Source organism: Rhizobium altiplani (assembly GCF_001542405.1).
Lineage (GTDB): Bacteria > Pseudomonadota > Alphaproteobacteria > Rhizobiales > Rhizobiaceae > Rhizobium > Rhizobium altiplani.
Genome location: NZ_LNCD01000042.1, coordinates 1 through 112,013 on the forward strand (window position 1 = coordinate 1; position 112,013 = coordinate 112,013).

Annotated in this window: 113 protein-coding genes and 7 pseudogenes (1 of these 120 running past the window's edge); 52 read left to right on the top strand and 68 right to left on the bottom strand. The window is 59.9% G+C overall.

The window, feature by feature from the left end:
• The 14 genes and pseudogenes from AS026_RS43165 to AS026_RS08590 form a co-directional block, all read right to left on the bottom strand.
• Positions 1–287: hypothetical protein (locus AS026_RS43165; RefSeq protein ID WP_062369360.1), on the bottom strand; the 287-nt coding region annotated here is incomplete at its 3' end.
• Positions 287–520, bottom strand: coding sequence for a transposase domain-containing protein (locus AS026_RS44445; RefSeq protein WP_425349772.1), 234 nt, complete (start codon positions 518–520; stop codon positions 287–289). The genes AS026_RS44445 and AS026_RS43165, both read right to left, overlap by 1 nt.
• Positions 518–1,863 (bottom strand): annotated as a pseudogene (tnpC, locus tag AS026_RS08535) (IS66 family transposase); the annotation flags it as partial. The gene AS026_RS44445 and the pseudogene tnpC, both read right to left, overlap by 3 nt.
• Before the next feature lie 60 nt (positions 1,864–1,923).
• Entirely contained in the window at positions 1,924–2,271 is a 348-nt protein-coding gene (gene tnpB / locus AS026_RS08540; RefSeq protein ID WP_062369358.1) for an IS66 family insertion sequence element accessory protein TnpB, read from the bottom strand.
• The gene (gene tnpA / locus AS026_RS08545) at positions 2,268–2,621 is read right to left on the bottom strand and encodes an IS66-like element accessory protein TnpA (RefSeq protein ID WP_160330096.1); all 354 of its coding nucleotides are present in this window, start codon (positions 2,619–2,621) and stop codon (positions 2,268–2,270) included. Before tnpA ends, tnpB begins: the two co-directional genes overlap by 4 nt.
• A gap of 85 nt (positions 2,622–2,706) precedes the next feature.
• The gene (locus tag AS026_RS08550) at positions 2,707–3,111 is read right to left on the bottom strand and encodes a DUF6538 domain-containing protein (protein ID WP_062369362.1); all 405 of its coding nucleotides are present in this window, start codon (positions 3,109–3,111) and stop codon (positions 2,707–2,709) included.
• Positions 3,112–3,358: 247 nt separating this feature from the next.
• Positions 3,359–4,402, bottom strand: a complete 1,044-nt coding sequence (locus tag AS026_RS08555; protein ID WP_062369363.1) for a sn-glycerol-3-phosphate import ATP-binding protein UgpC — start codon at positions 4,400–4,402, stop codon at positions 3,359–3,361.
• On the bottom strand, positions 4,402–5,250 hold the full coding sequence (gene ugpE, locus AS026_RS08560; protein ID WP_025658489.1) for a sn-glycerol-3-phosphate ABC transporter permease UgpE: 849 nt from the start codon (positions 5,248–5,250) through the stop codon (positions 4,402–4,404). The genes AS026_RS08555 and ugpE overlap by 1 nt, the downstream gene beginning before the upstream one ends.
• A 9-nt stretch (positions 5,251–5,259) precedes the next feature.
• A complete protein-coding gene (gene ugpA / locus AS026_RS08565; protein WP_062369364.1) occupies positions 5,260–6,141 on the bottom strand; it encodes a sn-glycerol-3-phosphate ABC transporter permease UgpA in 882 nt (293 codons plus the stop codon).
• Positions 6,142–6,206: 65 nt separating this feature from the next.
• The gene (gene ugpB, locus AS026_RS08570; RefSeq protein WP_062369365.1) at positions 6,207–7,514 is read right to left on the bottom strand and encodes a sn-glycerol-3-phosphate ABC transporter substrate-binding protein UgpB; all 1,308 of its coding nucleotides are present in this window, start codon (positions 7,512–7,514) and stop codon (positions 6,207–6,209) included.
• 178 nt (positions 7,515–7,692) lie between these two features.
• The gene (locus AS026_RS08575) at positions 7,693–8,493 is read right to left on the bottom strand and encodes an inositol monophosphatase family protein (RefSeq protein ID WP_062369366.1); all 801 of its coding nucleotides are present in this window, start codon (positions 8,491–8,493) and stop codon (positions 7,693–7,695) included.
• Positions 8,494–8,528: 35 nt separating this feature from the next.
• Positions 8,529–9,590 (bottom strand): ABC transporter ATP-binding protein, encoded by a 1,062-nt coding sequence (locus tag AS026_RS08580; protein WP_062369367.1) that lies wholly within the window; start codon positions 9,588–9,590, stop codon positions 8,529–8,531.
• Positions 9,587–11,819, bottom strand: a pseudogene (locus AS026_RS08585) (ABC transporter permease). Before AS026_RS08585 ends, AS026_RS08580 begins: the two are co-directional and overlap by 4 nt.
• 81 nt (positions 11,820–11,900) lie before the next feature.
• Positions 11,901–12,929, bottom strand: a complete 1,029-nt coding sequence (locus AS026_RS08590; protein WP_062369368.1) for an ABC transporter substrate-binding protein — start codon at positions 12,927–12,929, stop codon at positions 11,901–11,903.
• A gap of 182 nt (positions 12,930–13,111) precedes the next feature.
• On the opposite strand from AS026_RS08590, the gene AS026_RS08595 reads away from it, so the two are divergent.
• Positions 13,112–14,131 carry a LacI family DNA-binding transcriptional regulator gene (locus AS026_RS08595; protein WP_062369369.1) on the top strand — a complete coding sequence of 340 codons (1,020 nt, stop codon included), beginning with the start codon at positions 13,112–13,114 and terminating at the stop codon, positions 14,129–14,131.
• 245 nt (positions 14,132–14,376) lie between these two features.
• On the opposite strand, the pseudogene AS026_RS08600 reads toward AS026_RS08595, so the two are convergent.
• Positions 14,377–14,595 (bottom strand): annotated as a pseudogene (locus AS026_RS08600) (ABC transporter ATP-binding protein); the annotation flags it as partial.
• 685 nt (positions 14,596–15,280) lie between these two features.
• Here AS026_RS08600 and AS026_RS08605 point away from each other — a divergent pair.
• Positions 15,281–15,583, top strand: coding sequence for a type II toxin-antitoxin system RelE/ParE family toxin (locus AS026_RS08605; protein WP_062369371.1), 303 nt, complete (start codon positions 15,281–15,283; stop codon positions 15,581–15,583).
• A 68-nt stretch (positions 15,584–15,651) separates the two neighbouring features.
• Entirely contained in the window at positions 15,652–15,987 is a 336-nt protein-coding gene (locus tag AS026_RS08610) for a helix-turn-helix domain-containing protein (protein ID WP_062369372.1), read from the top strand.
• A gap of 128 nt (positions 15,988–16,115) precedes the next feature.
• Here the strand turns inward: AS026_RS08610 and AS026_RS08615 are convergent, their stop codons facing one another.
• A complete protein-coding gene (locus AS026_RS08615) occupies positions 16,116–16,472 on the bottom strand; it encodes a hypothetical protein (RefSeq protein WP_131815290.1) in 357 nt (118 codons plus the stop codon).
• Positions 16,473–16,486: 14 nt separating this feature from the next.
• Here AS026_RS08615 and AS026_RS08620 point away from each other — a divergent pair, with 14 nt between their 5' ends.
• On the top strand, positions 16,487–16,813 hold the full coding sequence (locus AS026_RS08620; protein WP_062369374.1) for a hypothetical protein: 327 nt from the start codon (positions 16,487–16,489) through the stop codon (positions 16,811–16,813).
• 115 nt (positions 16,814–16,928) lie between these two features.
• Here the strand turns inward: AS026_RS08620 and AS026_RS08625 are convergent, their stop codons facing one another.
• The 4 genes from AS026_RS08625 to AS026_RS08640 form a co-directional block, all read right to left on the bottom strand.
• Positions 16,929–17,546 carry a hypothetical protein gene (locus tag AS026_RS08625; RefSeq protein WP_062369375.1) on the bottom strand — a complete coding sequence of 206 codons (618 nt, stop codon included), beginning with the start codon at positions 17,544–17,546 and terminating at the stop codon, positions 16,929–16,931.
• 102 nt (positions 17,547–17,648) lie between these two features.
• A complete protein-coding gene (locus AS026_RS08630) occupies positions 17,649–18,425 on the bottom strand; it encodes a molybdopterin-binding protein (RefSeq protein WP_062369376.1) in 777 nt (258 codons plus the stop codon).
• Positions 18,422–19,264, bottom strand: coding sequence for a cytochrome b/b6 domain-containing protein (locus AS026_RS08635; RefSeq protein ID WP_062369377.1), 843 nt, complete (start codon positions 19,262–19,264; stop codon positions 18,422–18,424). The genes AS026_RS08630 and AS026_RS08635 overlap by 4 nt, the downstream gene beginning before the upstream one ends.
• 79 nt (positions 19,265–19,343) lie before the next feature.
• On the bottom strand, positions 19,344–19,607 hold the full coding sequence (locus AS026_RS08640; protein ID WP_062369378.1) for a hypothetical protein: 264 nt from the start codon (positions 19,605–19,607) through the stop codon (positions 19,344–19,346).
• A 192-nt stretch (positions 19,608–19,799) separates the two neighbouring features.
• Here AS026_RS08640 and AS026_RS08645 point away from each other — a divergent pair, with 192 nt between their 5' ends.
• Both AS026_RS08645 and AS026_RS08650 read left to right on the top strand, forming a co-directional pair.
• Positions 19,800–20,348, top strand: coding sequence for a sigma-70 family RNA polymerase sigma factor (locus tag AS026_RS08645; protein WP_018855574.1), 549 nt, complete (start codon positions 19,800–19,802; stop codon positions 20,346–20,348).
• Complete coding sequence (locus tag AS026_RS08650) at positions 20,345–20,986, top strand: DUF1109 domain-containing protein (protein WP_062369379.1); 642 nt, start codon at positions 20,345–20,347, stop codon at positions 20,984–20,986. The genes AS026_RS08645 and AS026_RS08650 overlap by 4 nt, the downstream gene beginning before the upstream one ends.
• 548 nt (positions 20,987–21,534) lie before the next feature.
• On the opposite strand, the gene AS026_RS39530 is transcribed toward AS026_RS08650, so the two are convergent.
• From AS026_RS39530 to AS026_RS08675, 6 genes are all read right to left on the bottom strand, one after another.
• Complete coding sequence (locus AS026_RS39530; protein WP_018855572.1) at positions 21,535–21,681, bottom strand: DUF1127 domain-containing protein; 147 nt, start codon at positions 21,679–21,681, stop codon at positions 21,535–21,537.
• A gap of 465 nt (positions 21,682–22,146) precedes the next feature.
• Complete coding sequence (locus AS026_RS08655; protein WP_062369380.1) at positions 22,147–22,614, bottom strand: L-2-amino-thiazoline-4-carboxylic acid hydrolase; 468 nt, start codon at positions 22,612–22,614, stop codon at positions 22,147–22,149.
• Positions 22,615–22,976: 362 nt separating this feature from the next.
• Positions 22,977–24,422 (bottom strand): aldehyde dehydrogenase, encoded by a 1,446-nt coding sequence (locus AS026_RS08660; protein ID WP_062369381.1) that lies wholly within the window; start codon positions 24,420–24,422, stop codon positions 22,977–22,979.
• Between the two features lie 100 nt (positions 24,423–24,522).
• On the bottom strand, positions 24,523–25,005 hold the full coding sequence (locus AS026_RS08665) for a MarR family winged helix-turn-helix transcriptional regulator (RefSeq protein WP_063805915.1): 483 nt from the start codon (positions 25,003–25,005) through the stop codon (positions 24,523–24,525).
• Positions 25,002–25,766: an SDR family NAD(P)-dependent oxidoreductase gene (locus AS026_RS08670; protein ID WP_245307397.1), complete on the bottom strand. Its 765-nt coding sequence runs from the start codon at positions 25,764–25,766 to the stop codon at positions 25,002–25,004. Before AS026_RS08670 ends, AS026_RS08665 begins: the two co-directional genes overlap by 4 nt.
• Positions 25,767–25,814: 48 nt before the next feature.
• On the bottom strand, positions 25,815–26,348 hold the full coding sequence (locus tag AS026_RS08675; RefSeq protein ID WP_062369383.1) for a 2,4'-dihydroxyacetophenone dioxygenase family protein: 534 nt from the start codon (positions 26,346–26,348) through the stop codon (positions 25,815–25,817).
• Positions 26,349–26,505: 157 nt separating this feature from the next.
• Here AS026_RS08675 and AS026_RS08680 point away from each other — a divergent pair, with 157 nt between their 5' ends.
• The 7 genes from AS026_RS08680 (at position 26,506) to AS026_RS08715 (ending at position 34,283) form a co-directional block, all read left to right on the top strand.
• Positions 26,506–27,798, top strand: a complete 1,293-nt coding sequence (locus tag AS026_RS08680; protein ID WP_160330097.1) for an ABC transporter substrate-binding protein — start codon at positions 26,506–26,508, stop codon at positions 27,796–27,798.
• Positions 27,799–27,874: 76 nt separating this feature from the next.
• A complete protein-coding gene (locus AS026_RS08685) occupies positions 27,875–28,615 on the top strand; it encodes an ABC transporter ATP-binding protein (protein ID WP_062369385.1) in 741 nt (246 codons plus the stop codon).
• Positions 28,612–29,313 carry an ABC transporter ATP-binding protein gene (locus tag AS026_RS08690; protein WP_062369386.1) on the top strand — a complete coding sequence of 234 codons (702 nt, stop codon included), beginning with the start codon at positions 28,612–28,614 and terminating at the stop codon, positions 29,311–29,313. Before AS026_RS08685 ends, AS026_RS08690 begins: the two co-directional genes overlap by 4 nt.
• 4 nt (positions 29,314–29,317) lie before the next feature.
• Entirely contained in the window at positions 29,318–30,187 is an 870-nt protein-coding gene (locus AS026_RS08695; protein WP_280950867.1) for a branched-chain amino acid ABC transporter permease, read from the top strand.
• On the top strand, positions 30,188–31,189 hold the full coding sequence (locus tag AS026_RS08700; protein ID WP_063805916.1) for a branched-chain amino acid ABC transporter permease: 1,002 nt from the start codon (positions 30,188–30,190) through the stop codon (positions 31,187–31,189).
• 4 nt (positions 31,190–31,193) lie between these two features.
• On the top strand, positions 31,194–32,906 hold the full coding sequence (locus tag AS026_RS08705) for a thiamine pyrophosphate-requiring protein (protein WP_062369388.1): 1,713 nt from the start codon (positions 31,194–31,196) through the stop codon (positions 32,904–32,906).
• Between the two features lie 582 nt (positions 32,907–33,488).
• Positions 33,489–34,283 carry a potassium channel family protein gene (locus tag AS026_RS08715; protein WP_062369390.1) on the top strand — a complete coding sequence of 265 codons (795 nt, stop codon included), beginning with the start codon at positions 33,489–33,491 and terminating at the stop codon, positions 34,281–34,283.
• Between the two features lie 87 nt (positions 34,284–34,370).
• On the opposite strand, the gene AS026_RS08720 is transcribed toward AS026_RS08715, so the two are convergent.
• On the bottom strand, positions 34,371–35,267 hold the full coding sequence (locus AS026_RS08720) for a GntR family transcriptional regulator (RefSeq protein ID WP_062369391.1): 897 nt from the start codon (positions 35,265–35,267) through the stop codon (positions 34,371–34,373).
• Positions 35,268–35,476: 209 nt separating this feature from the next.
• Here AS026_RS08720 and AS026_RS08725 point away from each other — a divergent pair, with 209 nt between their 5' ends.
• The 9 genes from AS026_RS08725 (at position 35,477) to AS026_RS08765 (ending at position 42,908) form a co-directional block, all read left to right on the top strand.
• Complete coding sequence (locus tag AS026_RS08725; protein ID WP_062369392.1) at positions 35,477–36,592, top strand: mannitol dehydrogenase family protein; 1,116 nt, start codon at positions 35,477–35,479, stop codon at positions 36,590–36,592.
• Complete coding sequence (locus AS026_RS08730; RefSeq protein WP_018855566.1) at positions 36,589–37,272, top strand: amino acid ABC transporter permease; 684 nt, start codon at positions 36,589–36,591, stop codon at positions 37,270–37,272. The genes AS026_RS08725 and AS026_RS08730 overlap by 4 nt, the downstream gene beginning before the upstream one ends.
• Positions 37,273–37,285: 13 nt before the next feature.
• Positions 37,286–37,936: an amino acid ABC transporter permease gene (locus AS026_RS08735; protein ID WP_062369393.1), complete on the top strand. Its 651-nt coding sequence runs from the start codon at positions 37,286–37,288 to the stop codon at positions 37,934–37,936.
• Positions 37,920–38,648: an amino acid ABC transporter ATP-binding protein gene (locus AS026_RS08740; RefSeq protein WP_018855564.1), complete on the top strand. Its 729-nt coding sequence runs from the start codon at positions 37,920–37,922 to the stop codon at positions 38,646–38,648. The genes AS026_RS08735 and AS026_RS08740 overlap by 17 nt, the downstream gene beginning before the upstream one ends.
• A gap of 34 nt (positions 38,649–38,682) precedes the next feature.
• Positions 38,683–39,474, top strand: a complete 792-nt coding sequence (locus tag AS026_RS08745) for a transporter substrate-binding domain-containing protein (RefSeq protein WP_342587556.1) — start codon at positions 38,683–38,685, stop codon at positions 39,472–39,474.
• 150 nt (positions 39,475–39,624) lie between these two features.
• The gene (locus AS026_RS08750; RefSeq protein ID WP_062369533.1) at positions 39,625–40,635 is read left to right on the top strand and encodes a zinc-binding alcohol dehydrogenase family protein; all 1,011 of its coding nucleotides are present in this window, start codon (positions 39,625–39,627) and stop codon (positions 40,633–40,635) included.
• A 203-nt stretch (positions 40,636–40,838) separates the two neighbouring features.
• On the top strand, positions 40,839–41,825 hold the full coding sequence (gene nuoH, locus AS026_RS08755) for an NADH-quinone oxidoreductase subunit NuoH (protein WP_026371558.1): 987 nt from the start codon (positions 40,839–40,841) through the stop codon (positions 41,823–41,825).
• A gap of 30 nt (positions 41,826–41,855) precedes the next feature.
• Complete coding sequence (locus tag AS026_RS08760) at positions 41,856–42,422, top strand: NADH-quinone oxidoreductase subunit I (protein ID WP_062369395.1); 567 nt, start codon at positions 41,856–41,858, stop codon at positions 42,420–42,422.
• Positions 42,423–42,467: 45 nt separating this feature from the next.
• A complete protein-coding gene (locus AS026_RS08765) occupies positions 42,468–42,908 on the top strand; it encodes a CBS domain-containing protein (RefSeq protein ID WP_062369396.1) in 441 nt (146 codons plus the stop codon).
• A gap of 15 nt (positions 42,909–42,923) precedes the next feature.
• Here the strand turns inward: AS026_RS08765 and nuoG are convergent, their stop codons facing one another.
• The 15 genes from nuoG to AS026_RS08840 all read right to left on the bottom strand — a co-directional run bounded on the left by nuoG (position 42,924) and on the right by AS026_RS08840 (position 58,783).
• Positions 42,924–45,521: an NADH-quinone oxidoreductase subunit NuoG gene (gene nuoG / locus AS026_RS08770; RefSeq protein WP_062369397.1), complete on the bottom strand. Its 2,598-nt coding sequence runs from the start codon at positions 45,519–45,521 to the stop codon at positions 42,924–42,926.
• A gap of 30 nt (positions 45,522–45,551) precedes the next feature.
• Entirely contained in the window at positions 45,552–46,817 is a 1,266-nt protein-coding gene (gene nuoF, locus AS026_RS08775) for an NADH-quinone oxidoreductase subunit NuoF (RefSeq protein WP_062369398.1), read from the bottom strand.
• Between the two features lie 4 nt (positions 46,818–46,821).
• Entirely contained in the window at positions 46,822–47,334 is a 513-nt protein-coding gene (gene nuoE / locus AS026_RS08780) for an NADH-quinone oxidoreductase subunit NuoE (protein ID WP_062369399.1), read from the bottom strand.
• 17 nt (positions 47,335–47,351) lie between these two features.
• The gene (gene nuoD / locus AS026_RS08785) at positions 47,352–48,566 is read right to left on the bottom strand and encodes an NADH dehydrogenase (quinone) subunit D (protein WP_062369400.1); all 1,215 of its coding nucleotides are present in this window, start codon (positions 48,564–48,566) and stop codon (positions 47,352–47,354) included.
• Between the two features lie 28 nt (positions 48,567–48,594).
• Entirely contained in the window at positions 48,595–49,131 is a 537-nt protein-coding gene (locus tag AS026_RS08790) for an NADH-quinone oxidoreductase subunit C (protein ID WP_062369401.1), read from the bottom strand.
• Positions 49,128–49,631, bottom strand: a complete 504-nt coding sequence (locus AS026_RS08795) for a NuoB/complex I 20 kDa subunit family protein (RefSeq protein WP_025658428.1) — start codon at positions 49,629–49,631, stop codon at positions 49,128–49,130. Before AS026_RS08795 ends, AS026_RS08790 begins: the two co-directional genes overlap by 4 nt.
• Positions 49,619–49,984, bottom strand: coding sequence for an NADH-quinone oxidoreductase subunit A (locus AS026_RS08800; RefSeq protein WP_025658427.1), 366 nt, complete (start codon positions 49,982–49,984; stop codon positions 49,619–49,621). Before AS026_RS08800 ends, AS026_RS08795 begins: the two co-directional genes overlap by 13 nt.
• A gap of 161 nt (positions 49,985–50,145) precedes the next feature.
• A complete protein-coding gene (locus AS026_RS08805) occupies positions 50,146–51,585 on the bottom strand; it encodes an NADH-quinone oxidoreductase subunit N (RefSeq protein WP_062369402.1) in 1,440 nt (479 codons plus the stop codon).
• A complete protein-coding gene (locus AS026_RS08810; protein WP_062369403.1) occupies positions 51,582–53,057 on the bottom strand; it encodes an NADH-quinone oxidoreductase subunit M in 1,476 nt (491 codons plus the stop codon). The genes AS026_RS08805 and AS026_RS08810 overlap by 4 nt, the downstream gene beginning before the upstream one ends.
• 9 nt (positions 53,058–53,066) lie before the next feature.
• Positions 53,067–54,824, bottom strand: a complete 1,758-nt coding sequence (locus AS026_RS08815) for a Na(+)/H(+) antiporter subunit D (protein ID WP_062369404.1) — start codon at positions 54,822–54,824, stop codon at positions 53,067–53,069.
• Entirely contained in the window at positions 54,817–55,071 is a 255-nt protein-coding gene (locus AS026_RS08820; protein ID WP_025658423.1) for a hypothetical protein, read from the bottom strand. Before AS026_RS08820 ends, AS026_RS08815 begins: the two co-directional genes overlap by 8 nt.
• Positions 55,068–56,531 (bottom strand): monovalent cation/H+ antiporter subunit D family protein, encoded by a 1,464-nt coding sequence (locus AS026_RS08825; RefSeq protein WP_062369405.1) that lies wholly within the window; start codon positions 56,529–56,531, stop codon positions 55,068–55,070. Before AS026_RS08825 ends, AS026_RS08820 begins: the two co-directional genes overlap by 4 nt.
• Positions 56,532–56,535: 4 nt before the next feature.
• Entirely contained in the window at positions 56,536–56,838 is a 303-nt protein-coding gene (gene nuoK / locus AS026_RS08830; RefSeq protein ID WP_018855546.1) for an NADH-quinone oxidoreductase subunit NuoK, read from the bottom strand.
• Positions 56,838–57,338: an NADH-quinone oxidoreductase subunit J family protein gene (locus AS026_RS08835; protein ID WP_062369406.1), complete on the bottom strand. Its 501-nt coding sequence runs from the start codon at positions 57,336–57,338 to the stop codon at positions 56,838–56,840. Before AS026_RS08835 ends, nuoK begins: the two co-directional genes overlap by 1 nt.
• Positions 57,339–57,724: 386 nt before the next feature.
• Positions 57,725–58,783 carry an AI-2E family transporter gene (locus AS026_RS08840; protein WP_062369407.1) on the bottom strand — a complete coding sequence of 353 codons (1,059 nt, stop codon included), beginning with the start codon at positions 58,781–58,783 and terminating at the stop codon, positions 57,725–57,727.
• A 229-nt stretch (positions 58,784–59,012) separates the two neighbouring features.
• Here AS026_RS08840 and AS026_RS08845 point away from each other — a divergent pair, with 229 nt between their 5' ends.
• Positions 59,013–60,164 (top strand): alpha/beta hydrolase, encoded by a 1,152-nt coding sequence (locus tag AS026_RS08845; protein WP_062369408.1) that lies wholly within the window; start codon positions 59,013–59,015, stop codon positions 60,162–60,164.
• Positions 60,165–60,606: 442 nt separating this feature from the next.
• Positions 60,607–60,918, top strand: a complete 312-nt coding sequence (locus AS026_RS08850) for a hypothetical protein (protein WP_018855542.1) — start codon at positions 60,607–60,609, stop codon at positions 60,916–60,918.
• 36 nt (positions 60,919–60,954) lie between these two features.
• On the opposite strand, the gene AS026_RS08855 is transcribed toward AS026_RS08850, so the two are convergent.
• The 6 genes from AS026_RS08855 to AS026_RS08880 all read right to left on the bottom strand — a co-directional run bounded on the left by AS026_RS08855 (position 60,955) and on the right by AS026_RS08880 (position 67,659).
• Positions 60,955–61,293: a DUF2147 domain-containing protein gene (locus tag AS026_RS08855; protein ID WP_062369409.1), complete on the bottom strand. Its 339-nt coding sequence runs from the start codon at positions 61,291–61,293 to the stop codon at positions 60,955–60,957.
• Positions 61,294–61,463: 170 nt separating this feature from the next.
• Positions 61,464–63,467: an aldo/keto reductase gene (locus AS026_RS08860; protein ID WP_062369410.1), complete on the bottom strand. Its 2,004-nt coding sequence runs from the start codon at positions 63,465–63,467 to the stop codon at positions 61,464–61,466.
• A 44-nt stretch (positions 63,468–63,511) separates the two neighbouring features.
• Entirely contained in the window at positions 63,512–64,597 is a 1,086-nt protein-coding gene (locus AS026_RS08865) for an ABC transporter ATP-binding protein (RefSeq protein ID WP_062369412.1), read from the bottom strand.
• 14 nt (positions 64,598–64,611) lie between these two features.
• Positions 64,612–65,448 (bottom strand): carbohydrate ABC transporter permease, encoded by an 837-nt coding sequence (locus tag AS026_RS08870; RefSeq protein WP_062369415.1) that lies wholly within the window; start codon positions 65,446–65,448, stop codon positions 64,612–64,614.
• Entirely contained in the window at positions 65,445–66,305 is an 861-nt protein-coding gene (locus tag AS026_RS08875; protein ID WP_062369418.1) for a carbohydrate ABC transporter permease, read from the bottom strand. The genes AS026_RS08870 and AS026_RS08875 overlap by 4 nt, the downstream gene beginning before the upstream one ends.
• Before the next feature lie 76 nt (positions 66,306–66,381).
• Positions 66,382–67,659, bottom strand: a complete 1,278-nt coding sequence (locus tag AS026_RS08880) for an ABC transporter substrate-binding protein (protein WP_062369421.1) — start codon at positions 67,657–67,659, stop codon at positions 66,382–66,384.
• 86 nt (positions 67,660–67,745) lie between these two features.
• Here AS026_RS08880 and AS026_RS08885 point away from each other — a divergent pair, with 86 nt between their 5' ends.
• On the top strand, positions 67,746–68,654 hold the full coding sequence (locus tag AS026_RS08885; RefSeq protein WP_062369423.1) for a helix-turn-helix domain-containing protein: 909 nt from the start codon (positions 67,746–67,748) through the stop codon (positions 68,652–68,654).
• A gap of 9 nt (positions 68,655–68,663) precedes the next feature.
• On the opposite strand, the gene AS026_RS08890 is transcribed toward AS026_RS08885, so the two are convergent.
• Positions 68,664–69,572 carry a LysR family transcriptional regulator gene (locus tag AS026_RS08890; RefSeq protein ID WP_025658411.1) on the bottom strand — a complete coding sequence of 303 codons (909 nt, stop codon included), beginning with the start codon at positions 69,570–69,572 and terminating at the stop codon, positions 68,664–68,666.
• Positions 69,573–69,689: 117 nt separating this feature from the next.
• Here AS026_RS08890 and AS026_RS08895 point away from each other — a divergent pair, with 117 nt between their 5' ends.
• The 4 genes from AS026_RS08895 (at position 69,690) to AS026_RS08915 (ending at position 74,007) form a co-directional block, all read left to right on the top strand.
• A complete protein-coding gene (locus AS026_RS08895) occupies positions 69,690–71,525 on the top strand; it encodes an IlvD/Edd family dehydratase (protein ID WP_026371556.1) in 1,836 nt (611 codons plus the stop codon).
• Between the two features lie 250 nt (positions 71,526–71,775).
• Positions 71,776–72,936 (top strand): fumarylacetoacetate hydrolase family protein, encoded by a 1,161-nt coding sequence (locus AS026_RS08905; RefSeq protein ID WP_062369427.1) that lies wholly within the window; start codon positions 71,776–71,778, stop codon positions 72,934–72,936.
• A 121-nt stretch (positions 72,937–73,057) separates the two neighbouring features.
• Entirely contained in the window at positions 73,058–73,336 is a 279-nt protein-coding gene (locus AS026_RS08910; protein WP_018855531.1) for a hypothetical protein, read from the top strand.
• A gap of 224 nt (positions 73,337–73,560) precedes the next feature.
• On the top strand, positions 73,561–74,007 hold the full coding sequence (locus AS026_RS08915) for a helix-turn-helix domain-containing protein (RefSeq protein ID WP_062369534.1): 447 nt from the start codon (positions 73,561–73,563) through the stop codon (positions 74,005–74,007).
• An 86-nt stretch (positions 74,008–74,093) separates the two neighbouring features.
• Here the strand turns inward: AS026_RS08915 and pepT are convergent, their stop codons facing one another.
• Positions 74,094–75,326, bottom strand: a complete 1,233-nt coding sequence (pepT, locus tag AS026_RS08920) for a peptidase T (RefSeq protein ID WP_062369430.1) — start codon at positions 75,324–75,326, stop codon at positions 74,094–74,096.
• Positions 75,327–75,545: 219 nt separating this feature from the next.
• Here pepT and AS026_RS08925 point away from each other — a divergent pair, with 219 nt between their 5' ends.
• On the top strand, positions 75,546–75,797 hold the full coding sequence (locus AS026_RS08925; protein ID WP_018855528.1) for a YMGG-like glycine zipper-containing protein: 252 nt from the start codon (positions 75,546–75,548) through the stop codon (positions 75,795–75,797).
• A 57-nt stretch (positions 75,798–75,854) separates the two neighbouring features.
• Here AS026_RS08925 and AS026_RS08930 read toward each other — a convergent pair whose 3' ends face one another.
• The 4 genes from AS026_RS08930 to AS026_RS08945 are packed head-to-tail and all read right to left on the bottom strand — an operon-like array spanning position 75,855 to position 79,907.
• Positions 75,855–76,697, bottom strand: coding sequence for an ABC transporter permease (locus tag AS026_RS08930; RefSeq protein WP_018855527.1), 843 nt, complete (start codon positions 76,695–76,697; stop codon positions 75,855–75,857).
• Positions 76,698–76,699: 2 nt separating this feature from the next.
• Positions 76,700–77,578, bottom strand: coding sequence for an ABC transporter permease (locus tag AS026_RS08935; RefSeq protein ID WP_018855526.1), 879 nt, complete (start codon positions 77,576–77,578; stop codon positions 76,700–76,702).
• On the bottom strand, positions 77,575–78,675 hold the full coding sequence (locus tag AS026_RS08940) for an ABC transporter ATP-binding protein (protein ID WP_037214821.1): 1,101 nt from the start codon (positions 78,673–78,675) through the stop codon (positions 77,575–77,577). Before AS026_RS08940 ends, AS026_RS08935 begins: the two co-directional genes overlap by 4 nt.
• A gap of 56 nt (positions 78,676–78,731) precedes the next feature.
• A complete protein-coding gene (locus AS026_RS08945; RefSeq protein ID WP_062369432.1) occupies positions 78,732–79,907 on the bottom strand; it encodes an extracellular solute-binding protein in 1,176 nt (391 codons plus the stop codon).
• 209 nt (positions 79,908–80,116) lie between these two features.
• Here AS026_RS08945 and AS026_RS08950 point away from each other — a divergent pair, with 209 nt between their 5' ends.
• From AS026_RS08950 to AS026_RS08960, 3 genes are all read left to right on the top strand, one after another.
• Positions 80,117–80,839 (top strand): GntR family transcriptional regulator, encoded by a 723-nt coding sequence (locus tag AS026_RS08950; protein WP_062369435.1) that lies wholly within the window; start codon positions 80,117–80,119, stop codon positions 80,837–80,839.
• Between the two features lie 45 nt (positions 80,840–80,884).
• Positions 80,885–82,072: a mannonate dehydratase gene (uxuA, locus tag AS026_RS08955; RefSeq protein WP_062369438.1), complete on the top strand. Its 1,188-nt coding sequence runs from the start codon at positions 80,885–80,887 to the stop codon at positions 82,070–82,072.
• A 140-nt stretch (positions 82,073–82,212) separates the two neighbouring features.
• Positions 82,213–82,512: a hypothetical protein gene (locus tag AS026_RS08960; RefSeq protein WP_062369439.1), complete on the top strand. Its 300-nt coding sequence runs from the start codon at positions 82,213–82,215 to the stop codon at positions 82,510–82,512.
• Positions 82,513–82,672: 160 nt separating this feature from the next.
• Here the strand turns inward: AS026_RS08960 and AS026_RS08965 are convergent, their stop codons facing one another.
• Positions 82,673–82,870, bottom strand: coding sequence for a hypothetical protein (locus tag AS026_RS08965; protein WP_018855520.1), 198 nt, complete (start codon positions 82,868–82,870; stop codon positions 82,673–82,675).
• 464 nt (positions 82,871–83,334) lie between these two features.
• On the opposite strand from AS026_RS08965, the gene AS026_RS08970 reads away from it, so the two are divergent.
• From AS026_RS08970 to AS026_RS08995, 6 genes are all read left to right on the top strand, one after another.
• Entirely contained in the window at positions 83,335–83,778 is a 444-nt protein-coding gene (locus AS026_RS08970) for a helix-turn-helix domain-containing protein (protein WP_025658398.1), read from the top strand.
• A gap of 3 nt (positions 83,779–83,781) precedes the next feature.
• Entirely contained in the window at positions 83,782–85,617 is a 1,836-nt protein-coding gene (locus AS026_RS08975) for a peptide antibiotic resistance protein (protein ID WP_062369440.1), read from the top strand.
• Between the two features lie 20 nt (positions 85,618–85,637).
• Entirely contained in the window at positions 85,638–85,859 is a 222-nt protein-coding gene (locus AS026_RS08980; RefSeq protein WP_062369441.1) for a hypothetical protein, read from the top strand.
• 11 nt (positions 85,860–85,870) lie between these two features.
• Entirely contained in the window at positions 85,871–87,037 is a 1,167-nt protein-coding gene (locus AS026_RS08985; protein ID WP_205634460.1) for a YcaO-like family protein, read from the top strand.
• Positions 87,034–87,729: a TfuA-like protein gene (locus AS026_RS08990; protein WP_062369443.1), complete on the top strand. Its 696-nt coding sequence runs from the start codon at positions 87,034–87,036 to the stop codon at positions 87,727–87,729. The genes AS026_RS08985 and AS026_RS08990 overlap by 4 nt, the downstream gene beginning before the upstream one ends.
• A 113-nt stretch (positions 87,730–87,842) precedes the next feature.
• The gene (locus tag AS026_RS08995; protein WP_062369444.1) at positions 87,843–88,094 is read left to right on the top strand and encodes a hypothetical protein; all 252 of its coding nucleotides are present in this window, start codon (positions 87,843–87,845) and stop codon (positions 88,092–88,094) included.
• 48 nt (positions 88,095–88,142) lie between these two features.
• Here AS026_RS08995 and AS026_RS09000 read toward each other — a convergent pair whose 3' ends face one another.
• Positions 88,143–88,589, bottom strand: coding sequence for a GNAT family N-acetyltransferase (locus tag AS026_RS09000; protein WP_062369445.1), 447 nt, complete (start codon positions 88,587–88,589; stop codon positions 88,143–88,145).
• Positions 88,590–89,099, bottom strand: coding sequence for a hypothetical protein (locus AS026_RS41970; protein WP_062369446.1), 510 nt, complete (start codon positions 89,097–89,099; stop codon positions 88,590–88,592).
• A gap of 145 nt (positions 89,100–89,244) precedes the next feature.
• Here AS026_RS41970 and AS026_RS09010 point away from each other — a divergent pair, with 145 nt between their 5' ends.
• Together AS026_RS09010 and AS026_RS41975 are read left to right on the top strand one after the other, a co-directional pair.
• Positions 89,245–89,712: an Lrp/AsnC family transcriptional regulator gene (locus tag AS026_RS09010; protein WP_062369447.1), complete on the top strand. Its 468-nt coding sequence runs from the start codon at positions 89,245–89,247 to the stop codon at positions 89,710–89,712.
• Positions 89,713–90,001: 289 nt separating this feature from the next.
• Positions 90,002–90,526 (top strand): hypothetical protein, encoded by a 525-nt coding sequence (locus AS026_RS41975; protein ID WP_062369535.1) that lies wholly within the window; start codon positions 90,002–90,004, stop codon positions 90,524–90,526.
• On the opposite strand, the gene AS026_RS09020 is transcribed toward AS026_RS41975, so the two are convergent.
• Entirely contained in the window at positions 90,520–91,173 is a 654-nt protein-coding gene (locus AS026_RS09020) for a LuxR C-terminal-related transcriptional regulator (RefSeq protein ID WP_062369448.1), read from the bottom strand. The two genes, AS026_RS41975 and AS026_RS09020, sit on opposite strands and share 7 nt — an antisense overlap.
• Complete coding sequence (locus AS026_RS09025) at positions 91,170–92,495, bottom strand: sensor histidine kinase (RefSeq protein ID WP_425349777.1); 1,326 nt, start codon at positions 92,493–92,495, stop codon at positions 91,170–91,172. The genes AS026_RS09020 and AS026_RS09025 overlap by 4 nt, the downstream gene beginning before the upstream one ends.
• Before the next feature lie 411 nt (positions 92,496–92,906).
• Between AS026_RS09025 and AS026_RS42675 the strand changes: the two genes are divergently transcribed.
• The 6 genes and pseudogenes from AS026_RS42675 to AS026_RS42265 form a co-directional block, all read left to right on the top strand.
• On the top strand, positions 92,907–93,686 hold the full coding sequence (locus AS026_RS42675) for a hypothetical protein (RefSeq protein WP_062369450.1): 780 nt from the start codon (positions 92,907–92,909) through the stop codon (positions 93,684–93,686).
• A 533-nt stretch (positions 93,687–94,219) separates the two neighbouring features.
• Positions 94,220–95,398 (top strand): plasmid partitioning protein RepA, encoded by a 1,179-nt coding sequence (repA, locus tag AS026_RS09035; protein ID WP_025658386.1) that lies wholly within the window; start codon positions 94,220–94,222, stop codon positions 95,396–95,398.
• Positions 95,395–96,393 carry a plasmid partitioning protein RepB gene (gene repB, locus AS026_RS09040; RefSeq protein WP_062369451.1) on the top strand — a complete coding sequence of 333 codons (999 nt, stop codon included), beginning with the start codon at positions 95,395–95,397 and terminating at the stop codon, positions 96,391–96,393. Before repA ends, repB begins: the two co-directional genes overlap by 4 nt.
• A gap of 151 nt (positions 96,394–96,544) precedes the next feature.
• Positions 96,545–97,834: a plasmid replication protein RepC gene (gene repC / locus AS026_RS09045; RefSeq protein WP_062369452.1), complete on the top strand. Its 1,290-nt coding sequence runs from the start codon at positions 96,545–96,547 to the stop codon at positions 97,832–97,834.
• A 185-nt stretch (positions 97,835–98,019) separates the two neighbouring features.
• Positions 98,020–98,816, top strand: a pseudogene (locus AS026_RS39550) (hypothetical protein); the annotation flags it as partial.
• Between the two features lie 77 nt (positions 98,817–98,893).
• Positions 98,894–99,016, top strand: a pseudogene (locus AS026_RS42265) (helix-turn-helix domain-containing protein); the annotation flags it as partial.
• Between the two features lie 4 nt (positions 99,017–99,020).
• On the opposite strand, the pseudogene AS026_RS39560 reads toward AS026_RS42265, so the two are convergent.
• A pseudogene (locus AS026_RS39560) lies at positions 99,021–99,341 on the bottom strand (helix-turn-helix domain-containing protein); the annotation flags it as partial.
• A 182-nt stretch (positions 99,342–99,523) separates the two neighbouring features.
• Positions 99,524–99,694: pseudogene (locus AS026_RS39565) on the bottom strand (ATP dependent DNA ligase); the annotation flags it as partial.
• A gap of 623 nt (positions 99,695–100,317) precedes the next feature.
• Between AS026_RS39565 and hmpA the strand changes: the two are divergent.
• Complete coding sequence (gene hmpA, locus AS026_RS09050; RefSeq protein ID WP_483431332.1) at positions 100,318–101,532, top strand: NO-inducible flavohemoprotein; 1,215 nt, start codon at positions 100,318–100,320, stop codon at positions 101,530–101,532.
• A 104-nt stretch (positions 101,533–101,636) separates the two neighbouring features.
• Entirely contained in the window at positions 101,637–102,104 is a 468-nt protein-coding gene (locus AS026_RS09055; RefSeq protein WP_062369454.1) for an RrF2 family transcriptional regulator, read from the top strand.
• 25 nt (positions 102,105–102,129) lie between these two features.
• Here the strand turns inward: AS026_RS09055 and AS026_RS09060 are convergent, their stop codons facing one another.
• The 5 genes from AS026_RS09060 to AS026_RS09080 all read right to left on the bottom strand — a co-directional run bounded on the left by AS026_RS09060 (position 102,130) and on the right by AS026_RS09080 (position 107,163).
• On the bottom strand, positions 102,130–102,867 hold the full coding sequence (locus AS026_RS09060; RefSeq protein ID WP_062369455.1) for a ThuA domain-containing protein: 738 nt from the start codon (positions 102,865–102,867) through the stop codon (positions 102,130–102,132).
• 13 nt (positions 102,868–102,880) lie between these two features.
• Positions 102,881–103,966: an ABC transporter ATP-binding protein gene (locus AS026_RS09065; protein WP_062369456.1), complete on the bottom strand. Its 1,086-nt coding sequence runs from the start codon at positions 103,964–103,966 to the stop codon at positions 102,881–102,883.
• Positions 103,967–103,985: 19 nt separating this feature from the next.
• The gene (locus AS026_RS09070; protein ID WP_062369457.1) at positions 103,986–104,897 is read right to left on the bottom strand and encodes a carbohydrate ABC transporter permease; all 912 of its coding nucleotides are present in this window, start codon (positions 104,895–104,897) and stop codon (positions 103,986–103,988) included.
• Between the two features lies 1 nt (position 104,898).
• On the bottom strand, positions 104,899–105,786 hold the full coding sequence (locus AS026_RS09075; protein ID WP_062369458.1) for a carbohydrate ABC transporter permease: 888 nt from the start codon (positions 105,784–105,786) through the stop codon (positions 104,899–104,901).
• A gap of 84 nt (positions 105,787–105,870) precedes the next feature.
• Positions 105,871–107,163 carry an ABC transporter substrate-binding protein gene (locus tag AS026_RS09080; RefSeq protein WP_062369459.1) on the bottom strand — a complete coding sequence of 431 codons (1,293 nt, stop codon included), beginning with the start codon at positions 107,161–107,163 and terminating at the stop codon, positions 105,871–105,873.
• A 196-nt stretch (positions 107,164–107,359) separates the two neighbouring features.
• Here AS026_RS09080 and AS026_RS09085 point away from each other — a divergent pair, with 196 nt between their 5' ends.
• Together AS026_RS09085 and AS026_RS09090 are read left to right on the top strand one after the other, a co-directional pair.
• The gene (locus tag AS026_RS09085) at positions 107,360–108,367 is read left to right on the top strand and encodes a Gfo/Idh/MocA family protein (RefSeq protein WP_062369460.1); all 1,008 of its coding nucleotides are present in this window, start codon (positions 107,360–107,362) and stop codon (positions 108,365–108,367) included.
• Between the two features lie 17 nt (positions 108,368–108,384).
• Positions 108,385–109,374 (top strand): LacI family DNA-binding transcriptional regulator, encoded by a 990-nt coding sequence (locus tag AS026_RS09090; RefSeq protein ID WP_062369461.1) that lies wholly within the window; start codon positions 108,385–108,387, stop codon positions 109,372–109,374.
• Between the two features lie 40 nt (positions 109,375–109,414).
• Here AS026_RS09090 and recX read toward each other — a convergent pair whose 3' ends face one another.
• Together recX and AS026_RS09100 are read right to left on the bottom strand one after the other, a co-directional pair.
• Positions 109,415–109,975, bottom strand: a complete 561-nt coding sequence (recX, locus tag AS026_RS09095) for a recombination regulator RecX (RefSeq protein WP_062369462.1) — start codon at positions 109,973–109,975, stop codon at positions 109,415–109,417.
• Positions 109,972–110,886: a LysR family transcriptional regulator gene (locus tag AS026_RS09100; protein ID WP_062369463.1), complete on the bottom strand. Its 915-nt coding sequence runs from the start codon at positions 110,884–110,886 to the stop codon at positions 109,972–109,974. The genes recX and AS026_RS09100 overlap by 4 nt, the downstream gene beginning before the upstream one ends.
• 106 nt (positions 110,887–110,992) lie before the next feature.
• On the opposite strand from AS026_RS09100, the gene hglS reads away from it, so the two are divergent.
• Positions 110,993–112,013, top strand: partial view of a 2-oxoadipate dioxygenase/decarboxylase HglS gene (gene hglS, locus AS026_RS09105; protein ID WP_062369464.1) — the 5' portion only. It continues 380 nt past the right edge of the window; 1,021 of the gene's 1,401 nt are visible here — the first part of the coding sequence; its start codon is at positions 110,993–110,995; its stop codon lies beyond the right edge, outside the window.

Below are 112,013 nucleotides of genomic sequence, written 5' to 3' on the forward strand. Positions count from 1 at the left end.
TCGTCTGCCATAACGCGTTCGACCACATCCGGATCGCATTGTTCATCGACGAGAAACTGGCGGATTCCACCATCCCATGTCCGTATGTCGGCGAGGAGATTTTGGAGTTCGTCCACGCCGTTCTCGGTCAGGCCCTTTGTGCCGAATTCGCTGCCGTCGCGGACATAAAGCAATTCGCCTTCGCTGATATTATCCGAGTTGGCGGTCACCTCTTCGATCAACTCGAGGTTCTCGCCGATCATCTCAGCGACCTCTTTGAGGGTATAGATGATCCTTGAGCGTGCCATCACGCAGCCTCGTACCGGTCTTTTGCCGGAGTCCACTGCCACGGGAGCAGTTCCTCAAGTCGATCCTTCGGATGGCTCTGGATCCTGGTCAGGACGTCTGTCAGATAGGTCTCTGGATTGTGGCCATGGAGTTTAGCTGTCTCGATGATGGTCAGGATAGTGGCGATGCGCTCGCCGCCCTTGTCTGATCCAGCAAAGAGCCAATTTTTTCTTCCAATTCCGAGTGGCCTCATAGCGCGCTCAGCTATGTTGTTATCGATTTCGACACGGCCATCGTCAATGTAGACGCTCAATGCTGCCCATCGCGAGAGAGCGTATCGCATCGCTTCGGCAAGCTTCTGTTTCTGCGGCAGCGTCGAAAGCGCCGTTTCAATCCAGGCCTTGAGGTCCGCCAGAATGGTCTGGCGTGTTGCTGGCGCAGTGTTCGCCTCTCGTCAGCCGACATGCCGCGGATACGATCCTCGATATCGTAGAGGGCACCGATGCGCGACAGAGCCTCGTCGGCGATCGAAGATGGCTTGAGCTTGATCACATCATGGAACTTGCGGCGCACATGCGCCATGCAGGCAGCTTCGATGATCTGGTTGCCGTAAAGCTTGCTATAGCCAGCATACCCGTCCGCATGCATTACGCCGTTGAAGTGAGCGAGGTGTTCAGCCGGATGCACGCCCTTTCGGTCGGGGCTATAGTAATAGGCGATCGCTCCGGGCGTGGGATCCTGGCAGCCGCTGCCATCGAAGACATAGACCCAGACCCTGCCGGTCTTCGTCTTTCCTCGTCCTGGGTCGAGAACATCGACCGGCGTGTCGTCCGTGTGTATTCGATCGATGGCCGCGAGATGGGCTCTGATCAGCGAGATGAGGGGCGAGAGCAGAACGGACACACGGCCAACCCAGTCCGCCATGACAGACCGGGAGATGTCTATCCCCAGCCGGTCGTACATCTCGGACAAATGGTAGAGCGGGATATGATCGTCAAATTTGGCGACCATGATGTGTGCGAGCAGTCCTGGTCCAGGTTTGCCTCGCTCGATCGGCAAGCTCGGCATCTCACCCGATACCATTGTATCGCAGTCCCTACAGACCATGCGCTTCTCGATATGCCGGACGATCTTCACAGAAGCCGGCACATGCTCCATCACCTGGACCACCTTGTCGGCCGCCTTCAGGAAGGACATGCCACCACAAGTCGGGCAACTGCAGGGCGCTGCATACACCCGCTCTTCAGTTGGAAGGCCATCCGGCAGAGGTCTGCGTTTCGGCTTGTCGGGGGCATCGTCCAGATCTGGCAACAGGCCTTTTCCGGAACGAGCATCAGCCTCGGCGCGAGAGGCTTCGATCTCCTCCAGCATCAGTTCGAATTGCTCAATCTTCCGATCGATCTTTTCCGAAGAAGCGCCATGCTGCCGATGGCGGAGCAGTTCCAGCTGCGCACGCAGAAGCCCGATAATGGAGTCTCGTTTGCTGACTTCGGCTACTTGGCTCTCAAGCTTCGCCGCCTGTTCAGCGACGAGCGCGCGCAATGCCAATAGCTCGTCCTGACTGTCCAGCGGCGGTGCTTTCATGCCCAAAAACATAGCCGATTTGCAGCGAAAGCACTAGCGTTTTGCCCCGGATGTCCCTGTAAAATATAGCTTTTAACCCGTGCGGCCAGGGGCGGAAGTCCACGCTGGTCGGCGCCAGTCAATCCCTTCAACAAGCATCGACAACTGCGCCTGCGTCAGATGCGCAACGCCATCTTTCGCCGTCGGCCAAGGAAAGTATCCGCGCTCGAGAATCTTGTAGAATAGGCAGAACCCCTCGCCATCCCACCATAGAAGCTTGATCCGGTCGGCGCGCTTTCCACGGAAGCCGAAGATCGCTCCGGAACCCGGCGCTTCCTTGATCACCGCCTCGACCATAGCGGACAGACCATCGATACCGCGCCGCATATCGGTCACCCCGCAAGCCAAGTAGACCCGCACATTTCCTGTCGGCCCGATCATGCAGCCTCAACACACGCGATCAACGATGACAGCGTCTTGCGTTCGATGTCCGCCGGAACTTTCAAACTGCGACCGTTTCGCAGCTCAATCTTGATAAGCGCGGGCGCGCCGCCGGCCGCCGGCATCTGCCCGAGGCTTACGTCGTCGACCAGGTGGACCGGAAGGAACGTTGCGGACACATCGAAATGACTAAGCGTTTTCCGCCATAAACGGATCTGTGCAGGATAAATGTCATGGCGACGAGCGACATCACCAATGCGAATGCCCGGTTGATCGGCTTCAGCCAATATCGCCAGCTTCGCTTCCTTCGACCACCGCCGCCTGCGCTCAACGCCGGAAATGATCTCCATGCGAGCCATGCCAACCTCTCAGATCTGATATTAGTGTCAGCACTAATGCTGGTTCTAATGCCAGAACATCGCCCAAGTGGCTCGTTCAGCAAAATCCGCTCACCGGACGCTCACCTTGCATTGATCCCCTGGGCCGCGAACAGGCGAAACGCCCAGCCGGTCCGAATTCCGTTGATCGCTTGCTTGCGGCGTCGATTCCTGCCCCCGACCCGGCCGCCATCATCGCATCCAGATGGAAGCTGTGCTGCTTGGCGGCTTGGATAAGGATTTTCTTTGCGTCTTCCGGCGATATCATCTTGTGTCTCAGGCTGGGCAGGAGACGATGGCTGGCAAGCGTCACCTCCTGGGCGACGGCCCGCGCCCGTTCCAGTTCCTTGGTGTGCAGGCTGATTTCGAGCCTCACCCAAGCATGAACACCTGTTCCAAGTGGTAAACGCCGCCGCCACCAGTAGACGGAACCGCGCTTGTAGACGTGTTGAATCGTTGCCATGCTAAACCCTTTCCTAAGAGGGTGAGCAGGACTTGGGTACCCTTCGTGTAAGACAGCTGTGTACGACAGTCGTGTACGACAGTCGTGTAAGACAATCCTGTACGACAGTGCCCCGAATTCGATTCCCAGCTAGCTCGGAAGTGCTGGAAAACCGCGATTCTGGCTTGAAAAGGGAAACTTGGCTGGGGCGCCAGGAGTCTCGGTTGGCTTGGTGAAACACCTCGTAGGCAATAAAAGCGTCCGTTTCTCACTGGACCCGAACGTTGTGTCCGTCGAAGAAGTGCAGTCTCTCGGCCTTGGCGGCAATCCGCACCGGGGCGTCAATGGCGATTCTTGATCGGCCCGCAACACGAAAGACGACATTGTCGCCGGTCGGCAGCGTTGCGTGAACGTAGCTTTCAGCGCCGATCAGTTCGACAGCGGCGACGCGCGCCTCGGTGGTTAGGGCTGCGGGTTCTGCGCCTTCCGCCAGATAGAAATCCTCTGGGCGGATGCCGATGGTGGCGGTCTCGGCTGGAAGAAGGTCCGGGTTGCTCAATGTCAGGCTCGGATTGTCGGTCGAAAACAGGTTCATCGCCGGCGAGCCGATGAATGTCGCGACGAAGGTTGTTGCGGGTTTCTCATAGAGCTCGATCGGTGTGCCGACCTGCTCGATCAGGCCGCCGTTCAGGACGACCAACCGGTCGGCGAGCGTCATCGCCTCCATCTGGTCATGGGTGACGTAAACGCTGGTGGTTGCAAGTGACCGCTGAAGGCGCTTGATCTCGACCCGCATCTGTACGCGCAGCTTGGCGTCGAGGTTGGAGAGCGGCTCGTCGAAGAGAAAGGCGGCGGGCTCGCGCACGATCGCCCTGCCCATCGCCACACGCTGGCGCTGGCCACCCGAAAGCTGGCGCGGCTTGCGCTCAAGGTAGGGCTCGATCTCGAGCGAAGCCGCCGCCTTGGCAATGCGCCTGTCGATCTCGTCCTTGGGCGTGTTGCGGTTCTTCAAGCCATAGGCGAGGTTCTGGCGCACGGTCATATGCGGATAGAGCGCATAATTCTGGAAGACCATGGCGATGTCCCGCTCGGAGGGCTCCAGCTCGTTGACCCTTCGCCCGCCGATCCCGATCTCGCCGGCAGTGATACCTTCCAGCCCGGCGATCATACGCAGCAGCGTGGACTTGCCGCAGCCCGAGGGGCCGACGAGGACGAGGAGCTCGCCGTCGGCGATGTCGAGCGACACGCCCTTGATCACGTCGATGCCGCCGCCATAGGACTTGCGGACGTCGTTAAGCTTGATTTCGGCCATTATTTCTCCGTTTCCACCAGACCTTTGACAAACCAGCGCTGCATGAGCACGACAACGAGGACTGGCGGGATGATTGCCAGGATCGCCGTCACCATCACGAAGTTCCACGGGGTCGCCGCATCAGCAAAATCCACCATCTTGCGCAAGCCGATGATGATCGTCGTCATGCGCGCGTCGTTGGTCACGAGCAGCGGCCAAAGATATTGCGTCCAGCCGTAGATGAAGAGGATGACGAAAAGCGCGGCGATATTGGTGCGCGATAGCGGCAGCAGGATATCGCGCATGAAGCGGAAGGGACCGGCGCTATCGATACGTGCCGCCTCGACCAGCTCGCCCGGGATCGTCAGGAAGAACTGCCGGAACAGGAAAGTCGCCGTCGCTGACGCCATCAGCGGCAGCGTCAGACCGGCGTAGGTGTCGATCATGCCGAGATCGACGATCACCTTGTAGGTCGGCAGGATACGGACTTCGACCGGCAGCATCAGCGTGATGAAGATCATCCAGAAGAAACCCATGCGGAAGGGAAAACGGAAGAAGACGATCGCGAAAGCCGACAGGAAGGAAATCGCGATCTTGCCGACCGCGATGACGAAGGAAACGACGAAGGTGTTCCAGAGCATCCGCTCGAGACTGACACCGACGGTGCGCTCGACACCACCGAAGAGCGCTTCGCCGTAATTTCCGGAGAAGTGCGCACCCGGCAGCAGCGAGATCGGCGGTCGCAGGATCTCCGCCGAGCTCATCGTCGAGGCGACGAAGGTGTAGTAGATCGGAAAGGCGACGATGACGATGCCGAGGATCAGCATCAGGTGGCCGAGAAGCGTGGCCAGGGGACGTTTTTCGATCATCAGCCTGCCTCACCCATAATGTACGCGGCGTTCCACGAAGCGGAACTGGAAGGCGGTCAATGCAATCACGATTGCCATCAGGATGACCGATTGCGCCGCCGAGGAGCCGAGGTTGAGATTGACGAAGCCATCGTTGAAGACCTTGTAGACCAGCGTTTCGGTCGCCCGTGCCGGACCACCTCCGGTAACCGCGTGGATGATGCCGAACGTGTCGAAGAAGGCGTAAACGGTATTGACCACAAGCAGGAAGAAGGTGGTCGGCGCCAGGAGCGGGAAGACGATCGTCCAGAAGCGCCGGCTGCCGCGGGCACCGTCGATCGCAGCCGCCTCGATCAGCGATTTCGGGATCGCCTGCAGCCCGGCCACGAAGAAGAGGAAATTATAGCTGATCTGCTTCCAGGCGGCTGCAACAATCACCAGCAGCATGGCCTGGTTGCCGTTCAAGAGTGGATCCCAGCCGAAGCCGTTTCGGCGCAGCAGATAGGCAAAGGTGCCCATGGCGGGATTGAACATGAAGAGCCAGAGCATGCCGGCAACGGCGGGCGCGACGGCATAGGGCCAAATCAGCAGCGTCCGATACAAGCCCTGCCCGCGCACCACCTTGTCGGCGGCGGTCGCAAGCGCGAGCGCCAGGACCATGGACAGCAACGCCGTCGAGATGCTGAAGACAACAGTTACCTGCAGCGAGTTCAGATAATTTTCGTCGGAAAGAACCGCCCGGAAATTGGCGAGGCCGACAAAACCGCTCTTGAGTCCGAAGGGATCCTCGCGCTGCGTCGACTGGTAGAGCGCCTGGCTTGCCGGCCAGAAGAAGAAGACCACGGTAAGCACGATCTGAGGCGCGACCAGGAGATAGGGAAGGATCTTGTTGGGAAAAACAACACGCTGCAAATGAGGCTCCTGACAAACGGTAGTAACCGCCCGCGGCTTGGACCACGGGCGGCAGGTGACGTCCGTTAGTTGCCCAGGGCTTGCTGGATCGCCGCATTGCCTCGCTCGACCGCCTTGTCGAGGGCTGCTTTGGCGTCCTGCTTGCCGGCGAGCATGGCCTCGAATTCCTCGTTCATGATGTCGCGGACCTGAGGCAGGTTGACGAGACGAACGCCCTTGGAATTTTCGGTGGGTGCCTTGCCCATCATCTGCAGGATCGGCGTCTCGCGCGCGGGGTTCTTGTCATAGAAGCCGGACTTCTTCGTGTCCTCGTAGGCCGCCATCGTGACCGGCATGTAGCCCGAAACCTGGTGCAGTCGCGCCTGGATCTTGGTCTGGGAGAGGAAATGGAAGAACTCGGCGATGCCCTTGTATTCTGCATCCGACTTGCCGGCGAAGACCCAGAGGCTCGCGCCGCCGGGGATCGTATTCTGCGGCCGCCCCTCGCCATCATAATAGGGCAGTTGACCGATGCCGTAGTTCATCCCCGACTTGACGATGTCGCCGAGGCCACCCGAGGATTCCGTCATGATGGCGCATTCGCCGGAGGTGAAGAGTTGCTTTGCCTCCGAGGTCCTGCCGCCGTATCGGAAGGTGCCGTCCTTGGCGAGATCGGCGATCGCCTGGAAATGCTGGACGAAGAGTGGCGAGTTGAATTCGAGCTTCACATCCGTGCCGCCAAGCCCGTTCTCGTTGGTGCCGTAGGCGACGTTGTTCCAGGCGGCAAGGTTTTCCGTCTGGATCCAGGTCAGCCATGTTGAGGTTAGGCCGCAAGGGGCTGCGCCGCTCGCCTTGATCTTCTTGGCTGCCTCGAAGACATCGGGCCAGGTTTTCGGGGGCGTCTCCGGATCGAGGCCGGCCTTCTTGAAGACATCCTTGTTGTAGTAAAGGATCGGCGAAGAGGAGTTGTAGGGGAAGGACAGCATCGTGCCGTCCGGCTTCGAATAATAGGCGACGATGCCGGGCAGGTATTCAGACTTGTCGAACTTGTAACCGCCCTTCTCCAGGACCTGGGCAGCCGGCATGACGGCGCCCTCTGCCCCCATCATGACGCCGCTGCCGGCGTCAAAGACCTGCAGGATTGCCGGTGCCTGCTTGGCGCGGAAGGCGGCGATGCCGGCGTTCAGGGCTTCCGGATAGGTGCCCTTGAACACCGGGACGATCTTGTACTCGCTCTGGCTCTCGTTGAACTCCTTGGACAGCTTTTCGACGACCTCGTTATTGGCGCCTGCCATGGCATGCCACCATTGCAGTTCGGTCACCGCAAAGGCGTGCTGGGCACCGGCCGAAAGGGCCGCGGCTGCGACGGAAACGAAAAGTAGACGTTTGGACATAATTCCTCCCTGTGGTTTTGGCGATCGTCTGCGACCTTTTCCGGACGATCCTCCTCGATCGTTCCGGAAATCCTCTTCTGTCTTTTCCCGAAAGCGGCGAACTCCCGATGCAAAGCTGTGCAATCGAAGAGAACTAGGACGCTTTCGCAATCTGTCGAGCACCGGAGCGAAGATCGCCTCAAAGGCCGGCGATACTCCTCAAATCCTCGATCGCGCCTGGCGCGGCGGCAAGCACCGGCGCGCCTTTCGTGAGCGTCTCGCCCTGCGTCGGGAAGGGGTGGTACCAGCCGCCCGCTTCTTTCACCAGGCAATAGCCGGCCATGCAGTCCCAGGCATGCATGTAAGGCTCGTAATAGCCAACCAGCCGGCCCGCCGCGACATAGGCGAGCATCAGCGCGCCGGAGCCGTTGCGGACGAAATTGCCGCCGGCGTCCAGCAGGCTTTCGACCATCTTCCCGACGAAGGCCGGCGTGACGTAGTTGTTGGCACCGATTCCCGTCACCGCGTTGCGAATGTTGCGCGAGAGGTCGAGCGTCAGCGTCTTGCCATTAAGCGTCGCACCCATGCCGAGTGCCGCGGCATAGAGTTCGCCGTGGCAGGGCGCGGAAATGACGCCAAGCACGGGAACGCCGTCGTGCAGAAGGCCGATCGAAACACACCAGTTCGGCATGCCGTTGACGAATGGGCTCGTGCCGTCAATCGGATCGACAACCCAGGTGAAGCCCGAGGAGCCATGTTCGAGCCCATACTCCTCGCCGAGGACACCGTCGCCCGGATAGGCTTGATGAAAGCGGGCGCGGATCAGGTTCTCGACGTCGCGATCGGCGATCGAAACGACGTCCTGGGGGTCGCGCTTGGTCTCGATGACGAGGGTTTCGCGCTTCCTGAAATAATCGAGCGCCACTTCGCCTGCCTCACGGGCAACCGCCTCAGCAAGCGCGAGACGGGCTTCGAGACCGGAGATGACATGCGACGTCATGAACTAATATCCTTCTTGTCAAAACGGGATTGGGGTCAACCGATAATGGCGATGCCACGGTTCTTGAAGCCGATCGTCACTTCCGTTCGCGGCGCGAGCGCCTGTTCGACAGCCGGGTCGACGACGAACAGCGTACCGTTGCTCGTCTTGACCTCGTATTCGACACGGTCGCCAAGATAGGCGGCATGGGTGATCTCGCCATTGAACGATCCATTGGAGGTACGCGGCGCAAGGGTGATGGCGTTCGGACGAATGGCGAGCTGCGCCGGTCCGGTGCGGATGTTGCGGCCAGCAACCCGATGCTGCAGCCCCTCGACGCTGATCGTCGCGCTGTCGCCCTCGACGCCGACGATGTCGCAGGGCAGCACGTTGGCCTCTCCCATGAAGTCGGCGATGAAGGCGGAGGCCGGCGCGTCGTAGAGGTCGCGCGGTGCACCTGCCTGTGCGATCTGGCCATCCTTCATGACAATGATGCGGTCGGAAACGGCAAGGGCTTCGTCCTGGTCATGCGTGACATAGACCGCGGTGAAGCCGAGACGCTGCTGAAGATCCCGGATCTCGGTGCGCACCCGCCGGCGAAGGCGGGCGTCGAGATTGGAAAGCGGCTCGTCGAGCAGCAGGACCTGCGGCTCCAGCACCAGGGCGCGGGCGACGGCGACGCGCTGTTGCTGGCCACCGGAAAGCTCGGCCGGCAGGCGCTGGCCCATGCCGGCGAGACCGACCAGCTTCAGCCCCTCCTCCGCCCGCTCGCGGGCCTCCTTGCGGCGAATGCGGGAGGATTCGAGGCCATAGGCGACATTATCGAGCGCCGTCATGTGCGGAAACAGCGCGTAGGACTGGAACACCATCGAGACGTCGCGCTCGTTAGCCGGAAGGGCCGTGACATCCTTGCCGCCGATCAGGATCCGGCCGGCCGAGGGATGTTCCAGTCCGGCCAGCATGCGCAGCGTCGTCGTCTTGCCGCAGCCCGATGGACCGAGCAGCGTGACGAGCGTACCCGGCTCGATGGTCAGCGACAGATCAGGGATCGCTGTGAAGGCACCGAAGGTCTTGCGGACATTTTCGAAGACGACGGACCCGGCGGCGGTGTTGTTCATGCGGTTTTCTCCTGACCGAGAGGCGCGGAAGCGGCTTTGCCGGCAAGCGCGACGCGGTTTTCGCGCCGCAGCCGGCGCTCGCCGACGAGAAGCTGGAAGCCGGCGATGATGACGATCATCACCAGGATAAGCGCCGAGGAATAGGCGATCGCGACGCCGTATTCGCCGTTTTCGACAAGGCCGACAATATAGGCGGTGGACATGTTGTACTTCGCGCTGACGAGAAAGATGACCGCGCTGATCGAGGTGATGGCGCGGACGAAGGAATAGACGAGTGCTGCGGTGATTGCTGGTCGAAGCAGCGGCAGGATAACCCTGCGGATGGTGCGGAAGCTGTCGGCGCGCAGTGTCAGCGACGCCTCGTCGAGGCTCTTGTCGAGCTGGCTCATGGCCGCCACGCCGCCACGCACGCCGACCGGCATGTTGCGGAAGACGAAGCAGGCGACGAGGATCAGCGCCGTGCCGGTCATTTCGAGCGGCGGCAAGTTGAAGGCCATGATGTAGCTGATGCCGATAACGGTGCCGGGAATGGCAAAGCTCATCATCAGCGCAAATTCGAAGAGGTTGCGGCCGACGAACCGCTGGCGAACGATCAGATAGGCCGTCAAGAGGCCGACGGCTGCTGTCAGCGGCGCGGAGATCAGGGCGATCTCCATGGTCGTCCAGAAGGAGTTCCAGGCGACGCCCGTCCAGGCGATGCCGCCATCGTCGCGCCAGCCGATCGAGAAGGCCTTCACGTAGTGCTCGACGGTAAGCGTGTTGTCGAGGCCCCAGGTGCGGACAAAGCCGCCGAAGAGGATCATCGCGTAGACGACGATGGTGAAGATCATCCAGGGAATGACGATCGCATGCACGCCGATCGAAAGTCCACGCGGCAGGGCGATATGAGCGCCCGAATCCCCCTTGCCCGTCACGGTCGCGAAACTCTTGCCCGCGAGCCAGAAGCGCTGCGCGATGAAGGCCGACATGGAAGAGAAGCAGGATCATCGCAAGGACGGCGGCCCGTGACGGATCGTTCTGCGAGCCGACGACGGCGAAGAAGATCTCCGTCGACAGCACGCCATGGCTGCCACCAAGCACCATCGGATTGCCGAAATCCGCCATGCTCTCGATGAAGGCGATCAGAAACGCGTTGGCGAGACCAGGCTTCATCAGCGGCAGCGACACCCGCCAGAAGGTGCGCCAGCGGTCGGCACGCAAGGTTTGAGACGCCTCCTCCATCGAGGGGCTGACGCCTTCCACCACGCCGATGAGCACAAGGAAAGAGATCGGCGTGAAGGAAAGAACCTGGGCGATCCAGATGCCCGTCAACCCATAGAGCCAGCGGCCCGGTTCCGCGCCAAGAAGAGTTGCCACCGTTTGGGTGACGACGCCGGCACGCCCGAAGAGCAGCGTCAGCGCCAGACCGACGACGAAGGGCGGCGTGATGATCGGCAAGATCGTCAGCAGCCTTAACCCCTTCTTGAAGGGAAATCGCGTGCGCGTCGCAACCAGCGCAAAGCAGAGGCCGAGAAGCGTCGCGCCGCTGGCCGTCAGGATCGCGAGCCAGAGCGTGCGCCAGGCGACGCCGCAGCGGTCGCCACCAACCAGGCAGTCGAGACTCCAGACAGACGGGTCCTGAATATTGGTCACGAACCCGCTCGGATCAAAGGACCCGTCGAAGGCCTGAAAGGCGCCGACGAACATGCTGCCTACCGGGTAGAAGACAAAGATTGCGACCAGCACGATCAACATCATGATGGCGCCGACAAGAAAGGCATCGCCTTTCATGACGCCGCGTTCGGCAAGCCCGAAGGAAAAGAGAAGCACGAAAACGATGCCGGCAAGGATGGCGCCGGCACCCATCGAGGGCTGCCCATCGTTGAGCGGACCGAAAAGCATTTCGCTGATCGTCCAGCTCCAGCCGGAGAAGGTAATTGCCAATCCCTGCAGCGCCAGGAAGGCAAAGCCGAGGCCACCTGCCAAGGCGAGCAGCCGACCGCGGCGGATCGGATCGGACATCAGGCGTGCCGAGCCGCCCGCCAACAGGAACGTAAGGGCGCCCGCAAGCCACCAGCGTCCGTGCATCAATATCTGCAAAACGCCAGGCCCGGCGGCAGGGTCAGCTGGAAAGCCGGAAAGCCAGCCGAAGCCGTAAAAGCCACCTTCGATCCGATACCACGGAAAGAGAACGAAGGCAGCAAGGCCGAGAAGAAGAGCGACATCGAGCCGTCGATTGCTATGTGTCATGGTCGGGTCCGCGTCTTCATCCGGTTTCAGTTGTGCCTTCGGGCCGAACATGGTCCGGCCCGGGCACGGGCGAAGTCAGGTTCAGTTCGCCTTGGCGCCGATCTCCTTGTCCCAGCGCGCAAGAAGCGCCTTGCGAACATCGGGATCGCCGTATTTCGCGAAATCGTAATCGATGAGCTTGATGTCCTTAAACTTCGGCGCCTCCTTCGGCACCTCGGCGGATTTGTTGGACGGAAGCTGATAGGACTTCGCTTCCTTCATATGCGACTGCGCTTCGGCGGAAAGCGCCCAATCGTACCATTTCTTGGCGTTTTCCAGGTTCTTGGCGCCCTTGACGATCGACATCGAACCGATTTCGTAGCCTGTGCCTTCGCATGGCGCGACGGCCTTGACCGGGAAGCCCTCGACGGTCTGGGCGACAGCGTCGTGCATGAAGACGATACCGATGGTGGATTCACCGCGCGCGGCCGCCTTTACCGGCGCCGAACCGGACTTGGTGTATTGAGAAACATTGGCGTTCAGCTTCGAGAGATAATCGAAAGCCTTGTCCTCGCCCATGATCTGCACCAGCGTGGCAAGCGTGTTATAAGAGGTGCCGGACGAATTCGGATTGGCGATCTGGATCTCACCCTTGTAGCCCGCATCGAGCAGGTCAGCCCAGCATTTCGGCTCCTTCAGCCCCTTCTTGGCAAGGATTTCAGAGTTGTAGCCCCAGCCGAGCGCGCCGGCATAAACACCGACCGTGCGGAACTTGGCGCTCTCGGCCTGCTTCTTGGCCCAGTCCTGGAGCTGATCGAAAAGCGGCGACTTGTATTCCTGGGTCAGGCCTTCGGCGGCTGCCTGAAGATGGGGATCGCCGGTGCCGGCCCACCAGATATCCGTCTTCGGGTTGCGTGCCTCGGCACGGATCTTCGCATAGGTCTCGCCAGCCGACAGGCGAACCATGTTCACCTTTATGTCGGTCTGCTTCTCGAACAGACCCTTCATCAGGTCGCAGACCTGCGAATCCGCCGAGCAGATGACATTGAGATCGCCGGCGGCATGAGCCGAAAAGGCAACAAAGGATACACCCGCGGCAAGCAATGCCGCGGCCAACTTGACCGGTCGCATGATTTCCTCCTGGTTGTGACGGCGCCTCCACGCCGCTCGCTTTTGCAAGCGTGTGCAGAGCTTGCATACGGGCAAAATAACTGTCAACTCGTTTTTCGCAAAACTGTCACAAAAGTCTCGTGCAAGACCGCTTGCACGCACGTGCAACAAACGGCTAAGAAAAGACCGAGCGGGAGGGAAAGGTGCGGTCGAAAATTTTCGTTAGTGCACAGGAAGTCGCCGAAAGGGCCGGCGTATCGCGTTCCGCCGTCTCGCGAACCTTCACCCCGGGAGCGAGCGTTTCGGCAGAGACGCGCGAACGGGTGTTGCAGGCGGCAGAGGAGCTCGGCTACCACGTCAACCATCTTGCCCGAGGCCTGATGCGCAACGAAAGCGGCATCGTCTGCCTTATCGTTTCCGAGGTCGCGACGCCGTACCGGTCGGCGCTGCTCAGGGAGCTGACGCTGCAGCTGCAGAATGCGGGCAAGGTGGCGATGTTCATCAACACGGATCGCTCCGACGGCAGCGTCGACCGGGCGCTGCAACAGGCCATCCGTTATCGCGCCGATGCATCGGTCATTCTTTCCGGCCTTCCCGACAAGTCGATAACGCAGCTTTGTCTGCGCAATGGCCAGCGCCTGGTGCTGATCAACCGCGACGACGATCAGCCTGGCCCGCTCCGGATCAATCTCGACGACGACGAGGCCGGCGGACGCATCCTGACAGCCTTCGTGCGGGCCGGCTGCCGGCGGCTTGCCTTTGCCAATTCCGAAGCGGGGACGCCTAGTCTCATGGGGCGCGAGCGGGGATTCGTTGCCGGCGCGCGCGCGCTTGGAATGGATGTCATCGTCGAACGTCACGGCTGGACGGGCTATGAGGCCGGACGCGTTCTCGCCCATCGCCTGCTGACGGCCAAGGAGCGGCCCGACGCCGTCTTCTGCGCCACCGACCTTCTGGCCTGCGGTTTCATGGATGCTGCGCGCCACCAGTTCGGCATATCCATTCCGGACGAACTCTGCGTCGCCGGCTTCGACGATATCGAGCAGGCGTCCTGGTCATCCTACGAACTGACGACATTCGCACAGCCGGTCGCCGAAATCGCTTCAAGGGCCGTCGAGTGGTTGACCAAGTTGGAGCGGGAGGACGGCCAAGGCGACGTTCAGTCCATCAGGTTGAGGGCCGAACTGCTTTGGCGAAAGTCTATTCGCGCCAGAAAATCATAACACCGCTACCGGCACTGCGAGCATGCTACGCAGACGCGCAACGTCGCCCATACCGGCTCGGGGCTGGTGCCGCGACATGACGTCCTGACCACGATCATCCCCCACAAAATGGGCTCGGCCCTTGATGCGGCGGTCGAAACGGGGATGGCGAAGGTTGACAACGACAAGGTCAACATGGTGCCCGGCATCCCTCTCCGGCCAGGCGAGAGGCAAAGGGGTCGGCCATGCCCATGGCGGGAGAACCGTCAGCTTCGATATTCCCGCCGGCCAGCCTCGTATTCGACAGGCCGGATCGGGCTCTTCAGCTCCTCGACGACAGCCATTCGTTTCTGCCGGCGACGGTCGGGATCCGGCACCGGAACCGCGGCCATGAGTTTCTTGGTGTAGTCGTGTTGCGGGTTGCCGAAGACTGCCGCGCGCGGGCCGATTTCGACGATCTCGCCAAGATACATGACCGCCACACGAAGCAGACCAAGGGCCACGTCAACCGATAGACGGTCTATGCCTTTGCGAGTTCCCCCACCGTCGTCTCCCCAACTGAGAGCCCCGCTTGGTCTTGCACTTCCGCGGGGCTTTTTTGGCCGGAGTTCAGCCGCTTGAGACGACTATTATTGTGCCGTTGGCTACCAGAGCCGTGACGTCAAGAGTGGTTTGAAGGTCACCACAATCATCGGGTGGCGGTTCCAAGCGAAAAACCTGCGTTGGGCGGCTTTTTGTCGCCCGATGCGCTGCTTCAAAACGGAGACCGGAATAGCTGCCTTTACGCAGCGCGTGCCCCGCCACGTAGATGTCCCTTTGAAGCTCTAATGTAACGGAATCCATCCGGGAATCGTGCATGTGGCTTGGCCATCTCTATCGCTACGCTCGAACGGTACCATTGACGTAATCGGGCGGCAAACGCCGTAGTTTTGGCGCCCCACCAAGGGCGCCTGTGTTATGATCACGGCGGCCCGCACCCCGATTGCGGGCCGCTTGCATTCCTCCGAAGAGGGTTAAGTCGATGAAGAGGTACTAGGTCTCGAGTACCTCTACCTTGCGCGAAGCCTACCTCTAATGTCCATTTACGGAACTTTAATGTGAAGTACGTATTGACTAGGTGCGTATTTTACTCACATAACTAGGTGCGTATTTTACTCACATAAAAGGTCCATGCACACGGTCACAGAACTCAAGTCTTTCCGCAAGGCTGCTCTGGCAGCCGGGATGTCCGAACAGGACATAGAAGCTCTGGTCGATCATCTGTCAGAGAACCCTGATGCGGGAGACGAGATGGAAGGCACAGGTGGGTGTAGAAAGCTACGCTGGGCCATTAGAGGAAATAACAAAGGTAAGAGCGGCGGTGTTCGAACCATCACGCTGTTTTCCGGGGAGAATCTTCCTGTGTTCCTGATCACCGCCTTTGGGAAAGGTCAGAAATCCAATCTCACCAAGGGCGAGCGGAACGAACTGTAGAAAATATCTGACCGTGTGGTCCAAGAATATTCAAGACGGGTTTTACCGATCGCAGTAGGAGAATGACAATGAGCAAGAAGGTATTCGATCAAATCGCAGAGGGCTTGAATGAGGCTTTGGCCGTCGCTCGCGGCGAAGCTGAACCTTACAAGCTCCATGTGCCGGCCGAGATCGATGTCAAGGCCATACGTGTGCGCACCGGTCTGACGCAGAAAGATTTCGCGTCGACGTTCGGGTTTGGCTTAGACCAACTCAAGCAGTGGGAACAGGGCCGTTCGCGGCCTGTGCAGGCGATGAGGGCATATCTCCTTCTGATCAATTCTGAGCCGCACAAGATGGTTCAGGCTCTCAGGGAGATCAATATCGCATCGCACGACGTCCCTATGAGACGTGCTGCCTGCTGAGTAAGCTGGGCATACACTACCAATTCGGAACGAGTCATACCCCGCCTCCTGGCGGGGTATTTGTTTTAAGGCCTATAGCGACTTTTTCGCTCTTCCCGTTGGCTCGTCGATCTTGCTGGACAACACCTCTACTCGGGTAGCGATCTTCTTGATGGTGTCGAGGACCGTATCCAGCTTGTCGCCGAAGGACTCAACGACGCGATCAATCCGCTTGTTTGAGCGATGCTGGTCTTGTTCTCGCTGACCTTCTCAAGCATTTGAGATTGCTGGTACTGGAGCGGAGCAATCTGGCCAATCTGGGTATTCATCGCGTCCATGGTCACTTGGTAGATGTTCTGACGCTCCTTGCGATCGAGAGCTTCGCGGGCGAACCGGTCTGCAAGCTCGCGCTGAGTTTGCTGCAGATCGTCCACGGTGTTGTTAAGATTGGCCCATACCACGCCGATACCCGCCGCGTTCACCATGTATGCCAATGGTGAGAACAACGACAAAACCGAGGATGACAACCAAGGCCCGCCAGTCGAAGCCAGAGAAGGCAGCAAGACCGAACCCACCGCCACCGAATGCCGTGCTAGCCCAGCCGAGGATGTTGAATTTCTTCCTGACGGTCTTGTCCACCGCGACCGGTACAGTCTCCTTCTACCCGACGACAGGAGCCGCGGAGAATGCCGCCATCTTCGTCGAGACACCCGAGAGGGCCAGAAGGGCTTTATGCAGTGCCGCCGAATGCTGCCTTACCACGGGCCCTACGCCGGCCTGGGCAAGAATATCAGACCCTGGCGAACAGCTTGACTATATCCTCTTCGAACATCCGGAGGCCTCCTGAAGAGACCTCCGTTCCTGTCGTTCGAGGCTTCTTGTATGCAGATGGGAGGGCAGGCTCCTGCAGCCGAAGCCCGGGCCTGTCCCGGCATGTCCTCCCAAGGTCGCCTTTAAAACGTTCACATCGGCGGCACGATACCGTGGGTTCCGACAACGACGCGAAGGGTGGACATCGAGCCGTCGGCAGCCCGTTCTGACGGAATGAACACTGTTGCACCGCTCTTGATGTCGCTCTCGGTCGCCGGAGCAAAGGTGACGACGGGCGTGCCGTCCGGGATGGAGATTTTCTTCTCACCGCCCTTGTACTTTACCGTCAGTGTTCGGCCGTCGACCGATTTGACCGCGTCGGCCACGGTCGCGTTGGTCATCGAACTGTTCGGCTTCAGGTCCCAGGCATAACTGCCCTCGCCGGTGCCTTTCATGGCGGCAGGGAAGATCAGTACTTCGAGTGCGCCATCACCACCATCGGCGGTGGGCAGGGACGCGATGCCAACGAAATCGCCTGGCTTGATGTCGTCGATCGACGCCTTGGCGACGCTCGAAACCTTCCAGCCATCCTTGAGCATGATCTTGGCATCGGTGCCTTCGCGTGTCTTCACCGACAGCGTGCTGCCGTCGCGGCTTTCGACCGTGCCGCGAACCCGGATCGTGTCCGCAGCGTTTGCCGAAAAACCAACCGTGACGGCCATCAACGCGCTTGCAAGCAACGCAAAGCCGGTTTGGGAAATGGGGGACATCTGCTCTTCCTTCTTGAAACCCTGACATCGAAACGGCCGGCGGATGCGGGTTGAAACCGTCGGCTTTCTCGAGGCGCTGCCATCAGGCCGGCCCCGCGAACATCAAATTCCGGCGTACCATTCGTAGCCGCGGTCTTCCCAGAAACCCCCATTGCCGCCATAAAGACCAGACAGATCGGCGAGCGCCTCGATGCGCATCAGGTATTTTGCCTGCTTGTAGCCGAGTTGCCGCTCGACCCGGAGCCTGAGCGGCGCGCCATGCGGCACTTCGAGGTCCCGGCCATTCATCGCATAGGCGAGGATCGTTTGTGGATGGAAGGCATCGACGAGATCGATGCTCTCGTAATACCAGCCGCTGTTGTCGAGTGTTTTCTCGTATTCGTCGGCGCAATGGAAAACGATATAGCGCGCCTCTGGCTTCAGGCCGACCTGATGCAACAGGGCGCCGAGCGGAACGCCGGTCCACTGGCCGATGGCGCTCCAGCCCTCCACGCAGTCGTGCCGGGTGATCTGGGTTTTCGACGGCATCGCTTTCAATGCGGCGAGCGAGAAAGCCGCCGGACGTTCGACCAGCCCGCCGACTTGCAGCTGCCACGTCTGGAACTTCCGGCCAAGCAGCTCCTGATATTGCGCCCCGTCCGGCATGCTCGTGCCATTGGCTCGAAAGGTCGGCGAGATGTCCGCCATGGTGAATTCGCGCGCGAGTGTGTCATCCCCGATCAGCAGGCGTTGCGTGCGCATCGTCAGGCCCTCGGCGATCTTCAGGACCGACTGCACTTTCGGGTTTTCGACCAACGCGTCGCAGCCGCTGAGACCAAGCGCCGATGCGCTGAGCGTCGAGCCGATCAGAAATCGGCGGCGGGTTATGAGGCGGCTCATGGCTTTGGCTCCGTCTGGATGGCGTAGCGACCGGTGATCATCGAACGCATATTGTTAAAGACGCCGGATACCAGAACCATCGCAACGTGGACGACAACGAAGGCAACGAGTGAGCTGGCGGTAATGAAATGCAGCGTCCGGGCGGACTGACGACCGCCAAAAAGATCGATGAGCCATGGTGCGAATGCATCGAACCCCGGTGACATGGTGAGGCCGGTGGCAATCATCAGCGGCAGAGCCACGAAGATCACCAGCAGATAGGTCAGCTTCTGCAAGGCATTGTAGCTGCGCGCTTTTTCGCCCTTGGGGAAACGCAGTCGGGCATGGTCGACAATCTCCTGCGCCAGATGCGCGGGGGCCATTTCGTCAGTCGTCGGCAACAGGTCGCGGCGGAAATGGCGGGTAAGAAGACCGTAGCCCAGGTAGATCAGGCCGTTGACGACAAACAGCCATGCAAAGAAAAAGTGCCACCGGCGCCCGGTTGCGAGATCCTGGTAGCTCGGGAGCGTGATCCAGGCGGGGAACCCGCGCGCCGTGGGTTCGCCATCAACATTCGATACCCCGAGCGTTCCGGTCGTGTCGAAGGCCAGCCCGCCGACGCGAGTGACACCCCGGATGGCATCCCCCTGCTCCACCGCCTCCAGGGAGAGGAAGGATGGATCGCTGTCAGCACCATATTGGCCCCAGTAAAGGGCCGGATGGGCATTGAAGATCTGCAGCCCGCTGAACAGCAGGACCGTCATGCACAACACGTTAAGCCAGTGCGACAGGCGCACAGTCAGGCTGTGGCGACGGATCAGCCTTCGTCCGCTCGTCATGCCAGGATCAGCAGTTTCCATTGATCGTCCTCACAGCAGTCGTCATCTTGCTATACGGCGCCACCCCCGCCGGAGTTTCACCGGCAAAGGCGCCACCTGATCACTTCATCGCATCGCAGCTCTTCATCATTTCGGTCTTCTTCATGCTGTCCTTCTCCATGCCGGCCTTGTGCATGCAGTCAGCCTTGCTCATGCCCATCTTCATGCTGTCCGTTTTCATGGAGCCGGTCTTCATGCTGTCCATTTTCATCGTGTCGGACTTCTTCATCGTGTCCGTGCCCGTCTGTGCGCTGGTCCCGCCAGCGGCAAGGAAAACACCGAGAAAGACCGTGCCTGCAGTGACGGCGAAAGGACGAATGCTCATGCTGGTTCTCCCAGGTTGCGTGGTCGCCGCAGGATGCGACGACGGTCACATCGGCTCCTTCGGCCGCAGCGCTGACCGGTTACAGGCATCACGGTCATGTGATCGTGAAATTTCTGTCGCTTCAGTTTTCTCGCTTTTCCTTTCGCCCGCGTGTAACGGTTTTCTCATCTGGCCGTATGAGTGGTCATAGACATGAAGCAATTGACCGAGCCCGAGCTGAAAGCCCTGATGCTCTTGTCCCTCGATGGCGACGAGGCGGCATATCGCTGTCTGCTCGAGATGCTGCGGCATCTGCTTGCAAGCTACTACACGCGACGGCTCTACCGCTCAGCCTCGGCCGACGTTGAGGACCTTGTCCAGGAAACACTGCTCGCCCTGCATCAACGCAGGATCACCTATGATCGGGGCAGGCCGTTCACGGCATGGTTCTTCACCATCGCGCGCCACAAGCTGGTGGATCACCACCGCAGGACGGGTGGACGTTCCTATCTCGGTCTGGAGATGGTCGAAGACATGGTGGACGCCTATAGCGAGGATGCGATCGCCGCGGGCATGGATATCGACCGCTTACTGAAAAGCCTGCCGGCATGGCAGGGTGAGATGATCCGGGATGTCAGGCTCAAAGGCCATTCCGTCGCCGAAACTGCGGCAAGCAGCGGGCGCAGCGAAGCCATGGTCAAGATCAGTGTGTTCCGCGGCATACAGGCCATGGCGGCGAAATTGAAAGGCGAAGGTAAGTGACGACCGATGACCTCATCAACGCTCTGGCAAGAGACCTGCGGCCGGTTTCGCCGGGTGCGCTCGGGCGGCTGCTGGGGTTGGCTCTGGCGCCTGGTCTTGTGTTGTCGGCGGCCCTGATATTCTTTGCGCATGGCTTGAGGCCGGACCTGTCGACAGCGCTTCATCTGCCGGCCTTCTGGGTCAAGTCCTTCTATCCGCTGTTGATCGCGCTAACCGGCATCGGCGCACTGATGATCGTCGCTCGGCCGGGTGGCGTTCCGCGCAGCTGCGGTATTGCCGCTCTTATCATCTACATGATCCTGGTCGCACTTGGCCTGTGGCAGTTGCATGCATCTCCGGCAAGCGACTATCCAACATTGATATTCGGCATTTCCTCCTGGTTTTGCCCGCTAATCATCCTTGGTGCGGCCCTTCCGGTCTTTGCCGCCAATGTCTGGTTCCTGCGCCGCGCGGCCCCCACCCATCTTCGTCTGGCGGGATTTGTCGCCGGCATCACGGCTGGAGCTGTCGGAGCCTGGACCTATTCCTGGGGCTGCATTGAAAACGGACTGCCTTTCGTAGCGCTCTGGTACACGCTCGGCATCGTCCTGTGCGGCATCCTCGGCGCGTTGACATCGCGGTCGCTACTGCGCTGGTAAGCCAAGGCAGGCTGGAGGTTCAGGAATCGTCTAAGTGCGATGGAACCGGCGAGAAGCAATCGCGCGGGGGCGTAACAGGAATTCGAAGGCTCCAGATTGGCCCCGGGCAAGCGATGCACCGTTATTCCTGCATCTGTTGTGTGCGCCGAAGGAAAACTGCCGCAACTTAATCCCGGCCTTTGAGCGAGACATGGCCCAAAAGCAAAAAGCCTGCCGCGGGAGGAGGTGCGGCAGGCTCTTCGAAAAGAACCGAACAGCGACTGGGAGGAGGAGTGTTGCTGTTCCTTCAGACGTCCCTGGGAGGAGATTGGCCGTCTGAAACTCGAAGCTTTGCGGGAGGAGTTGCATTGCTTCGACAGCCCCAACACTACATCGTTCGGCGGCAGTTTCCATGCCTTATGTTGCACTGCAGCTATGCAAATAATTCAAGCCGGAAAGACTGGCGATGAGTACAGGGCCTGAACCGACCTCAGCTATCGAGATCGACGCAAAAACGCCCGCGTTACCAGCGGGCGTCGGGCAGTCTTGGAGACGGAAAGTGTGCGCGGTCAGCGGGCGACAGCTGCGCGGGCAACGCTGCGGATGTCGGCGCGGTCGATGCCAAGGTCCTGCAGTTCACGGCTGGACATACGGCCGAGTTCGTTAACAGTCTGACGGAACTTGCGCCAGTTGTTGAAAGAGCGTGCTACGTTCATGATAATCCCCTTTCCTGAGGGCTAATGACGTCAGCAACCTTGCTTGGCTCCGGCGTCGTTTCGATTGTTGAGATATAGGCGGTTCAATCGGTTTAAAACAGTGACAATACCTCACTTCACCTATGCGATTGGTGCATAGGATGATCCTTCGCTTTCAGAATGTGCTTGTTTTTTAACCCCGTGAGCGAGCCCGTTTCGCTGGAAGGCGCCAGGGACGAAGGGTCGCTTTTCAGGCCGCCGAGCCAGCTGGCAAGATACCTGTTTGCCTTTGAAAGCGGTTGGCGCCCTGATCGACTGTCCTCGGCTCCTCATGCCAATCTCGGTTCGCAAAATCGGTGGAAGTGATCCAATGGGAGTGCTCGAAGGCCGCTCCTGGGACCACGCGCAAGGCTTCCGCTGTCCGCCGACGAGGTCAGCGATCTCCGTAGAAATGACGCCTGGATGAATTGCCCTGGCGGTGACCGGCTACGGCGCGGTTTTCTCCTCCAGGACATACCGGAAGTCACAATGTGTCGCGCCTTGCATGATGGTCTGTGTGCGAGACATTTTGATGCGGGCATCGTAGCCTTTGCAGAAGACGGCATCCCGGTTACAGGACAGGAGATGGCCTATGTGGCCGAGCCCCATCTCGCGGTAGGTTTCGGCGTAACGACAGCGCAGGACATTGTAGTCAAATACCTTGTCATCCGCCCGCACGACCTCGATTTCAAGCGCGTCATCTTGCGTCCAAAGGCTTTGCAGGGCCTGAAACGTCAACAGACTGGTGCCTTCCTCCGTCGCGTCTGCGAATTCACGGGCGGACCGCATCGCCGCCTTGCTTACAGCCGCATCGATGATTGCCTGTGCCTCTGCTTCGCCCAGCCGCTGCCTCAACTCATCATAGATCGGCGCGATAATGGCCGCTTCGATCTTGCGCCGCTGGAGGATGCCCATTGGTTTTGGCGCTTCCACAGTCGCTAGGTCCGGGCAACCTGTCTCTTCAGTTGGCAAATCCGACATGCCGAGTTCCCTTTGCTTCGTCTGTCTAGGGCGTGGGCGCAACCTTGCAACACGCTGCCGATCACGTTCAAGGCTCGACGTGGCGGTCAGGACAGCGTTGAATATCACTCGCTTTCATCCGGTGGAAGGAAAATGCGGGCCTGTCGGTTTGCGAGATCTCCCGTTTTGGATCGTCGATCCGCGAAAAGAGCCGTTTCATGTGCTGTCGTTGACACGCGTCCCAATGCCCGGGCAGCAGCGCCTCTAAGACGCCGTACCTGCGACTGTTACAGACGGAAGAACCGGCCTAACACGGTTCAGAATGGATAGTGTTGCTTCGCATCCTCGATCGTGATCCAGCGAAGATCGGTGAATTCGGCAATCGCCGCCTTGCCGCCGAAGCGGCCAAATCCCGAGGCCTTCACACCGCCGAAGGGCATTTGCGGTTCGTCGCTCAGTGTCGGGCCGTTTATGTGGCAAATGCCCGTCTCCAATCGTTCGGCAACGCGCAACGCCCTCTGGATGTCGCGACTGAAAACGGCCGAGGATAATCCGTATTCGGTGTCGTTGGCGATCCGGAGTGCTTCTTCGTCGCCGCTGACGCGAATGACGGGTTTCACAGGTCCGAAGGTTTCCCTTTCATAGATCGCCATGCCGGGCTTTACGTGGTCGACCAGCGTCGCCTCGACGATGGAACCGGTGCGCCCACCGCCTGCAGCGACCTTGGCGCCCTTTGCGATCGCGTCGGCCACAATGCCGTCCATCCTCTCCGCGGCCCCGGGCGTGACGAGGGAGCCCAGCACGACCTGTTCTCGCGGATTGCCGGACACCAGCGAGGCGACGCGCCCCGCAAGCTTTTCAACGAATTCGTCGGCGATCTTTTCATCGACGATGATACGTTCGGTCGACATGCAGATCTGGCCCTGGTTCATGTAGGCGCCGAAGACTGCCGCATTGACCGCACCGTCGATGTCAGCGTCATCCAGTACGATGAGCGGCGCCTTGCCGCCGAGCTCGAGCAGCATAGGCTTCAGGTTCTCGCCGGCAAGGCGGCCGATGATCCGGCCGACAGCGGACGAGCCGGTGAAATTGACGTGCTTGACTTTCGGATTCGTGATCAGTGCCTCGACGATTTCGGCCGCGTTTTCCGGCGCATTGGTGATGACATTCAAGACACCGGACGGGAACCCGGCATCAGTAAAGCAGTCGCCGATCAGGCGGTGCGTTGCCGGGCACATTTCTGATGCTTTCAGGACAACCGTGTTGCCACAGGCAATCGCCATTGCAACAGCTCGGGTGCCAAGGATCACCGGTGCGTTCCACGGCGCTATGCCGAGGCAAACACCCTTCGGCTTGCGGATTCCCATTGCAAGCGTACTGGGTTTGTTGGAAGGAATCACTTCGCCGCTGACCTGTGTCGTCATGGCTGCCGCCTCCCGGATCATTCCCGCCGCCAGCATGACGTTGAATCCTGCCCAAGGCACTGTCGCGCCTGTTTCGGCAACCATGACGGCGGTAAATGCGCCGACTTTTGCCTCCATCACGTCCGCCGCTTTCGTCAGCAGCTTCCTCCGTTCGCCGGGGCCGGTCTTCGACCAGGTATCGAAGGCCGCCGCGGCCGCATTGACCGCACTGACTGTGTCATCCACGGACGCGGCAGCGGCACGGCTCGCTACATCACCCGTGACGGGGTCGATGCGATCGAATGTCTTGCCGTTTGTAGCGCCTTTGGCTTCGCCATTGATGAGCAAATTGACAGTCATGCTTGTTTCCTCCCAGGATCGATCGTGGCCGGATTTTCCGGCGCATTCGCGTGCGGTCTGGCGCTATCGCCGGGTTCGGTCCGACCGCAGTCACGATGTCTCATTTCAGTTCAGCCGTGATTTTCTTGAGCAGCCGCAAGAATTCCGCCTTCCGCTCCAATCCTACCAGTTCATCAAGTTTTCGGTCGTGTTCACGTGCATGCGCCAGGAGCGATTGGAGCGCCTTTTCCCCGGATTCAGTAAGCCAGAGCGTGACGCTGCGCCGGTCCTCCGGCGAGGGACGCCGCTCGACAAGGCCGTCCTGTTCCATCGCCTTGACCAAGGGCGTGACTGAGGACTTGTCCCGGGCAATCGCTTGCCCGAGGTCCCTTTGAGTCAGTCCGGGATTCCGGTGAATAACCATGAGGCTGGCGAAGCGCCCTGGCCGCAAATGAGGTTCCCCGGTATGCTGTGCGAAGACCTGGAATGACGCGTCTTGGGCGAGACGCAGGTTGAAGCCGACGAAATCTTCCAATGGGCCGAGATCGATGCTGCTGTTCAGCTCGGGCGGTGCGGAAATCCGCTTGCGCTTCGTCTCGCTCATGTGCTCATTCCTCCATCGACCGCAAGCATCGACCCGGTGGTGAAGCTGCTCTGGTCGGAAGCGAGAAAAAGAACGGAACGTGCCGCTTCGTCCACCCTTCCATGGCGCCCCAGCGGAATCATTTCATTAAAAAACTCGGCCCCATCGCGACCAATGGCGGCACCGAGGCCATCTTCGACCCGGTGCTGGAACTCGTTGTCGAGTGGGCCGGGATGGATGGAATTGACGCGGATCCGGCGAGGCGCCAATTCTTTCGCCAAGCAGCGCATCAGGCCGACCTGGGCGTGCTTGGCGGTGATATAGGCGTAGACACCGGGATCTCCCCGGGTGGCGGCGACCGAAGATGTCAGAACGATGCTTCCGCCGTCGCGCATGCGCGGCACTGCGTATTTGGCGGCCAGAAACGCGCCACGAACGTGAACGGCGAAAACCGCGTCGAACACCTCCTCGGGGTACTTGTCGATAGGGGCGACGGTACCGAAGTTGCCGGCATTGCTGAAGAGCACATCGATTGGCCCGAAACGCTCCACGGTCGCGTCCACATAAGCCGCCGAATCGCGTGCCTTGCTGACATCGGCTTGAAATATGGCCACCCTGTCGCTCGCCAAGGCGTTGGCGGCGCCGGCAAGTGCCTCTGCGTGAAGGTCGACCAGCATGACCGAGGCGCCCTCGTCGAGGAAGAGACGCGCGGTCGCCTGGCCCAGGCTTCCAGCGCCGCCTGTGATGATGCAAGTCTTATTTTCCAGCAGTCGCATCGGCATTCAAAGCCCCGGTGTTGATGATGAACCTACCAAAACGGAATAGGCCGGTCAGCGAATGAGATCGTCGATCAGCTTGGCGCCGAGGCCGACGCTGTCGTAGTGGCGCTTGCACATGTCGATGTAGTCGAACACATCGAAATGACCGCTAGGCTTGCCGTCATCGTCCAGCCAGATCAAGGGCCCGGTGACGATGAAGAAGGCACGCATGGGCTCCTCGTGGTCATAGGCGACCAGCGTATGGCCTTCTCCCGGCGACTCATAGACGAAGTCTCCGGCGGTCGCGATCCAGTCGTGCTCCAGATAGCCCCATTTTCCGGAGATCGTGTAGGCGAAAACCTCGTGCGGATGATAGTGCCGGTTCACCAGTCCGGCGCTCTTGGCAAACAGGATGTCCGCCCATTTGTTCTGACCAGGCTGGATCCAGAGCGGACGGGAAAAGACCGTATCGCTGAAGGGCACATAGTAGCGTTCATCGCTGGTCGGCGCGTCGTGAATGTATGCTTCCGGCTTTGCGCCTTCGCGAAACACGGTCTGGATCGGCTGCAGATTCCGCCAGAATTCGCCTCCCTGAAATTTCGGCATGCTTGGTCCTCCCGCCTGTCTTCCAACAAACTACCGCAAGCGAAACCGGTTTGGCAATTAGTTTGCCTTCAAACTGTTTTCGATCTATGGTTTGTCTATGGAGGCCGCTTGCGCCGGCGGAAAAATAAGGCGCACTCAGGACAAGGGGAGGATGTCAATGAGCAGAATCAATCTATCGATGAGTCGCCGCCACGTGGTCAAAGGGCTGACTGTAGGAGCCGCCGCCACCATGGCGCCCGGCTTTATGACAAGGGCGCTGGCAGCACCAAAAACCATCAAGATCGGCCTCGTGCAGCCGACGACAGGCCCGCTCGCCTTTTTCACCGAACACATACCTTTTGTATTGGATCAGGTGAAAAAGGCCACGGGTGGCAACGTGACGATCAACGGCACGAAGCATCCGTTTGAAATCATCATCAAGGACAGTCAGTCCAACCCAAATCGGGCTTCGGAAGTTGCGCAGGAACTGATCCTGCAGGACGAGGTCGATCTGATTGCCACCTTCGCCACGCCGGAAACCGTCAACCCGGTATCCGACCAGTGCGAAGTCAATGGTGTGCCTTGCATCAGCAATGACGCCCCGCTGGAGCCCTATTTCTTTGGGCGGAACGGCGATCCTAAACTCGGCTGGGACTGGACGTACAACTTCTTCTTCTCCGGCCAGGAACTGGCAGAGACGATGGTGCCCTATTGGAAGAAATTGCGTCCGGAGGGTGTGATTGGCGGCCTGTGGCCAAATGACGGTGACGGCATCGCCCAGTCGAACAAGGAGCGCGGCTTCCCGCCATTCTTCGAGAAACACGGCTTCAAGGTTATCGATCCCGGCCGGTTCGACATGCCGGCATCCAATTACAATGCGCAGATCGGCGCATTCAAGGCCGCAGGCGTCAATATCATCCAGGGCGTGCTGCCGCCGCCCGAATTCACGACGTTCTGGAACAGCGCCGCGCAGCAGGGATTCCGGCCGGATATCGTCTATGTCGGCAAGGCCTGCGAATTCCCGGCCGCGATGGAACCACTCGGTGACCGGGCGATCGGGCTCACGGCTGAGGTGTGGTGGAGCAAGTATCATCCCTATCATTCGGGTTTGACCGGCCAATCCTCGGAGGAGCTCTCGGATGCCTATGAGGCGGCCAGCGGCCGTCAATGGTCGTTGCCTCTGGGCTTCCGCCATTCGCTCTTCGAAGTGGTGTTCGACACCCTGAAGAGAACACAGGACCCCACCGACCGAGGTTCGATCCGCGACGCGTTGAAAGCGACCAACTACAGGTCGATCGTGGGAACAATCGACTTCAGCAAGGGGCCGTTCCCGAACACCGCTCTGACACCGCTTGTGGTCGGCCAATGGCAAAAGGGAAGCAAGTATCCGCTGGAGCTTGTCATCGTTGATAACACGACGACACCCGAAGTGCCGGTGAATGGTGAACCCAGCGTCATAAAATACAGCTGATGAGCGACGCCGGGCCACGCCACCGGTTTGGCGTGGCCCGGCGCCATCCGCAATGCAGTCGTATCGGTAATCGACAATGCCCGACGTCAATCAATCTCAGGCAATCCTGGAACTTTCAAACCTTCAAAAGCACTTCGGTGCATTGCGCGTTCTCGATGGAATCAATCTGACAGTTCCAAAGGGCTCGATCCTTGGAATGATCGGCCCGAACGGTGCCGGCAAAACGACGCTATTCAACGTCATTGCCGGCGTCCTGCCGGTCAACGGGGGAGCCATTCGCTTCCAGGGCAAGGACATCACGAAAGTATCGGTGTGGAACCGGTCGAGGCAGGGCATCGGACGGACGTACCAGATACCCAAGCCTTTCTCGAATATGAGTGTTTTCGAGAATGTCCTGGCGGCCGCCCTGCATGGTGGCGGACTTGCGATGGGAGATGCCAGTTTCCATGCCGAGGAAGTGCTGGAACAGGTGAACCTCGCGCATCGCTCCGAAACGCAGGCAGGGGAGCTCTCCTTGCTCGATTTGAAGCGGCTCGAACTCGCCAAGGCGCTCGGCAGCGCACCGCGCCTGTTGCTGCTGGATGAGATTGCCGGTGGCCTCACCGATGCCGAGTGCGACACCCTGCTTCAGATTATAAGCGACGTCAGTTCCAGGGGAACGACGATCGTCTGGATCGAACATGTGTTGCGAGCCTTGAGACGCGCGGCGGATTCGATTGTCGTGCTCTACGGGGGAAAGCTCATCGCAAATGGCAGCCCCGATGCCGTGCTGGCCGACAAGGCCGTCAAGGATGTCTATCTCGGAGCGGGCGAATGACACCGCTTCTCTCGGTTGAAGCCCTGTCGGTCTACTACGGAAAGTTCCGTGCCCTTTTCGATGTAAGCCTGGAGGTGGCCGCCGGCGAGATCGTCTCGATTATCGGCGCGAACGGTGCAGGAAAGTCCTCGCTGTTGAAGGCGATCGTCGGCCAGGTTCCCCGTATCGAAGGCGGCATCCACCTGGATGGACGCTCGTTGGATTGCATGTCGACGTCGGCAATCGTCTCGAGTGGAGTGGCGCTTGTCCCGGAGGGGCGGCGTCTGTTTCCGTCTCTGACAGTCGACGAAAACCTCGATATCGGTTGGCAGATCGGGCGGCGAGGATCAATCCGCCACGAGGATATCTTTGGCTTCTTCCCTGCTCTTGCCAGCCGGCGAAAGCAGCGTGTCCGAGAACTGTCTGGCGGACAGCAGCAGATGGTGGCGCTCGGACGAGCCATACTCACCAATCCCAGCCTGTTGCTGTGCGACGAGATCAGCCTCGGATTGGCTCCAGTCATCATCGGCGACCTCTATAACATCCTTCCCGAGATCCGGAAAAACGGGACGGCCATCCTCCTGGTCGAACAGGACATCTCCCGTTCGCTGGCGGTCTCCGACCGCTTCTACAGCCTTCTCGAAGGCAAAGTCGTGCTGAGCGGCCGTCCGGGCGACGTGTCCCGCGAGGACATTATCCGTTCCTATTTTGGAGGTTGAACCCTTGCTGGGCGCCTGGATCAATCAAATCGTGCAGGGCATTCTCCTCGGGGGGCTCTACGCAATGTTTGCGATGGGGCTGTCGCTGTCGGCGGGTGTGATGCGCTTCATCAATATCGCCCACGGCGACCTGATCGTTCTTGTCTGCTTCATGATGCTGTCCTTGACGGTTTCGCTGGGCCTTTCGCCGCTTCTGTCGGCCCTGATCATCCTGCCCATCGCGTTTTTCGCCGGTTATTTGCTCCAGCGCGGTATTCTGGAACGGGTTCTCGGCAAAGGGGTATTGCCGGTCATCCTAGTCACCTTCGGCTTGTCGGTTATCATCCAGAACGGACTTCAGGGGGCTTATGGTGCGGATACGCGAAAAGTGCCGGCTGGCGCGATCGAGGCGGCGACGATTCACGTCGCCGGCGGGGTAAATATCGGAACCCTACCGCTCCTCATCTTCGCTTCGGCAATTCTGCTTGTATTTGTGCTCGACCAGCTGCTCTACCGCACCGGCATTGGCGCGCGGATTCGGGCAGTCTCCGACGATCCGGATGCAGCCAATCTGATTGGATTGCCATCGGCGCACATCTATGCCGTCGCGATGGGAATGGTGGCCGTGACGATCGCCATTTCGGGTGGTTTCATGTCGCTCTGGACCAATTTCGATCCGACCAGTGGCCCCAGCAGACTGCTGATCGCCTTTGAGGCCGTTGTTCTCGGGGGCCTTGGAAGCCTGTGGGGAACACTCGTTGGAGGCATTCTTCTCGGTGTCGCGCAAACAGTCGGTGGGCAGATTGATGCCGCTTGGCAAGTGCTCGCCGGCCATATCGCTTTCCTCATCATTTTCACATTGAAGCCACAGGGCTTGTTTCCGCGGTACCCATAGATGAACCCGTCCATCCTCATCGGAAGAGTATTGTTGCTGGCCGGCGTCGTTTTTCTGCTCGCCGCACCAAGCCTCCTGTCCCTCAGAGGCCTGCAGCTTTCGACCGAATTCCTGACTTTGCTCGTACTTGCGTTGATGTGGAACCTGCTTGCCGGCTATGCCGATATCGTTACGGTCGGGCAACACGCATTCGTCGGCATCGGCGCCTATGCCTTCTTCGGCTTTCTCGTATTTGCCGAAATGAACCCCTACCTCTCCGTGCTCCTGGCCGGCCTGGTGGCCCTGGTGCTGGCAGCGCCGATCATGGCGATCATATTTCGGCTGCGCGCCGGATATCTCGCGGTCGGGAGCTGGGTCGTCGCGGAAACCTTGATGCTTCTAGCAGGAAAACTACCCACATTCGGCGGCGGGTCGGGAAAGAGCATGCCGGTCGCCACGGTCAAGCAGTTCGGTGGCAGCGCGATCGAGCGCTATGTCAATATCTATTGGCTGGCCCTCGCCCTTGCCGTGGTTGCACTGCTCGCGACCTGGTACCTCATTCGAACCCGTGTCGGCGTAGGATTGACGGCCATGCGCGACAGCGAGGAAGGGGCCGGCGCGATCGGCGTCAATCTGCATAGAACGCGCATCCTCTGCTTCCTCTGGACCGCGCCGTTCCTCGGAATCGCCGGCGCCATCATCACATCGCAGAAATTGCGCGTTGCTCCCCCCGCGTCCTTCAGCATTATTGATTGGACGGTTTACGTTATCTTCATCGTGGTCATTGGTGGAATTGGGTCATTCGAAGGCCCGATCATCGGAACGATTGTGTTCTTTTTCCTGCGGGAAACACTGGCGGATCTCGGGGTGTGGCATCTCATCATTCTCGGCGCCGTATCGATCACCGTCGTATTGATCGAGCCCAAAGGCATCTGGGGCATATTGCGGCGCTTCCTTCCCGGCGATCTCATCCCACTCGGACATCGTCCGAAAAGCCGGCCCCAGCCAAAGTCAGCGGAGTAAGGACTTGCGCACGACAGACCAGACGGAAAAGTCAGACCTGACCGCCGGCGCGGCAATTTTTCCACGCCTGAAGAAACTCGGCGTCGACTATGTCTTTGCCAATTCCGGGACCGATTTTCCGCCCATCATCGAGGGGTTGGCACAGGCGGCAAGCGCAGGGATCGAGCTACCCAAAGCGATCGCCGTTCCCCACGAGCATGCCGCTCTTGGCATGGCTCATGGCTACTATTTCATGTCCGGCAGACCGCAGGCGGTCATTCTGCATACCAATGTCGGGCTGGCGAACGGAGCGATCGGGGCACTTAACGCGGCGATCGACCTTGTCCCGGTAATTCTGATGTCTGGCCGCACACCGGCAACGGAAAAAGGACGATTCGGAACGCGGACCGTTCCCATCGGCTGGGGTCAGGAAATGCTGGACCAGACAGCCTTGGTCCGGGAAGCTTGCAAGTGGGACTACGAATTGCGCTATCCCGAACAGATCGGAGAGATGCTGGACCGGGCCTACGCGATTGCGCAGTCCAGCCCCAAGGGCCCCGTCTATCTAAGCCTTCCCCGCGAAGTGCTGTCCGAAACGGTCAGCGACGAATTGCTTGAGGTTGAGCCGACGATGGCGGCGGCGCAGGCCGAGCCACCAGCCGATGCGATCCGCAAGGCAGCGGATTGGCTTCTGCGCGCCAAGAGCCCGGTGATTTTCGTCCAGCGAGGCGCCGGTGGCCGCGACGGATTTGCCGCGTTGACGGCACTTTCGGAAACCTGGGCGATCCCGGTCGTTCACTACTGGGCCACGCAGATCGGCATTCCGACGGACAGTCCGATGTTCGGCGGCGCCGACCCGGCACCCTGGCTGGCTGAAGCGGATGTCATCCTCGTCATCGACGCCCTCGCCCCCTGGTCTCCCGATATTCATAAGCCGAAGGCCGATGCACGCATCATCCAGTTTGGGCCCAACCCGCTCTTTACCCGGACACCGGTGCGCAACTTCCGATCGGATCTTTCGATCGCCACTGAAACGGCGCCTGGTCTCGTCGCTTTGTATGACGCAATGAAGGAACACGGCTCCGCCACCCACCGCGCTGCGCGCCGCGCTCGGATTTCCGCGGCAACGGCAAAAATTCGAGACGAAGCCAGTGCCGAGGCCGAACGCGCTGCGGAGCCTGTCATGACCAAAGCCTACGTCAGCTTCAAGCTCTCGGAAGCACTTGAAAAACATGACGCGACGGTTCTCTCCGAGCTTGGATGCCCCCTTGCACCGATGACCCTGAAGTCGGCCGAGAGCTGGTATCAGGAACCGTTTTCCGGCGGCCTGGGCTGGTCCTTCCCGGCCGCCATGGGCATGAAGCTTGCACGGCCGGAGAAGCTGATCGTCGCCACCATGGGTGACGGCTCTTACATGTTCGCCAACCCCGTCGCCTGCCATCAGGTCAGCCAGGCGCACGACATTCCCGTACTGATCGTCGTCCTCAACAACGCGGAGTGGGGCGCGGTGCGGCAGTCAGTCACTGCGATGTATCCGGACGGTCACGCCGCCAAGGCAAACCAGATGCCGCTGACCACCCTTGCGCCAAGTCCCAAATTCGAGCTGGTCGCCGAGGCATCGGGCGCCTGGGCTCGATCGGTGGAAACCGCCGCCGAGCTCGGGCCGGCGCTTGAGGAGGCGATCATGCAGGTCACCCAGCGGCAACGTACGGCGCTGCTGAACGTCCGCATCAGATGAGGTGTTATAGGAGCAGGCTGAGCACGGCTGCACGCCGCAAATGGCGTAGGGTGGACCTGCTGTAGATTACATGCGGTCCTCCGATGGGGGCTCGATCCCGCGTTCGTGTGCCTGCACCTACGTCTGGAATACCGCCTTCACGTGGCTCGGCCCGCTCGCAAAATAAGAGGCTTCTAATATTATGTGGCCTGCGCCAGGAACCCATGTTAGGTTTTTGCCAGAAGTAACGGAGCAGGACATGGGCATCTTCGACAATGTGATTTCCGGGCTGACTGCGCTTGAGGCGTCCATCGCAGCGATCAACGCGAAACCGCTCCTGGTCGATGCACAACCGATACCGTCGCGGATAAGCCTGCGAAGTCGGGTGCGGTCGAATCCCGGCAAGGGCGGGAAACGCAAACGAGCTCCATCAAAGAAGCCCGCTGAGGCCCGTCGCTCCGATTAGGATCTGGCCAGCCCAGGTGGTTACCTGACGGCAGTTTAAGCACATACCCAAAGTGTACCCACGTCGTGTACGAATGTCGTTTGCCCTCGCTATTTTGATCTATAACGAGGCGCGCAAAGCGAGTAGATTTCCGATACATGGGCATCCTCGACCTTGGTGATCGATCGTATCGGCAGTCTATCCGCGATTGGCTTCGTCGCCTCGAAACGAGCGATGACGCCAAGGCGATGGCGGTGCAGGCTGCTTTCATGGCGGTTGACATAGCCATCCTCGCGTTTTTCGTCCTCGGGCCCTATCTGCGAACGGGACCGTCATACCTGATCATCGATTACGCGATTGCGGCGTGGATCATTCTCGAGATGGTGGCGCGCGCAGCCGCGGCCCCCTCGGTCGGCGCATGGCTCGTTCGACCGATGACATGGGTCGACCTGATCATTCTGGCGACCCTGCTCTTCCCGTCCCTTCTCTTCAATTTCGCCTTCCTCCGGGTCATGCGCCTCTGGGCAATTGGCCGTAGCCCCCTGCTTCTGGCAGGATTGCGTCGGATTGGTTGCAGCGAATTCGTTGAGGTTCTGCGCGCGATCCTGAACTTCCTGGTCTTCCTCTTCCTGATCACGGGATTCGTCTACACCTCGTTCTTCTACGACAGAAACGGCGAGGAAGGCTTCGTCGACGCCCTCTATTTCACGGTCGCCACTGTCACAACGACCGGCTTCGGCGACATCACGCTGCCCGGAACCCTCGGAAAGCTCACGTCGGTGGTCACCATGATCGTCGGCATCTCGCTTTTTGTACGGCTGGCGCAGGCGGTCGTGCGTCCGCACAAGGTCACGTTCCCGTGCCCCAGATGCGGCCTGCAGCGGCACGATACCGATGCCGTGCATTGCAAGGCCTGTGGGGAGGTGCTGAATATCCCCGACGAAGGAAACTGAAGGGGCATGCCGATGGCCGGGTTTCGAGGCGGATTTCGAACACGGGGCGACATGGGCGGTGTCTGTCCGAGAAAGGACGCGACCTGGTCAGTCCGAGGCGATCTCGATCGAGGAGAGAAGCGTTGAGCGGGCGGTTTTCAGATGCTCGGCGCAGGCATGGCGCGCCTGTTTGAGGTCGCCACTCTGAAGGGCAGCGATATAGGCCAGATGTTCCTCGACCGCGACGTGATTGCGCTGTCGTTCGTCTTTCTTGCTCCATTGATAGTGATAGTGGAAAATGACCGACATCACGCCCTGGATATTGATGAAGAACCGGTTGGGGGCGACGCCGTGGACCAGCTTATGGAACCGGTGGTCGAGATCGGAGAAATCGCGGTAGCGCCAGCTGATTTCGGCCAGCATCTCCCGATGCTCCTGTTCGAGGAACGCAAGCGTGCGCCATGCGGCATGGTCGGGCGGTAGCGCCATGAAGCGCTCCACTGCCCGGATTTCCATGAATTCGCGCATGTCGAAAAGCTCGGCCACGAAGTCCACCGTCAAACCGAGGGCCTTCCAGCGTCCGCTGCTCTGCCGCTCCAGCAGGCCGAAATGGCTGAACGTGTTGAGGCATTCGCGGATGGCAGACGTGGAGACCCCAAACTGGCGGGCGAGATCGAGCGCATTGATGCTCTGGCCAGGACTGCAATCGGGCCCCACCATCCAGGTCATGAACTTGCGTTCCACGATCTCCGCGAGCGGTCCGAGATCAGTCCCTGCCTGATAGTCCTTGGCGCACGGCAGGCGCAGGAGCACTTTGGAGCGCCCGTCGAGCGCGACGATACCGCTCGTCGAAAGCTCCGCCAGCACGGCGCGCAGCGTCGTCCGGCTGACGCCAAGTTCGGCCGCCAGGACCGGCTCAGACGCAAGCTTTGATCCCGGCGACTTGCGTGCGAGTACGTCAAGACATTGATTGAGCGTCCGTTTGTAAAGCGTGTTCGTCTTCATGCCGCCCCCCGACGCTTTGTCTTTTACAATGATTTTTTTATAAAAAAAACAGATTGCCCGTCCAAATAATGTCTTTTATACAAAAAAAACAGACCAGCTGTGTGGAAGGAGGAGTTCATGCACGCGGACAATGGATGCGAAGCGCATCCTCACACCCTTTTCTGTTGCTGTCCTCTTCTGGGCACCGGCCGCCTCCCGGTGTTCGGACTATGACGGGGCTCATCCTTCAATTCGGCACGAGCCGCTTCCTTCAGGCGCATGTGGATCTGTTCCTGCACGAGGCACGGGAAGCGGGTCAGGACGTACCATCGGTCGTCATCGTGCAGACCTCGGGCTCTGCCGAACGGGCCGGTCGGCTTGCGGCCTTTTCCGATCCGGCGGGCTTTCCTGTCGTTCTTCGCGGCCTTGAGAACGGCCTGGCCACCGAGCGTCGCGTGGCGGTGAAAAGCGTATCGCGCGGCCTTTCGACCGCCCGCGACTGGGCCGAGATCGTCGATCTCTTCGCTCACGAAGCCGATTTTGTGGTCTCCAACACCGGTGACTCAGGCTATGCGGTCACTCCCGGCGAGGCGTCCACCGGCCTTTTTGCTGACACGCCGCTTGTCTCGTTTCCCGGCAAGCTCCTTCAGCTTCTCCATGCCCGCTGGCAGCGTGGCGGGCGTCCGCTGACGGTGCTGCCATGCGAACTCGTCAACCGCAACGGACCGGCGCTAAGGGCCATTGTCCGCGACCTTGCGGCGACGGCCAGCGCCCCTCAGGATTTCCTGAGGTACCTTGACCAGGAGGTGGTTTTCGCCAACACGCTCGTCGATCGCATCGTCTCCGAGCCGCTGCAGCCCGCGGGCGCCGTGGCCGAGCCTTATGCGCTCTGGGCGATCGAGCGGGCGCCGGGCCTCAGCCTTCCCTGCACGCATCCGTCCATCGTGCTGACGGACGACCTCGAACCCTACGAGCGCCTCAAGCTGCATATTCTCAATCTTGGCCACAGCGTTCTTGCCGATATCTGGCAGCGCGACGGACGGCCGGAGCATGAGACCGTTCGTGCCATCCTGGCAGAGCCTGCCGTCAACGCCCGTCTCGACGCGATCTATCGCGACGAGGTCCTGCCCGGTTTCTCCGCACGCGGGATGGAGGATGCGGCGCGCGCCTATGTCGCCACCACCATGGACCGCTTCCGCAATCCCTATCTCGACCACCGCATCGCCGACATCGCTGGCAATCACGCGCTGAAGGTCGAACGGCGTATCGCGGCCTTCCTCGATTGGGCCGGTACGCCAGCGCCGGTTCTTTCCTCGATCGTTTCCCGGCAGAAGGCGACGGCATGAGCTATACATTCGACTTTTCCGCCCTCCTGCCGTACTGGCCGGTGTTCCTGCAGGGGGTCTGGCTTACGCTGAAGCTTTCTGCGCTCGCAACAGTCCTGGGTTTCGTTGTCGGCACGCTCTGCGCCATCGCGCGGGCGGACGGTCCTTCCTGGCTGAAATTTCTGGTAGCGGTCTACGTCGAGACGATACGCAACACACCGCTGCTGGTGCAGATCTTCCTGGTCTATTTTGGCTTCGCCTCGATGGGCTTGAAGGTATCGGCGAACACGGCAGCTGTCGCAGCCCTTGTGGTCAATGTTGGTGCCTATACCTGCGAGATCGTGCGGGCGGGCCTCGAATCCATTCACAAGTCCCAGTTGGAAGCCGCCGAATGTCTTGGGCTGACGCGCACCCAGACCTATTGGCACGTCATCGTGCGTCCTGCGATCGAGCGTGTCTATCCGGCACTGACCAGCCAGTACGTACTGCTGATGCTCGCCTCGTCGATCACCTCGCAAATTTCCGCCGAGGAACTGACGGCTGTGGCAAACCGCATCCAGTCGGACACGTTCCGCTCCTTCGAGACCTATATCGTAACGGGGGCTCTATACATCGTCTTGTCCTTCGTGGTGCGGGTAGCCTTCATCCTGTTCGGCCTCGTTATTTTCCCCCGTCGGCGCAAGCTGGGCACGGCCATCTGAGGAGGAACAGGACATGTCGCTCACGCCCGTCCACATCGAATTCATCGCCGTCGGGGCGCTCTGGACCATCGGTCTTTCAGCAATCGGCTTCATCGGGGGGTCCGTCCTGGGCTTCTCCATGGCGCTCGCCCGGATTTCTCCAAGCCCGCTGCTGCGGCGACTTGCCAGCGGCTATATCCAGATCGTGCAGGGCACACCGCTGCTCGTCACGCTCTTCCTCTTCTATTTCGGCCTTGCCGTCATCGGCCTCGATAGCCTCCCGGCCATTGTCGCCGCCGGCCTTGGCCTTGTCATCTACTCTTCTGCCTTCCTTGCGGAAATCTGGCGCGGCTGCCTGGAATCTGTGCCGAAGACCCAGTGGGAGGCGGCCGAATGCCTGGCGCTCAGCCGCTGGCAACGCATGACGCGGGTGATCCTTCCGCAGGCCATGCGCATCGCCACGGCGCCGACCGTCGGCTTCCTCGTGCAGATCGTCAAGAACACCTCGCTGGCCTCGGTTGTCGGCTTCGTCGAGCTCGCCCAGGCCGGCAAGCTTGTCAACAACACGATCTTTGAGCCTTTCACGGTGTTCATCGTCGTCGCCGTCTTCTACTTCGCCATCTGCTACCCGCTCTCGGCCTGGAGCCGCAGCCTTGAAAGGAAACTCAATGTCGGCCGTCGTTAGCCTCAGCAACGTGCACAAAAGCTTCGGGGCCGTGAAGGTCCTGAAGGGGGTCAGTTTCGATATCGGCGCCAGCGAAGTGATCGCGGTGATCGGTGCTTCGGGCTCAGGCAAGTCGACTGCGCTACGCTGTATCAACGCACTCGAGACCATCGACAGCGGTGAGATCCTCGTTTGCGGCCACAAGGTCCACGACGCTGCACTCGACCGGCGGGCGCTGCGTCGCGATGTCGGCATCGTCTTTCAGAGCTATAACCTCTTCCCGCATCTGACAGTGGCACAAAACATCATGCTCGCGCCCTCCTGCGTGAAGAACATGGGCAAGGCTGAAGCGCGCGCGCTTGCCGAGCAGGTGCTGGCGAAGGTCGGCCTCCTGGAGAAGGCCGACAATTACCCCGAGCAACTTTCCGGCGGCCAGCAGCAGCGCGTCGCCATCGCCCGTTCGCTCGCCATGCAACCGAAGCTGATGCTCTTCGATGAGGTGACCTCGGCACTCGACCCGCAGCTCACCGGAGAGGTGCTTCGCGTCATGGAGGATCTCGCCCGCGCGGGCATGAGCATGATCCTCGTCACCCACGAAATGGCCTTCGCCCGCAAGGTCGCGAGCAAGGTGATCTTCATGCACCAGGGCAAGGTCTGGGAAACGGGCCCCGGCGCGATGCTGGATAATCCGCAGACCAAGGAACTAAGCGAGTTCCTGAGCAACGGCCTCTAATTCGATCGAAATGTCTCAAGGAGGAGATTAAATGATGAAACGCGGAACCCTGATGACCAGCGCCTTGGCGCTCGCTCTCTTTGGTGCCGTCCCGGCAATAGCCATCGCCGATACGCTTGACGACATCAAGGCACGCGGCACGTTGCGCGCGGCCATCGACCTCGGCTCACCGCCCTTCGGCATGCAGGATGCCAACATGCAGCCGACCGGCTCCGAGGTCGAAAGCGCAAAACTGCTCGCCGATCACCTCGGCGTGAAACTCGAGATCATCGAGGTGACCAGCCCGAACCGCATTCCCTTCCTGCTCACAAACAAGGCCGACGTGGTCGTCGCGTCGCTCTCCATCAGTGAGGAACGCAAGAAGGTGATCGATTTCGCCGATCCGCACGGCGTCATCCAGGTCATCGCAGCTGCTCCGAAGGGCCTTGAGATCAAGGGGTTGGAAGAACTGGTGGGCAAGGATGTCGCAACAACCCGCGGTACGACCAACGACAAGGTAGCCACAAGCCAGGCGACGGGAGCCAACATCGTGCGTTATGACGACGACGCGACCCTCGTCACCGCACTCGTCTCCGACCAGAACAATATCATGATCTCCGCTCCGCAGATCATGAATGCCGTCAACGAGCGCCGGACGAACGACCCGCTCGAGGTCAAGTTCGTGCTCAAGGTCAATCCCTATGCCGTTGGCCTGCGCAAGGGCGACGACGCGCTGAAGGCGGCGGTCAACGACTGGGTCAAGACCGATCTCGCCAACGGAAAGCTGAACGAGATCTACAAGAAGTACAACAACGTCGACCTGCCGGCGGAAATGCCGAAACCATAAGCGGACAGCGGGGCGGCCGACCCACGGTCGCCCATGCACCTCCCTCATCCGGTCGGGCTGCCGACTGATGATGAGGCGGAAGGTCCTTGTCGATATGCCCGGCGGCTCTGTGGTGCCGTTCCAAACCTTCAGACAATCAGGATGAACTTCATGAAAGCGCTTCTCTGCGAAGAACCCGGCCGTCTTTCGCTTGTCTCCCGTCCGGCACCCGCACCCGGCGCTGGCGAGGTTCTCGTGCGCATCCGCCATGTCGGCATTTGCGGGACCGATTTTCACATCTTCGCCGGCAAGCACCCCTTTCTCGAATACCCGCGCGTCATGGGCCACGAACTTTCCGGTACGGTCGAAGAAGCCCCTGAGGGCAGCCGTCTCAAGGCGGGCGAACACGTCTATATCGTGCCCTATCTCTCCTGCGGTACATGTCATGCCTGCCGGAAGGGGCTTTCGAATGCCTGCCAGTCGATCCGCGTGCTGGGCGTGCACTGCGACGGCGGCATGGCCGAATATGTTTCGGTGCCCGAGGCCAACGTGGTGCCGACCGGCGGTATCGCGCTTGAAGATGCGGCGATGATCGAATTCCTGGCGATTGGCGCGCACGGCGTCAAGCGCGGCGCGATCAACGCCGCCGACCGCGTGCTCGTTACCGGATCCGGTCCGATCGGCATGTCGGCAATCATTTTCGCCAAGACGCGCGGAGCGCATGTGACTGTCATGGACACGCGCGCCGACCGGCTCGCCTTTGCCACAGACCGGCTCGGCGCTGACGCTGCAATGCTGGCCGATGCCTCCGCCGAGGCGGAAGCGAAGCGCCTGACCGGCGGCGACGGTTTCGATGTGGTGATCGACGCGACCGGGAGTGCCCGCCCCATCGAGCGGGGTTTCGGATTCCTCGCCCACGGCGCGCGCTATGTGCTGCTCTCCGTCGTACGGCAAGACATCACCTTCTCCGACCCGGAATTCCACAAGCGTGAGGCGACGCTTCTGGCCAGCCGCAATGCCCAGCCGGACGACTTTGCCGAGGTCGTGCGCCAGATCGAGGCCGGCAAGGTGCCGACCCGTGCCCTCAATACGCATCGGGGACGCCTGGAAGATGGCGCGGCATTGCTGGTGGAATGGGCCCGTCCCGAGGCGGGCGTCATCAAAGCGATCCTGGACGTTTGAAAGCATCGACGAATTTCAAGCGCGAGCTCGGGTCCCTGACGGGCTACCGCCGAAGCATCGAATGCCTGCGACAGCAGCTGGCGCAACCGCATTGGACTGCGTCGCAGTTGTATCTGCGACCTGACAGGTGCAAAGTACCCAATGAATAGCCGGAGATGAAAACCGGCCATGTGTTTCAACCCGTGAACAAGCAGCCGCGGACCATGGAACTCATACTCGCCACCGGATTGATCGTCTTCAAGGTCGCGTTGCTGATTGCGATGCTGCTGCTGCTGCCTCTGCCTCTCACCTGGCTGGAACGCAAGATCGCCGGACACATGCAGCAGCGGATGGGGCCGATGCGGGTTGGGTGGCATGGGCTGCTGCAGCCTATGGCGGACGGAATCAAGCTCTTGACCAAGGAGGACCATATCCCCGCCGAGGCCGATCGCTTGCTGTTCAAAATGGCCCCCATTCTGGCGCTCGCTCCGCCCTTTGTCGTCTTCGTCGCGATCCCCTTCGGCGAATCCGTCTCGGTGCTCGGCAACGAGATTTCCCTCTATGTCTCCAACATGAATGTGGCGCTTCTCTTCGTCTTCGCGGTGCTTGGGATCGAGGTCTATGGCGTTATCTTCGGTGGCTGGGCCGCCAACAGCAAATACGCCGTCCTCGGCAGCCTCAGGACATGCGCGCAGATGATCAGCTACGAGATCCCGATGGGGTTCGCGGTGATCGGCGTAGTCATGCTGGCGCAATCCATGAGCCTGTTGGAAATTGTGCGTGCGCAGGCCGATGTGTGGAACATCGTCTACCAGCCGATCGGCTTCTTCGTGTTTTTTGTCGCCGGCCTGGCCGAGGCCCAGCGCATTCCTTTCGACCTGGCGGAAGCGGAAGGCGATCTCGGCGCCGGGTTCCATACCGAATACAGCGGTATCCGCTTTGCGTTGTTCATGGTGAGCGAATATGCCATCGTCCTTTTGGTGTCGGTCCTGGCTGTGATCCTCTTCTTCGGCGGCTGGAACGGCGCGCTCATCCCCTTGCCACCGCTCCTGTGGTTCGCGCTCAAGGTCGCATTCTTCGTCTATATGTTCATCTGGTTCCGTTTCACCTTCCCGCGCTACCGCTACGACCAGCTGATGGCGATCGGATGGAAAGTCTTGCTTCCTCTCTCGATGGCGAACATAATTATCACTGGTCTTGTCTTCCTTTAGGGGCCAGAGCGGCTCGGTAGTGAGGCAGCGATGTCGCACGCGCAGGACAGAATTGGCGCATGGATCGGCTGGGCGTTCTTCGCCGACCTGGCGAAGGCTTTGGCTCTGACCTTCGGTTACATGTTTTCCAAACCGGTAACCATGCAGTACCCGGACAAGGAGAAATGGCTCCCCTATTCACGCTACCGTGGGCATCACTTCCTGAAGCGTGACGATGAGGGTGAGATCAAGTGCGTGGCCTGCGAACTCTGCGCGCGCATTTGTCCATGCGACTGCATCGAAGTCGTCCCCTACGAGGATGAGAAGGGCAAGCGTCACCCGGCAAAATTCGAGATCGATACGGCACGGTGCCTCTTCTGCGGCCTGTGCGAGGATGCCTGTCCAGCCGACGCGATCGCGCTTGGCCAACAATACGAATTCTCCAGCTTCTCTTCGCGCGAGCTGGTGATCGGGCGTGACGATCTGCTTGCCAAGCCGGGCAAGGCAGCGACTGGCGGCAGCGTGGTGGCTGCGCGCCTCAACGTCGAACCGAAGGTCCTGGTCGAGACCGGCGGCCGGCAGGGGTACAATTGGTGGCGTAATATCCGACGAAGGTGAAAATGCGCCAGCCGTCAAGGCAAAGCGCGCAGAGAGGAGGCCCACATGCATGTGCGCCAGATCTTGAACAGCAAGTCTCCCGAGATCGTCTCGGTTACACCCAACCACACGATGGTGGAGGTCCTGAGGTTGTTTCGAGAAAACAACATCGGCTTCGTTATCGTCGCCCGTTACCCGGGGGAATGCCTGGGAACGGTGTCGGAGCGGGACTGCTGCAATGCCGTCGCCAAATATGGCACCCAAGCACCCGCCATGCGCGTCAGCGATATCATGAGCCAACGTGTGGCGACCTGCTCCACAGACGATTTACTGCCTCTCGTGATGGCGATCATGACCGAGCGGCGTACGCGCCATGTGCTCGTCATGGAAGGCGACAACATCGCCGGCATCGTCAGCATCGGCGACGTGGTCAAGTACAGGCTCGAGGAAGCGATGCGCACGGAGCAGGATCTGCAGGATTACATCTGCGGGGTCAGCTATCATTGACAAGGCACGCCAGGGTTAGAGGCGGCCACCGCTGCCCTGGGCGTTGTCTTCGGGGTCAGGTGCGAGGACGATCGCGGCTGCGGTTCCATCGGCCACGCGCGCCTTTCGAACCTCCACCGGACACGGGTATTCGCCCCGCTGCATCAGGCTGTTGAGGCGCAACGCGCTGTAGTTTTCAGGAACGAATACAAGGTTCTTTGGGAAGCGCCTGTTGACCTTGAGCTTTGCAGTCAGCTCCCCCTGGGCTGAGCGCACGACAAGCTGATCGCCATCGGAAAGGTCCAACTCCTCGGCATCCTGTGCGCCCATCTCGACATAGGGGTCATCTGCGACCGTATTCAGGATTTCCGATCGTTCGGAAAGATATCCATTGTGGAACAGGCAGTTGCCCGTGACCAGCATGAGACGGTCGGATGGAGCGGAAGCAGGCGCCGGGGCGAAGAACCCGCCAGCCGGTGGCGCAAGTTCCCCTTTGGTGAACGCTCCGTCTGCGCCAAGGCCGTCCCAGTTCAAGCCCTCGTAAGCAGGAACCAGCCTGGCAATCTCGTCGAAAATCTCGCGTTGAAAAGATGGCCGCAGTGAGTGGCCGCGAAGTGCCGCGACGAAGTCGAAGATCGCCAGATTGCCGCGTGCCTCGCCGACGGGTTCATGGAACTTGCAGACCTTCTGGAGCCGGCCCTCATTGTTGGTGAAGGTCCCGGTCTCCTCGCCGTAACTCGCGGCCGGCAGCACCACCTCGGCCATGCCGACAGTCTCGGTGAGAAACGCGTCCTGCACGATCAGGAGCCCGGCGGCACGAAGGGCCTGCTTCACGTACGCCCGGTCGGGATAGGACCCAAGCGGGTCGCTTCCAGCAATATAGAGCGCGCCCATCTGCCCCTTGTCGCAGAGGCCCAGCATCCCGTCGAAATCCGCGCCGGGCTCGGACGGTATCTCCGTGCCCCAGCTCCGTTCGAGGGTTGCGTGTGTCTGATCGTCAGCGACCGGGCGCAGCCCCGGCAGAGTTGCCGGCAGCACGCCCATATCCCAGGCTCCAAGCTGGTTGGCGCGGTCGAAGAAAAACTGCATCGCCAGTCTTTTGCCAAGCAGGCGGACAAGCTGCACAAGGTTTGAGAGTTGCTGCAGTGTTTCACGTGCTGTCGGCGACCTCAGGAGCTCGGCGCTGACAAGCAGTGTGACGCTCTGCGCGTTGAGCAATGCCCGCACCAGACGAGATGCCTCATCGCCAATGGCCGCCGGCGATCCGCCGAGGTTCCCGGGAACGGCGACCAGCAGGTTCGGATCAGCCGCTGCCATGAGCCCAGCCACCACCCCAGCGAGACCCGGCCCCTCACCGCCCGGTGACACGCGAACGACCGCCCTGGCATCGGCGTCCAGACGGGATGGCCGGGCCGAAAGCATGAACAATCCGGTCTGTCGCCGCCGCGCAGCGTCCCGCAGGAGGTATTCGGTGACCGGGTTTTCCTCGGTCGGGTTACCACCGATGACAAGCACGCAATCGTTGCCGATCACGTCCGCCAGCGGCGCGCGCGTATAGTGGCCGGTGACCAACGCAGCGAGCGGATCGAGGGGTGTCGACCAGCGCGAGGAGCAGTCCATGTTGTTGGTCCGGAAGACCGTGCGCATCATTTTCTGGAATTGATAAAGCGTCTCGTTTGGAAGGCGTGGCGAGGCAAGCCCGCCTGCGGCCTTTCCTTCGACCGCCGAAAGGCGCCGTTTCAGGTGGTCCCCGGCCTCTTCCCAGGAAACTGCGACAAGGGCGCCATCACGGCGAACCATCGGTCGCCTGATCCTCTCCGGGCTTGTGACAAAATCGAGGCCAAAGCGCCCGCGGACGCAGAGCGTTTCGCGGTTGACCCCCTGGTCCCATTTTGAGCGCACGCGCATGAACTCGCCCTTGCGCGTGCCAACCGTCAGCTGGCAGCCGGTACCGCAATGCGGGCAGATGGTGTCGGTTTCGGCCAGATCCCAGGGCCGCGCCTTGTAGCGATAGGGGAAGCTCATCAGCGCACCGACCGGGCAGACTTCGATGCAATTGCCGCATTGGTCGCAGCTCGCGAGACTGCCCTCAAACCCGGTTACGGCAGTATCCATGCCTTTCTCGACCGTGCCCAAGGCGACCGCGCCGACCACCTCCTCGCACATCCGCACGCACCGCTGGCACTGGATACAGCGATTGACATTCATGATCACGACGGGGCTCAGACGGATATCTTCGGAATGGAACACGCGTTTGGCATCGCGAAAACGGCTTTCGCGTGGCCCATAGGCCATCACCTGGTTCTGCAGTTCACACTCGCCGCCCTTGTCGCAGATGGGGCAGTCGAGGGGGTGATTGGCGAGCAGCATGTCGAGCATGGACGAACGTGTTTCGTCAATCAGCGGCGTGTTCGTTCGCACGACCATGCCGTCGGTGACCGCGGTGGCGCAGGACGGCTGCAGCTTGCGCTGTCCTTCGATTTCAATCAGGCACATCCGGCACGAGGCCAGCGGCGGCAGCCGCTTCATATAGCAGAAAGTCGGGATGTCGATGCCCAGACGCTGGGCCGCCTGCAGCACCGTAGACCCGGCCTCCACGTCCAGTGTCTGGTCATTGATCGTGACGCGAACCATGGCTTCCTCGCGGTCTTCTCCCGATGCACCCTAGTGGTACGGGCACCTGTGCTCCTTGATATGGACGGCGAACTCGTCGCGGAAATGCTTGAGCGCAGCCCGCAGTCCCATCGCCGCGCCGTCACCCAGCGCGCAGAACGTATTTCCGAAAATGCCTTTGCACAGGGCGTCCAGCTGCTCCAGATCACCGGGCTCACCCTGCCCCGCCTCGACCCGGCGCAGTACCTTCACCGCCCAGTCCAGCCCTTCACGGCATGGGGTGCATTTGCCGCAGGATTCGTGATGAAAGAACTCTACGATCCGTGTGGCGACCTTGACCATGCAGGTCGCATCATCGATCACGATCACGCCGGCCGAGCCGAGCATCGAGCCGGCGGCAGCAAGCGAGTCAAAATCCATCCCCACATCAAGCCCGCTTTCCGGTATGACCGGCGCCGAGACCCCGCCCGGGATCACCGCCTTGATCCTGCGTCCCGGCAACGGGCCGCCGGCGTGGCTCTCGACGAGTTCCCGCAGCGGTATGCCCATCGGCAACTCATAGAGACCGGGCTTCAACACCTGTCCGCTGACGCAATAGAGCTTCGGGCCGGGGCTCTTGTCCGGTCCGATCTCCCGAAACCACCTCGAGCCACGCATCACGATATGCGGCACGCAGGCAAGCGTCTCGACATTGTTGATCACCGTGGGGCTGGCATATAGCCCCTCGACTGCCGGAAACGGCGGTTTCAGGCGGGGCTGGGCGCGTTTACCCTCGAGCGAGTCGAGCATCGCGGTCTCCTCGCCGCAAATATAGGCGCCAGCACCGCAATGGATATGCACGGTGAAATCGAAATCGGTGCCCAGGATTTTCCGCCCGAGGTAGCCTTTATCGTGGGCCTCGGCGATCGCCTCCTCCAGGCGACGGATCGCTGTCACATACTCTCCGCGAACATAGACATAAGCGGTCTTGGCGCCAATTGCGTATGCGCTCACCGCCAACCCCTCCACGAGCTGGTGTGGGTCGCGCTCCATGATGATGCGGTCCTTGAAGGTACCGGGCTCGCCCTCGTCGGCGTTGCAGCAGAGATATTTCGGCTTCCCGGTCTGCTTCGGGACGAAGCTCCATTTCATCCCCGTCGGGAAACCGGCACCGCCGCGACCTCGCAGGTTTGCCTCCTTGACGAGGTCGATGACCTCGTCGGGTGTGTGCTCGCGCAGCGCCTTCTTCAGCGCCTGGTAGCCGCCGCCGGCTTCATAGGTCGACAACAAATGACCATCCTGGACGTTTATGTTCTTGAGGAGAACCGGCTCGAACATGGCTTTACTCTCCCGGCGGCCGCGCCGAAGCGGGCTCGATGCCTGCCGCTCGCGACACTCCTGCCCGAAGACTGTCGAGCAGTTGATTCACCCGCGCGTCATCCAGCTTGCCATGGTAGTCGTCGCCAACCTGCATCACTGGAGCCATCTCGCAGGCCCCGAGGCATTCCACGGTCGAAAGTGTGAACAGCCCGTCCGGGGTCGTTTCTCCCTTTTTGATCTGCAGCACCGTTTCGAGATGTTTCAGCAGGCTCTCCGAGCCGCACAGCATGCAGGAAACATTGTCACAGAGCTGCAGGTGGAACAGGCCAATCGGTTCGGTATGGAAGAGCGTGTAAAAGGTCGCCAGCTCGTAAACCCAGATCCGCTCGACGCCGAGGATGTCGGCGACCTCCTCGAGCACGGGGCCTGGCAGATAACCATGTTCTTTCTGCGCGATCAGAAGCGCGGGCATGATCGCTGAGCGCTGGTTCGGATACCGCGTTGCCGCTGCTTCTATTTTTTCGCGCATGCTCATTGCATCCAGATCTCCAGTTACTTGTCCACCTCCGCCATCACCGGGTCGAGGCTACCCAGCACGGCTATCATGTCGGCCAGGTAGTGTGCGTTGGTCACCCCGAAGAGCGCCTGCAGATTGACGAAGGACGGGGCGCGCACTTTCATGCGGAACGGTTTCGGTGACCCATCGCTGATAATGTAGAAGCCCAATTCACCCTTTGGCGCCTCGATCGCCGAATAGACCTCGCCCTTGGGTACGTCAAAGCCGTAGGCCGACAGGTCGAAATGCTGGATCAGGGCCTCCATCGAACAATGCACGCGTTCCTTGTCCACGGGAAACGCGATCGTCGGCATGTCGATCTGGAACGGGCCGTCCGGCATCTGCTCGAGGCATTGTTCGATGATCGCGATGCTCTCGCGCATCTCGTCAACGCGGCACCGCCAGCGCGCATAGCAATCGCCCTCGTTGCGGGTAATGACGTTGAAGGCGAGCCTTTCATAAATCTCGTAGGGCTCGTCGCGGCGGATATCCCAGTCGACACCTGAGGCCCGCAGGTTCGGGCCACTCAGACCAAGATTGACCGCATCTTCGCCGGAGATCACGCCGATCCCCTTCGTGCGCTTGAGGAAGACCCTGTTATCTTCGAGCAATCGCTCATAGTCGCGGATCCGGTTCGGGAAGATGTCGCAGAACTCCCTGATCTTGGGCAGGAAGCCGTCGGGCAGATCCTCGCGCACTCCGCCAACCCTGCAAAAGGACGTGTGCATGCGCGCGCCGGTAATCATCTCCAGCAAGTCCATGATCATTTCCCGCTCACGCATCACGTAGAGCAGCGCAGTCATTGCACCGAGATCCATTGGCAGCGCACCCGTGATCAGAAGATGACCGGAAATCCTTGCCAGTTCGGCCATCATCACGCGGATATACTGAGCGCGGATCGGCGCTTCGATGCCGAGGAGCTTCTCCACCGCCAGCGCGAAGGCCAGGTTGTTCGACGGCGGACAGAGATAGTCGAGCCGGTCCGTCAGCGGGAAAATCTGGGTGTAGGTGAAGCTCTCGGCGAGCTTTTCCGTGCCGCGGTGGAGGTAGCCGATGTGCGGGTCCACGCGCTCGACATACTCGCCGTCCAGTTCGAGAACGAGCCGGAGCACCCCGTGAGTGCTGGGGTGCTGCGGGCCGAGATTGAGAAGCACTTCCTTGGTGTGGAGCGCTTCGCCTTGCGGCCTGCTGAGCTCGGTGACTTCGGTCATCTCAACCCTCCGGCGTAGAACGGCCTCCTTATGGGATGTCCCTGGTGGCGATGTCCGGCTGCGTCGGCGGCGGACCTTCGGCACCGAAGGGATTCAGTTTGTCCTTGTAGCCCCTCAAGGGGAAATCCTTGCGCTGGGGAAAGCCCTCGAAGCCTTCCCACATGTAAATCCGGCGCAGATCGGGATGACCCTCGAACTTGATGCCGTACATGTCCCAGGCTTCGCGCTCATGCCAGTTGGCCGTCCGCCAGATGCCCGTCACCGACGGGACGCTTGGCGGATCACTGAGGCGGCACTTGATGCGCACGCGCCATTTGTTCTCCAGCGAATAGAGGTGGTACACGGCCTCATAGCGTGGCAGCTCGGGGTAATGATCGACGCCACAGATATCGGACAGGAAATTGAACTGCAGCGCCGGGTGCTGTTTCAGAAATCGGCAGAACACAACGATCATTTCCGGTGGAACGGCAAAGGCATGAATACCGTGTCTGGCGCCGAGATCCTCGATTGCGGCGTTGAAATGTTCCATGACCAGAACGGGATTGAAAGCCGACTTGACGCTCATGAGGCTGCAATCCGATCGAGAGGCGTCCCGGCCAGCGCGCGGGATTTCTTGATCTTCTCCTGAAGCAGCAGGAAACCGTGCATCAGCGCCTCGGGCCGAGGCGGGCAGCCGGGGACATGCACGTCCACCGGCACGAAGGTTTCCGATCCCTGCACCACCGCATAGGTATTGTAGACCCCGCCCGAGATCGCGCAGGTGCCCATCGCGATCACCCAGCGCGGCTCCGGCATCTGGTCATAAAGCCGGCGCACGACGGGAGCGAATTTCCGGGTCACGGTACCGGCGATGATCATCACGTCGGATTGGCGCGGCGAAGGCCGGAACACCACGCCGAACCGGTCGAGGTCGTAACGCGCGCATCCTGCCGAGATCATCTCGATGGCGCAGCAGGCAATGCCGAAGGTCTCTGGCCACAGCGCCGAGCGTCGGCTCCAGCCGATGATGCTGTCGGCAGTCGTGAACAGCACGCTGTCGCGGATCGCATCGCCTACGCCTCCCATTCCAGCGCTCCCTTCAGCCAGGCGTAGGCGAAACCCACGATCAGCAGCAACATGAAGACGAACATCTCGACATAGCCGACCAGACCGATGTCCTTCAGGACGACGGCCCAGGGAAAGAGAAACATCGTCTCGACGTCGAAGACCACCAGCAGGATCGCCAGCATGAAGAACTGCACCCTGAAACGGCCGCCGGCGGCTTCGCCGGCCGGGTCCATGCCGCATTCATAGGCGACGTTCTTTGCAGGATAGGGATTGGATGGCCGCAGCAGTGACGAGACAAAAAGCGTTGCTCCCGTCACCAGAGCAACTCCGGCGACCATGACGAGGACTGGCAGGAATTCCATTGCAGTCATAGCCGTATCGCATTGCTGCGGTCGCCCACCGAGGGTTCTTTTCAGGCCGCCGCCGGCGCCAGTTCGGAACCGGATGTGCGGTCGCCCAGGGAGCGACTTTGGCAATCCTTTCTAGAATTGTCAGTGTATTCCGTCGGGTGGATCATTGCAAATTCAATAGATCAGCCGCCAAATACCGAGTGCTGGGCAAGCCTCAGAAACCATGCCGGAAACAGGCCAATTCCTATGGTGCCGGCAGCTGTAAAAGCAAGCGTGGCGCGCAATAAGGGAGACAGTGCGGGGGCGAACAACCTTTTGGGTTCGCGCATGTAGATCAGCATGGCGATGCGGATATAGAAATAGGCCGCCACAACACTGAGCAGTACTGCGCTCACCGCCAGTATGACGAACCCTTGCTCGACCAGCGCGACAAGCACGTAGAACTTGGCGAAGAATCCGGCCGTCGGTGGAATGCCCGCCAGTGAGAACAGATAGAGTAGCATCAAAAGCGCCAGCCCGGGATGCGACCTGGAAAGACCGGCATAGTCATCGATAGTCTCGCCCGAGAAATTGCCGTTGCGCATCATGATGATGGTCCCGAAAATGCCGAGATTCATGAACGAGTAGATCAGCAGGTAGAGCATCACGCTGGCGATTCCATCTGCGCCGCCGGCAACCACGCCGAATAGGGCGAAGCCGGCATGGGCAATGCTGGAATAGGCGAGCAGGCGCTTGAAATTATCCTGCACCAGCGCTGAGAAACTGCCGAGCGCCATCGTCGCGACAGCGATGACCGCGACGATGATCCAGGCATTTGAGGCTGCGACCAGCGGGTTGAGAAACACACGCAGGATCACTGCAAAACCCGCCGCTTTTGGTCCGACAGACATGAAGGCGGTGATGGTTGTCGGCGCTCCTTCATAGGCGTCCGGCAACCACATGTGGAACGGAACCGCGCCGACCTTGAAGACCAGCCCCGCGACAATGAAGACGACAGCAAGCAACAATCCGGGATCGGGCCGGGCACCGGTCACAGCCGCAGCGACCCCATCCAGTTGCGTCGTGCCGGTCAGCCCGTAGACCAGCGAGACGCCATAAAGGAAAATCCCGGTCGAGGCCGAGCCAAGGATCACATATTTCAGCGCTGCTTCGTTCGACCGCCGTTCTTTGCGCAGGAAGCCGGTCAGAACATAGGTGCAAAGCGCCATCAGTTCGAGGCCAACATAGATCGACAGGAGATCGATCGCCGAGGCCATGATCATCATTCCTGAAAGCGCAAGGAGCAACAGGACATGATACTCGCTGTTCCCGATGCCTTCGATCTCCGCATATTTTCTGGAAAGGAGGAGTGTCAGAACGGTGGCCAGATAAAAGACCATCTTGAAAAAGACCGAAAAACGGTCGGCGATGAACATGCCCGTGTAAGCGGGGCGCACCTCGCCGGCGAGCATGATCGTCAGGATAGCGGCTGTCAGTACCACCGCGACCGATGCCGAAAGAAGGAATTGCTCCTGCCCTTTCCGGACAAGCTGTCCGAGGATGAGGAGGATGCAGGCCCCCGTGACAACCACGATTTCGGGCAGGCTTGCTACAATCGACTGCAAGAGCGCGGCAGCAGTCATTGGACACTCCCCTCACCGTGCACATGTAGCATGAGCTGCTTCACCGAGGCGTCGATGATGCCGAGAAAGGGCTTTGGATAAAAGCCGACCCAGAGCACGAAGAGCGCCAGCGGCAGGATCGCCGCCATCTCGCGGGCGTTGACATCGCGTATCTTGAACTTCGCACTGACGTTTGCCGGACCAAGCGCAACTTTCCCATACATGCCGAGCAGGTAGGCCGCGCCCAGCAAGGCGCCAAAGACGGCTGCCGCACCGACAACAAGGTTGGCCGCAAAGCCACCTGACAGCACGAGCAGTTCGCCCACGAATGAATTCGTTCCCGGGAGCGCCATCGACGACAACGTGAACAGCAGGAAGAACGCGGTATAGACAGGCGCTGCCTTCATCAACCCGCCATAATCCGCGATGCTGCGCGTATGTGTCCGCTCGTAGATCACGCCGACGAACAGGAACAGCGCGCCCGTCGTTACGCCGTGATTGAACATCTGGAGGATGGCGCCCTCGAGCCCGCGCAGGTTCAGCGTGAAGATCCCCAGTGTCACGAAGCCCATGTGACTGATGCTTGAATAGGCGACCAGTTTCTTGAGATCATCCTGCGCAAGCGCAAGCAGCCCGCCGTAGACGATCGCAAGGGCCGAAAGCGCCAGCATCAGCGTGGAATAATATGCCGACGCTTCCGGTAGCATCGGCAGAGAGAACCTGAGGAAACCGTAGGCTCCCATCTTCAGAAGCACGCCGGCAAGGATGATGCTGCCTGCCGTCGGGGCCTGGACATGGGCGTCCGGCAGCCAGGTGTGGAGCGGAACCATGGGTACCTTGACTGCAAAGGCGACCAGGAAGGCGAAGAACAGCCACGACTGGATCCGGAACGGCAAATCCTGCGCTGTCAGCGCGAGGATGTCGAAGGTCTCGCCGCCATTGAAATAGAGCACGATGACGCCAATCAGGAAGAGGACGCTGCCGGCCAAGGTGTAGAGGAAGAACTTGAATGCCGCATAGACCCGGCCCTCGCCACCCCAGACGCCGATGATGAGGTACATCGGGATCAGCATCGCTTCCCAAAAGACATAGAACAGGAACAGGTCGAGCGCGCAGAACACTCCGAGCATCAGCGCCTGCATGGCTAGTAGACTGACCATGAACGCTTTCACCCTCCGGTCAATCGCGGCCCATGAGGCGAGCACGCAGATCGCGCCAAGGAGCGCGCTCAGGAATACGAAAAGCGCGCTGATCCCGTCCACGCCCAGCGCATAGCTGATCCCAAGCGCAGGCACCCAGAGGTGTCTTTCGGTGAACTGCATCGCGTGCGTCGTGGTGTCAAAACTCGCAAGCATGATGATGCAGAGGACGAGATCGAGGATCGCGATGCCCAGTGCTGTCCATCTGATGGCATCTTCGCTGCGCAGAAGCATCAGCACCCCTGCCCCGATGGCGGGCGTGAATACGATGAGGCTGAGCAGCGGCAACCCCATGAACGCCCCCTACCGCCACGCCACGGCGAGAATGACGGTGGCTGCGATCACACCGACAATCATCGCCAGTGCGTAATGGGCCACGACGCCCGTCTGGAGCCGCCGCAGCGCCCCGCCACCGCGCAGGATCGAGTGGGCGACGCCGTTCACGACGCCATCCACGGCGACGACATCGATCCGCAGTCCTGCCCGCGCCGCGCGATTGAGGAGAGGCAGCGCTGCTGTCTCCGATGCGTTGCTCACCGCCTGCTCGTAGCGCGCGAGCGGCTTTTCGGCGAACCACATGAATGCCCGCGCTCCCTTGCGATAGAACCAGTCGGTGTCGAGGCTGATCGTATTCTCGGGGTCGAGCGCCCTGAGGAACAGTATAAAACCCAGGGCGGTAAACATCAGTATGCCGAGGCTCTCGGTGACATGGGATCCCGTATAGGGTTCGAAGTCGACCGGGTATGGCAGGAGCGCGTAGAGCGGCTGCGGAAAAACCCCGATCGCGATGCAGAGTGCGGCCGCCATGGCCATTGCGACCAGCATGTTTGCTGGCGGCTCCCGCGCCTGAAGCTTCCGGTCCGTACCGAAGAACATGTAATAGGGTAGCTTGAGCCCGGTGTGCAGGAAAGTGCCGGAGGACGCCATGGTCAGGGCCAGCACCACGAGCGCCCGATGATCCTCGCCCGCAGCGGCAATCACCATCGACTTGGTCACGAAGCCCGAGAAGAATGGAAATGCCGAGATCGCGAAAGCACCGATCATGTAGAGTGCAACGGTTACCGGCATGCTCTTGTAGAGCCCGCCGAGTTCGGTCAGCTTGCGCCTGCCCGTAACATAGATCACCGCCCCGGCGCCCATGAACAATAGGGACTTGTAGAGGATGTGCGCGAAGGCATGACTTGTGGCCCCGTTAACCGCCAACTCGGTTCCGATCCCGATGCCGGCCACCATGTAGCCCACTTGACTGACGATGTGATAGGCCAGGAGGCGCCGGCAGTCGTTTTCCAGGACCGCATAGACGACGCCGTAAAGCGCCATCGCGGTGCCAAGCCAGACAAGAAGCTCGGTTCCTGGAAAGGCACGGGCGAGCACATAGACCGCGGTCTTCGTGGTGAAGGCGCTCATGAACACTGCTCCCGTCACGGTCGCCTCGGGATAGGCGTCTGTCAGCCAGGCGTTGAGCGGTGGTACGGCAGCGTTGAGCAGGAACCCTGCAAGGATCAGGTAAGTGCCGGTGCCCATTTCCCCGATCGGTCCGAAGAGGAGCGATCCTGTTGAATGTCCATGGAGAATGATACCGCCAAGCAGGACGACGCCCCCCGTCACATGGACCATAATGTACCGGAAACCGGCGCCGATGGCTCGCTGACCTCCCTGTGCGAAGACCAGATAGGCCGAAGCAAACGCCATGATTTCCCAGAACAGGTAGAGGGTCAGGTAGTCGCCGGCGAACACCACGCCAAGCGAGCTTCCGACGTAGACGAACGCCGCGACGTGCTGGCCGGGGTGAGACAGGTGCAGGGCGTAGACCGTTCCGATCAGAGCCATGATCGCAAAAACCGTGGCGAAGACGATGCTGAGCTTGTCGACCCTGGCAATCAGGATGTCCTGCCCCAGGAACTGCGTCGCCCCGTAGCTGCCCGGCTGCATTGTGACCACTGCAAGCAGGCCCAGCAGCGGGACCAGCACCAGATAGATCCTGCGGATCGGATCCTTAAGGAAAGGGATCGGCACGGCACCGAGAATGAACAGCAGGGCGGGATGGGCGAAGTCAATCATAATAGTCCTCGCGCCGCATGAGCCCACCCTGATGGCCGAGGAATTTGGAAACGAAGATCAGCAGTACACAGGATACGAATCCGTAGACGGCCGACCAGCCCGGCAGGCGGTCCCAGAGATATTCTGCGTGTTCGCGCGGGACCAGAAAGTCCGCGATGACGATAAGAACAAGCGCAAGGTAGAACAGACGGCGTCGCTGGCTGGCATATCTCTCCTCGCCAAAGAAATCGACCACGCGCTTGATCATCTGACAACTCCTTCCGCCAGAGCGAGGAAATAGTTGGGAAAGACACCCATCGAGACGGACAGGATCGCGGTTGCGACCAACGGGATCGTCATCATCGGAATTTCCCGGACCGTTTCCGGGCTCCCCTCCGCCTCCGTCCTGAAGAAGGCGAGATAGGTCACTGGCAGGAAATAGGCGGCGTTCAGAACCGAACTCACCAAAAGCACGATCAGGAAGGCAACATCCCCCGCCTGCATGGAGCCCAGCGTCAGATACCATTTACTGACGAAACCCGCGGTCGGGGGCACCCCGATCATGCTCAGCGACCCGACGAAGAACGCCCCCATCGTCCAGGGCAGCCGGCGGCCGATCCCGGCCATGTCGCTGATGTTGCGCTTCCCCGAGGCGCAATAGATCGACCCGGCGCAGAAAAACAGGGTGATCTTGGAGAAGGCGTGCGCCGCAATGTGGATGATGCCGCCGACCATGGCGACCGGCGACAGCAGGACCGCGCCGAGCACGATATAGGAGAGCTGGCTGACCGTCGAATAGGCGAGCCTCGCCTTCAGGTCGTCCCGCGTGAGCGCGTAGACAGACGCCATCAGGATCGTGAACGAGACCAGATACGCCGTAGCGATGCCAAGATGCAGACTGCCCATCAGCCCGGTGCCGAAGACGTGAAAAACCACCCGCAATACGCAAAAGACGCCCATCTTGACGACGGCCACGGCATGCAGGAGCGCGCTGACAGGTGTCGGCGCCACCATCGCGGCTGGCAGCCAGGCGTGCATCGGCATCACCGCAGCCTTGGCAAAGCCGAAGAGATAGCAGAAGTAGACCACCGTCAGCAGCGCTGCAGTAGCATTACCCCCCGCCAGCAGACCACCCGCCACAAAGTCGAGCGATCCCGCAATCGAGTAGGTCAGCGCCAGAGCGGCCAGAAGTGCGCTCTTCGAGGCGCCCATCAGATAGACGAGGTATTTGCGGCTGCCCGTCCATGCCGCTTCGTCCTCGTGGTGATAGACGAGCGGGTAGGTAACGAGGCTGAGCACTTCGTAAAAGATCACCAGTGTGAACAGATTGGCCGCGAAGGCGCCGCCGGCGGCGGCCGCAAGGCTGCTGGCGAAGCAGGCGAAGAACCGGGTCTGCGCGTGCTCCTTCAAATGTCGCATGTAGCCTATGGAATAGATCGCCGCCGCGATCCACAACAGCGATGAGACGGTGGCAAACACCATGCCGAGCGCGTCGACCCGGAAGGCAAAGTCAATCCCCGGCAGGATCTCGAACAGGCGCAAGTCGATTGTCCCGCCGGAAAGCACTGTTGGTGCCATCGAGGCGACAATCGTAAACATGGCGACCGCGGCGATCGGCGAGACGGTGTCGCGGAGTTTCTCGCGGTTGTTCAAAAGGAGAATCGCAAGGGCCGCCAGACCTGGTATGGCGATGGCAAGCAGCGGCCGGATCGATGTCACCGGGTCCAAACCGCTATCCTTTCATCATCGTCACATCGTCGACCTTGAGAGTGGATTTGTTCCTCACAAAGGCGACAAGGATGCCAAGGGCGACTGCAACTTCCGCCGCGGTGATCGCGATGACGAAGATCGCGAAAACCTGGCCGCGGAAATCGCCATGCTGGCGCCCAAATGCGATGAAGTTGATGTTGACCGAGTTGAGCAGCAGCTCCAGCGACATCAGTACGACCAGGATATTGCGTCTCAGCAAGACGCCGGCGGCCCCAATCACGAAGACGACCACTCCGAGCAGGATGAACCAGGAGAGCGGAACCATTATCGCTCGTCCTTTCTCGCCAGCACGATGGCGCCGACCAGGGCGGCCAGCAGGATGACGGAGGCTGTTTCAAACGGCAGCAGGTAGTCGGCGAAAAGCGCCGTGCTAAGTTGCCTGACCGTGTCGCCGCTTGATATTGCGGGGGGCAACGCAACCGAAAAGCGGCTGCTCCAGAGCACCAACGCAAGCATCTCGATCCCAAGCAGGACCAGCAGCACAAGAGCGGGCAGGTTGGGGCCCGGCAAGAACCGCTGCAACACGGCTTCGCGTACATCGATCATCATGATCACGAACAGGAAGAGGACCATGATCGCGCCGACATAGACGAATATCTGGATGACGGCGGGCAACGGTGCATCAAGCAGGATGAAGATTGCCGAGATCTGCAGGAAGCAGGCCATCAACGCCAATGCGCTATGAACGGGATTGCGCGCCACGACCACAATGAGGGCCGCAATCACGCACACCGTCGCGAACAGAAGAAAAAACCCCTGACCCATCGACGCGACCCTCCCACGCAAACCGTCACCCAGCGCGAGATGGCCGGATTTGAGATAGTTGCGCACCTGAGGTGCATTTATAAATTGTGCCCTAGTCTCGGATCTTTCACAAGATTATTGTCATGGTGGCAGAAAGCGCGGGCCAACCCGCGTAGGGCGAACAATGCTCAAGAGAACCACTGGCGGGGGAGCCACGGGTTCCGTCACCTGCGCGCTCTGCGTCGCTGCGACGCGCCAGGAAACTCCGTCTAGCCGCTGGCTCAAAACCGAAAGCACATTATCGGAGCTGGTCAAGCGCAGGGTGAGGTTCACGCAACCCATATCTGAGGCTTGACGAGCGCGATATTGGTTGCACGTCAGCGAGCCTCCGGAAGGCACTCGATGTGCTACAGATCCTGCTTCATCACGCCGTGATCTGGGTGTGCGTTTGCACCGCCCGACAGCAGCGTCGCGATCCACTTTCCAGATGGCGTGCCTGCGCAATAGACGATGAAGGCGATCAGAATAGGCACGCCGATGAAGGCACCGGAGATGCCCCACATGAAGCTCCAGAAGAAGACTGCGAAAATGACGGCAAAGGGAGATATTGCCAGCGACGCGCCGGTAAGGCGCGGCTCCAGATAGCTCCCGATGATGAACTGGATCACGTTCAGACTTGCGAAAATCAAGACCACGGATTGCCATTTCTCGAATTGGGCAATGGCAAACAGCGTTGGGAGCGCGGTTGCGACAAACGGTCCGAGGAAGGGGATGTAGTTGAGCGCGAATGCGATCGCGCCCCAAGCGGTGGCAAGTTCAAGCCCCGCACCCAGCGCAAACAGCCAGACCACCAGTCCGGTCAGGATACTGGCAAACGTCCGCACGGTCATGAAACGACGCAGCTTGGCACCAATCACGCGATTGGCAGTCAGGATACGCATTCCGTGCGGTTGCGCTGCGGGAGAGACAAGGCGTTTGTTAAGGTCCTCGACCTCGAGGAGGCCGAGCATGACGAAGATGAAGACCAGCAGCGCAAAGCCGGCAAAGCTGTTCAAGCGGCCGGCCATTCCCTGCACGAAACCAACCAGCCAGGCAACATCGAAACGGTCGGCCAGGGGACCAGCGACCGCAAGGCCCCGCTCCTCCAGCCAATTTGTCCAGTCGACATAGACCGCCTGGAAACGGTCAGCATTGACGAACAGCCATTGCGCGAGCTTGCCAAACCCCCACGCTACCGCAGACCCGATCGCGACGATAACGGTCATTGTGACGATCAGTGTTATCAGGAGGGCGACGAGCTTGGGAAGCCAGCGCTGCAGGGCGGCCTGGCATGGCCAGACCAGCGCTATGACAAAGAGCGAAAAGATCAGGGGCGCAAAGATCGATTGGGCGACATAAAGCAAAGCAAGCACCAAAATACCGGTTGCTATCGAACCGATCATGCGACCACCGCCAGCTTCCTGCATGCTCGCCCCTTGAATAGTAATAGAGTTTCCGGATGCCGGCCGATGATAGCGGAGCTCGACGGCAAATTGAATACTTCGCGCAGGACTGGAATTTATCTACCGCAACTGCTGCGGATAGCTTAGAACAATGACGTGCTTCGGCTCATGCATGTTGCCACGGGAGCGACCGGACCGCTTGTCTTTGTTGTTGACCCTTTTGATTAGCTTGCCAGAAGATTAGGTCGAGCCCGTGTCCTCAATCCGTTTGTCGGTCATTGTTGTCATCCTGTTGGCTCTCGTCGGTTGTGGAGGACCGCGTGCGGTCCTTGGCCTCCCCGTCGCATCATCATCAGGCGCAGAACCGCGAGCCATCGTTCCGATCTATGTCGCGACCAACCGCGCCCGATCCAACAATCTCTCCCTGCCATACTCGGCTGAGCGGTCGAATACGCTGAATTTTGCAGAAATCGACGTTGGGATCCCGCAAAACCATGTTGCCGGCCGCGTCGAGAAAAGTGGCAGGGCCCCCGATCCGAGAAGGCACTTTTCGGCACGAACCTATCAGCCAATTGCCGGGCGAGAGGACTTCATCCGACGGCTGAATGCGGCGCTGGCGCAGAAGGCGCCTGAAAACCGTGAGATCTTCATCTTCGTCCACGGTTACAACAACAACTTCGCCGACAGTGTCTTTCGAAACGCCCAGATCAGCTACGACTTCGATGTCAAGTCGGTCTCGTTGCATTACGCCTGGCCGTCAGGCGCGTCGGTTCCGCTCTACGTCTTTGATCGTGACAGCGCCCTTGTTGGCCGGCGGGGCCTTGCCGAAACAATCGAGATCGCAGCCGAAACCAATGCGAAGCGAATAATCCTGGTTGGACATTCCATGGGCGCCTATGTCGTCACCGAGGCCCTGCGCGATCTCGCCCTCAGGGGGCGCACCAGTGCATTGAAGCGGCTGGGGGGCGTGGTTCTTGCTGCGCCCGATATCGATGTCGACGTGTTCCTCAGCCAGCTTGACGACATTGGTGACATACCGAGACCGTTTACAATCATCGTCTCGCGCCGTGATCGCGCGCTCGGGTTTTCCCGGCGATTGGCAGGCGGCCGTCCGCGCGTCGGCAGTGGCTCCGAGCTCGCCGTCCTTCAGGCGAGAGAGATCGCGGTCATCGATGTCTCTGCTGTTGATGGCGGCACACACAGCGTCTTTGCGAGTTCACCGACGCTGATGGACGTGGTCAACAATGATACTTTGATGCGTGGTCTTATCAGAGATGACGAGCCCCCCGCCGGCCAGACAATGCTTGCCGACGGCGCATCGGTGATCGAAGGCGCTGCATCGCTGATCGTTTTTCTGCCGAGCCGCATTCTGGGCGGGATCACACAGGCAGCCGCCAGCCAATAGCCATCGTGCCGGATTGCCGGCGCGATGCGCTTGGCCCCAGCTTCGCTTGCTTCAGTAACTGCAGGGCCGATCGTTGCCAAATCCGCCACTGCACGCTGGCCGCAGTGCAAAGTCGGCATTGTGAGCGCCATACCCGACTGACCCCGTCGTCCTGGGAGCCTCCGAGCTCGTCGAACACGCCGTTGCGACGCCCGCGACGGCGACCACTATTCCCAGGCACATCATTTTTCGAAGCGTTTTCATTGCATCCACCCCTACATAGCCTGCCACCAGTTGTGACAGAAACTAGTTCGCGGCGGGATCGGGGAAACGGCACGTCAGATCAACACTTCGGCATCGAACGCTGCCAAGGGCGTCTTTCTGCAGTCGTAAGGCCGCCCTTCACCAGTTTGGCACGGCGTATGCATGACCTTTGCCGGGGTTCCTTTGTCAGGAGGGAAAAATGACGGCTTTGGTTACCGATATCGTCAGCGCCACTGGTCAGCTTGAAGCAGCGATTCTCGATGCGACCACTGCAGATCCGGACATACTGGTCTGCTCCAAGTCCATGAGAGAGAAAGCAAAATTTCTCCCGCAGGTTTTGGTGGAGCACTACCCGGAACTCTTCTGGATCGAGAGCGAGCTGCGCGGCGTATTTGAAGCCTGCTCTGATGCTATTGATCGCAAATCAGTCAATCCGTTGGTCGCAAAAGCGGCAATCTCGATCGCGGAGGAATACCGGCAGGTCATCGATGAGGTGAGGCGAAACAACTGACGGCTCACAAGAGCCGGCATCAGTTCGGATTACCCGTCACAATCGCGTCCAGATAAGCGAGACGCAGATCACCTTCATCGTGCAGCCGCGCATACGCACGGTGTCGCCGCTCAGGGTCAGTACGCCAGTGAATGTCTTCTTGCTCTCGGGCTCGACAATGCTGCCGGTGAAATTGCCGTTGCTGCCTTTGAATGAGCCTATGCGCCTTCCCGCATTATTCCCGGTTTTCATGGTAATGCAGTAGCCTTGGGCGCATTCGTCGATGGTCGCGGTGGTGCCGACTTGTGTCTTCCAGTTACCCACAACAGGCTCTTGAGCCAGAGCGGTGAAGGTCACGAGCGCCATTGGCGCGGTGATCAGTGCCAGCCTTAGCATGGTTTGCTCCCCTTCTTTGGCAATCAGGGTGAGGCCGTGGGAGGCCTAAAGCGTTCCACTATACGCCCCGATGGCGCCCCGCTCCAGCGCTGCGTGCTCCCCTTGCTGTCTCGGCAGGTCATGCGCCCGGGACTGGTGTTAGGCAGACCCGGGCGATTGTTGCTGTCGGCTCAGGGTTCCAGCCACCTCACCTGTTCTGGTGTGAGCTTGATGTCGAGCGCCGAGAGGCTGTCTTCCAGTTCGGCGATAGTGCGCGGCCCGATCAGGGGAATGACCGGGAAAGGCTGGGCGATCACATAGGCGAGCGCGATATGGATCGGGCTGCGGCCGAGCTTGGTTGCCAGCTCGATGGCCTTGTCCCGGCGGTCGAAGTTGCGATCCGAATACCAGCAACGGACGATTTCTTCATCGTCGTGCTTGCCGCGGCCCGCACGGTCGGTAAAGAAGCCTCGGCCCTGGCTCGACCAGGCGAAGTTCGGGATCTGCTTTGCGTTCAGCCATTTCTTCCAGTCGTCGTCAGAGGCCGCCACGCATCCAGCCCAGATCGGATCAAGCATTTCGGCAAGCGAGAAGTTGTTGGATAGGGCAGCCGGCGCCGTCTTGCCGTTCTTGGCCGCATATGCTGCAGCTTCGTCCATGCGTTCGCGGGTCCAGTTCGACCCGCCGAAAATGCCGCGGATCCGACCGCGCCTGACTTCCGCGTCCATAGCATCGACAAACTCGCCGACCGGAATATCGGTGTTGTCGCGATGCATGAAGTAGATGTCGACGTAATCGGTCTTCAGTCGGTTCAACGACTGATCGAGCTGCTTGCTGATCACATCGGGATAGCAAAGTGGGGAGTGAACGCCCTTCCCGATCAGCACGATCTCGTCGCGCGGAACTTTCCGGCTCGTATGCCAATCACCAAAGATGGCCTCCGTTTTGCCGCCGCCATAGACGAAGGCCGTGTCGAAGACGTTGCCGCCTGCCTCGTAGAAGGCGTCGAGGGTCAGCGACGCGGCAGCGAAATTCGGGAAAAACTCGAAGCCGAGAGTGACGACCGAAGCAGGCTTGGAAATGCCGGGGATCTGCCGCTGTGGAATACTGCTGCCACGCCGAACGATACCGCCTGCAAGGTTCGTGGTCCGCCTGTCTGACTTCTCGACCCCATATTCCAGGCCGATCGAGGCGCGCCATTGATCGAGAACGCGCAGGTTTCCGATGGAATCGCTCCAGCCCATGCCGGGTGCGCGGAATTCTTTTTCGCCGGCTCGGATTGCATCGCCGGCTGCGTCTACTTCAAATGAATAGAGCCAGCGGTCTTCCTTGACCTCGACGGTCTGCTGCTCGCTGCCCTTGAAGATCTCGATCCGACCGACGCCGCCCTTGTGACCGGAGGCAAACCAGAAGTCCTTGACCTCGATGCGACCCTCCGAACCGATGATGCGCAGCGTGTTGTCCTGTTGCGCCATGATGGAGCAGGACACTTCGGCGATAACGCCGTTCGGAAATTTCAGGACCGCGGAGGCCCATTCATCGACACCCGACTGACCGAGATGGCCGACACCGGAGACCTTGTCCGGTTCGAGGAACGCTTTGCCCTCGGCAGCACCCGCAATCAACCGCGCCATGGAGACCGGATAGCCGCCGACGTCGAGGATGCCGCCACCGGCGGTATCATTGGAAAAGAGACGGTGTTCGGGTTTGAACGAGCCCATGTTGAAACCAAAGCTCGAACGGATGATCCGTATAGTGCCAATGACGCCGCTCTTGACCAGTTCGACGATCTTGGCCGTCTGCGGGTGAACCCGATACATGAAGGCTTCCCCGGCGAAGACGCCTGCCTTTTTGGCTTCATGATAGATCGCATCGGCATCGAACGCGGAAAGCGCAATTGGCTTTTCGACAAGAACGTGCTTGCCTGACCGGATCGCCTTGATCGCCCATTCAGCATGGCCGGTATGAGGGGTCGCGATATAGATCGCGTCGATCTCTGCATCTGTCAGCAGCGCGTCATAGCCTTTGACGATCCGGGCGCCTGGGAAGTTTTCGACAAGCCCCGGCTTTTCCGGATTGCGGGTGGCGATGGCAACGAGCTTTCCGGTGCGCGAATGGGCGATACCGTCCGCGAAGGTGCGGGCGATGGTACCCGGGCCGATGATGCCCCAACGGATCGGTTGGTCTGTGCTCATGGGAATTCCTCTTTCATTGAATAGGTCTTGGGATGAGGTGGCAGTCACCGGAGGCGGTTGCCGGCGCTGTCGAACAGGAAGCTGCGGTTGGCGCTCAGACCGACAGTCAGCGTGTTGCGATTGCCGGCCGCCCGCGATTCAGGACGCTCGATGATCAGCTGTTCGCCTGCCGCCGTGGTCGCATAGATGTAGCTGGTGTTGCCGAGGTGTTCAGCGACATCGATCGTGACGGTAAGATCCGCATCGCCCTGCCCCGCGTCGACGAAGTGCTCCGGGCGCAACCCAAGCGTTACCGACTGGCCAGCCTCGAGCGCGCCTGTTAACGGCATGGTCAGACGAACATTCTTGTCACCGGCGACCGCAACGGTGACGCCTGCCGCATTCTGTTCCAGGATTTCGGCCTTGAGGAAGTTCATTTTCGGCGAACCGACGAAGCCGGCAACGAACTGGTTGGCGGGATCATCATAAAGGTCGAGCGGCGCGCCCACCTGCTCGATGTTGCCGGCCCGCAGGACGACGATCTTGTCGGCGAGCGTCATCGCTTCGGTCTGGTCGTGGGTAACATAGATCATCGTCGTACCGAGTTGCTTGTGCAGTCGTGATATCTCGACACGCATCTGCACCCGCAGTTCGGCATCCAGGTTCGACAGCGGTTCATCGAACAGGAAGACCTGCGGTTCGCGCACGATGGCGCGGCCGATGGCGACGCGCTGGCGCTGGCCGCCCGACAGTTGCTTCGGCCGTCGCTGCATCAACTCGTTGATCTGCAGGATGTTGGCCGCGTGCTTGACGCGCTTTTCCGTATCCTGCTTCGGGTTGCCGTTCATGCGCAGGCCGAAGCTCAGATTTTCCTCGACAGTCATGTGCGGGTAGAGCGCGTAGGACTGGAAGACCATGGCGATGCCGCGCTCGGCAGGTTCGACGTCATTGACGACCTTGCCGCCGATATTGATCTCGCCGCCCGAGATATCCTCAAGGCCCGCGATCATGCGAAGCAATGTCGACTTGCCGCAGCCGGAAGGGCCGACGAAGACAACAAATTCGCCGTCCTTCACTTCAAGATTGGCACCATGGATGATTTCCAGCGTGCCGAAGCGCTTGACGACATTTTTCAACGAAAGTTCCGACATCAGGCGTTCCCCGATTATTTGACTGCGCCGGCCGCGATGCCGGCGATGAAGTGGCGTTGCAGGAACACAAAGACGACCAGGATCGGGGCTGTCAGCATGATCGCACCCGCCATGATGCCTCCCCAGGACACCTTGGTCAGGCCGATCAGCGTTCCAAGGGCCACAGGCGCCGTCATCATTCCGGGCTTGGAGTTGATGAGGAGCGGCCAGAGATAGTTGTTCCAGGAGTGCAGGAAGAGGATGATGGCCAGCGCGGCCATCGTCGGCCTTGCAAGCGGCAGGGCGATGCGGAGGAAGATTTGCCACTCCTTGACGCCCTCGACACGTGCGGCATCGAAGAGCTCGCCGGGCATCATCGAAAAGGCCTGACGCATGAAAAGAACGCCGAGGGAATTGAAGAGCGGCGGGACAATCAAGGCGATCCACGTGTTGGCCAGCCTGAATTCGCGGGCCACCATGATGAACTGCGGGATGACCACGACGGCAAAGGGCAGCGTGATGGTCCCAAGAATGATGCCAATGACGATCGACCGCCCGACGAAGCGGTAGCGCGCCAGCGCCCAGCCGGCCATCGAAGTGAGAAGCACCGACAGGAACGTATAGATCGCCGCGACGCCGATGGAGATGAACATCGCGCGGAGGAAGTCGGTGTCCGCCTGCAGGTTTTTAAAGTTCTCGACGAAATTGGTCGACGGCCAGAGCACAATCTCGGGGCTGAAGATGCCGAAATCCGACATCGTGGAAAAGACGAACATCATCCATAGCGGAAACAGCCAGATGATGGCGAGCGGCGTCAGGACGGCATGAAGAGCGATCTGTCGCAGCAGCAGGGATTGAGACTTCGATCTCATTTGGGTTCCCTTCCGATCCAGAGGTTGAGCAGCGAAATCGCCACCGCCAGAGCTGCCATCGTGTAGGCGACAGCGGAGGCGTATCCGAAATTGAGAGAGCGGAAACCTTCGCGATAAAGCAGCAGGCCAAGCGTTTCGGTTCCACCGCCCGGGCCGCCTCGATTGGTGATCAAGAATGGCTCGGTAAACAGCTGCATCGTGCCGATGACCGACAGGATGACGCAAAACAGGATGATCGGTTTCAGGAGCGGCAGGGTGATGTGGAAGAACTGCTGTGTCTTGCTGACGCGATCGAGCGTTGCTGCCTCGTAGACGTCGTCTGGAATGGATTGCAGGCCGGCAAGTATGATGATCGCGTTGTAGCCAGCCCAGCGCCACGTCACCGCGATGATGATCAGGGCCATTGCGGCGTTCGCATTGTCAAACCAGGAGACCGCCGGGAGGCCAACCAAGGTGATAATCTTGTTGATGATCCCGAAATCGAAGCTGAACATCAGGCGGAAGACTGCGGAATAGGCCACTTCGCCGACGACGACGGGTGCGAAAAACGCAAAGCGAAACAGTGGCCGCGCCTTTAGAAGCGGGGAGTTCAGCAGGACCGCCATGACGGTCGCTATCGCGATCATGACCGGCACCTGGATGACCAGGATGATCAGCGTGTTGTAGAGCGCGTTGTAAAAGGCAGGGTCACCAATGAGACGACCCCAGTTAACGCCGGGACTGAATTTCCAGGGATTGACACGCGTATTCTGAAACGAGGTCAGAAACGAACTGATGATCGGCCATATCCAGAAGGTGGCAAATACCAAGAGATAGGGCGCAAGAAAAGCGTAGGCGTTCCGGTTCCGGATCGGCATTCTATTCTCCTCACAGACGAGACGAGCCATCCCTGAGGATGGAGGCCGGGCGCCAAGCGACGCCCGGCACCGTTACTCATTTCGCAAGGGGAAGACCGGTCGCCGTCGCGATCTGTTTTGCGGCGTCGTCAAGCGCGGCCTTCGCATCAGGATAGCCGCCGGCGAAGTACTTGGTCTGCGCTGCCCTGTAGATCGAGTCCGCATCCGTCTGGAACGGCGTCCCGCGGCTTGGAACGATCTTCGGCAGGGTCGAAAGGATATCGGCCCATACCTTCTGGTCGTGCCAGTAGGCCTGTGGTTGGTTGACGAACGGATCCTGGACTGCGGTCAACAGCGACGGGACGAGGCCAAAGGATTTCAGCATCGTCACCTGGCCCTCATTGGTGCCAAGTGCGTAGTTGATGTAGGTCCAGGCTGCTTCCTTGTTCTGGGAATTGGCAGCGATCGCAAGCGACGAGCCGCCGAGATTCGCAGCATGCGGGCCATCTGGCGTCAGGCTTGGCATCATGTAGACGCCCCACTTGCCGGAAAGGTCGGGCGAGCCGGAGCGAATGGTGCCTTCATACCAGCCGCCATACATCTGGCTTGCCACCTTGCCAGCGGTATTGGCCTGGATCTTCTCGTCCCAGATGGCTGCCGTCAGCGTTCCGGCGTCCTTCATCTGCTTGACTTTTTCGAGTGTCGCAACGCAGGCCGGCTGATTGATGGTAATCGTCTGGCCGTCCGTCGAGAAATAGCCGCAGCCCTGCTCGTTGGAAATCATGCGGAACCATTCGCTGTCGCCGTTGAAGTCGGCTTGCGCCATGACGACGCCCGGATTGGCCGCAGAGATCTTCTTGCCAGCAGCAATGAAATCGTCCCAGGACTTGATCGTAGACGGATCAACGCCGGCTTTTTCATAGAAATCACGGCGATAGAAAACGGCGACCGGACCGGAATCCCACGGCATGGCGTAAGCGACATCACCGACTTCAAGCTCCGTGCGCTTGAAATCCGGGAATTTCGCCTGGATTTCGGGAGTGTAGCCCAACTCTTTCAGATTGGCGAAGCAGTCTGGGAAGCGGCTCCAGAAGATTTCCGCCTCGAAGTTTTCCACGCTGACGATGTCGGGCAGTCCTTCGCCACCGGCGGCGCAGGCGGCCAGCATCTTGTCGAAGACCTGCTGGTTGCCGAGATCCTCGACGGTGACCTTGATGTCAGGATGCTGCTTGTTGAAGCCTTCGAGCGTGGACTTCAGCGCCGATGCGGCGATGTTCCAGCTCCAGATGGTCAGATTGCCCGACTGCTGTGCGAAGGCAGAACCGGAAGCAAGAAGTGCGACTGCAGCGGTCGCACCGATGAGTTTGAAGCGCATTGAAAATCCTCCCTTTTCAATTGCCGTCCCTTAGCGAACGCGGCTAGACTATCTACAAGGGAGCCGCTGTCTCCTAAAAAGGGAACATGGACTTGGCGGAAAGTAAGATCGTAAGGCGGGCAGTCTATCAACCGGGAGCGAGCAGCATCGAGGGTTTGCCGACGGCCCTTCAGATGTTTCACAACCATCCACCAGTGATGCTCATGCCTCATTGGCATGTGCAGGTCGAAGTGAATTATATCATGCAGGGTAGCGTGCACTACCGCATGAACGGCCAGAAAATCTCGATGAAGGCGGGCGATATGTGCCTGTTTTGGGGTGGGCAACCGCACCAGATGGACGATTGTTCCGAGGACGCAATCTATGCCGGCGGCCACCTGCCACTGGTCTATTTCTTCCGTATGCGCCTGCCGATCAACATCTCCAGCCGACTGATGAATGGTGAGATCCTGTTCACCTCGGCAACTGATGCGGCCGACCTCGAGAACTTTCCGCGCTGGGTGCGCTATACCAAATCCGGCGATCCCGCCAAGGCGCAGCACGCCGTCGACGAGATGCTGTTGCGGGTGGAGCGAATCGCACTCGAACCCTATTCCATGATCCCGACCCTCGGGCCGACGGATGCCGACGATATCGAGCAATGCTACCCGCAATCGTCGCGAAGCGTGGCGCGTATGTGCGACTTCATCGCCGTCAACTTCCTGCAGGAAATCGATTCGGTCGATATCGCTCGCGCCGCCGATCTTCATCCGAAATATGCGATGAACCTGTTCAAGAAGACGACAGGCATGACGCTCAGCAAATATGTCAATCTGCTGCGTCTGTCACGGGCGCAGGCAATGCTGATGAACGATGAGGCGAACGTCTTGCAGGTCGCGATGGACAGCGGCTTCGGGTCGATCAGCGCCTTCAACAAGTCGTTCCGCCATATCGCCGGCATGTCGCCCTCCGATTTTCGTCGGGATGCGCGCATGGTCACGCAGTATGCGCCCTAGTCCATGGCCTCACAGATTTCGTGTCGTGGCAAACACGTTGTAGACTAGCTCGGCGGAGGCCGACAGTTCCCGTTCCTTGAGCTTGATGAGGCCGAAACCCGGAACGGAGATGTCTCCCTCGATCTGCAGCGCCTTGACGAGACCATGCCTCTCGAGGAGCGCGGCAACAGGCTCGGCGAAGATGCCGAGCCGCTGGCTTTGCAGGATCAACAGCATGGTCAGGAGCGCATCGGAGGTCGAAACGACGCTGGCCGGTACGATGCCATGGCGCCGGATGAAATCATCAATGACCTGCCTGAGGAACGAGCCATGCGGCTGCAGCACCCAGCTCTGGTGCCGGAGGTCGTCCTCGGTGACGACAGGTTTGGCCGAGAGCGGATGATCCACCGCCACGATGACGCGCAGCGTCTCCTGGCCAACAGGCAGATAATCAAACCAGAGTGGGTTCATGCCGCTCGGAATTCGGCAAACGGCAAAGTCGAGCCTCCTGCTCAGCACGTCCTCGAGCAGCACGTCGCTGCTTCCTACAGCGATGCTGATGTCGATTGTCGGATGGGTCTGGAAGATACGTTTGAGCGCGGGGGCGACATAGTCGGCGGCTGGGGTCATGATCGTTCCGAACGCGACGCTGCCGCCCTGCCCGGCTGCAGCGACCACCATTTCGTATTCGGCGCGCTGCGCTTCGGAGATCAACATCTTGGCGTGGCGAACGATCACCTCTCCTTGAGGGGTGGGGATAAGTCCACGGTTGTGTCTCTCGAAGAGCTGGTGTCCGGACATTTGCTCCAACTCGTTCAATGTCCTCGACAGTGCCGGCTGCGAGACGCCGAACATCTCTGCAACGACACCGAGCTTTCCGTGCTCGCTGAGCGCCACGAGCATCTTCAGGTGGCGTAGCCTGAAACCGTCCAATCCCATGCTTGCCTCACTTGATATAAGGGATTTGCATATCAAAATGCGAAAGACTGATTATACATTCCTGTATCGATCAGCTAAGTGCATGACAACAACGGCGTCAAAGCAAGGAAATTCATCGTGGTTGAGAAGACACCTTCCCCGAATCAGAACGCAGTTCAAGAGCAGGACGGATCGCGCCAGCTTCGCTCGAAGGCCTGGTTCGACAATCTCGCAAATCCCGACATGACCGCGCTCTACCTCGAGCGCTACATGAACTTCGGTCTCAGCCAGGAAGAGCTGCAGTCGGGTCGCCCGATCATCGGTATCGCACAGACGGGCTCTGACCTGTCGCCGTGCAATCGTCACCACATCGAACTCGCCAAGCGCGTTCGCGAAGGCATCCGTGACGCTGGCGGTATCGCCATCGAGTTCCCGGTCCACCCGATCCAGGAAACCGGCAAGCGCCCGACGGCCGGCCTCGATCGCAACCTTTCCTATCTCGGTCTCGTCGAGGTTCTGTACGGCTACCCGCTTGACGGCGTCGTTCTGACCATCGGCTGCGACAAGACGACACCGGCCTGTCTGATGGCCGCGGCAACCGTCAACATTCCGGCGATCGCGCTGTCGGTCGGCCCGATGTTGAACGGCTGGTTCCGCGGCGAACGCACGGGCTCGGGTACGATTGTCTGGAAGGCACGCGAAATGATGGCGCGTGGCGAAATCGACTATCAGGGCTTCGTCAAGCTCGTCGCATCCTCCGCGCCCTCGACCGGATATTGCAACACGATGGGCACGGCAACCACGATGAACTCGCTTGCCGAAGCACTTGGCATGCAGTTGCCGGGCGGCGCGGCCATTCCGGCCCCCTATCGTGACCGTCAGGAAGTTTCCTATGAAACCGGCCTGCGAATCGTTGAAATGGTTCGGGAAGATCTGAAGCCTTCCGACATCCTGACCAAGGAAGCCTTCATCAACGCGATCAAGGTCAACTCCGCGATCGGCGGCTCCACCAATGCTCCGATCCATCTCAACGCACTTGCCCGCCACATCGGCGTCGAACTCACGGTCGACGATTGGCAGACCTACGGCGAGGAAATCCCGCTGCTCGTCAACCTGCAGCCGGCTGGCGAATATCTCGGCGAGGACTACTATCACGCCGGTGGCGTTCCCGCTGTCATGGGCGAACTGATCAAGCATAACCTCCTCAACACCGGCGCAATGACCGTCAACGGCAAGACTGTTGGCGAGAATTACACCACCGCGACGATCGAAGACGACAAGGTGATTCGCCCGTTCGAGCGTCCGCTTAAGGAGCGCGCCGGGTTCCGCGTCCTTCGCGGCAACCTCTTCTCGTCGGCAATCATGAAGACGAGCGTGATCTCGCCCGAGTTCCGTCAGCGTTATCTCTCCAACCCGAATGATCCGGAAGCCTTTGTTGGCCGCGCTGTCGTCTTTGACGGACCGGAAGATTACCATCACCGCATCGACGATCCGTCACTGGCGATCGACGCTTCGACGGTCCTCTTCATGCGCGGCGCCGGCCCGATCGGCTATCCGGGTGCGGCCGAAGTCGTCAACATGCGCGCTCCGGACTACCTCCTGAAGCAGGGGATCAGTTCCCTGCCCTGCATCGGCGATGGTCGCCAGTCCGGGACGTCCGGATCGCCCTCCATCCTCAACGCTTCGCCAGAAGCGGCAGCCGGCGGTGGGCTTGCGCTCCTCAAGACCGGCGACCAGGTTCGTATCGATCTCAAGAAGGGGAGCGCCAACATCCTCATCAGCGACGAGGAGCTCGCCGAACGCCGCAAGGCGCTCGAAGCGGCCGGGGGCTACGTCTATCCGGAAAGCCAGACGCCCTGGCAGGAAATGCAGCGTGCCTGCGTTGGTCAGATGGAAACCGGTGCCGTGCTCGAGCCTGCCGTCAAGTATCAGCGTATCGCTCAGACGAAGGGCATTCCGCGCGATAACCACTAAGTCGTCGGCGCGCGGGCGAGAGCGCGTGGCGCCGAAGACAGTCTGATCGAGTACAATGGGCGCGACGCTGTCTCCGGCATCGCGTCCTTTCGCGTCTCGTCCATTTGCGTTTCCGGAGGTCGAGAATCCTCGGTTTTGACCTTGTCGTCAGGCACCGATTGTGATCGATTTTCGCGGCCGCTGGGTTGGAGGGCGGCCGGTTCGTTTTTCATTTTGAGCGCGTCCATCGCTCGCGTGACGGAACATGACGATGTCTTATAATCTTCTGGACTCTGCTGCCGCCGGCGGCTTGTTTGTAGGCCGCGCCTGGAACCCTGGTGTCCAAGGGCCGAGCGTCGTGGTGGTTCGGGATGGCCAAGTGGTCGACATCACCTCCAAGGCCGTGCCGACACTGAGCGCACTTCTGGAGCAGGCCGACACCGCAGCAGTAGTGCGTAGTGCACAAGGCCCTATGCTCGGCACGCTGGAAGAGATCGCTTCCTCGGGCATCGGCACGCCCGACCTGTCGCGCGTCCATCTGCTCGCCCCGGCTGACCTTCAGGCTATCAAGGCCTGCGGCGTGACGTTTGCCCAGTCGATGATCGAGCGGGTCATCGAGGAGAAGGCCGCTGGAAACCCGGATCGTGCAGCAGCCATCCGGGAACGCGTCAGCACGCTCATCGGCGGTAGCCTCAACAACCTGAAGGCCGGGTCGCCGGAAGCCGCCAAGGTCAAGCAGGCGTTGATCGAGGAAGGCATGTGGTCACAATATCTCGAGGTCGGCATCGGGCCCGACGCCGAGGTGTTTACGAAGTCGCCGGTGCTTTCTTCTGTCGGCTGGGGTGCCGATGTCGGTCTGCATCCGATCTCGACCTGGAACAATCCCGAACCCGAGATCGTGCTTGCCGTGAATAGTCGCGGTGACATCAGGGGTGCAACGCTTGGCAACGACGTCAATCTGCGCGACGTCGAGGGCCGCTCGGCGCTTCTGCTCGGCAAGGCGAAGGATAACAATGCTTCTTGCTCGATCGGCCCGTTCATCCGTCTGTTCGACGAGACCTTTGGCCTCGATGACGTGCGCAACGCGGAGCTCGACCTCAAGGTTACCGGGACAGACGGTTTCGTCCTGCACGGCAAGAGCTCGATGTCGAAGATCAGCCGCGACCCGACTGACCTCGTCAAGCAGACCTGCGGCGCCCATCATCAGTATCCGGATGGCTTCATGCTGTTTCTGGGAACGCTGTTTGCCCCAACGCAGGATCGCGATGCGCCGAATCAGGGCTTCACCCACAAGGTTGGCGACGTCGTCGAAATCTCTTCGGCGGGTCTCGGCTCGCTCGTCAACACGGTGAGGCTTTCGACCGAGTGCCCACCCTGGAGCTTCGGGATCACGGCCCTGATGGCAAGCCTTGCAAGGCGCGATCTGCTCTAGGTTTTGAAGACGCGCTGCGGCAGGCGCCGCTGAAATCTTGCGCCGGACGGGCTGGCTACCTGTTCCGGCGCAACTGATCACATATATGCTTCTAAAACAGGGCCGAAGCGTTGAGGATGCCATGAAGAAGCGAGCGCTTGTACTGGTTGGAGCATTCCTTCTTGCTGCATGCACGGCTGCGAAGGATTTTTCATCGCCCGGCCTCGAGCCGATCCCCGGCAGTGTCACCTATGGCGGTCAGCCACGCACCAAGCTGACGAAATCCCCGCCCGGATCGACGTTCCCCCACAACTTCATAGATCAGTGGGGTCGACAAGTGGATGAAACCTACATGATACAGCCCGACAGGTCGTTGAAGATCGTCCACAGGGAGTTCCGACCAATTCGCTTCAACCGGTGAGCAATGTTGACACGGGGGTTTAGCGGAGGCCGTAGCATGGCGGCAGTTGTGAGCGAGCGGTTGCCGCATGTTCAGGCTGGAGTCACATTCTTGTCAGATGATATTACCCAACTAGGAAGAACTACCAATTGAATTTGGCCCATGCCTAATACACATTTATGGGAGTGCTATACCGGAGATCGAGCGATGATCGCCACGCCGGCCCGGTCATGGAAACGCGTATGATGAATGCAAAGACACCAAATGCCATCGATACCTATGTCGGTTCTCGCGTGAGGATGCGCAGGCAACTCCTAGGTCTCAGTCAGGAAAGGCTAGCCGACCAGATCGGTGTTACGTTCCAGCAGGTGCAGAAATACGAGAAGGGTCTTAACCGGATCGGTGCAAGCCGGCTGCAACGGATCGCCGAGGTCCTGAGTACGTCGCCGAGTTTCTTCTTCCAACAGAACGAATCCGAGCCAGTGAGGCTGGTTGAGACGAATGTCGCGGCTGACCCCGTCGCCGAATTCCTGCATTCGAAGGAGGGGCTCGCACTTAACCGCGCGTTCCTGAAGATCACCGATACGCAGCTGCGCGAAAAGATCGTCGCCCTGGTCAAGGCCATGGCGCAGGCGCAGGAAGGGCGTGACGTATCAGGTGAGCGAGGAAAACACGGCGAAACCTTCGCCTGAGCAATCAGGCTCAGGCGATGTAGGGCCGGTCGGCAAGATGCAATTCCGCCTGTCATCCCCGTGCGTTGTTCGGGCGGTCGGGCAACTCATGCTCGCTCTTCCCAAACCCTTGCAAGCTCAACCAGAGTGGTGACGGCCCTTTCCATGTCCTGCCTGCTGATCCATTCGCGTGGTGAGTGGAAGGCGTGCCCGCCAGCAAATATGTTCGGACATGGCAGTCCCATGAACGAGAGACGCGAACCGTCTGTTCCGCCTCGAATACTGCCGCGAACCGGCGACATTCCGGCACGGCGGATCGCTTCGATGGCGTTTTCGACAATCTGCGGGTGGCGATCGAGAACCACCTTCATGTTGCGATACTGCTGCTTGACGGCGAACGTGTAAGACGAGCCGGGATAGTCCTTCATCACCTCCCGCACGATTGCTTCGAGACGCTTCTCCTTGTCGGCGAGGCCACGTTCTTCGAAGTCCCGGACAATGAGGCTGATAGCCGCCTTTTCCATCGATCCGCTCAGACCGGTCGGATGGATGAAGCCTTCCCGACCGTCGGTCGTTTCCGGTGCGATATTCCTGGGCAACCGATCTATGATCGCACCGGCGATCTTGATGGCGTTCTCCATCTTTCCCTTGGCAAAGCCTGGATGGATGGCGACGCCCTCGATGGCAATTTCGACACCGTCGGCCGAGAACGTCTCGTCTTCTATGTGCCCGGCTGTCTCCCCATCCATCGTATAGGCAAACTGCGCAGCAAGCTTGGTCAGGTCGACCTTGTCAACGCCGCGACCGATCTCCTCATCGGGCGTGAAAAGCAGCTTGATCGTTCCGTGCCTGATGTCGGGATTGTCCATCAGGATTTGCGCCGCCGTCATGATTTCGGCGATGCCGGCCTTGTCGTCGGCACCGAGCAGCGTCGTCCCGTCGGTTGTAACGATATCGTTGCCGATCTGGTCATTGAGCGCCGGATTCTCAGTAACGCGAATGACCTGCTTCTGGTCGCCGGAGAGCTTGATGTCGCCGCCGCCATAGTTGTGCAGGACTTTTGGCCTCACATTCGTTCCCGTGAAATCTGGTGCCGTGTCCATGTGCGAGCAGAAGCAAATGACCGGGACTGTCTTGTCGGTATTCGACGGAATGGTCGCATAGACATAGCCATGCTCGTCGAGGTGAGCATCGGACACGCCAATCTCCAGCAACTCGTTCACGAGCAATCGACCCAGCTCCTTCTGCTTGGCTGTCGACGGCTGTGTTGGTGATCCCGCATCCGATTGAGTGTCAATAACGACGTAGCGGAGGAAACGATCGAGGACAGTGTCGGTCATGGCGGCTCCGGTTTGTGTTTGGCGACGCACGGGTATAGCCTTCCCAGACAGGTCTTGAATAGTGGCCTTCGACGCCCATGTTCGACCGCAGGTTGGCGAAAGACCGGGGTCCTGCCGTCCAGCGAATGCCAATGTCAGACCTTAGTCCGATGGAACCTTGAGACGTCCGACTTAGTTTCTACGCCGTAACGCAAAAATCTATTACGGTTGGAGTGGAAGATGAGAAAAATTATCCTTGTTGGTGCATTTATGGGCGCGTTGGCCTCGTGCACCGCGACCGAGAAGGGAACGGCGATCGGCGCCGGTTCGGGAGCCATCATCGGCGGTGCAGTCAGCAATAGCTGGGAAGGTGCGGCCATTGGTGCCGTGGCCGGCGGCGTGGCGGGTGCCCTGATTGGACGCTCCACCGAGCATCGCGGCTACTGTGTCTATCGTGACCGGTATGGCCGCAGGTATGAGGCGCGCTGCTAGGCGCATGCCCGATGACCGCCTCCTCCTCAAGAGGCGGTCATTTCCATCATGCGCTCGCTAGTGGGCACTTTGTTGTTTTGCCCGCGCGACGATCTGCGTCGGGTTGACGAACTGCAGCGCAAGAACCAGCCAGAACAGTGTCGTGACCATGTAGACCACCGCCATCGCATCGATGGACTGGCCCGCCCGGACGCCTGACGCAAAGACCGCATAGTAGAGGGAGACGACGAGTGTTTGGGTCGTGGGGCCGGCAATCAGGAAGGTGAGCTCGAACATCGCGATGGTTCGAACCAGAACCAAAAGCAAGGCAGCCAGCATTCCCGGCAGGAGCAGCGGTAGCAAGATCCGCAGAAAGAGGCTCGTCGTTCCTGCACCGAACACGCGGGCTGCCGCTTCGATACGCGGGTCGATCTGCTCGATGAAGGGGATCATCACCAGGACCACAAAGGGCAGCGAAGGCACGATGTTGATCAGCACGACACCCCAGAATGTGCCGCCGAGGCCGAGCCGATAGAGAACGGTTGCGAGCGGAATACCGTAGGTCAGCGGCGGGATCAGCAACGGCAACAGGAACAGCAGGACGACAAGACCCTTTCCGGGAAAGTTGCGCCGCGCAAGCGCATAGGCGGTCGTGACGCCCAGAATTCCGGAAATGATGACGACGGTGAAAACGATCTCGAAGGTGACGAGAACGACACTGGAGAGCTGAAATTCCTTCCAGGCACTGAAGTACCAGCGTGTCGTCCAGCCGGCCGGCAGCCATGTGCCAAGCCAGCGCGTCGCAAACGAATTGACAATGACGGCTGCGATGACGGCAAGCAGGTTTAGCACAAAAAGGATGGCTAGCGCCCAAATGGCGAAACGCCAGATCTTCGAGGTGAGGCCCTGATCTCGGATCATGATTAGCCTTTCGTGCCGCCGGCGGGGCCGCGGTAGAAGAGTGAGCGTATGGCGAGAACCGCCAGCACGACAGCGAGCTCCACGGCACCCATGATGAGGGCGATCGCCGAACCGAGCGAATGATCATATTGCTCGAAGGCGGCCTGATAGGCGGCAATGGAGATGACACGCGTCGGCCCTGCCGGCGCACCCAGAAGCACGGCGGAGGGAAAGACAGCGAAGGCCTGGACGAAGGCAAGGCAAAAGGTGACGGCTAGGCCCGGAACCAGAAGCGGCAGGAAGACGCGGAAGAAGCGCTGCCGTGGCCCTGCGCCCAATGTTGCGGCTGCCTGTTCAATCGCGGGATCGATACCGGTGACGTAGGACAGCGTGAGCAGGAAGGCAAACGGAAAGCCGGTGATCAGCAGCGAGGCAAAGACGCCCCAGTAATTGTTCGTCAGCTTCACGGGAGTGTCGAGGATGCCGAGCAGCAGGAGCGTATGATTGAACCAGCCGCGCGGTCCGAGAAAGGTCAGCAGTCCGTCGGCCACGAAGACCGTGCCAAGGGTGATCGGCAAGACGAGAATCGTCGTCAGCAGGCGCTGTCGGCGCATCAGGCGCACGCGCAGGGCAACCGGCACCGCGAATGCGAGGTTGATTATGGTTACCGGCAGGGCAAGCCACATGGTCGCAGCGATCGTTTGGTACTGGAACGGATCGCTGAAGAATTTCGTGTAGTTGGCATACCAGGCGCCCTCTTTCGGCATGAGGGAATCGGCCAGGCCATAGAGGAAGGGGTAGACGAACAGCGCGATCATGAAGATCAGGCCTGGCAGAAGCAGCAGCGTCGTGCCGTCAAGCCCCCGAGCGGCAAGTCGAGTTTGCAGCGAGGGCTGGTTCATCCCGCCGCCCCCGAAAAGACCAGGGCTCGACCGGCAACCGGCTGAAGCCTCGTCGATGCGCCGCGGCCGAGCGGCTCATCCGCCCGGAAATAGAGTTCCGAACCGTCGCCTGCCCGCGCCATGCCGAAAAATGCGCGTCCGCGATACTCCATGCTGCTGACGGTGGCGGCGATCCCCTCGCCGTTGGACGCGACAAGATCTTCCGGACGGACGGACAGGATGGCTGCATCACCTGCCTTGAGGGGCGAACGCATCGTGCCGACGAGGCGAGCACCGGCGACCTCGATCTCAGCCTCATCGCCGGACACGCGCGTAATGCGGCCCGGAACACGGGTTCTGAAGCCCATGAAGTCGGCGACATCAACGTTGACCGGCCGCTGGTAGAGATCCTGGGGCGAACCGATCTGCTCGATATGACCCTGGCTCATGACCACGATACGGTCGGCAAGCGACAGCGCCTCGTCCTGGTCATGCGTGACATAGATGGTGGTGGACCCGATCTGGTCGTGAATACCGCGAATTTCGGCGCGCATCTCAAGTCGGAGCTTTGCATCGAGATTGGATAGCGGCTCGTCCATCAGGACGATTGGCGGGCGAATGACAATGGCGCGCGCGATTGCGACGCGCTGCTGCTGCCCGCCAGAGAGCTGGCCCGGCAATTTGTCGGCTTGGCTTTCGAGGCGAACCAGGGCCAAGGCATCGCGAACGCGCTGGTCGGCCTCGGGACCCTTTATGCCCTGCATGGCAAGCCCGAAGCCGACGTTCTTTCGGACAGTCATGTGTGGAAACAGGGCGTAGCTCTGGAAAACCATCCCAAAGCCGCGGCGCTCCGGTTCGAGCTGGTCTATGCGCGTGCCACCAAGGCGGATTTCGCCACCCGTCAGTGCGAGCAAGCCGGCAATGCAGTTCAGCGCGGTCGACTTGCCGCAGCCGGATGGACCAAGCAGCGCCACGAACTCGCCGGGCTCGATCGCAAGATCGATGCCATTCAAGGCGTTGAACGCCCCGAAGGCGCGACGCATTCCGTCGAGTTCCAGGCGCGCGTTCTTGCGCGTCGATGCTGCGGCATTCGATACCGAGGTCAAACCAATCTCCATCTGCAGAATGAGGTGGCCGGCCAGGGACGAAATCCCGGCCGGCTGATGTTCTTCGATCAGCCCTTCTTGGCGCCGATCTTCTCGTCCCAAATGCGGAAGGCTTCGACCAACTGCTTCGGCTCCAGCGGAACCTCCAGGGGATTGTTGGCGATCCAGTCGGCATATTCCGGTCGACCGAATTCCTTGAGGGTGTCCTGGCTTTCCTGCGGCGCCATATCAATGGTGACGTCCTTGACGGCCGGACCCGGATAGAAGTAGCCGGCGTCGTAGGCGATTGCCTGCTGCTTGGGCTGCAGGATGTAGTTGAGAACGTCGATCAGCACGCCGATCTTCTCGTCGGACACGCCCTTCGGGACCACTGCGTAGTGGGCGTCGGTGACCCAATGGAAGCCATCGAGCTTCTGCACCTTCGCTTCAGCCGGAACGATGCCGAGCGCGCGGGGGTTAATGTCCCAGCCGGTCGTCGAGACGACGATGTCGCGCGTCCCCTCGCCAAGCTCCTTCATCACCTGGCCAGTGCCGGTCGGATAGTATTCGATGTGTTCGCCGAGTGCTGCGAGATAGTCCCACGTCTTTGACCAGCCCTTGGCGGGATCACGCGGGTCGCTGTCGCCGAGCAGATAGGGCAAGCCCATGAGGAAGGTGCGGCCGGGGCCGGAATTGGCCGGGCGAGCGTAGATGAAGCGATTCTTGTTGGCCTTCGCCCAGTCAAGCAGCTCCTGCGCCGACTTTGGCGGCGTGGGCACCTTGTCCGGCATATATTCGATGAGGGGACCGGACGGGTAATAGGTGACGACGACGCCCTGATCCTTGGCAAGGGCCTGCATCTTGAAGGCCTGCGGCTGCAGGATTTGCTCGAGGTTGGGAAGCTCGGACTTGTGCGCTCCGAGATCGATCCAAAGTCCCTGGTCGAGGCCGGCCGAAAGTGCATCCGTGCCTGTCAGGACGAGATCGATATCGACCTTGCCGGCTGCCTGCTGCGCCTTGATCTTGCCAGGGAGTTCCGGCGCCGGTGCCTTTGTGAAGGCGAAGCTCGTGACCCATTCCGGCTTCTCCGCGGCATAGGCCTCGAACATGCCCTGCGTGAGCGCGAGGTTGCCGGCGACATCCGCGATCGTGATGGTCACTGGACTTGCCGGCTTCTTGGCCTGCGCGAAGACCTTCAACGGCAGCATGCTCGCGACGGCGGCGCCTGCGGCGGTGCCGACAAATGTTCTGCGGGTGACTTTCATATTGTTTCTCCTCCTCTTGTTGCCGGGCACCGCAAAACGTGGTGCTGCGCGTCCCCGAACCGATCGTTGCAGGGATCGGCACCTTCTCTTAGATGCGTGAACCATCTGAAATGATTGCCGAAAACACCATTCCTCCAGGTGCAGCTTGGCAGTCGCGATAAATTGATATACTAGTATTCACGAACGAGTCAATGTCAGGGCCGCACGTAATGCAGGCAACAGTTGTTTCCATTCCCGCGACCTTGCCTTCCGAGGCCGAGAGGCCGGCGAAGCTTCGTCGCGTGACGACCGCAGATGCCATCTACAACAGGCTTTACGCCGACATTCTTGCTCTGCGTATGCCACCGGGAATGCAACTGCAGGAAAAGCGCATTGCCGAAGAGTTCAACGTCAGCCGCACACCTGTGCGTGAGGCGCTGCTTCGACTGTCGGAAGGCGGGCTTGTCGATATCTATCCGCAATCGGGCACCGTCGTGTCGCGCGTGCCCGTCGCGGCCATCCCGGAGGCAGTCGTCGTTCGCAAGTCGCTTGAGGGTACCACGGTGGAACGTGCAGCCGAGATCGCGACAGCTGCCGATATCAGTCGCCTGGATGGCATCATCTCACGACAGAGATCACTGGCCGCACTCGGCGACCCCTCGGCCTTTCACGAAGAGGATGAGGCGTTCCACGAGGCGATTGCCAGCATTGCTGGATATCCCGGGATCTGGACGATCCTCAAGACGGTCAAGGTGCAGATCGACAGGGCGCGTCGGCTGACGTTGCCGGTTCTTGGCCGGATGGACAATGTCGTGCACGAACACCAACTTATTCGCGATGCGATTGCCGCCCATGACCTCGAAGCAGCGCGCGCGGCAATGATGCATCACCTCAGCGCCGTCATACCCGATGTCGCCGAACTTCGAACGCAGTATCCAGATTACTTCTGCTGAGCCAATCAGCGGACAACGACAAAGACGATCCCAAGGAGGAAGTGCATGCGCCAGGGTTGGAGATGGTTTGGGCCTGAGGCTCCGGTGACACTCGATGAGGTGCGCCAGACCGGAGCGACGAATATTGTTTCGTCCCTGCATCAGGTTCCGATCGGCCGCGCGTGGACTGAGGCTGAAGTGCGTGAGCGGCAGGCGATGATCGAAACCACGCCGGCTGGGCGCTCGAGCCTGACATGGTCCGTCGTCGAGAGCATCCCCATACCCGATGCGGTCAAGCGCAATGGCGGGCGGGCAAAGGCGGAAATCGAGGCCTGGATTGCCAGCCTGGAAGCTGTTGCCGCCTGCGGTATTCCAATTGTTTGCTATAACTTCATGCCCGTCGTCGACTGGACGCGCACCGAACTCGACCATGTGATCGATACCGGCGCCACCGCCATGCGCTTCGATCACGAGAAGTTTGCTGCCTTCGATCTGTTTGTCCTACAGCGCGCAGGTGCAAAGGAACAGTACAGCGCCGAGGATGCGGCGCGGGCGCGTGAAGTGTTCGACACGATGAGCGAAAGCGAAATTGCGGAGATCACCCGGATCATCACATCTGCCCTGCCCGGCTCTACGACCGAGCCATTGACGATCCCGCAGTTCCGCGAAAAGCTCGCCGCCTATGCTGGGATCGATGCCCCCAGGCTGCGCCAGCACCTCATTGAATTCCTTCAAGCAGTGACACCGGCTGCCGAAGCGCGTGGCGTGAAGCTGACGCTGCACCCCGACGATCCGCCGCGCTCGCTGTTTGGCCTGCCGCGTATTGCATCTACCGCGGATGACTATGCCGCACTCTTCGATGCCGTGCCCTCTAAGGCAAATGGCATGTGCTATTGCACCGGCAGCCTCGGTGTTCGTGCAGACAACGACCTGGCCGCAATTGCCCGGCGCTTTGCCGCCCGGATCCATTTCGCGCATCTGCGGGCAACCAGGCGTGAGGGCGACGGCCGTACCTTCCATGAGAGCGCCCATCTGGAGGGTGATGTTGATATGGTCGCCGTCCTGAAGGAGCTTGTCGCGGAGGACCGGCGGCGTCAGGCAGACGAAACGATCGTTTTCCGTTCCGACCATGGTCATCGCATGCTCGACGATCTCAACAAGAACGTGACGCCAGGCTACCCGGCAATCGGGCGTCTGCGCGGTCTGGCCGAACTCCGCGGCATTCTCCATGCGCTGGGGGCGGCGCCGTCGTGACGGTGGCCGCATCACGTTGAGGATCTTTTCAAGCGCTTGTTGCGGGGTGAAACGGCTGATCGTCCCGCGCGCGGCATCTCCCGCATCGGGAACAAACTTGGGCACGGCTCATTTCTCTTCTTGCAGAGAGGAGAAACGACATGACGTACGACCCCAATGATCCCAACCGCAATCCCGACACGGATCACGATCTGCGCACGCCACCGGTGCGTCGCAGCTCGAGTGCCTGGATCGGATGGGTTGCCGCGATCGCTGTGATCCTCGTTGCGGCGTTTGCTATCACGGAATGGTTCGACCGGCCGGGTACCGACATGACCCCGACGGCTTCGACGACTGAAACTCAGCCGGTGAAGCCGCCGGTAGCGCCCGCCGCGCCGTCAAGTGAGCCGGCAACGCCAGCCCCGGCCAATCCTTCGACCGGCGGCACGACACCGCAATAGTCAAGACCAGAATCGGGAGCCTTGCCGTTCCTCGGAGGCTTCCGTTTTCTGATCGGACTCTGGTCGGTTTCAGCCGGCCGCGGCTCTCCTGGCCGCGGCCTGGTGCGCGACCGATAGGGCGTGTTGTCCGGCTCCCCGGAGCCAGGTGTCCCACGCTCCATCAGTGTGTCGCTGCGCGCTTTCTGGAGGCGGCAAGGATGTAGTCGTCGGCAATATCGGCGATTGCCATTGCGATTTCCGTCGATGAAAAGCCGTCGAGTTTGTCGCCCTGGATGATCAGATAGACGGCTTGCTCGATCTTCTCCCTGCAGGCGGAAAGCCTGTCAGCGTGACTGATTACTATAGGACGTAGTTCCATTGCCCTCTCCGGTCGTTCTTGATCTGTGTTGAATGCTGACATTGGTTAAGCGGTGCACCTGTTGACAACCGAGACGCTGTCGAAGACGCCCACCCATCGCTCAGTTCAGCGAAATGGCTTTGCCACCAATCATCTCCGCTGGAGCGATCGGCGATCGAAGCTTCAACTTAACCGTGCCTCGACCATAGTCGCAAAAGTTCAAAGCGGCTCGTGAAATCGACGTGACACGACCATAAATTGAATCGCCAAAAATATGTACCGCCCAGGGTCAGTGTTGTGCTGCATCAATACTGTTGCTGGACCGCTTTGACCTTGGTCGCATTTGCGCAACAGGGATAAATTCGCAACGGCGGTCGAAAAATTTGGGCGATCAGCAATTAGCTTCTTGAAATAATTTACTCTCGGTTGTATTTTTTCAGAGTTCAAAGATAATGCCAGTCTGACACGAGGAAACGGTGAGCGCTATGAAGGCCAAGACTCCAAACGCCATTGATGCCTATGTGGGCGAGCGTGTCAGGTTGAGGCGGAAGCTACTTGGCATGAGCCAGGTTAGCCTTTCAGAGTCGCTTGGGATTACGTTTCAACAGCTCCAGAAATACGAAAAAGGTGTCAATCGCATAGGTGCGAGCCGGCTGCAGCGGATTGCGGAGGTCCTTGGCGTGCCTATTGGCTTCTTTTTCGATGAAGAGGGGGCGCATACGGCAGGTCTGCAGTTGAGCGCTGAGACCGATGAAGTTGCGCATTTCATCGCCTCGAAGGAGGGGTTGGCGCTAACGCGCGCCTTTATCGCGATCGAAGATCCGAACATTCGTAGAAAGCTGTTGGCGCTTGCAAGGAGCCTTGGCTCCTCGCAGTCGGTCACGGATTCGCATGAGGGCTGGGAACGCGCGGACGAAACACGAGGATAGGCGGTGCTGCACCTCCAGACATTTGGCGAACTGCGGCTGACAGATGAAGCGGGCAATGCAGTCGGCTATCCCGCCAAGGCACTGTTGACGATGGCGTATCTCTTCACGTGCAAGGGTCATGCGCTCACACGCCAGGAGGTGGCTTCGTTTCTGTGGTCGGATGCCGAAGCCGATCAGGCCGGTCTCAATCTGCGAAAGCTGATTTCCCGTATTCGACAAATCGATGACAGCGTTGCCGCGCCACTTCGGATCACCTCGGCCTCCGTCGAACTGCGGGCGGAACTCCTGACCGTTGATATTGAAATACTCGATGAGGCAAAATCGCCGATGGACAGGCTGAAAGCGAGTAGCGATCTGCTTCAGCGTGAATTCGTCGGCAATGTTCGCTCAGCCAGCAAGGCGGTGGACAACTGGATCGCGCGGGAGCAGCGAAGCCATAGGGCCAAGTTGCGCCAGACGCTCCTCGATGCGGGCTCGGCTGCTCAGTGTGCCGACGATTATCGCGCCGTGTCGGGCGCTGCTTTACAGCTCCTGGAACAGGACCCGGCCGATGAGCAGATCCGGGCGATCCTGCGCGGGCTGCCGGGAGTAGCCGACCCGGACGTACTGCCTCGGGGCGAACGCCAAGCGAGAAGCTATTTCGTGTCGGCAGAGGCGCAGAATGGGACCACTCCTGAGGCGGAGCTTCGGGTCGCTTCGAGCCTGCCGCGGCTGGTTCTGCTTCCGCCAACTTCCCAGGGTAACGTCGTTGGTCTGTCGCTTGCCGCCGCGCTGATCGAAGATGTGACGATCGAGCTTTGCGGCCTCCGAAACATTTCCATCGTTGCGCCTCACACTGCGGAGCAAATCCGTCGTGACTCTGACAAGGCGGCCATGATTGCCCGCCACTCGATCTCCTATCTTCTCGATACACGATTTTCGGGCGAAGGCCTCTATGCGCAACTGGTCTATTTCCCGACGGACGAAATCATCTGGGCCGTGCGATTTCCAATGACCGCGGCGACGCTGCCAACCCAGCGACGGCTCATGGCCCAGCACTTGTCATTATCCGTCGTGGATGAACTTGCCAGGAATGAGGAAGCCCGGCTTAGCCTGGAGGCGAACCCGCAGGCGTATCACTCCTACCTTGTCGGCGCGAGCCTGATGGGCAAGCTGACCTTGCCGCACATTCGCAGGGCGAGAGCGGCCTTCAAGGAGGCGTTGAAATACAATAAGGATTTTTCACCGGCGTTTACCGGCCTGGCGCGGACTTACACCAGCGAATGGCTGGTGACGGCGCAGGGTAACGAGGAGCTCTTGGGCCTTGCTGAACAGAGTGCGTTGAAAGCCATCGAGCGGGACGAAGCTTTCGCCGGCGGCTATCGCGAACTCGGCGTAACAAAACTCTATCTCGGCGACGTCGATCAGAGCGTGGCGGCGCTCAGCCACGCGGAAGAGTTGAGCCCTCATTTCGCCGACGTGATCTATAGCCACGCCGACACACTGGTTCATGCCTCGCGTCCCAAGGAGGCATTGGCCAAGATCGAGAAGGCGATCTCGCTCAATCCCATTTCGCCTGACAGCTATCTTTGGTGTGCCGCAGGCGCGAGCTACTTCCTCGAGCGCTACAACGACGCCATTGCCTATGTGGAAGCCATGAAGGACAAGGAGCCGGCTTACCGCATTGCTGCTGCGAGTTGTGCAATGATTGGCGATCGCAGGCGGGCCCAGTTTTATCGGCAGCGTGCGCAAGCGCTCAACCCGGTCTTCGACCTGGAAAAATGGCTTTCTGTCATTCCGTTCAAGGAACAATGGCAGAAGGATCTCTACAGAGAAGGCCTTTTGAAAGCTGGATTTTGACACCAACGAAAGGAAACGTCATGTCAAGGGCAGTAGTATTCGGCATTGCAGGCGATGCGAAACTTTGGATTGCCGACCTCGATGCGGGGACCGTCAAGCCACTCGATGGAGCAACCGGTGATCTGGCGAAGGTCGCGGATCTGCGTAAGGCAGGTGCCTCCGTCGTCAAGAAGGTGGATTTTGCAATTGCGGTTTCTTCGGCGAAAGCGGCGTTCTCCGGTCACGTCGAGCCGAACCCCTGACCAACATCAAGCTGGCCGCCTATTGCGACCGCACGGTTCCACCCTCTGAGACGCTGGCCCGAACCGCGCCACTACTCGCGGACTTTGGCATAACACGCGTGGCGCGCCACACCGGCCTGGACAACATCGGCATCCCGGTGTGGTGCGCTTATGTCCCCAATGGGCGTTCGATCGCGATCGCCCAAGGCAAGGGTCTGACCGACGACGATGCCAAGGCTTCGGCCGTTATGGAAGCGCTTGAGCGCGTCGTTGCCAACAGGCCGGCCATTGCAACGCTTTGCGCCTCGGCGAACGATCTGCGGGAGGAGGGATTCTCTTTTGATACGCTTGCTTGCCTGATTGGTCGGCATGAGGACGACATTCGGCTCGACGAACAGATTGACTGGGCGCTTGGCAAGGATCTCCTGACCGATCGGGACGTGTATGTTCCCTTTGAGGCGGCACTTCTGGACCGCACCCGCCGCAATCGCTTCTGGATGTCTTCCGATGGTCTTGCCTCCGGCAATACGATGGAAGAAGCCACCCTGCACGGACTGCTTGAGCGTGTCGAACGCGACGCATTTTGCCTCTGGCAGGTTGGCGCCGTTGAGGATCGGCTTTCGCGCTGCATTGATCCGGCAAGCTTCGAAGATCCATGGCTCGATCACCTCGTTCGAAAGATCGAGGCGGCCGGTCTTGTCGTTCGCCTGTTCGATATGACAAGCGATATAGCTGTGCCCTGCTTCACGACCGTCCTCGGGCCCGCGGAGCGGCGGGGCGGCACTATTCGCTTTGTCGAGGTGACGGGAGGAAGCGGTGCGCATCCCTCCCCTGTCCGCGCGGCCATTCGGGCCATAACGGAAGCCGTTCAGTCGAGGATAACGTACATCAGCGGCGCCCGCGACGACCTGTCGCCGGACGAGTTTCAAAGGCCTGTGCCTGCGGAGACCTTGCATGCCCTCGATGCCATCCCAGTCGCCTGGAGCGCTGCTGCGCGGTGCGATGACAAACCCCACCTCAACAGGATCCTCGATGCCTTGCGGGAGCGACAGATCGCGCCAGTGATAGCGTTACCACTCAGCGACCCCGCCTTCCCCTTCCATGTCGTCAAAGTCTTCGTTCCAGGCCTCGAAAACCCCGAGGGCGCGCGGGCGCGTCGCTTTGGCGCCCGCGCGATCGCAAAGGCGCTGTTTTCATGAAAGTCATCTTTGTTGGGCCGAGTCTCCCGGACGCAGCGACGCTGGCAGGAGATGGGGTCACCGTATATCCGCCCGCCGTTCAAGGTGACGTGTTGGCCGCAGTGCGGAGAGGCGCGCGTGTCATCGGCATCGTCGATGGCGGTTTCGAATACACCGCGCCTGTCTGGCACAAGGAGATCCTTTTTGCGCTCTCACGGCAGGTCCGTGTGTTCGGTGGTGCAAGCATGGGGGCGCTTCGGGCGGCGGAATGTAAAGTCTTCGGAATGGTTGGCGTTGGTCGCATCTATGGCGAATATGCCTCGGGAGTGACGGTTGACGACGCCGATGTGGCGCTGCTGCATGGACCCATGGAACTCGCATATCGCGCGTTGACCGTGCCGCTGGTGAATGTCAGGTCGACACTCGATAAGCTGGAGGGCCGGCAGATGCTGACGCCGGAACTTCGCGTAGCGCTCGAAGTCGCTGCGGGCGATTTGTTCTTCAAGGAGCGGACTTGGAGCACGATTGTGGCAAATGCGGATGTTTCCGCCGATCGGCAGGAACTCCTGTCGTTGCTGCGATCGAACGAGGTCGATCAGAAACGGGCGGACGCTCTCGCTCTGCTGGACGCTGTCCAAGTGGCCGACGATGACCGCTCGAGCCCGGCTGAGTTGGCGTGGCAATTCAACGAGACCTTTGTCCGCTCGGAATAGCCGTAATTTGGAAACTGTCTCCTGTAATGCAACGATAAAGTGTGTCACGGGTTTTTCACGGGCCTTTGGCACGCACAACGAATATTCTCCCAATGGTTCGAGGGAGAACAGATATGAGTGCAGCATCGGCAAACGGATCGGTGATATTAGACGGCAGTGAGCGATCTTCTGAGGACGTGGAAGAGCTCGTCGCACTGGCGCGTATGATCGCCTACGCGAAATATGCCGCTGAAGATGCCGATCTGGTGGGGGCTATTGACTACCTTGGCATGGCGCTGAATGAGGTTCTGCGTGAAATTGGGGACGGTCCGCATGAGGGCCTGGCGGACGTGATGGCGTCCAAAGCGGCGACATGCCTGAATTGACATGAATTGAGGGGACGGTGGGGATGGGGCCGGCGCGTTGCGTCGGCCCTATTTCAATTTCTTGGAATAGACGCAGAGCTTTTCGGAGTGTTCATAGTCGTTGCTCTTGTAGTACTCCGCAACGCCGCCCGTGCTGCGCGAGACGAGCCAAACGTGGACATAGCCCATTGCGCGCGCGTCCTCCTCCAATGTGTGCAGGAGGCGGGAGCCGATCCCGGCGCGCTGGTAGCGTGGTCTTATCGCTATTTCCGCGACGTGGATCCCGCGTCCCATGACAGAGGTGTGCGGCAGGCCGAAGGCGAAGCCAACGGGTCGTTCGGCATCGAACGCGGCCACCGCCAGGCACATCGGCGTCGTTGTCAGTTCGTCTATGCGTGAGACTGCGTTCTGAAGGCACCACTCCTCGTGCCAGGGCGGCCTCGCATAGGCTTCAACGATGATGTCAGCATTGAGGAGTGCTTCATCCCGGGTCACGCGTCTATAAATTATCGGCATTCATACACTGTCGCCATCACCGCGCACGACACGCTTCATGGCGCCTTCCTGTTCACTCCACCCCAGAGCGTTAAAGCACAGGCCAAACAACCCGTGTTGTGACTTCATCGTGACACGCGTTTTGCGCGAACCCCAGGGCGACCTGCAAGCCAGCGCTTTGTGACGGGTCCTGCCCGGCACAGAAAGGCGCTTCGTGAAAGACTGAGCGCCTTTTTCCTTTTGACATTTGCTGTTGCTCGCCCGAAACAGCGTATGATGTGGCGCGAGGAGAAACCGCAGATGAACGATAATGTCATTCAATTCCGTCGACGAAAGCCGCCCCGGCCACCCCGGCCAGGCCTTCGCAAGCTCGCAATCGCCGCAGCAATTCTTGCGCTGTTCGCTGTTGCGTGGGGGTATTTCACCCTGTTCAGCCCGCCGGCCTGACATCGCGTCGCGCTGGTGCGGGTTGGCGTTTGACGCTGGCAGCACAAGAACATGGCCTGATGTCCAGGCCGCATCGTTCGGCAAAACTCTCTCATCCAGGCATTTTATCTGAGGCAAGGCGCGCTACTCTTTTGAATGGAGTGGTGCGCAAAACTCGTGCGGGCCGCATAGTTTCGCCCGAAGTGCCTTGTCATGAGAACCGCACATATCGCGGAAGCGAGAGATTCCAATGAAATTGCCCGTAATTGACAATATCGATCGAAAGATTCTCCGATTGCTCCAGAGCGAGGGTGATCTCAGCCACGCCGCGCTGGCCGATCGGGTCGGAGCATCGAGCGCGTCGTGCTGGCGCCGCATCAAGGCGCTGGAGGCGGCGGGCATGTTGGGGCGGACTGTCAGGCTCGTGAGCCCCGAAGCCGTTGGTCGTGGGCTGACCGTATTCTGTCAGGTGCGAATGAAGACGCATGATCCGGCTGCAAGAGATGATTTCGAGCGCTTCGCAGAGAGCCATGAAGAAGTACTGGAATGCTATTCGATGTCTGGTGATTGGGACTATCTGTTGCGCGTAGCCGTTGCCGATGTCCAGGACTACGAGCGTCTCCTCATGCAGGGTATTCTGACGCACCACGCAGTGGCGACATCGTCGTCGCATTTCGCCTTGAAGCGGGTGAAGTACTCCACTTCGGTTCCAGTCTGAGCCCGTCGCTTGTCTCTGGTTACTCCGGCGAGGCCTGTTGTTCGCCTCAGCGATGTTCGGACCTTGGTCCTAGAAGGGCCGGACTAACGTCCGGTGATGATCAAGGAAAGGTCTGATGTCAACGATTGCGAATTGACGGTCGGGTCGACCCGTGGGCAAAATTGCGAAGGGCTTGAGCGGCTAGCATTTGTGATGCCGCGCGGTTTTTCTGCGCCCCCGCGAGAGTTGATTGACAGCGACGGCTGGCTGGACCACGACCAGGAAGACCATGGAATGCAAGGGAATGGTGATGCTCTCACGACGTAGTTTTGTTGTGGCTCTATGCTCGATGTCAATCGGTCTGTCGCTCGCGGCAATGCCGTTCAAGGTCGCGGTTTCGGGCGGCTCGTTCAAGCTCAGTCTCCAGACTGCCGAGGCCGCCAAAGGCGGCAACGGTAATGGCAACGGCGGAGGCAATGGCGGCAACGGCAACGGCGGAGGCAATAGCGGCGGTGGCGGCAACGGTGGCGGAAATGGCAACGGTGGCGGAAATGGCGGTGGCAATGGTAACGGGAATGGCGGGGGAAACGGCAACGGCGGGGGGAATGGTAACGGGAGCAGCGGCGGCAAGTCCAATGGTAGCGCCACGACCGGAACAGGCTCGACGGGTGATGTTGATGTGGACAACTCGTCAATGGAGGTTCGTCACCGCGACGGCATGAGCGAATTCATCCGGAACGGCCGTTACATCATGAAGGACGCGCGTGGACGCACGATCGTCAATCGGCGGGCAACCTCAGCAGATGAGGCGCGCCTTGAATCCTTCATTCACTGATTGCCCCGCCCGTCGGTGGCATCGCGAAGCGCTATCGCCGCTTCGGTTCGGTTGGCGACACCGAGCTTGGCCATGATCTGCGTCATGTGATGTTTGACAGTCTTTTCGTGCAGATCGAGCTGCCTTGCGACGTGCTTGTTGCTCAAGCCCGAAGCGACCAACTGCAGGACCTGCAGCTCACGGGCGGTCAACGCCTCCAGAGCCAATGGTGTTTTCGGTGCGGGTGAAGAGCGACTGGAAAGTAGGCGCGCAGACAGCGCTGGCGCGACATAGCTTTCTCCGGCTGCCACGCTGCGGATAATCTCTGCAAGCGCCCTTGAGCCGACCCCCTTCAGCACATAGCCCTTTGCGCCGCTGTTCAATGCCGCCGTGACATCATCGCTGGATTCGGAAACCGTAAGCATGACAATCTTTTGTGATGGTACGGTTGTCAGAATGGGAAGGATCGCGTTCAACCCGCCGCCAGGCATGGAAATGTCCATGAGCAGGACGTCGGGCTGGAGGGTTTCGGCGACCCTGATTGCATCGTCCTTCGTGCTTCCTTCCGCGACAATCTGAAATCCATCTATCTCGGACAGGCTCCGGGTTACCCCTTCCCTGAACAATGGATGGTCATCTATGACTGCGACACGAATTCCTGCTGTCATGTCTGGGTAATCTCCTCGCTGCTGAGCGACATGCTGACTATGGTGCCTTTAGCGGACGATCGGAGCTGGAAGGTGCCGCCGAGGCTTTCAATCCGCTCTCTTAATCCTGCAAGGCCAAGGCTGGTAGGGCCAACGTCGTTGGGGTCAAAACCGGAGCCACCGTCGGACACCTCGATGCAGACACGGTCACCTTCCATGCGTTGCACGACGCGTTGCTCTTTGCCGCCGCCGTGACGGTAGCCGTTGTTCAAGCCTTCCTGGACAAAGCGGTATACGCAGATCTTGGCAGAGGGAGAAAGATTTTCGGGCGTCTCGGCTACCGAAAGTTCGACGCTTGATCCGGTTCGCTGCTCATGCGCACGCACACTGCGCTCCAATATCTCTGTTAGGCTGGCGGCCTCGATCTGCGGCAACACAAGCCCATTGCAGATCGTCCTGATCTCATGCATTGCCTCGTCCAGGCTTGCCTTGATGGCTGCAATTTCACGCTCGCGCAAGGACACCGGTGTCGCGGGATCGACCAGCGCATTGCTGTCCAGGCGCAATGAGGCAAATGCAACGAGTTGCGCTGGTCCGTCATGCAGATCGGCACCAATGCGCCGCAGGTGGCTTTCGTTGAGGGCCGTGGCGCGTTGGGACGCACGCTGGACGCGCCTGCGCAAGGCTTGGTTCTGGGATAGCAAGGCTGAAAGGTCATCCACGCGGCGCCTTAGAGCATGCCGCTGATCATCGATGGTGCGGCTGCCTCTCAACGCGATCGCCGACAACACGATAAAAAATGCAAGCGTGAAGGCGGCCACCGCCATCCAGCTGTGCAATCGCGCCTCATTGAGGCTGCGCTCGAAATCATTGGCTATTTCATAGAATTCGGAGACGGCGACAACCTGTCCGGACCATGGCTGCAGAACGGGGTTGTAGATTTCGAGCAGGGGTTTGCCGCTCGCCCGCTCGACCTCGTCTTCCGCATCTTCCAGACGATTGAACTGGGCGACCATCTTGCCGGAAAAGGCCGCCTTGAGGTCGTCGCTCAACTCGAAGCGCTTTCCTTGCATGGTTTTATCGTTTGAATAGAGAACCGTGCCGTCCGCGCGCCAAAGCCGGAAGGAGATCAGGCGGTTTCCAAGCGCCCCCTGCTCCAGCGTCTCGTCGAGCGCGCGCGAAACACTATCGTCGAGCTCTTGGGCCGTCAGCATGTCAGGCAGGAGGGGGGCAATCACACTGTCGACGTAGAGGGCGGTGGATGCCGCCGAGTTGCGGGTCACCGCGTCTTCGATCAGACTGCTCACGAATGCGCCGACCAACACCATCGCCACCAGCGACACGGCGCCTCCTGTGAACAGGAACTGCCTGGCCAATGATTGCGAATTCCATCGTTTTATGAGTTCACGGGGCCGCACGAGATGTCTCGGGATCGGCCGCCAAATTGCGTGGCGGCACTTCAGTTGTTTCGCTCGTAACCTAGCTCCATCCAGCGGCGGGTCAAACGATATCGCCTCGCAGCCCCCAGGTTTCCGACCTTTGGTCTCCTTCTGCCTAGGACCTAGGTCCTATCCGGTAAAGCAAAGGTCTGACCGCCATGGAGCCTGCGCGGGACGCAGGCTATCGTCGTTGTGATCTGGAACGCGGCGTGTCCGCGTCCGGCCGGAAGGCTGGCTTCTTGCCTGCCGCGAGCAGCTTGGCTTCCGGACGTATGAACAAAAGACGGCAAAACGGTTTTGGACCGGGAGGTTGATATGAGCATTTCAAGTATTCTTGGACGCAGCGTTATTGCGCTGACAATTGCGGTTGTACCCGCCGGTGGCGCGTTTCTGGGATTAGAGGGCGTCGCCTACGCAAAGGGTGGTAATGGCAACGGCAATTCCGGAGGCGGCAACGGCAACGGAGGCGGCAACGGCAACGGGGGCGGCAACAGGGGCAACGGCGGCGGGGGGAACCACGCGGGCGGCAGTTCCGAACACGGGAAGAAGTCCGATACCGTTGGCTCACACGGTTCGCATGCAAAGAGTAAGGACGACAGCAAAAGAGACCGCCCGACGTTGAAGTCGTTCTTCACACACGAGAAGAAAGCGGTGACGACGACCAGGACCAGAACCGCCACAACGACAAGAACGAAGGCTGAAAAATCCGAGTTTGCCGGGCTGAACTCGCTGAACAGGAACTACCACGCCTACTTGAATTCCAACGATCCCCGAATGGCGGCGGTTTCGGCCTATGTGATGGCTTATGCAGAATTCGAGGCCGAGAATGGGCCGGATGCCATCCCGACGGACCCGGCTCTTAGCGACGAAGCCCTTCGCGAAGCACTCTCGAGCTTTACCAAGGGCGGCGAAGTGAGTGACGGGGCTCTCGAGCGAGCAAAGGACATTTTGGGCGTAGGCCCCGCCGTGGGCAAGATTGATCAGATTCGTGACACTCTTCCAGTGGAGGAGCCTGCGCCGGAGCCCGTCGAAAGCGCGCCTGTGGAGGATGAGGCGCCGCCACCGCCGGTGACGGTCATCGTCGAGCAGCCCTGACGCTTTCAAAACTTGGCCACCGCACGGACACAACGCGCCGTGCGGATGCCCAAAAATGCAGGTTGTGCCAGCCACGGGCTCGGCAACCACTACTTAGATCGAGCCAGGGATGGCTCGGACGGGGCAGCGCCGCCGCTCGTCGCAGCCTTTTCCAAGGCGCATCGGTGCCTTCTGAACCTTCACCTTCTTGATCCGGGATTGCTTCTGTCGCGCTGAAGGCGTGTCTCTCAAGGCAGTTCCTTTCGCCGTTTTGTGAACAGCTGCAGGCGGAACCGTTCCTTCTCACCTTCTCATGTAAGTCGACGGCGGCCGGCCGCGGCACGGCAGGGTGAACCTCGTCCTCATATGTGCGGCCTCCGTCAGCCGACCACATAAGGGAGCCAGTGACGGGTTTGCCGAATCTCGCGAATCGAGCTAGTTCTGTAACTACGCAAAAAGAGCGAATTATCGCTGTAGAGCGAAACAATTATCGAATTAACTGTTCATCAACCGTATCGGCGCTTAGGCTATTGAAACGAACTGAGGAAAGAATCGTGAATCGCCACTTAAGCAGCCTCGACTTCATGCAGAGCTTTTCCACCAAGTTGGAGCTTGCCCTGCAAAATCTTTCGATGGCCCAGTATCCGCCGGATGCGCGCCGCGAGATGCGGAAATTTTCCTCGTCGGAAGTCGCAGCGCTGCTGGATGTCTCTGAAGCCTATATCAGGCAGATCGTTCTGAAGGACAAGGGTCCCTCGCCCGAGACGACGTCAAACGGCCGCCGCATGTACACGCTCGAGCAGATCCTCGAGCTGCGACTGATGCTGGCCGGAAAGGGTCGCAAGAAGTGGATGAACCCGCGCCGTGTCGAGGGTGAGGAATGCCAGATCATTGCGGTCACCAATTTCAAGGGCGGCTCCAGCAAGACATCCACGACCATTCATCTTGGTCACTACCTGGCGCTCAAGGGCTACCGGGTGTTGGCGGTCGATCTCGACCCGCAGGCGTCGCTTACAAGTCTGCACGGCGCGCTTCCGGATTTCGATCCGCGCGAGGACGAAACGCTTTATGCGGCCATTCGCTTCTCGGATCCCAAGCCGACGAAATCGCTGGTCCACACCACGCATATTGCCGGCTTCGACGTGATCTGCGCCGGGCTCGACCTGACAGAGTTTGAAACGGCTGTCGCGCTTGAGATGCGCAAGAATGGCGGCACGAGCTTCCTTCTGCGGGTATCTCAGGCCCTCGAGCAGGTTGCGGATGACTATGACGTAATCCTGATGGATTCCGCGCCTTCGCTGAACTTCCTTACTCTGTCGTCGCTGACCGCTGCCACCGGCGTCATCATACCGGTCCCGGCACACATGCTGGACGTCGATTCGACGGGGAAATTCCTCGAGCTTGCCTCGTCCTACATGCAGATATTGAGCGAGATGGGGAGTTCGGCCCAGTGGGATTTCGCGAAGTTCCTCGTGACGAAATTCGAAGCCAACGATCACCCGCAGGCCAACATGACTGCGTTGATGCGACAGGTCTTTGGCGAAGATCTGCTATTGAACATGGTGACGAAGTCAACGGCTGTTGCTGATGCCTTGACGTGGAAGCAGAGCCTCTATGAGGTGCAGCGTTCGCGCTTCTCGGCACCGAAAACCTATGACCGCGCAATGGAATCGATCAACGCGGCCAATGCAGAGATCGAGAAGTTGCTTTGGGCAGCATGGGGGCGCGAATGAGTCGCAAGGATTCGCGCGGCATGTTTGCCAATGTGCTCGGTCAGCTTGAGCAACCGAGCGCAGCGCCGGCCGCCAAGCCGACAACATCTCCACACCTTCTCAAGGTCGCCGCAGGCGTCAGGCAGATACAGGAAAAGGGCGAGGTTCTCGACAGGCTCCTCAAGGACGGCGACCATATTGTCGAGGTCGACCCCGATGACGTTGCTCCCTCCTCGATTCCCGACCGCTTCGATGGCGCCTATGACGATGCGGCCATTGATGAGATTGCGACGTCCATCAGGGAGCGTGGGCAGATTGTCCCTGGCTTGATCAGGCCGCACAATGGTGATGGGCTGCCATACCAGATCGTGTTCGGAAGACGGCGTTTGGCTGCCGTCAAGATTCTTGGACTGAAGTTCCGCGCTATTGTCCGCGAACTCAGCGACGAAGAGGCGATCGTCTTCCAGGGTGAAGAAAACGCCAACAGGAATGACCTTTCCTTTATCGAGAAGTGTGCATTCGCACTGTCACAGGAGCAGGCGGGATATCGGCGCGACGTAATCTGCGCGTCGCTGGCGACAGGAAAGTCGCACGTGTCGGAGATGCTGCGGATTGCAACGGCTATCCCTCGGGATGTTCTGCTGGCGATCGGCTCGTCGCCGGAGATCGGCCGTCGTCGATGGATCGAGTTTTCGGATGCATTTGCCAAGCGCCAGGACGGGGTGGTGCGCGTCAAGCAATCGCTGAGCGAGGACAAGCTCGTCGCCGGGAAAGATCGCTTCGCTGTCGCATTAGGAGCACTGAAGGCTGAGGAAGCGCCGGCTGCCGCGCGGCCTGCCGTGACGGAAATACGTGCAAATGGCTTTCTACTGGCGACAGTAAGCTACGCAAAGACCGGCCCGAAGATGAGCTTCACCAAGGCTGTTCCGGATAGTTTCGTAGACTTTTTGAACGATCGTATGGAGGCGCTTCACAGCGAATTCGTGCAGTCAATACAACGCAAAAGCAAAGGATAACGCCGCAAAAGAAAAAAGCTCCCGAACGTTGCCGTAACGGAAGCCCTTCTCATAGGTTAGCAGCTAGAGAATCGCATTTCCGGGAATCCCTGTCAAGTGTGGGCACCAATCTGGTGAGTGGATTTCTTTTGCCTTCAGCAAGGTGAAGGTGATGGAAACAGGAAGTGTGACGACGCCCTTTGGGCAGCGTCCGATGACGCTTGGCATGCTCGCGAGCCAAAAGGCAGCAAGCGAGCTTCAGGCTGATCAATCGGTCGACAAGTGGAAAATCTACAGGTCCCTGTGTGCAGCCAAGCCCCTGCTTGGAGTGACGGATCGCGCGCTTGCCGTCCTCAATGCACTGCTCAGCTTTTATCCGAAGAACGTCCTGTCGGAGGAAAACGGCCTGGTGGTCTTTCCGTCAAACGAACAGCTTTCGCTGCGCTCACACGGCATGGCGGAGCAGACGATCCGCCGCCACCTGGCGGTCCTGGTCGAAGCGGGGTTGATCATCCGCAAGGATAGCCCAAATGGCAAACGCTATGCCCGCAGGGCGAAAGAGGGTGAGGTCGCAGAGGCATTCGGCTTTTCATTGGCGCCGCTGATCGTGCGCGCCGAGGAGATCGAACGCCTCGCATCGGAAGTGGCGGCCGAGCGGCTACATATGCAGCGACTGCGTGAGCAACTCAGCCTTTGCCGCCGCGATGTGGCCAAGCTCATTGAGACCGCGATGGAGGAGCAGCTGGCAGGAGATTGGGAAACCACGTTCGCCTATTTCAGGGAGCTGGTAGGTTCCATACCACGCACGGCGACGGCCGAGCAGCTTTCAACTGCACTCGAAACGATGGAAACGCTGAGAGACGACATCACTAGCAGACTGGAAACATTACTAAAAGCAAAGAAAACGGACGGCAATCACGATCAAAATGAGCGTCACATACATAATTCAAACCCCGACTCTACTTTTGATCTTGAACCAGCTTTCGAAACGAAGCAGGGGGCAAACTCGGAATTCATGATTGAACCGAAAACCGTGGCGTCGACGCGGAAACAGAAAAGTGACGCTGGACGCATAGCCAGGGTTCAGAGCCAGGCGGCCAACGATCGCCCGGACCTGAAATCCTTCCCCCTCGGGCTGGTCCTCCAGGCTTGCCCCGACATGGTGAGCTACGGCCCGGGTGGTTCGATTGCAAATTGGCGAGAGTTGATGGCGGCTGCGGTCGTTGTGCGGGGAATGCTCGGTGTAAGCGAGTCGGCCTACGAGGAGGCTGCTGCCACGATGGGACCGGAGAACGCCGCCACGGTCATGGCGTGCATCCTCGAACGTGGCGGGCATATCAACTCCGCGGGTGGTTATCTGCGAGACCTGACCCGTCGCGCCGAACGAGGTGAATTCTCGATCGGTCCGATGTTGATGTCGCTGGTGCGAGCACGCGGCGGCGGAACACGGCGGGCGGGATAGCACGTCCATGCAAGCCTGACATTGTTTCGCGGGGGGAGCTGTTTCGGAAAGGGTAGCGGGTGGCGGGGGTAGAAATCCGTTCGAGGCAGAGGATTGGGTCGGTCGGAAACAGTGGCATGGGAGCTGGGAAAAAGTGGGGGTAAGAAATTTTGGGTAAGCAGGTGCCTTTTCTGAAGGGGCATTAGTTGGCGCCGCAATTAAAGATGATCATCTCGGTCGAGCTTGTTGGCATCGACGGCGTGTCGCAGAGTTGCGAAATTGCCAAGGTCGACCGGTCTTTCGGTGGGGCCCGTCTCAACGATTTTGGCCTCTCCCTCGAAGAAGCTAAGGAGATACAGCGGCGCCTACAACAGGAACTGACGCAGTTTCAGACGGATCAAGCCGGCCAGCGAGATCGGAAGAGCCAAGACTGTAACCGCAGTCGGTCGGTGCATGATAGTAGGTACCGTTCGATCCATTCGCTCTTTGGCTCTTGCCAAGTGCGTGTGCCGCGGTGGTGCCGCTGTGCATGGGAAGCGTCGAGACCCTGTTGAATGGCCGAGCTAGCCCCGAGTTGGAGCGCATCCAAGCCGAACTGGGCTCCCGGTTGTCATTTCGAGAAGCAGCCCGTGTACTTGATAAATTTGTGCCGGCCACGCGGCCTCATAATCATCGAACCATGAGCAACCGACTGGGTAAGGTTGCCAATCAGATGGCGCCTATATTCGCGCGGTTCCCGGCTATCAAAGCCGGCATTTCGAGATCGCGATGGGACGCGTTGTCGCGCAAGGCCGAGCACCGCGTCAGTTTGCCGGTGCGCCGAATCACGCATATTCTCGACTGGTTTCATCTATCGATGCGGCTGCGACACATTGAGCAGGCCCTGGAGGACATCAGGCGTCTGCAAAATCTGGATGTCTATCTGCAAAGCGTTGCGGTCCGTGTGCCCAGGTTTCGGCATCTCCTCTGGAGCGGGTATGTCCGAGAGGCAAGCGAAGCCATATGTCCTTCCCGAGAGAGGGGTGACAGTTCATACCGGAGACATGGGTTACACTTTTGGCCTTTGCGAGGAGAGCGAAGGTGCCTTGGCAGGAGTGCAACCGCATGGACGAGCGTCTCAAATTCGTTGCGCGGGTTCTGGATGGCGAGAAGATAGCGGCGCTGTGCCGCGAATTCGGCATCTCCCGCAAGACCGGTCAGCGTGGGGCGATCCGCTTGGCCGCTTAAGATGAACGTGCTTGGGCAGATCGGCACGGGCCAATGCCTTTCCGACACTGTCGTTGCTGATGTCGGCGATTTGCCCCAGACCTTCGAGCAGACCGAGGGCCTGAAGGACGCCAGCATAGATGCCGATGCTGACATTGGTGTCGCCGGCTTCGACTCTTTGCAGGGTTGAGCGGGATGTGAAAGCACGCTGCGCCACGACCGCCATAGGCAGTTTGCGACGGCGGCGGGCGTCGTGGATATCCGCGCCGAGCTTCCGCAGGGCGTGGCGCACGGCCGCTGGAGGGTTATGGGGAGTAGGCATTTGAAACCTTCGCGCTACAAATTAGGAGGATATGTAGCACGAAGATTACAATTTTTGGAGCCGTGATTGGAATCTGTCGTGGCGTTTCCAGGCAGTGGAAAGGGTGAGGTTGGTGGACGTCTCACCCTAATTTACAAACTGCCTGCAAGTTGATCGCCGACCACATAAACCGCTGCATTATCCTACACCTCGCGTAGCCCCTTGTAGGACGCGTGTCTCAGCTTGCCGTCATGCGTCCAGGCGCGATACTCGATTTCGGCAATTAGCGTCGGCTGGACCCATAGGAGGTTCTTTCGAAGCCCGTCCTATTTCACAGGCGGCGTCTTGCGCTTTATGCGATCGAGCGCCTTACGGCGTGATCAAATTGGCATGGTTCGTGATCGTCCTTCATTCGCAGACTGCCGCGCATCGAATGTGCGAAGACCTGGGACGGTGTCGACGGCAAGTGCCCCTGAGAGGAAAAGGGCGACATGCGGCGCAAATCGCCTCGCCGAGTCTAGCGCAGCGTGTCGACCGCCGCCCCGATTGCGATCAGGCCCTTGGCAAGGGCTTCCGGGGAACGCTGGCCGCCAGGCCAGTCGAAGAACTGGATGCCTGCAAATCGCGAAGTTCTGCTTGAGGCAAGCAGAGGAACGCGTCCCTGTCAGGCGAGATTGGGAGGTACGGGCACTCGTCTGGATCCGGAAAAAAATTGAGCAACCGCTTCATGGGCGAGGCAGTTGCCACCCGGCCCTGCCCGTGGTCTCGGGCACTCGTTGGGGCGGAAGTGGCAAGTTCCTTTGTCCTCTGAATGACCGAGCCGTGTCGTCATCGGTTCCGCGCTCCCCGTTTCGTTCCACCAGGCAATGTGGGGCCGGGCTGCGTCCGAGCTTTGCAGCGCGACTGCGACCGAACGGCACAGGCGGATAAACATATATTGCCAATACATCTTATGATGGTTACGTGACCTGTGTCGACGGAACAAATTTTGGAGACCATGATGACGCAAACATTGACCGAGGCCACGAAGGCAATTGTCCGCGCAACAGCGCCTGCCCTCGCAAGTCACGGGACCGAAATCACGGCGGCCATGTATAAGCGGCTGTTTGAGAATGCCGAGGTCCGCAACCTGTTCAACCAGTCGAACCAGGGAGAAGGCGGGCGCCAGACGAAGGCGTTGGCGCAGGCGATCCTCGCTTACGCCCAGAACATTGACAACCTGGCCGTACTCACCTCCGCTGTTGAACGGATCGCCCAAAAACATGTCGGCCTGCACATCCGGCCCGAGCATTATCCCCATGTAGCGACGGCCCTCCTGAATGCGATCAAGGATGTCCTCGGCGAGGCGGCGACGGATGAAATCCTCAATGGATGGGGCGAGGCCTTCTGGTTTCTGGCCAATATTCTGATCGAACGTGAAGGACAGATTTATAATAGTCTTCAAGCGTCCGAAGGCGGCTGGAATGGATGGAGGCAGTTTGCCGTCGTGTCAAAGCGCCGGGAGAGCGACATCATCACATCGTTCGTGCTGCGACCGGTTGATGGCGGGGCGGTGATCAGTCATCGGCCTGGTCAGTATCTGACATTTCGGTTCGATATTCCGGGTCTTCCTCCGCAGCATCGAAACTACAGCATTTCTTCTGCGCCCAATGCCGAGAGCTACCGCATCTCGGTCAAGCGAGAGACGCATGGGCTGGTATCAAGGTTCCTTCATGATCAGGTTGAGGAAGGCGCGGTCATCGAGGTTGCCCCTCCTACGGGAGATTTCCATTTGCCGACTGGGCAGGAAAGGCCCGTCGTGTTGCTGAGCGGCGGTGTCGGTCTGACGCCGATGGTGAGCATGCTGGAGACCATTGCAAACGATGGACGCGACGTTCCCGTGCATTACGTCCATGGTGCCGAGAACGGTCGTGTCCATGCGATGGGATCGCACGTGCGCGATATTGCCAAGGACCGGGAGCATCTCAAGACGACAATTTTCTACGGAAGCCCGCATGCGCAGGATCTGAGGGGCGTTCACTTCGACCACGATGGCCTCATCACGGTTGAATGGCTGGCAAGGAACACGCCGATCGCAGAGGCTGACTTCTATCTCTGCGGCCCGCGGCCATTTCTCGCCGTCTTTGTGAACGGGCTCGCAAAGGCCGGTGTCCCGCAGGATCGTATTCACTACGAGTTCTTCGGTCCGGCCGACGAACTCGCTGCTGCATAGGTTTTCGGAAATGCAAGGCGACCGGCGACGGCCGCCTTGCTATTTGATATACGTTGCCGATATCTTTTGTGCGATTGCGCCGATTTTTCCGGGAGGATCTGGTGATGCGTTTGACCGTTTACTCCGACTACGCGTTGCGGCTCATGATGTATCTTGCGCTCAGGGGAGAGCGGCTGTCGACGATTGCGGAAATCGCCGAAGCTTATGATATTTCAAAGGCGCATCTGATGAAGATCACCCACGAACTCGGGCAAAAGGGCCTGATCGACACTGTACGAGGTCGTCACGGCGGCATGCGGCTCGCACGTGCCGTCGAACAGATCGGCGTCGGTGAGATCGTGCGGGCCTGCGAACCCGACTTTGCGATCGTGCCGTGCATGGAAAATGGTACCGAGATTGTCTGTGTCGTGCAGCCTGCGTGCGTATTGAAGAGGGCGCTCGCTTCGGCGGCTGCGGCATTTCTCGATGTGCTCGACGGCTACACGCTCGCCGACTTGACCCGGCCAGCCGTGCCATTGCGTCGTCTGCTTGCACTGCCGGAGCCGGGCACCCACGCAGGGCATCCGGCATAAAGGAGACGGTAGCGGAGCCGATGGCTTAGGTCGGGCGGGCGTGAATGGGTTCGGCGCGATGCCAGTTCTCCAGAATGCGGCCATCGGTGTGTGTCTGCTTGGCCCAGCGGATGCCGTTTGAGATGACCTTGTGGACGGTCCTGTCGTGGTAGATCGGGTAAGTCTCGTGTCCAGGGCTGAAGAAGAAGATGCGCCCGCGACCGCGCTGGAAGGTACAGCCGCTGCGAAAGACTTCGCCACCTGAATACCAGGAGATGAAGACAAGCTCGTCGGGCTGTGGAATGTCGAAGGGTTCGCCATACATCTCCGAGGCATTGACCTCGAAATAGGGAGGCAGTCCTTCGGCGATCGGGTGCGCGGGATTGACGACCCAGACCCGCTCGAGATCACCTTGCGGCGTTTCGCGCCAGGAGAGATTTGCGTTGGTGCCCATCAGCCGGCGAAACAGCTTGGAATGATGGCCGGAATGCAGGACGAGGAGGCCCATTCCCTTGAGCACCCGCTGCTGCACACGATCGATCAGCCCATCACTCACTTCCTCATGTGCCATATGCCCCCACCACAGCAGGACGTCGGTGTCATTGAGCAGGGAATCCGGTAGACCTTCATGCGGATCGTCGAGTGTGCCGCGGCGGATTTCGAAATCAGGATTGGCGATGCCGGCCGCGATCGCGCCGTCGATGCGATCGGGATAGATGTCCTGGACCTCCTTGTGCAGCTGTTCGTGGCGGCCTTCGTTCCAGATGGTGACCTTGATTGTCATGGTATCCTCGATGTTAGGAAACTTGAGCCGGACGGATGACCCGGCCGGCGGAATCGAACAGGTGGCAGGCGGAAGGATCGGCCGCGAGCGATACGCGGTCGCCCGGTCTGAGCGCGATGTCACCTTCAGCGCGGACAACGATTGACTGTTCCGGTGTGCCGACGGTCATGTAGGTTTCGACGCCGAGACGTTCGACAATCATGACTTCTGCCGAATGATCGCTCTGCTTGCCTGCCGCGATCTTCAGGTGCTCCGGCCGGATGCCGAGGGTTGCCGGACCCTGCGGGACAACCCCGCTGGGGTCGGGCAGATCGAGCGATAGACCGAGCGGGCCCTGGGCATGCAGCATGCCGGCGACCGGCCTCGTGATTGACACCGGAATGGTGTTCATCTTCGGAGAGCCGATGAAGGTGGCGACGAACTCGTTGTCAGGCTGATGGTATAGCGTCATTGGTGCCCCCTGCTGGGCAACCACACCCTTGTTGAGGACGACGATGCGGTCGGCCATGGTCATGGCCTCGACCTGATCATGGGTCACATAGACGACCGTCGCCTTGAGTTCGCGATGCAGGCGTTGCAGTTCGGCTCGCATCTGGACACGCAACGCGGAATCAAGATTGGACAAGGGTTCGTCGAAAAGGATCAGCGACGGTTTCTTGATGATGGCGCGGCCGATGGCGACGCGCTGCCGCTGACCGCCGGACAGGGCGGCCGGGCGACGGTTGAGATAGTCCGTCAGCTGCAGGATTTCGGCGACAGCTTCGACCTGCCGGCGGATTTCCGCTGCCGGTACCTTCTTCAGGCTGAGCGAAAAGCCGATATTCTCGGCAACAGTCATATGCGGATAGAGCGCGTAGGACTGGAAGACCATGGCAATGCCGCGCTTGTCGGGTGGGACATCGTTGATGCGCTTGCCATTGAGAATGAGATCGCCGTCGTCGATTCCCTCAAGTCCGGCGATCATTCGCAGCAGGGTGGATTTGCCGCAGCCCGATGGGCCGACGAATACCGCGAATTCTCCGTCTTCTACGGTGATATCGACACCTTTGATGACCTCCAATGCACCGTAGAATTTGCGAACGTTTCTGAGATTGATCATCGTGGAGCTCTTTCTGGGGTCACCCTTTGACGCCGCCGGCAAATGTCTGCACGAGGAAGCGGCGGGCAAAGCCGAAGGCGATCACGGCGGGCAGGAGATAGATGAAGGCGAGCGCGGCCAGCAGGCCGTAGTCAATCTCATTGATGCGAAGGAATGCGCGGAACAGACCAAGCGGAAGTGTCTGCAATTCCGGTGAAGAGAGAAAGATCAGCGGCAGCAGGAAATCGCCCCAGGCCGACATGAATGCAAAGAGCCCTGCGGCAGCAAGGCCCGGCAGTGCCAGCGGGATGAGCACGCGGCGGATGCGCTGTAGGAGGGTTGCTCCGTCCATCAGTGCCGCCTCCTCATAGTCGCGCGGCAGGCCGTCGAAGAAGGTCTTCATGATCCACAGCGCCAGTGGCAACTGCATTGTCGCAAGAACAAGGATCAGCCCGAGATAGCCGTCGATGAAACCGGTCCAGCGCATGATTGGGCGGGCGTATTCTCCGAAGATCGGTCGCAGGATCGCGCCTTCGGCATTGTTCAAGGTCAGCAGGAACTTGTAGAGCGGAACGACGAGCGCCGTCGGTGGCAGGACGCGGATCAACAAGATGGCGTAAAGGAAGGGCAGCTTCCACCACGCCCTGGTGCGCGAGAGAGCATAGCCACCGAGACCGGCCAGCACCATGACAAGCACAGTTGCGCCGCCGACCACGAAAAGCGAGTTGAACAGCCATTTTGCGCCGTCTTCCTTGGTGAAGACGCGCAGGTAGTTGGCGAAGCTCCATTGCTCGGGCCAGCGAAGGAACAGTTGGGCGTTGCCATCGAAGGATGCGAGAAGCACCCAGAAGAAGGGAACGGCGCAGAAGATCGAGATCAGCGACAGCGTTGCATAGGCAAGCATATCCGACCGGGTCTTGTTGGCATTCTCGCTCGGGGAAATCACAGCCATGTCAAACCTCAACCTTCATGGCCCTGACATAGCCGATGCCAAGGACCAAAGAGATCAGCAGTGCGACGACGGCCACCGCCGCGCCATAGCCGAGCTGGAACGCCGTGAAGGACTGGTTGTAGATGTAGATGCTGATCAGCTCCGTCGCTCCGCCCGGACCGCCACGGGTCAGCGCATAGACGAGACCGAAGACCGCGATGGTCGAAACGGCCGAAATCAGCATGTAGAGCAGGATTGTCGGCATCATCAGAGGCAGCGTGATGCGGCGAAACATCTGCCAAGGGGTTGCGCCATCCATCCTGGCAGCTTCGTAAATCTCGTGAGGGATGGTGCTGAGACCAGCGGTTAAAAGGATCATCGCCGTGGCAATCCCCCGCCAGGTGTTGACGACGATGACCATCGAAAGCGGAAAAACCTGCAGCCAGTCGGCCGGTGTCACACCGAAGAAGCTGACGATCCGACTGAGCGTTGCCTGCTCTCCTCCTGCCAGCATGGAGATCCACATGAAGCCGGCAACCACCTCGGGCGCAGCATTGGGCAGAAGAATGATCGAGGAGAAGAGCCGCCGAAAATGGATGCGGCGACGAAGCGCCATCGCCGAAACCAGACCGAGCACGAACTGGCCGATCACCGCCGAGCCGACGACAAACAAGAAGGTGACAATGAGGGCGTTCCAGAATTTCGCGTCGTTGAACAGCCTCGTATAATTGCGAATGCCGACAAAGCGCGGCCGCAGCGCGGCGGCACCCGTCAAGGCTTCATTGGTGAAGCTCAGGTAGACGGAGTAAAGCGCGGGATAGATCACGAAGGCCAGAAGCAGCGCAAGTGACGGCAACAGGATCAGAAGAAGCTGCCGTTCGGCGCGCTTTTCGTGGGCGTTTCTGGCCATGGAAAGCTCGATAGCTCGTTCGAAAGGAAGTTTGGAGACGCGGGCAGGCCCGCGTCTCCGTCATATCGGTCGGTACGTTCCTACTTACTTTACCGCATCGTCTCCCAGCGTTTCCTTGACGTAGTCGACAAGGATCTTCTGGGCACCGGCAGCGTCGGTTTCCTTGCGCAGCAGCGCTTCGGTGGCGCGCGCGACACCTTCGGAAACCGTGCCGAAGCCGGAAGCCTGTTTGAGGAAAGTGCCATTTTCCGCTGCGGCGTGGATCGCAACAAGCTCGGTCAGCTTCTGGAAGTCGGCATTCTTGGCTGCATCCTTGCTGGACGGGATGTTACCGATGCGGGCGGCATAGGAAACCTGCGTCTCGACCGAACCGATATCCATCAGCGCCTTCTTCGCAAGTTCTACATTGGCCGACTTGGCGTTGACCGCCCATGGAGCTGCGAGGTTGGCAAGAACATACTGGCCGCTCGTTTGTCCCGGGACCGTCCAGGTTCCGACAACCTTTGTGACCTCGGGAATCGGGTTCTTGCTTTCGCGACCCCAGTCGAAGATGTAGCACCAGGAACCACAGGTCGTTGCAGCAAGTTTGCCGGCCGGGAACATCTGGTACTTCGGCACGACCCAGGGCTCCGGTCCAAGCAGCGGCTGCGTCGGCATCAGGTCATTGTCGATCAGTTGCTTGTAGACGTTAAAGACATCCTTGACGCCCTCGCCGTTCAGGTCGAGCTTGCCATCGGCATCGACGAGCTGCGGCGTCTTTGAGCCGACGATGAGGTGCTGGAAACCCTCGTCGAACGCACCACTTCCCCAGGACACGCCAGCCGGAAAGAGCAGGCCGTATGCGCCAGTCTTCTTCTTGATTTCAGCTGCGCGATCGAGAAGGTCCTTCCAGCTCTTCGGCTGTTCCGTCGAAATGCCGGCTTTGTCAAGAACATCCTTGCGATAGTAGATTTCCTGGATGCCAAGCATGAATGGCATCACGTAGGTTTCGCCATCCGGGCTGACTGCCAGCTTCTTGGCGACGTCGTAGAAATTAGCATAGCCGTCCCAGGCCTTGATTTCCTTGGTCACCGGCGCCAGGTAGCCAGCCGCGACCATATCGGCAACGGCGGCCGTCGTCGGGATGGAGAAGAGATCCGGCGCGTTGCCGGCGCCAAGTTCGGTCAAAAGCTTCGTCAGGTAGTCCTTGTCAGGGGCCGGGTATTCGATGACCTCGACGGTGACGCCATACTTCTTCTCGATCTGCTCGACCGTCGACTTCATGGCGTCGATGCCAGCCTGACCGTGATTGGCAATTCGGATTGTTTCGGCATGTGCCAGCGTCGAAACGGCGCTGAGCAGAATGGCGCACAGGCCACCAATGACCGTCTTCTTCAACGGAAGTCCTCCCTTTTGGTACGCGGCGCCCTCCAGCACCACTGCGAAAATGTACACGCATTCCCATCGCTGGCAAGACGGTTTTTGCGTAGCTTCGGCCATTGAAGTTAAGATATTGAATCAACATGATTTAATAAGCCTTGTTTCAATGTTTGGTTTGTGTAACCGTATACACACTGAACTTGGGAGGGTCTTCATGTCACGGAAATTGCGGCTTGGCGTCATCGGCGCAGGCCTGAAAGCGGCTGAGTACGCGGCGAGCTGGGCGCGCATGTCCGAGATCGAATTTGTTGCGCTTGCCGATACGGTCCCTTCCTCCCGCCAGCGTCTGATTGACGTCTGCATTGCCGCTGGGGCATCGACGCCTGAGAGTTTCGAGGATTATCGCGAGATGCTGGCTTCCTGCCGGGACGAGCTGGACATCATCTACGTTTCCACGCCGCATGCATTTCACGGCGAGCAGGCAACGGCTGTCGCGCAAGCCGGGCTCGACCTCTTCCTTGAAAAGCCGATGGTAACAACGGTTGCAGAAGCTGAGCGACTGATTGCGGCCCAGAAGAAAAGCGGAGTAACGATCGTAACAGCGTTTCAGGGGGGGCTTTCGCCCCTGGTGATCGATACCCGCAAACGGGCGATTGCCGGCGAATTCGGCGATCTGATCGCGATATCGGGAATGATCTGGGAAAGCTGGTCCGACAACTATGAGGGCCATTGGAAGCAGCAGCCGAAGATCTCGGGCGGCGGCTTCATGTTCGACACTGGCGCGCACATGATGAACACCGTTTGCCTCCTCGCCAATTCCGATTTCGAGAGCGTCTCGGCCTACATGAACAATCGTGGCAAGGAGGTCGACATCGCGACAGCGGTTTCGGCGCGCCTCAAGAATGGTGCGCTGGCCACTCTGACGGCGGCCGGAGAAGGTCCTCCTGGCTGCGCCTCCCACATCACCTTCTTCTATTCGAAGGCGATTGTTCGCATCGACGCCTGGGGCGGATGGCGCGAGATCACCCACGGGCGAACCAGTGGGCCGCGCGAGGAAGCGGAAATTCTTGGCAATCCGATGAAAAACTTCCTCGCCATTCGCGAAGGGACGATGGAAAATACTGGCTCCGTCGAGATGGGCCTGCGATTCGCGAGGCTCTGGGATGCAATCAAGGAATCGGCCGCGGCAGACGGGACACCTGTCAGGATAGCCGCGCCATAGGCGTGTGGAATGTCTCAATGAACAAGCGGCGGATCACCTCGAGGGAACTGGCGAAGCTCGCCGGGGTATCCTCCGCCACGATCTCGCGCGCTTTTTCTCCCGATTCCAGGATCGGAAACGCGACCCGTGACCGCATCCTGGCGGTCGCTCGCGAGTATGGCTACCAGCCGAATGCAATCGCCCGCTCGCTCAACAATCAGCGTTCACGGCTGGTGGCACTGGTGGTCAACGCGATCGGAAATCCGTGTGAAGCCGAGGAGCAGCAGCTTCTCGTTCATCGTCTGCAGGACCGCCAGCTTCTACCGATCATCCTGTGCTGTGCCGACCACGACGACAGGCTGCAACTCATGCGGCTCGCCTCCACCTATCAGGTGGATCACGTCGTCGTCTTCTCCGACATGGTGTCGATGCAGGACGCAGTTGACATCTTCCACACCACGAAGCCGATCATGGTTTCCTTCGAGCCGCTCGAGAACGAAAAAGTCTCAAGCGTCCGGATCGACGGATCGGTGGCCGCCGACGAGATCATCGACAAGATCGTGGCCGACGGCAAGAAGCGGTTCGCCTATCTCTCGGGTACGAAATCGAGCTGGATCGACAAGCTCCGCCGCAAATGGTTTGTTGATGCGCTTACCAAGCGCGGGCTGACCCTTCACGCGGAAGCCTTCGGCGACTACAGCTACGATTCCGGTTTCAAGGAAGCGGTGCTGCTTCTTCACCGCTCCAAGGTGGACGCAATCATCTGCGGCAATGACGTTATGGCGATTGGTGCTCGCGATGCCGCCCGCCGTGTGCTTGGCAAGAGCACACCGGATGATATCGCCATCGTCGGTCAGGACGGCATCGCCATGGCGGCGTGGGACTGCAATGACTTGACGACGCTAAGTCTCGACCATGTCGCCTTCATCGATGCGGTTGTAGACCTTATCGAGCGCCACGATGCCGAACTCGAGGGCCCCCACAGCATCACCCTCACCTGCACCGCTCGCTGGGGTTCGACGGCGTGAAGCGCCCTGCGCGCGGGTGGCCGAAAGACGAGATTGAAGCCTACCGGGCCTGACGGGATCTCGCGATCACAAGGTCTTCTGCCTCTTCATGGCTCATACTGAGCACTGTCTTGCCGGTTTCGAAGCTGAAGCCATTGCGCCCAAACGCCGCCATTTCCCTGGCGCTGCGCTCCCGATCCGCGTCGCCACGACGAAATGGTCCGAAGGCGCGCTTGCGCGCAAAGACCACTGCTGCCAGCAATTCATCGGCCTCATCAAGCGCGGCCGTGATGATTTCTCGATCGACGCCCTTTTGTGAAAGGGTCTGAGCGATACGCCGCTTCGACCTGCCGCTGCGAACGGCGGAGCGTGTGCTGACCTCCGCATAGGTGGTGTCGTTCAAGCCGCCGTTCTCATGGGCGAACGCAACGGCTGAATCCGCAACCGCCCTGAGCTGCATCTCGGTGATGTTCTCGAATTTCTGTTTCGTCTTCCTGATGATGGCATCGAACAGCTGTCTTTCGGTCATCATTCGCCGCTCAAGCCGATAGATGGTCGAGTTTCGGGCCCAGCTCAGCATCCGCGCACTCGGAACGTCGGGGCGTGCTTCATCGTCGCTCACGATTCAGTCGCGCCCCTGTTGCTTACCTGCGAGAGAAGCCAGGTCGTGAACGCAACGCCGAGGGCGTGTTCGCGTTTACCGTCTGGCATGACGACATAATAGCTGTTTTCCGTCGACATCGGCCGGTCAAAGACGATCTGCAGCCTTCCAGCGCTCAACTCTTGCTCGATCAGATAGAGCGGTAGAAGCGCAAACCCCATCGCCATCGTTGCCGCCTCGATGATCATCGAAAACTGGTCGAAGCGATTGCCGCGATAAGAAGGATCTGCGTCGACGTTGCAGAGTTCGAACCATTGGCGCCAGAGCCGCGGGCGTGTGGCCAGATGCAGCAGGGGTCCGCGCATGAGGTCGGCCGGGGTTCTGACTGGATCCGCTTGTAAAAGGGTCGGGCTGGCAACGGGAACGATCTTCTCGTCGCAAAGGAAGGTGCAGGTCGCCCGCGCCCAGATCGGCTGGCCGTAGTGAATGGCGAGATCGAAGCTTTCCTGATCGAAATCGAAAGGTTCCGAGCGCGATGCTATGTCAACGAGCGAGCCGGGATGGGCAGAAAGGAAGTCTGGCAGTCGAGGCGTCAGCCAACGACTGCCGAACGTCGGCAAGGTCGCAATCGAAAGCGTTGCAGTCGCATCGGCGCCCGATGCTGCACGGATCATCATCTCTTCTGTCTGATGGAGGAGCCGCCTTGCCTCAGGCAGCAGCCGTTTGCCGGCTTCCGACAGGATCGCCCGCTGGCGGACACGTTCGAAGAGAAGGACCCCCAACTGGGTTTCCAGGTCCTTGATCTGGCGGCTGATGGCGCTCTGCGTCAGATGAAGTTCAAGAGCGGCGCGCGTGAAATTGCCGTGGCGAGCGGCAGATTCAAATGATTGCAGCGTTGTCAGGTCGGGCGTCAGCTTCCGAGGCAAGGTCATTCCGAAACCGCATCATCTAAGCTTCATTTATCGTTATTCATCTACTCTACGCGCGATATGATCGCAATCCAGAATGAACTCTTCCAACTGGCGCGTGAGATAAAATATGTTGACCAGAAGTTTCGTCTCCTCCTGCAGCATCCGTTCTGCATTCTCTGCGGCAATGTCGGCCATGTATCGCACCGAGGTACCCGCTTACGGCACGCTGATGGACATTGTTGCAAGAGTGAATGCGGCCACGCTTGCCGCCGATCCAGCCCTTAAGCAAAGGTTGGAACAAACGGATTCCCTCGAACGTGTTTCCGAAGAGCGCCACGGCGCCATCCGCCTCGGAACCGCTGCAGAACTTGCGATGATGAGACGCGTCTTTGCCGTCATGGGCATGTTCCCGGTCGGCTATTACGATCTCAGCGAGGCTGGCGTACCGGTCCATTCCACCGCTTTCCGCCCGGTCGGCGATGTAGCGCTGAAGCGCAACCCTTTCCGTGTCTTCACCTCGCTGCTGCGCCTCGATCTGATTGCCGACGAAGAATTGCGCGCCGAAGCCGAGGCGATCCTTAAGGAGCGTCAGATCTTCACTGCTGGCGCCATCGAACTGACCGAGAGGGCCGAGCGCGAAGGCGGTCTCGACGACGACGATGCCAAGCGCTTCGTTGCGGAAGTGCTGGAGACTTTCCGCTGGCATCATCAGGCGAATGTTGATCTCGCCATGTACAAGCGCTTGCATGATGCGCACCGGCTGATAGCCGACGTCGTTTCCTTCAAGGGTCCGCATATCAATCACCTGACCCCGCGTACGCTCGATATCGACGAGGTGCAGCGGCTGATGCCGGAATATGGAATTGCGCCGAAGGCAGTGGTCGAAGGTCCACCGAGCCGTCGTTGCGCGATCCTGCTGCGGCAGACGTCGTTCAAGGCACTCGAGGAAGCCGTCTCTTTCAAGGATGCTGGCGGAAACTGGCAGCAGGGCACGCATACCGCGCGTTTTGGGGAGATTGAGAGCCGCGGCATCGCCCTCACGCCGAAGGGCCGCGCCCTCTACGACAAGCTCCTGGCGGATTCGCGCAAGGTCGTGCGCCCGGCGGCCGACGGCTCGAACGCGGCCGCTTACGAAATAGCACTCGCCG

Bases quoted from the DNA above. Each gene is read 5' to 3' on its own strand.
- AS026_RS08850 (WP_018855542.1), top strand. From the start codon at position 60,607: ATGACGGCTTTGGTTACCGATATCGTCAGCGCCACTGGTCAGCTTGAA.
- AS026_RS08935 (WP_018855526.1), bottom strand. From the start codon at position 77,578: ATGAACCAGCCCTCGCTGCAAACTCGACTTGCCGCTCGGGGGCTTGAC.
- AS026_RS42675 (WP_062369450.1), top strand. From the start codon at position 92,907: ATGAGCATTTCAAGTATTCTTGGACGCAGCGTTATTGCGCTGACAATT.
- AS026_RS08625 (WP_062369375.1), bottom strand. From the start codon at position 17,546: ATGTCCCCCATTTCCCAAACCGGCTTTGCGTTGCTTGCAAGCGCGTTG.
- AS026_RS08860 (WP_062369410.1), bottom strand. From the start codon at position 63,467: ATGAGCACAGACCAACCGATCCGTTGGGGCATCATCGGCCCGGGTACC.
- AS026_RS08945 (WP_062369432.1), bottom strand. From the start codon at position 79,907: ATGAAAGTCACCCGCAGAACATTTGTCGGCACCGCCGCAGGCGCCGCC.
- ugpE (WP_025658489.1), bottom strand. From the start codon at position 5,250: ATGATCGAAAAACGTCCCCTGGCCACGCTTCTCGGCCACCTGATGCTG.
- AS026_RS08890 (WP_025658411.1), bottom strand. From the start codon at position 69,572: ATGGGATTGGACGGTTTCAGGCTACGCCACCTGAAGATGCTCGTGGCG.
- AS026_RS08865 (WP_062369412.1), bottom strand. From the start codon at position 64,597: ATGTCGGAACTTTCGTTGAAAAATGTCGTCAAGCGCTTCGGCACGCTG.
- AS026_RS08790 (WP_062369401.1), bottom strand. From the start codon at position 49,131: ATGAGCGTCAAGTCGGCTTTCAATCCCGTTCTGGTCATGGAACATTTC.
- AS026_RS08980 (WP_062369441.1), top strand. From the start codon at position 85,638: ATGTCAAGGGCAGTAGTATTCGGCATTGCAGGCGATGCGAAACTTTGG.
- repB (WP_062369451.1), top strand. From the start codon at position 95,395: ATGAGTCGCAAGGATTCGCGCGGCATGTTTGCCAATGTGCTCGGTCAG.
- AS026_RS08685 (WP_062369385.1), top strand. From the start codon at position 27,875: ATGCCCGACGTCAATCAATCTCAGGCAATCCTGGAACTTTCAAACCTT.
- AS026_RS08940 (WP_037214821.1), bottom strand. From the start codon at position 78,675: ATGGAGATTGGTTTGACCTCGGTATCGAATGCCGCAGCATCGACGCGC.
- AS026_RS08930 (WP_018855527.1), bottom strand. From the start codon at position 76,697: ATGATCCGAGATCAGGGCCTCACCTCGAAGATCTGGCGTTTCGCCATT.
- AS026_RS08960 (WP_062369439.1), top strand. From the start codon at position 82,213: ATGACGTACGACCCCAATGATCCCAACCGCAATCCCGACACGGATCAC.
- AS026_RS09055 (WP_062369454.1), top strand. From the start codon at position 101,637: ATGCGTTTGACCGTTTACTCCGACTACGCGTTGCGGCTCATGATGTAT.
- AS026_RS08630 (WP_062369376.1), bottom strand. From the start codon at position 18,425: ATGAGCCGCCTCATAACCCGCCGCCGATTTCTGATCGGCTCGACGCTC.
- AS026_RS09065 (WP_062369456.1), bottom strand. From the start codon at position 103,966: ATGATCAATCTCAGAAACGTTCGCAAATTCTACGGTGCATTGGAGGTC.
- nuoG (WP_062369397.1), bottom strand. From the start codon at position 45,521: ATGGTTCGCGTCACGATCAATGACCAGACACTGGACGTGGAGGCCGGG.
- AS026_RS08820 (WP_025658423.1), bottom strand. From the start codon at position 55,071: ATGATCAAGCGCGTGGTCGATTTCTTTGGCGAGGAGAGATATGCCAGC.
- AS026_RS08970 (WP_025658398.1), top strand. From the start codon at position 83,335: ATGAAGGCCAAGACTCCAAACGCCATTGATGCCTATGTGGGCGAGCGT.
- AS026_RS08555 (WP_062369363.1), bottom strand. From the start codon at position 4,402: ATGGCCGAAATCAAGCTTAACGACGTCCGCAAGTCCTATGGCGGCGGC.
- nuoD (WP_062369400.1), bottom strand. From the start codon at position 48,566: ATGACCGAAGTCACCGAGCTCAGCAGGCCGCAAGGCGAAGCGCTCCAC.
- AS026_RS08915 (WP_062369534.1), top strand. From the start codon at position 73,561: ATGAATGCAAAGACACCAAATGCCATCGATACCTATGTCGGTTCTCGC.
- AS026_RS08765 (WP_062369396.1), top strand. From the start codon at position 42,468: ATGCATGTGCGCCAGATCTTGAACAGCAAGTCTCCCGAGATCGTCTCG.
- AS026_RS09100 (WP_062369463.1), bottom strand. From the start codon at position 110,886: ATGACCTTGCCTCGGAAGCTGACGCCCGACCTGACAACGCTGCAATCA.
- AS026_RS08795 (WP_025658428.1), bottom strand. From the start codon at position 49,631: ATGGGAGGCGTAGGCGATGCGATCCGCGACAGCGTGCTGTTCACGACT.
- AS026_RS39530 (WP_018855572.1), bottom strand. From the start codon at position 21,681: ATGAACGTAGCACGCTCTTTCAACAACTGGCGCAAGTTCCGTCAGACT.
- AS026_RS08745 (WP_342587556.1), top strand. From the start codon at position 38,683: ATGAAACGCGGAACCCTGATGACCAGCGCCTTGGCGCTCGCTCTCTTT.
- AS026_RS08815 (WP_062369404.1), bottom strand. From the start codon at position 54,824: ATGATTGACTTCGCCCATCCCGCCCTGCTGTTCATTCTCGGTGCCGTG.
- AS026_RS08910 (WP_018855531.1), top strand. From the start codon at position 73,058: ATGAAGAAGCGAGCGCTTGTACTGGTTGGAGCATTCCTTCTTGCTGCA.
- AS026_RS08760 (WP_062369395.1), top strand. From the start codon at position 41,856: ATGTCGCACGCGCAGGACAGAATTGGCGCATGGATCGGCTGGGCGTTC.
- AS026_RS44445 (WP_425349772.1), bottom strand. From the start codon at position 520: ATGAGGCCACTCGGAATTGGAAGAAAAAATTGGCTCTTTGCTGGATCA.
- nuoE (WP_062369399.1), bottom strand. From the start codon at position 47,334: ATGAGCATGCGCGAAAAAATAGAAGCAGCGGCAACGCGGTATCCGAAC.
- AS026_RS08990 (WP_062369443.1), top strand. From the start codon at position 87,034: ATGAAAGTCATCTTTGTTGGGCCGAGTCTCCCGGACGCAGCGACGCTG.
- AS026_RS09020 (WP_062369448.1), bottom strand. From the start codon at position 91,173: ATGACAGCAGGAATTCGTGTCGCAGTCATAGATGACCATCCATTGTTC.
- repC (WP_062369452.1), top strand. From the start codon at position 96,545: ATGGAAACAGGAAGTGTGACGACGCCCTTTGGGCAGCGTCCGATGACG.
- hmpA (WP_483431332.1), top strand. From the start codon at position 100,318: ATGATGACGCAAACATTGACCGAGGCCACGAAGGCAATTGTCCGCGCA.
- tnpB (WP_062369358.1), bottom strand. From the start codon at position 2,271: ATGATCGGGCCGACAGGAAATGTGCGGGTCTACTTGGCTTGCGGGGTG.
- nuoH (WP_026371558.1), top strand. From the start codon at position 40,839: ATGGAACTCATACTCGCCACCGGATTGATCGTCTTCAAGGTCGCGTTG.
- AS026_RS08660 (WP_062369381.1), bottom strand. From the start codon at position 24,422: ATGACTGTCAATTTGCTCATCAATGGCGAAGCCAAAGGCGCTACAAAC.
- AS026_RS08810 (WP_062369403.1), bottom strand. From the start codon at position 53,057: ATGGGGTTGCCGCTGCTCAGCCTCATCGTATTCACGCCCGCCATCGGG.
- AS026_RS08605 (WP_062369371.1), top strand. From the start codon at position 15,281: ATGCACACGGTCACAGAACTCAAGTCTTTCCGCAAGGCTGCTCTGGCA.
- AS026_RS08575 (WP_062369366.1), bottom strand. From the start codon at position 8,493: ATGACGTCGCATGTCATCTCCGGTCTCGAAGCCCGTCTCGCGCTTGCT.
- AS026_RS08965 (WP_018855520.1), bottom strand. From the start codon at position 82,870: ATGGAACTACGTCCTATAGTAATCAGTCACGCTGACAGGCTTTCCGCC.
- AS026_RS08835 (WP_062369406.1), bottom strand. From the start codon at position 57,338: ATGGGTCAGGGGTTTTTTCTTCTGTTCGCGACGGTGTGCGTGATTGCG.
- AS026_RS08740 (WP_018855564.1), top strand. From the start codon at position 37,920: ATGTCGGCCGTCGTTAGCCTCAGCAACGTGCACAAAAGCTTCGGGGCC.
- AS026_RS09010 (WP_062369447.1), top strand. From the start codon at position 89,245: ATGAAATTGCCCGTAATTGACAATATCGATCGAAAGATTCTCCGATTG.
- AS026_RS08905 (WP_062369427.1), top strand. From the start codon at position 71,776: ATGTCTTATAATCTTCTGGACTCTGCTGCCGCCGGCGGCTTGTTTGTA.
- AS026_RS08550 (WP_062369362.1), bottom strand. From the start codon at position 3,111: ATGGCAACGATTCAACACGTCTACAAGCGCGGTTCCGTCTACTGGTGG.
- AS026_RS08840 (WP_062369407.1), bottom strand. From the start codon at position 58,783: ATGCAGGAAGCTGGCGGTGGTCGCATGATCGGTTCGATAGCAACCGGT.
- AS026_RS09085 (WP_062369460.1), top strand. From the start codon at position 107,360: ATGTCACGGAAATTGCGGCTTGGCGTCATCGGCGCAGGCCTGAAAGCG.
- tnpA (WP_160330096.1), bottom strand. From the start codon at position 2,621: ATGGAGATCATTTCCGGCGTTGAGCGCAGGCGGCGGTGGTCGAAGGAA.
- AS026_RS09075 (WP_062369458.1), bottom strand. From the start codon at position 105,786: ATGGCCAGAAACGCCCACGAAAAGCGCGCCGAACGGCAGCTTCTTCTG.
- AS026_RS08715 (WP_062369390.1), top strand. From the start codon at position 33,489: ATGGGCATCCTCGACCTTGGTGATCGATCGTATCGGCAGTCTATCCGC.
- AS026_RS08665 (WP_063805915.1), bottom strand. From the start codon at position 25,005: ATGAGCGAGACGAAGCGCAAGCGGATTTCCGCACCGCCCGAGCTGAAC.
- AS026_RS08635 (WP_062369377.1), bottom strand. From the start codon at position 19,264: ATGGAAACTGCTGATCCTGGCATGACGAGCGGACGAAGGCTGATCCGT.
- AS026_RS08805 (WP_062369402.1), bottom strand. From the start codon at position 51,585: ATGACTGCTGCCGCGCTCTTGCAGTCGATTGTAGCAAGCCTGCCCGAA.
- AS026_RS08675 (WP_062369383.1), bottom strand. From the start codon at position 26,348: ATGCCGAAATTTCAGGGAGGCGAATTCTGGCGGAATCTGCAGCCGATC.
- AS026_RS08950 (WP_062369435.1), top strand. From the start codon at position 80,117: ATGCAGGCAACAGTTGTTTCCATTCCCGCGACCTTGCCTTCCGAGGCC.
- AS026_RS08590 (WP_062369368.1), bottom strand. From the start codon at position 12,929: ATGCGACCGGTCAAGTTGGCCGCGGCATTGCTTGCCGCGGGTGTATCC.
- AS026_RS09060 (WP_062369455.1), bottom strand. From the start codon at position 102,867: ATGACAATCAAGGTCACCATCTGGAACGAAGGCCGCCACGAACAGCTG.
- AS026_RS08925 (WP_018855528.1), top strand. From the start codon at position 75,546: ATGAGAAAAATTATCCTTGTTGGTGCATTTATGGGCGCGTTGGCCTCG.
- AS026_RS08640 (WP_062369378.1), bottom strand. From the start codon at position 19,607: ATGAGCATTCGTCCTTTCGCCGTCACTGCAGGCACGGTCTTTCTCGGT.
- AS026_RS09090 (WP_062369461.1), top strand. From the start codon at position 108,385: ATGAACAAGCGGCGGATCACCTCGAGGGAACTGGCGAAGCTCGCCGGG.
- AS026_RS41975 (WP_062369535.1), top strand. From the start codon at position 90,002: ATGCTCTCACGACGTAGTTTTGTTGTGGCTCTATGCTCGATGTCAATC.
- AS026_RS08995 (WP_062369444.1), top strand. From the start codon at position 87,843: ATGAGTGCAGCATCGGCAAACGGATCGGTGATATTAGACGGCAGTGAG.
- AS026_RS08610 (WP_062369372.1), top strand. From the start codon at position 15,652: ATGAGCAAGAAGGTATTCGATCAAATCGCAGAGGGCTTGAATGAGGCT.
- AS026_RS08725 (WP_062369392.1), top strand. From the start codon at position 35,477: ATGACGGGGCTCATCCTTCAATTCGGCACGAGCCGCTTCCTTCAGGCG.
- AS026_RS08690 (WP_062369386.1), top strand. From the start codon at position 28,612: ATGACACCGCTTCTCTCGGTTGAAGCCCTGTCGGTCTACTACGGAAAG.
- AS026_RS08800 (WP_025658427.1), bottom strand. From the start codon at position 49,984: ATGACTGCAATGGAATTCCTGCCAGTCCTCGTCATGGTCGCCGGAGTT.
- AS026_RS08880 (WP_062369421.1), bottom strand. From the start codon at position 67,659: ATGCGCTTCAAACTCATCGGTGCGACCGCTGCAGTCGCACTTCTTGCT.
- AS026_RS08700 (WP_063805916.1), top strand. From the start codon at position 30,188: ATGAACCCGTCCATCCTCATCGGAAGAGTATTGTTGCTGGCCGGCGTC.
- AS026_RS09000 (WP_062369445.1), bottom strand. From the start codon at position 88,589: ATGCCGATAATTTATAGACGCGTGACCCGGGATGAAGCACTCCTCAAT.
- AS026_RS08870 (WP_062369415.1), bottom strand. From the start codon at position 65,448: ATGAGATCGAAGTCTCAATCCCTGCTGCTGCGACAGATCGCTCTTCAT.
- ugpB (WP_062369365.1), bottom strand. From the start codon at position 7,514: ATGTCCAAACGTCTACTTTTCGTTTCCGTCGCAGCCGCGGCCCTTTCG.
- AS026_RS08855 (WP_062369409.1), bottom strand. From the start codon at position 61,293: ATGCTAAGGCTGGCACTGATCACCGCGCCAATGGCGCTCGTGACCTTC.
- AS026_RS08645 (WP_018855574.1), top strand. From the start codon at position 19,800: ATGAAGCAATTGACCGAGCCCGAGCTGAAAGCCCTGATGCTCTTGTCC.
- uxuA (WP_062369438.1), top strand. From the start codon at position 80,885: ATGCGCCAGGGTTGGAGATGGTTTGGGCCTGAGGCTCCGGTGACACTC.
- AS026_RS08655 (WP_062369380.1), bottom strand. From the start codon at position 22,614: ATGGGCATCCTCCAGCGGCGCAAGATCGAAGCGGCCATTATCGCGCCG.
- AS026_RS08750 (WP_062369533.1), top strand. From the start codon at position 39,625: ATGAAAGCGCTTCTCTGCGAAGAACCCGGCCGTCTTTCGCTTGTCTCC.
- pepT (WP_062369430.1), bottom strand. From the start codon at position 75,326: ATGACCGACACTGTCCTCGATCGTTTCCTCCGCTACGTCGTTATTGAC.
- AS026_RS08620 (WP_062369374.1), top strand. From the start codon at position 16,487: ATGACAACCAAGGCCCGCCAGTCGAAGCCAGAGAAGGCAGCAAGACCG.
- AS026_RS08735 (WP_062369393.1), top strand. From the start codon at position 37,286: ATGTCGCTCACGCCCGTCCACATCGAATTCATCGCCGTCGGGGCGCTC.
- AS026_RS08680 (WP_160330097.1), top strand. From the start codon at position 26,506: ATGAGCAGAATCAATCTATCGATGAGTCGCCGCCACGTGGTCAAAGGG.
- AS026_RS08885 (WP_062369423.1), top strand. From the start codon at position 67,746: ATGGACTTGGCGGAAAGTAAGATCGTAAGGCGGGCAGTCTATCAACCG.
- nuoK (WP_018855546.1), bottom strand. From the start codon at position 56,838: ATGGTTCCGCTCTCCTGGTTCATCCTGCTCGGAGTGGTCGTCTTCGTG.
- AS026_RS08720 (WP_062369391.1), bottom strand. From the start codon at position 35,267: ATGAAGACGAACACGCTTTACAAACGGACGCTCAATCAATGTCTTGAC.
- nuoF (WP_062369398.1), bottom strand. From the start codon at position 46,817: ATGTTCGAGCCGGTTCTCCTCAAGAACATAAACGTCCAGGATGGTCAT.
- AS026_RS08670 (WP_245307397.1), bottom strand. From the start codon at position 25,766: ATGCCGATGCGACTGCTGGAAAATAAGACTTGCATCATCACAGGCGGC.
- AS026_RS08730 (WP_018855566.1), top strand. From the start codon at position 36,589: ATGAGCTATACATTCGACTTTTCCGCCCTCCTGCCGTACTGGCCGGTG.
- AS026_RS09070 (WP_062369457.1), bottom strand. From the start codon at position 104,897: ATGGCTGTGATTTCCCCGAGCGAGAATGCCAACAAGACCCGGTCGGAT.
- AS026_RS08580 (WP_062369367.1), bottom strand. From the start codon at position 9,590: ATGAACAACACCGCCGCCGGGTCCGTCGTCTTCGAAAATGTCCGCAAG.
- AS026_RS08875 (WP_062369418.1), bottom strand. From the start codon at position 66,305: ATGCCGATCCGGAACCGGAACGCCTACGCTTTTCTTGCGCCCTATCTC.